Here is a 115,343-nt window from a genome sequence, read left to right on the forward strand (position 1 = left end):
GCGAGCAGTTAGAAAGACTTGTGCTTTTTCTAAGAAACTCGACAATCACTTTAAAACGTTCAATATGCTGTTCTTTTATATCAATTATGGTTATGTCTAATGCCAGCATACTTTTTGAAACACCACCTATTATCTTAATAGTTTAATGAATTGTTTTGAAAGCTGATTTAACTGGTGCAGCTTGTTTGAACGGTATTAAAGCCAATGTTCAATTAGTGTGGAAAATTAGCAAGGGAACCTCATGGGTCCCCCTACTACGTTCTCAATGTTCACAATAACAGAAACCCATTAATCCCTGTTAGCTGTCTGCTTTTTATTTCTACCAACTACTTCTCAGCTTTATCTAAATCAATAGACACTGAGTTGATACAATAGCGCATGCCAGTGGTCTCACGTGGGCCGTCAGGAAAGACGTGACCTAAATGCGCACCACAATTGCTACAGGTCACCTCAGTACGGCGCATACCCAAAGAGTCATCGACATGTTCATCAATAGCGCTCTTGTCTACGCCTTGGTCAAAACTAGGCCAGCCGCAACCGGCATCAAACTTGCTATCAGCATCAAATAAGTTCGCGCCGCAGCCTTTGCAACGGTATACACCTTTATCTTCAGTATCGTTATAAACGCCAGTGTATGGACGCTCTGTGCCCTTCTCACGCATCACATGATATTCATCGGCGCTAAGGCGCTGCTTCCAGTCAGCTTCGGTAAGTTGAGCGATCTCTTCTTTGTTAAGTTGATTGTCTTGCATGAGTAATCCTTGTTTAGTTGTTTAGTTGTTTATTATCTAATCTGCTATGACAGTCATACCGCTATCCGTTTACGAATTTATCGTTAATAATTTATGACAGCGATGCGCTTTATCTGTTGGTTATAAGTCAATATTCAAGACCCAATACCCGCATTTATTGATATCGTCATACAGTATGATAGAGAAGTAAGATATAGCAATTGCCTCTAACTATGCAATGAATAGACGCTGATTTTTACCAAACCTACACGTGGTTAGCTAGCCCATGTTTGAGGGCTTAACAGTTTCTGAAGACCACCTATAAGTTGACATTTAGGTATAGCTAAATCTAAGAATAACGTTTCATACTATTTGTGCGATTGCTTAACTTATGGGATTGGTTAACTCGGTAGGGCTGATTCTAATAATAGCCTCAACCTAGAGCTTCGACTTTAGATATCTAGACTCTAAGAAGCCTTGAGAAGTTAATTAGGTTGGTATTAAAGCCAGTTAACACTAATAAAATGCAAGAATAACTTGCAAAATACTTTCTATGAAATACTTGCATTCAAGCTAAAAATGCAATAATATCTTGCATTAGGTAACTCATTGATTCAACTATTCAACACTATATTTATTAGATACTAACTTATTGAAATAAAGGGCTTCGATAATTATGGATAAGGATCAAAGCAAACAGAAACAAGCTGAACGCTTAGTAAAGCTACGTCGCGATAAGGGACTGACTGCTGAGAAATTGGCCCAAGCAATGACAGAAGCTGGTGCAAAGGTCAGCCGCGGTGCTATCTCTAATTGGGAACGTGGCACTAATGGTATCGTCTCCTCAAAGCTCCCTACTCTGGCGAGAATCTTAGGTTGTAGCGAAGGCTATCTGTTACGCGGCGACCATCATACTGACATTGTCGCTGATACTAATCTGAATGCCCAACAAAGCAACGTCCTAAGCAAAAACGTCACTGGTGCTGAATCAACAGATGCAAAACCTGCTAATGCTAATAACAGTCAAACTAAACCACCAGCCAATAAGTCAACAACCACAACTAGTACCCGTACAGACTCACAAAATAATACTATGGATGGTAACTCTATGAGTGCATTGAAAAAATCCGATAAATTACAAAATGTCTGCTATGACATTCGTGGTCCGTTACTACAAACTGCCAATAAAATGGAAGCGGAAGGTCAGAAAATCTTAAAGCTCAATGTGGGCAACCCAGCTCCTTTTGGCCTTGAGGCACCGCATGAGATTCTCCGTGATGTGGCTATGAACTTGCCTGAGGCCACTGGTTACTCAGACTCGCAAGGAATCTTTGCAGCGCGTAAAGCAGTATTGCAATATTATCAAGCAAAAGGGTTACTGTCTGCGGTCGACGTACGTGACGTGTATTTGGGTAACGGCGTTTCTGAGCTGATTGTCATGACTATGCAAGCACTTATGAATGACGGTGATGAGATATTGATTCCCATGCCAGATTATCCGCTATGGACAGCAGCAGCCAACCTAGCTGGGGGTACAGCGGTACATTATCGCTGTAATGAAGAGGACAATTGGCATCCTGATATTGAGGATATCAAATCAAAAATTACCAGTAAAACTAAAGGTATTGTGGTCATTAATCCCAATAACCCCACGGGCGCTCTCTACTCAGACGACCTTCTTAAACAAATTATCGAAGTGGCTATAGAACATGATTTAATCATCATGGCTGATGAGATTTATGATCGCGTCCTTTATGATAATGCGGTTCATACGCCAATGAGCACTTTGACTGACGAGGTACTCGTCCTATCATACAATGGACTATCAAAATCACATCGTATCGCTGGATTCCGCGCGGGCTGGATGATGGTGTCGGGCAAAAAACAGCACGCTACGGACTTTATTGAAGGCTTAGATATGCTTGCTTCCATGCGCCTATGCTCCAACGTGCTCGGACAATATGCAATCCAAACAGCGATGGGTGGCTATCAAAGTATGCGAGATCTGACCTCGGAGAAAGGCCGTCTCTATAAGCAGCGTGAATTGGCTATCTCTCGTCTAAATGCGATTCCAGGTATTTCTTGTACTATGCCCCAAGGCGCGTTTTATTGCTTTCCAAAGATGGATCCTGCCGTTTATCCCGTCAAAGACGACATGCAGTTTATGATGGAGTTGTTACTTGAAGAAAAAGTACTCATGGTACAAGGTACAGGCTTTAACTGGGATGCGCCCGATCACTTTCGTGTGGTGTTCTTACCCAATCTTCATGAATTAGAAGATGCGATGGATCGCTTGGATCGCTTCTTTGCGAAGAAACGCCAACAGTTTGGTACCGATTAAACCTTAACTCTAAACACAAAAGAACGCTTATCAGCATGAGGCCGATAAGCGTTCTTCTTGTTTCTAGGACGCGATGCGTTATCGTTAAGGTTTGAGACATTCAAAATCGAATCAATGCACTTTTGAAGATTTAAGAGATCATTTAAAAAACTTGTTTTAATATCATATAACTAATCGCTGACAGCGAGGCTGCGACAGGCAAGGTGATTATCCATGCCAGTCCAATAGGCTTCATTAATGCCCAATTGGTATCTCTATTAACGATACCAATGCCTAAAACGGCACCAACTAGTGTATGGGTGCTTGATACCGGTAGGCCCATAGTAGATGCGCCCATCACCACGGCAGCCGCTGCCAGCTCGGCTGAAAAACCAGATGCGGGGTGCATCTTGGCCAAATTAGTACCGACCGTCTGAATGACCTCTTTACCAATGAACCAAAGACCGACGACAAGCGCCACACCAAAGGTTAACATTACTGGTGTTGGTACCGCAGCTTGTGTGGCCATAGTATTGGTACGGATAACATCCATAATCGCGGCAAAAGGGCCAACCGCGTTGGCGATATCGTTCGAACCATGACTGAACGCAAACGCCGATGCGGTAAATACTTGCATCCAGCTGAACATAATAAACGTGGCTTTAGTGAGGTCTTCTTTGTGCTTACCACGAATGCTTTTAGTGTAAATGAAAGTGGCGAGCCAAATCAATGCCCCTACCATACCCATAAACAAAAAGCCGTGCAGGGTTGTGATGTTACTATTGACGTTCTTGAGCCCTTTAAAGACGACTAACGCGGTCATCACTACCCCGCCCATCGCAGCGATAATAGGTACCCATTTTTTGAGTGCTTTTAGGGTATCTAAACCATTACGCTCATGCTCAATCTTATAAAGGTTTTGGTAATAGTCAGTCTCTAGATCCTCAAGCGTACAGTCGTCATCTTTATAGATGTCTTGATCACGCAGCATCGCTGAGGTGTATGACAATTGTAGTGACTCTGACAACCCATCGAAGAATTCTTTATGATCTTTCTTTAAGTTTTTCTTATCTGTTTTTAGCTCAGCAATATGGGCTTCAGTCTTATCGTTATAATCAATGATATTCTTTTTGATTTGACCATATAGCAAATAGGCCAGTACACCGCCTAATAGTGGCGACAGTACCCACGATATAGCGATTTGTCCTACCGTCGTCCAATTGACTGTTGACAGCGCTGTCTCAGTGCCGCCCAAATCAAAACCAAGGACAATCGAGCTGCCGATCACACCACCAATAATGGAATGCGTAGTTGAGACAGGTAAGCCCCTACGAGTGGCAAATAATAGCCAAAATGCAGCTGCAATCAATGCGGAGAGCATGACATAGATAAATTGATTGGGCGACACGGCTAAGCCGTCTAAATCAACGATGCCTTTGCGAATGGTATCGGTAACTGCACCGCCAGCAAGCACAGCCCCTGATACTTCAAATATCGCCGCCACTCCTAACGCTTGCGGAATGGTCAAAGTACCGGCACCTACTGAGGTACCAAACGAATTGGCGACATCATTACCACCAATGTTGAATGCCATGAAAATACCAAACGCGGTGGCCAACACAAATAGCATCGTCTGTTGATGCATGGTGTAATCAAGTCCCCACCATAAAAAATAGCCGGTCATTGCAATCAGTAAAATGGCAAAAAATAGATTCATTCTCATAGTGCCAACTTGTTTGGTCGGCTCTGTAGAACTGCTGCTAATACCCATAGGTTAATACGCCCTGCGTAAGCTTATTGAAGAATTATGCGATTGATAACGCGGCCATTTTTGATGCTGTGTCAATCATTTGACACAGCATCAAAAATGGCCGCATGATTTTTCTTAAAATAAAACATGGAACGACAGTGTTGAACTATTTTTTCAAGTGCTATTTTTAAATAATAATCTTAAATTATGGCTTTAAAATATGATAATAAACTACAGTTCCGAATACGAGACTGGTTTTTGGATATGGTATTAACGCTGATTAAACGTTTGCTTGAGAGGTGTTGACAAGATTTATAATCTGCATCTATTCCACCTCGTACAGAAGACAAAATATTATTAAGCCGCAAGTAAAATGACTAAATTCGTTGATTTAATCATCTTGCGGCTTAAGCATTCCATTATATCTGTGAGCATTTATGACAACCAACAGTAAACTCCGTTCGCGTCTGCCATCACGCGCCTATTATATTAAATAAATGAGCATAATGCATGATGATACTGCGAAATTTGTAACCGTAAATGTATGGCTCTAATATCACTCTAATAATGCCCAGTCGGTTAGACTTTATACGAGAATAACGCTCCTGCTTGTTATCCGCCCTATTATGAGTATTCGCAGTGAATTGTCAAAGACAATCGTATAAATTATTGATATTTAGAGATTCTATTTTTAACAGTTAGGATTTTCACGGTTAGTTTTAACTCTCAGAAAATTTCGATAGTTGCTTGATGGCATGATCTAAAACCTCTAAACGCGCGCTGCGCTTATCATTGGTCGCAATCACACACCACGGAGTCGTTTCCGTATCGGTACGCGCCAGCATATCAGCAGCAGATTGCACATAGTCTGACCACTTATCACGGTTGCGCCAATCATCATCCGTTAATTTAAATTTTTTGTGCGGGGTCTCACTGCGATCTTCAAAGCGATCTAACTGCTCTTCTTTATCAATAGCCAGCCAATACTTAATCACTAGGGTTCCTGCCGCTACCAAATCCGCCTCAAAGCGATTGATCTCGTCATAAGCACGCTGCCACTCGACATCATCAGCAAACTGCTCAATTCGCTCAACCAAAACCCTGCCATACCAAGTACGATCAAAGATAGCGATTCGGCTAATGCGGTCAGTTTGCTCGTTGGGCAGTCGTGTCCAGAAGCGCCACAAATATGGATGCTGTAGCTCATAAAGCATTGGCGCGCCAATATTATAAACCTGATATTCCCGTGGATCTAGAGGCGCAACTAGCCTTTTAATGGCTCCGCCTTTGCCTGCCGCGTCCATACCTTCAAATGCAAAGACCACATGGCGACCATCACGATCACGTAGCAACTCAGCAAGTTTGGCTTGCTTGGCATCCAGTTGTTCATGATAGTCTGACTTATCCATATCAGGATCATCAATATCTTTCAGTATCTTGGGTATCTTTACAGGCTCAAATTCTACAGAATTTTGTACATTTTTCTGCTTATCGTCTAAAGGTTTATTGTCAACATCTTTAAAGGTGTCAGATAGGGGTACTTTACTACTTGCTAGCGCGTCTTGCATCGCCTGTAGCACTTCATGGCAAAAGCTGGTTGCTGCTTGTGATTTGTCACAACCATCGATAATGACCCAGTCATCTTGTTGTTGTAGTAGTGTGGTAGCGACGTGATTGAATTGCGCTATAACCTCAGCTTTATTCCAGTCAACCTGATACAAAAATTGCGGATCTGCTTTCTCATCATTTAACCGCTGTTGTAAGGTCTCGGCATCAACATGAAACCAGCATTTTAGCAGCTTAGTTTGGTTGGCCTCTAGGTCACGCTCAAATGCTTGTAGCTCAATTAATTGCTGTTTTAAATAAACTTGCCACTTAGCAACAGGTAGCGCTTGCGATTCATCTGACGATTTATTTTTAGACTTTTTATTGGACTCTTTATTGCCATTTTCATCTTCACTATCCGTTGCCATACGCATGACGTTATATAACAAATCAGCATACCAATTACCAAAATACACCATCACATCGCCATGACGCGGCATTGCTTTGGTATGCGCCTGCCAGATTGGTTGATAAGCTAACGGTGGATAACCGATAGTCGCTTCAACTTTTAATAATCGCGGGTCGACCCACTGCCGCAACTGCTTGACTGCCGTACCTTTACCTGCCTGCTCCATACCATTAACCAACACCAGCAGCCCAGTAGGCTTGTTGCTGGTGGGCGGAGACTGTTGTCGCGTTGCTTTCAAGGCGAATTGTGCGGTCACCAACGCTAACCTAAGCGCATCTTGGTCCATTGCGAACTGACTTAAAGGGTTAGGCGTTAAGCGCTGATCAACCACTTCTCGGTTAAACTGGTCGCTCACCGCTTGCGGCAGCTGCTGCCTTTTAGACGAAGGTTTATCTTGATTATTCTTAGACATATTTAGACTCATCTTATTTTTATGTAATATATTCATTAATTATTATATTGACTTAATGTTGGCTTAATAATAATAGCGCCCATTTAACTCGTAGATAACGCTACTATGTAACAGTTTGATATTTGTATTCTGCTTTACTTTCTTTTAAGGTAGCGTATTATCTGCTGATATATGCGCTGATATACAGCTACTTATTAACTTTCATCCCTTCACTACTGAGCTAGCTCTACTTAAAGCGCTTAACTAAGATATGTAATACTGTGTCTTTGGATAGCGGTTGATATTTAATTATATAGGATTCCAAGCCATGTCTGCTTTATCAGATCTACAACACCATTTGACGCGTTATTGGGCGCTGCTTTGCCACCAAGATGCAGAGCTTGATACCAAGCTTAATGCCGTGCAAGCATGGCAACGGGCGCGTATTCAACGTAGCCATAGTGCGCTATTTGAGCAGCCAAAAAATCAACCTATGGCAAAATATTTTCTCACCCAATTATATGGGGGTGATGAGTTCAAGAAGTTGGCCGAACAGCTAGCACGTATCCTACCTAAGGCAAAAAAGCTTGAGCGTCTCGCCAAGGAATCGGCATTAGAAACAGGCAGTATGGCTATTCAGGCTTCTATTTTAGCGATTGAGTTGGATTTGCATTTGGCTGAATGGTTGGTTGATAAAGACCTGCCAGTTAATGAAGACAACATGCTTGCTGCCTACCGCGCTGTCGATGAAGATGACGCGCGCCGCACCCAAATCAATAACCTCAAGGATGTCTGTTATCGTACTGATAAGTATCTTAATTCGTTTGTGCTAAAAAGAGCTTTCGCTCTTGCTAAAGGCACCGCCTATCGACATAACTATCAGCCGCTATACGACTTCATTGATGCCGGCTTCATTGCCATGAAACCACTTAAAAGTGTCAGCAGCTTTATTGATCCCTTTTGCGAGCGCGAATTGATGATTATTGATCAAGTACACGCATCGGGTAATGACGGCAAGATAACCGCGTTTGGTGTATCATAGCCCAATCACTATTACTCAATAACACTAGCAAAAAAGCTGACTTTGACGACTGAACATACCCATAAAAACAAGTAACAGGACTATTTCATGACCGATACTTCAAATAATAATCTGAGTAACAATCTAGGTGACAATTTAGATAAAAGCGGCGCTCATCCTGACCCTAAGCCTACTTCACACGGTCATATCCAAGATAAGTTGGTCAAAGACAGCATAGCCCATAGTCAAGATATCAGTGCCAAAGCGCAAGCACGCCAAAGCCCTGTGATTAAAGCTGCGACAGAAAACGACAGTAATGCTGATTTTACTCAGGTCCAAGACCTACCAACAGGAACACCACAAGGTCAACAAACAACCATGCTAAATAGTAGTGCTAATAAAAGCACCAACACCAACTCAAGCGACACTCAGACACAAGCTGCAAAACAAGCTGCTTTTAATCAACGTGATGATATCAATAATCCGCATACATCTGATACTGATGGCGCAGAAGAGACCCACTTTGGTTATAAGACTGTTAATAAATCAGAAAAACAAGCCCGCGTAGCTGACGTCTTTACCTCAGTGGCGAAAAAATACGACATTATGAATGACTTAATGTCTTTTGGTGTCCATCGCTTATGGAAGCGCTATGCCATCAGCTTATCGGGCGTTCGTGCCGGCCAGCATGTGCTTGATATTGCTGGCGGTACAGGTGATTTAGCGAAAGTGTTTAGCCGTGAAGTAGGTCGCAGCGGTAAAGTGGTGCTATCTGATATCAATGCTGCAATGTTAGAAGTGGGCCGTGAGCGCTTGATTAATGCAGGTTGTAACAATGTCGATTTCGTATTGGCCAATGCAGAAACGCTGGCGCCATTCGATGATAATAGCTTTGACTTGTTGACTATCAGCTTTGGTCTGCGTAATGTTACTGATAAAGAAGCTGCATTGCGCGCTATGTATCGCGTGCTTAAACCAGGTGGTCGCTTATTGATATTGGAGTTCTCAAAACCTGTCTTTGAGCCGTTATCAAAAGCCTATGACTTATACTCTTTTACTGCGCTGCCGATGATGGGTAAACTGGTGGCCAACGATTCAGAAAGCTATAAATATTTGGCCGAGTCTATTCGCATGCATCCTGATCAGCAGACTTTAAAGCAGATGATGGAGCAAGCTGGCTTTGAGAACTGTGATTATCACAACCTAACTGCCGGAATCGTTGCGGTACATCGTGGCTTTAAAGCGTAATGCTAAAATAAAAGCTAATAGCGCTCATAAAGAATATCGGTTATAAAAACAGACCCTGATTGAATGTTTGCCCCATTTCCACGTGCTTAAATAATATGCGAGAGTCTTATGCTGACTGTATTACTTTTGGCCGGTGCCGAAAAGCTGATTAATATTGCCATTGCAAGTGATGAGATCACTCAAGCGGGTCTTACGCCTCTTGCTGGTAAAGTGTTACGTCTCAATATGATCATGCCTGAGATTCATTTGGATATTTTATTCAATCAAGAGCGTCTGCGTTTTGAGCCAGTGACCACCGACAGTGTATTTGAGAAACGAGGTCAACGTGATGATGAAAATCAACAAGCCAATCTCGATATTTCACGTATTGGTCATAGCAGTCCAGACTGCACTATTTCAGTTGATAATCCTGCGCAATTATTGAACCTAATGCGCGGTGCCGAAGGCAATTTACCAATTGCGGGTGATTATAAAGTACTGATGCAGCTCAAACAGTTGGTAGCAGGCTTTGATCCTGATGTTGCCGGACAGCTTGAGCCTTTGATTGGTAAACCGATGGCCAGCCAGCTACAACTGCTTATCTCCCAACTCAAAGGGAGCTTTCGCCATAGCGCCAAGCGTGCCTTTGACGATATGAGTGACTGGGCAAATGACGTATCAGGTAATAGCGTCCCCGACCCTACTGAAAAAGCGCAAGCCGATGATCTAAAGCAGCAAATATTACAACTGCGGGCTGACGTTGAGCGCGAAGAGGCAAGACTGGCGGCCATTAAGGCAGAACAGGCGCGCTTAACGCAACAACAATAGCCATAACAAACCGTTTTATTCGCGTATTTATCTATAGTGGCTGTTTAGCATAAATATTTTGGCGTCACTATTCAGCTTAGAAACACTATATTAGAGTATTTACTGCCTATGCTATTATCTCATCGCGCCCGTCTACTTGAGCTTTGGCGTATTGCCGCAAGCTACCGCATTGATACCCACTTTTCTGTTGAGGACGCGCCGCAGCTACAACCTCTTGTGCGTCTAATTCGTCTACATCCAGCGGCTTGGGGTAAAAAACATCAGCCAAATGCTATTAAATACGCATTAGAAGACATGGGTACATTATTCTTAAAGCTCGGCCAACTGCTCTCTACGCGTCGTGACTTAGTACCCCCTGAAATCATCGAACAGTTGATTCAGCTACAAGATAAAGTTAAGCCGTTCGACGTTGATATTGCTATCACTCAAATTCAAGACCCCAAACATGGTCTCGGCCAGTCTATTGAGACTTTATTTGCACGTTTCGATATTAAGCCTTTAGCGGCTGCCTCTATTGCTCAAGTACATACCGCTGCTCTAAATGATGGTCGTGAAGTAGTGGTAAAAGTGGTTCGCCCTGATATTCGCACTACTATCATTGCAGACTTTGAGTTGCTGCGCGAGTTAGCCGACTGGGTATCCGCACGAGTAGAAGCGGCACGCGCGGTACATATTATCGATATTGTCGAAGACTATCGGCAAGTGATGCTCAATGAATTAGATTTGAACCTTGAGGCAGAAAACACCACTCAGATGCGCAATAACTTTTTAGGTTCAGCACTAATGTATGTGCCCGAAGTCTATGACGCGTCCAAAAATGTCATGGTGATGGAGCGTATTCAGGGTGTTCCGATTTCACAAGTACAACTCTTTGACCAACTCGGCTACGATCGCGCTGCCCTCGCAGAAAAAGGCTTAACCATATTTTTTACCCAGGTCTTTCGTGATAACTTTTTTCATGCCGATATGCATCCGGGTAATGTGTTTGTAGAGACCCCTCCGGTCACAACGCTCACGGCTGATATGGAAGCCATTGATCTCGGACATGAGCCACGTTATATCGGTCTTGATTGCGCCATCATGGGGACGTTATCAAAAGACGATCAGCTGATTGTAGCGCGGATGCTACTGGCAGTGATGAATAACAACTTTACCGCTGTGGTCGATATTGTTAGCCGTGCAGGCTGGATACCACCCAATAGCGATAAACATGCTTTAATGCGCGATATGAGCCGTACCGTTGGCCCTATGCTACAAAAATCTATTAATGAGATAGATTTTGCCGGTGTATTAATGCAAATTTTGGATATTGCCCGCCGCCATCATATGAGTATTCCGCCGCAATTGATGCTGCTACTTAAAACTTTAGTTCACGTTGAGGGACTAGGACGCGACTTGTATCCCGATTTAGATATTTGGTCATTAGCTAAGCCCATTTTAAGCAGTTGGATTAAAGAACAGTTGGATCCGACGCGTAATTTACAACAGCTACGTGCGCAGCTGCCAGAAATTTTATTGTCCGCAACTGACATTCCAAAATTGCTTGATCAAAGCTTACAAAGTCTAGCCTCTCAAGGCTCGCGGCAAGACAGTCAACTGCGTGAAATCCAACAGATACGCGCTGACATGCTCAATGATCGCCGCCGTGACTGGATAGCACTAGCAGGATTTGGGCTGTTTATTGCCATTGCCACTCAAGTTATCGGTTGGCTCTCACCTGTCTTTTATATTTTGGCCATGCTGACAGTGATTTGGCGGATTTTCGCTTAAAGCTTCTAACATTCAGTGATTAGCCATTCTCTACCTCTACTGAGGAAAGCACTACTAGAAAAATAAAAAACCTACTATTGAAGCTTCAATAGTAGGTTTTTTATTAGGCTCGAGACAAAAATAATTACATCTGATCAATAGCCATTTGCGTCAGCACACGTCCGCGCGCTGTCCGTAACACATATCCTTGCTGAATCAAATACGGCTCAATCACGTCTTCAAGCGTTCCGCGATCTTCAGCCATAGCTGCTGCTATCGCTTCAACTCCCGCAGGACCGCCATCAAAGCGTTCCTGTAAAATCTCAATATAACGCCGATCTAAATGATCTAAACCACGCCGATCGACCGCTAGCATATCAAGGGCACTACCAGCTATGTCACCATTAATTCGGCCATCCCCTCGCACTTGAGCATAATCACGTACACGGCGCAACAAGCGGTTGGCAATCCTTGGTGTACCACGAGCTCGGCGAGCAATTTCGACCGCGCCATCCTCACTCATAGGAACGCGCATCAGACGTGCTGCGCGGCTGACAATGGTAGTCAAATCCGCAATGTTATAAAACTCCAGACGCTGGACAATACCGAAGCGATCACGCAACGGCGAGGTTAACAATCCTGCTCGTGTGGTTGCGGCCACTAAGGTAAATGGCGGCAAATCAAGCTTAATAGAGCGTGCCGCTGGCCCTTCACCAATCATAATATCCAGCTGAAAATCTTCCATCGCTGGATAGAGTATCTCTTCGATAACCGGACTTAAACGATGAATTTCATCGATAAAAAGTATATCGCCCGCTTCTAAGTTAGTTAGCATCGCCGCCAAGTCTCCTGCACGCTCTAGTACAGGTCCAGAAGTTGAGCGTAGATTACCGCCCATCTCACGGGCAATAATATTGGCAAGGGTGGTTTTACCTAATCCAGGTGGACCAAAGATAAGAGTATGATCCAGCGCTTCATCGCGCGCACGTGCCGCTTCAATGAAGACTTCCATCTGCTCACACACGACCGGCTGACCGATATACTCAGCCAGTGAGGCGGGACGAATGTTAGCATCAGGCGCGTCACCTGCCCCTTCTAAGGGATTTATCAAGCGATCTTGCGTCATATATTTTATCGTTATATTAAGGGCAGAGATAATAAAAAGAGAGTAATAGCATAACTAAACCAATTCGATAAGTCATGCGAAAACAACATAAAGTAAAAGACAGCATAAAAATAAGCGACAACTGGTGTCGCTTAAATATAAGCACGGCTCATTTGACGACAACAGTAAAGGTTAAAAAAACACCCCTTAGAAGCCAGAGAGCTGCTGGAGTGTCGCCTTTAATAACCCTTGCGTGTCTTCAAAAACAGTACCGTTACTCTTCGCAGCTTTAATGGCTTGTTGGGCTTCTTTTTCTTTGTACCCTAAGCTGATTAGCGCCCCTTCTACCTCAGCAATGATACTGCCTTCAAGATCGAGAACTGGCGGCTGAGTGGCAAATTCCAAATTACTATTATCAACTTCGATATTTTTGAGCTTGTCTTTTAGCTCAATCAATAAACGCTGAGCGGTTTTTTTACCGATACCGGGAATACGCATCAACGCCGTTTCTGACTCTTGATCGACATGCATCTTTAACTCTGCAGCCGACATAGCCGATAACATGGCCAGCGCCATTTTAGCGCCGACCCCGTTGATCTTGATCAATTGCCGAAAGACATCACGCTCTTTACGATCGATAAAACCAAACAGTAGCTGCGCGTCTTCACGGACATGCAAATGCGTCCAAATCCTCGCGGGCTCATCTACGCGTAACTGGCAAAATGAGGGCAATGGCAGCTCAATATCATAACCTACTCCAGAGGTGGTCATGACACAAGCGGTTGGTGCCATTAAATACTGCACCTGCCCAGTAATCAGTCCTATCATAATCATCACCTATCATAAATAATAAAATGAGCTGCTGTTAGGTTAAGCGGTTTGTCTTTATTAATTTACTAATAAAAATTGACCATATTTTCAAGACTGATCGGACGGATTTTATCCGCTTGACCCGCAGAGCCAAAGGCTTCAAAGCGATTGCTACAAATATCAGACATTGCAACCATTGAAGCTTTGAAATATTTACGAGGATCAAAGTCGCTAGGATTGTGCGCTAAATACTGACGAATAGCACCTGTTGAGGCTAAACGTAAATCGGTATCAATATTGACCTTACGTACGCCATGCTTAATCGCTTCAACGATTTGTTCAACCGGTACGCCATAAGTTTCGCCAATATCCCCACCGTATTCGTTGATGACTTTTAGCCACTCTTGCGGTACTGATGAAGAACCGTGCATCACCAGATGAGTATTCGGAATGCGAGCATGAATTTCTTTTACCCGCTCAATAGATAAAATATCGCCAGTTGGTGGCCGGGTAAACTTATAAGCACCATGGCTGGTACCAATAGCTATCGCTAGGGCATCAACGTTGGTATCTTTCACAAACTGCTCTGCTTCGTCAGCGCTAGTCAATAGTTGCTCATGACCCAGCACGCCTTCGGCGCCAGAACCGTCTTCTTCACCAGCCATGCCAGTCTCAAGACTACCCAAACAGCCAATCTCACCTTCTACAGAAACGCCGCAAGCGTGGGCTAACTTAACCACTTCGCGCGTGACGCTGGCATTATAATCATAATCCATGGGTGTTTTACCGTCTTCACCAAGCGAGCCATCCATCATTACTGATGAAAATCCAAGCTGAATTGAACGCTGACAAACCCCAGGTGACATGCCATGATCTTGGTGCATTACCACTGGAATATGTGGCCACTCTTCAATGGCAGCACTAATTAAATGACGTAGAAACGCTGATCCTGCATAGCCGCGTGCGCCGGCACTAGCTTGAACAATTACTGGGGAATTACAAGCGTCAGCAGCCATCATAATCGCCCGCATTTGCTCTAAGTTGTTCACATTAAAAGCAGGAACACCGTAGTTGTGCTCAGCGGCGTGATCTAAAAGTTGACGTAAGGAGATTAGGGCCATAACACGCTCTCTGATTGGATTTTGAAAATTGTTTTAAGTACAGGGTTTTTAAATATGAGTTTTTGCAGAAATTACCCAAAAATCCCTGCTTTGATACAGTGGTATCGCTATAAGTTAATAAAAGACTTCATGGTCTTTGATAGTCATCATTTATTAAAAGCAATACGCGGTGATTATAGCAAAATTTGCCACCCCTTCGCAGCTGTTGTCAGCCTATTTGTTTGTCTGGCACGTTTTTTTGTTATAGTCGCTTTACTTCAAAACAGCCGCAGGTGATTATTAGCGTATCTATTTCATTAAGTATTAACTATAGGTGCTTAAATCCGTTACTTAAGTTAATCCCTCGAACAAATTGTAAAAACCACAGGATGACAAACACAAAAAAGCCTTGGAATTGCCAAGGCTTTTTAGGTTTTAAGGCGTTAACTTTTCAGTAAAATTACAACTTAGTACTACTGATTAGTACTGTTGATCTGCTGGAACATCTTCTTCTGCATTGTTTGCTACATCAGATGCGCCATCAGCAACAGAATTAGCGCCATCAGCGACTACTTCAGCTGTATTTACAACTGCGGTGTTAGCACCATCGGCAATTGCTTCACCAGTATTTACGACTGCACCAGCAGCAACAGCGCCAGCAGTTTCTGCGCCATCGGCAAGTTCAGTGCCAGCATTTTGTGCTGCAATTTCGGCTTCAGTAGTAGCTGCTTCAGTGTTGGCGGCGATATCATCACCAGCCGACTCAGCAGTATCTTCAGCTTGTTGAGCGGTATCTTCCGCTTGTTCTTCAGTTTGTTGGCTACATGCAGTGACTGCGAAAGTACCAGCAAGCACGCTAGCAAGTAACAAATGACGTTTTAACATAGTAAACCTCTTGTAAATAATGCATGTCAAAATACATGGTGGCGCTATTTTATAGAGTGCAAATAAGACATGCAATAACAATCTTTATTATATTAACAAATAATAACGACTTAATAATGAACAACTTAATAATGGCTGTTAATTATCGAATTTTAGATTGATAAGCCAATTGTGACAGCCGCTATACGAGTTTTATAGCCTAACTTAGATACCTAGCGAAAGTTGTACACCTAATGTTACTGAAACATTATATTGCAGTATAGCTAGTGGCGTTAGAATCTATCAGCCGTCAATTTGTAAGGCTGCTACTGCTGGTAAGGTTTTACCTTCTACAAACTCTAAGAACGCCCCACCGCCCGTTGACATGTAACTTACGCCGTCGGCCACTTGATACTTATCAATCGCTGCTAATGTATCGCCGCCACCTGCAATCGAGAAGCCGTCGCTATCCTTGACCGCTGTTGCCACAATCTGGGTGCCGGCGCCAAAGGCATCCACTTCAAAAACGCCAACCGGGCCATTCCATAAAATGGTTTTCGCGTTGGCAATGGCTTCCGCTAATAGTTCGGCACTTTGCGGCGCAATATCTAATATCATGTCATGCTCGCCGATAGCGTCAACGGATTTAACAGTGGCGGCCGTCTGTTGTAATGAGCCGATAAAGTCTGCAAAGTCAATGTCATTTTTATCAGCAACTACGACATATTCAGGCAATAAAATATCCGTTTTTTTCATAATCTGACGTGCAGTATCAACTAAGTCCGGTTCATACAGAGACGCGCCGACACTATGACCCTCAGCCGCTAAGAAAGTATTGGCAATACCGCCACCAACGATAATTTGCGTACAAACTTCAGCCAAACTATGTAGGACTTCAAGCTTAGTAGATACTTTTGAGCCGCCAACAATAGCCAACATCGGCTGCGCTGGAGTCTCTAAGGCTTTACTTAGGGCATCAAGCTCAGCGGCCAATAAAGGCCCTGCGCAAACGTTTTTATTTGCTCTACGCATTGCTTGGGTAACGCCCTCGGTTGAAGCTTGCGCGCGATGAGCGGTGCCAAAAGCATCCATGACAAACACATCGCATAAGTCAGCATATATTTGAGCCAACGCAGAATCGTTTATTTTTTCACCTTTATTAAAGCGAACATTTTCCAACAAGACCAACTCACCCGCTTTTACTGATACGCCTTGAGTAAGATACTCACTATTAAGAGTTACTGGCTGCGCTAATTGCACCCCAAGCTTCTCGGTTAAGTAGTCAGCAACTGGCGCCAGCGAATATTGCACCTCAGGGTTACCTTCGGTTGGACGGCCTAAATGCGAGCATACAATTACTGCTGCTCCTTTATCCAGCGCCATCCTAATGGTAGGCAAACTGGCTTGTAGGCGCGCATCACTGGTGATCTTACCGTCTTTAATAGGCACATTTAAGTCTTCACGAATCAATACCACTTTACCAGCTAAAGCCAGCTCACTCATACGCAAAAAATTCATTACCTGCTCCTATACTGGGTCTCAATCTATTCATTAGTTTGTGGTGTTTTATCTTAGTTAAGTGATCGTTATAAATAGTAGTCTACTTAGATGAGTTTTCATTGTTAGCTTTTTTATAGACATCGTTTATCAAAAATATTGGGTCGCAAACAATAGCCGCTGCATTCTATCAGCTTTCTAGCAAAATTCTATAGACAACGCGCTATAAATTTTCGGCGTGGGCATAGCATAACGACCAATTTGCCAAGCCATCATTAAACTTGAAGCAATAAAAGTTTGTCGTCAGAGATATTTCGCTCAAGATGAATTAAAAAACCAGTAACATTTTGTGGTGGTACTCGGCCCCTACCGCCCTTATGCTAGAACAGTAGAGAATAACAACAGTCCATTAAACAACGATTTATTAAAGAGCTATCAGGAGATTACTATGAGCGTTGACTTAGATGCTGCCAAACAAACACTATTAAAACTTAAAGAAGAATATGAGACCCGCATTGCTAAAATAAAGCATGATATCCAAAATCCGCAGGATGATCTTAATAAAGACTGGGAAGATCAAGCGATTTCTATTCGTCAAAACGATACACGCCAGCTACTCGCGGCAGAAGCACACCAAAACCTTATTTATATTGAAAATGCGCTAAGCCATATCGAAAATGGTACTTACGGAGAATGTGAAGTGTGCGGTAAACAAATACAAGAACAACGTTTGCAAGCCGTGCCTTACGCTACCTTATGTATGGAACATGCTGAATAAATAAGTAGTCTGTAAGACAAGGATTATCTTATAATTTACCAGTCAAGCGCGCATCGATTTGCGCGCTTTTCGATTATTAGGATTTAGATTTTAATCGTTAAAAAACCCTCGTTAAACAATATGCCAATCAGTTAAAGCTTGCTGCCATTGCTGACAACGCTTAGCAATCATATCAACAGGTAAATCCATAATATCGCCCACTATCGCAATATAAGTAATTGGTAAGCCTGCCAACTGTGAAATATTCTCCGCAGTTAAACCACCAATCACACACATATCCATGCTTTTATTAACAGCTTCTTGGCAGCCATCGATAAGCTGCTGACGAGAAATGGTCTTGGCATTAGGTTTGGTAGTGGAAGTAAATACTGCCCCCATTGCCGCATAGCTTGCACCGTCACTTTGCGCTTCTTTTACTAGAGCGATATCACCCTGACAAGTACGGCCAATAATTTGCTCGGGCGCCAACTGCTGTTTTGCTTGATTGACACTGCCATCTTGCTGCCCTAGATGTACGCCAACCCCAAGCTTAACTGCCAATGTAATGTCATCATTTATTACTACCGGAACACCATACTCTCTAGCTAGCATAACGATTTGCACCGCTTCGTTATATAACGTTGCCTGCCCGTTTGGCATTGCTAACACTTGCTTGCGCCGGATTTGTAGCAATCCTATTAATCCTGTCGCTAAAGCAGTCTCCAGCTTGCGATAAAGCAGATCAAACTCGTCGTCGTTAGTAAGTAAGTACAACTTAGGCACAGGTATAAGCGTTCGTAAAGCAGTCATATGAATATCCTTAAGCTCAAAACACAAAAAAGGCCGTTATATCATATAACAGCCTTTCTATTTATTTTATAGCACATGCTTTATAACATAGGCTGCATCGTCAATATTGATCACCGCTTTGTGCAATTAGACCGTACGGCGAGTCGCTAAGCTACTTAAGATATTTTTGGCATCACCCCAGCGCGTTGCTGAACTGTTCGCGCCTAGAATAACGATAATGGCCGGACGATTGTTGACGCGAGTCTCCATGACCACACAACGTCCTGCTTCATTGATAAAGCCAGTTTTTGAGATACCAATTGGATAGTCACCTGAGCGAACTAGGCTGCTGGTATTGTTCGCTTTATAGGTACGGTTACCACTAGAATTGTTAGCAACAAAGAAGTCATAGCTTTTAGTAGTCGTAAAACGGCGAATCACATCGTAGTTGCCCGCAGCGCGTACCATTTTCACTAAATCATTTGATGAGGCAACGTTACGCTTATCAAGACCGGTTGGATCACCGAAAAAAGCACTACTCATGCCCAATTCTTGAGCTTTACGATTCATCGCACGCATAAAGGCACTATAGCCACCCGGATAATTACGCGCTAAACTTTTTGCAGCTGGGTTTTCTGATTTCATCAACGACATTAATAACAACTCAGCACGATTCATGCGATCGCCTGATTTAAGATTCGAGCTGGCGCGTTTAGGACCGACGAAATCTTCTGGATCGAGCGTAATTTCCTCACGCATATCGAGCCCAGCATCTAAAACAACTATAGCTGTCATCAGTTTAGTGATACTTGCCATTGGACGTGAGGAATCTGCGTTTTTTTCGTAGATAGATTCGCCCGTTTCTAAATCAATCACTGCTACGCTGCGTGAGTCGGTACTGATAGGCAACATACTGCTACTGCCAAAACTACCGCGGTAGGTCGTGTTATAGCTATTGCTACTGCTGCCAAAACTGTTAGCATTAGTAACGTTGGTCGTGCCATAGCCATTATCAACTTTCTTGATAGGAGAACTAGGAGTCTTATACATAATATTACGGGCTTCCGACAAGCTATCGGCACCGCCCCAGCTCACGCGGGCATTAGTAGTGGCTTCAGAGCTACCATTAATAGTAAGGGCTGCTTGTGCAACACTGCCCAAACTCAACGAAATCAGTGCAGCGATTAATTGCTGTTTGGTTAATGGTAGTTGCTTCATTCTTCCCCCTGCTGTTGATATCACGTCAGTTACGAATCATTTGACGTCGATAACATACATAGCGTTTATAGATGTGTTTTTAGAGACTCACATAGAGTTTTTGTATTTTTAGTGTATCATGATTTGCTTTCAAGTTTTATCTCCTAAATCAATTTCATTCCGTTTGTTTAATTTTTTCAATTTTTGCTACATTTGCTTTGGTTTCTAGCAATATTGGTTAACAATATAGCAATATAAGGTGATTTCTGACTTTATGTGCTTATGATTAGGTTCTCTTAGTGTAAAGTGAGCAACACCATTGCGATAGTCACACTCAGTATGTAAAACTGTACTTATACCAAGCATGCAATTGTCTGCAGTGACTTGACGTTAATAATACACCTTTCATTTTGTCAGATAGTAAAGAGTATAACTATGATTCGAGTATTGGTAGTAGATGATCATGATCTGGTGCGGATGGGCATTAGTCGTATGTTAGCTGACAGTGCTGATATCGAAGTAGTGGGCGAAGCAGACAGCGGCGATATGGCGATTAAACTGGCCAAACAGCTGCGGCCTGATGTGGTTCTACTTGATGTTAATATGCCCAACATTGGCGGGCTTGAAGCAACCAAACGCTTGGTTCAGCTGGACATGGGTATCAAAATTTTGGCAGTAAGTAGTATGTCTGCCCAGCCTTATCCATCAATGCTGCTAAAAGCTGGGGTAAATGGTTATATTACTAAAGGCACCCCGCTTGATGAGATGTTGCTAGCAGTCAAAAAAATCTATAAAGGCGGACGTTATTTTAGCCAAGATGTCGCCGAGCAGCTCGCCGAAATCCTACTATCAGATAATGCCGCCTCGCCTTTCGACTTGTTAAGTGATCGCGAAAAACAAGTGGCAATGATGGTGGTCAATTGTCAAAGCCCACAGCAAATTGCGGATCAGTTGTTTGTTAGTGTCAAAACTATCAATACTTATCGCTACCGTATTTATGAAAAAGTCAGTGTCGATAGTGATGTTAAATTGACCCATTTGGCTATTCGGCATGGTTTAATTCAACCGTAGACTAGATTTTTGGCACCGGATTTTTAATTCTGTATTTTCAATGCGTAGCTCTGGCATTTTACTGTCAAAATGTAGCTGAATTTACTTTCTATATTCAGCTTAGATATTAGGCCGTATTGAGCACTTAGTATCTACTTTTACCTTTTCGGTCAATTTATGAAATCTGCTACTAAAACCATCACCGCTATCACTAAATATTTTCAACAAGGTGATACATTACCCCCACCGCAGTTACGCCGAATCGGGCTAATTTATAGCAGTTATCGGCTTATTGTCAGTATATTTTTTATGCTGATGGTTTATATCACCACCAGAACCGATAGTAGCTTACTACTGCCAAGCTTATTACAACAAACTGTCCTTAGTTTTTATGTACTACTCAGCTTAATTCTGCTGGGGTTGTTTTATGTGGCCACCAAACAACAGTTACAGCGGCAACTGGCTTTTGGACTGGCGCTAGATGTGATTATCTTAAGCCTACTGCTTTATACTAACGGAGCTCCTGATCTACAGCTCACCATGTTATACATGGTGGTAGTGGCGGCAAGCTTTATGCTACTGAATGGTTCACAAGCGCTCATTATCACCTTGCTCGCCATTATTTTTGTTATTTATCAACAGTTTTTCTATGCCATCGCCAATAGTATGAGTTTGACCAACTTAGGTGATGCGTTACTAATATCAGCAAGCTTTTTGGCAGTAGGATTTCTCAGCTGGTCCATCTCACAGCGCTTGGTACACGTTGAAAAGGTGGCAGCACACCATGCCAAAGAGGTCGAACGACTCAACGACATCAACCAAGAAGTCATCAGTCAAATGATCAGCGGCGTCATAGTAATTGATAGACAACATATTGTCTTAGCCAACCTCGCCGCTTATCAGTTACTCAGTATCCCTAAACACTCGCTGGCATCCCTTACTGACAACCCTATTATTGATAGCAGCACTAGCAAAACAGCTGCCGAAACTGCAGCAGACTCTGACAGCCTCTCTAACGCTCAGTCCAAACAGGCACAAAATCAGAATAAGGGTGAGCAGAACCACTCTGATATCAGTCTTTTATCTGACTTTCAACAGCAGCTCGGCGAGCAACATCCGCAACTACTTAATGGCTGCTTGTCAGTAGCAACGGGTCAGTCACGAGCCTTTATTTATGAGTTGCCGGCAGCGGCGAGCGCTTCGGTGGTTGGTAAGCTGCGCGTACAGATTATCCCTTTAAAGGACCAAAGTCAGTTGGTGATGTTAGAGGACCTACGCCGTGAACAGGCCAGTGCTCAACAATTAAAGTTGGCATCTCTTGGACAGTTAACTGCCAGCATTGCTCATGAAATAAGAAATCCTCTAGCGGCTATCTCACAAGCCAGCCAACTATTAATGGAAGATGTGGTAGAAAATGTCACGGACAATGACAGTAATATTGATAGAAGCAGTGATATAACTGACAACCATGAGCTCTATAAAATGATTTTTGCACAAACCAAACGCGTTAATCGCATTATTGAGGACGTTCTAAAACTATCACGGCAGCAAACACCCAACCAACAAACGCTAGCTCTGGCTGAGTGGATGCCGCTATTTCTGAATAATCACTTTCAAGATCATGATATTTTCTTACATATGCGCACGCAACCTGTCATACAATTTGACACTCACCAATTAGAACAGATTTTGATTAATCTGATTAATAATGGTTTACGTCATAGTAGTTACGCCCATCCTCATGCTTATGTGGAGATCGAAATTTATCATGCTGAGAACGATGTTATAATTGATGTTTTAGATGGTGGTTCTGGCGTTAGTTCTGCTAATTTGAACCGTTTATTTGATCTGTTTTTTACTACTGCTGAGTCAGGCACAGGTTTGGGGTTATATTTATCTCAATCATTTTGTGAAGCCAATCAAGCCCGTTTACTTTATATTCCTGAGCATGAAAAAACCTGCTTTCGTGTCATTGCGCCTGTTGCCGATAATAAAACTGCCAACAGCCCCTTCTCTTTATGAGCAGTTTTAATGAGCAGGCTCAACGAATAAACAAAGCACTATCCCATAATGCGCTTAAAAAACCTACTGCTGATACGAACATAGCGCTAATTTATAGCCATACCTTTTACCAATACTTTTTAATACGCCGCCTTTTAAAACCTTGTATCAATTGCACACCATGAACAAAATGAGATTATGTATGAAAAAAACCGCGCTAGTCGTCGATGATGAAGTAGATTTATGCCGGCTGATGCAAATCACCCTAACTAAGATGGGCATCAAAAGCGATGTCGCTTATACTTTATCGCAAGCAAAAATATACTGGCAAGACAATGCCTATGATTTTTGCTTAACTGATTTAAACCTACCTGATGGTTCAGGTCTAGAATTGGTCAAGCAAATTAGTAATAGCTCTAGCACTCCAGTAGCTGTCATTACTGCACACGGTAGTATGGATTTGGCTATTGAGGCACTCAAGCTTGGGGCTTTTGATTTTGTGAATAAGCCTCTTGAGTTACCACGTTTACGCCAGCTGGTTACAAATGCCCTAAAGGTTATTCATCAGGACAACGATAAAAAAACCACTCCTGAAAGCTCGCCTGAGCAGCAGATCTTAGACAGCCGTCTGATTGGTGACTCAGCAGTGATGCATACTCTTAAAAACACCATTTTAAAACTGGCGCGCTCGCAAGCCCCTGTATTTCTGTCAGGTGCTTCAGGAACGGGTAAAGAAGTGGTGGCAAGACTGATTCATGATTTGAGTCCGCGCCGAGATGGCAGCTTTGTGCCCGTAAACTGTGGCGCAATACCTTCAGAATTGATGGAATCAGAGTTTTTCGGCCATAAAAAAGGCAGCTTTACTGGTGCAGTCGCTGATAAAAAAGGATTGTTTCAGCAGGCTAATGGGGGTACGTTGTTTTTGGATGAGTTGGCAGACTTGCCATTAGCAATGCAGGTAAAACTGCTGCGCGCCATTCAGGAAAAAACTGTACGCGCTATCGGTGATACCAAAGAAGTGCCAGTAGACATTCGTATCTTATCAGCGACTCATAAAGACTTAGACCAGCTGGTACAAAGTGGCGCATTTCGACAAGACTTATACTATCGTATCAACGTTATTGAGCTTAAGCTGCCCACCCTCAATGCCCGTCGTGATGACATCCCAGTGTTAGCCCAGCATTTTTTGGCATTGATTGCCAAGGAGTGGCAACTTGATACATCGCCAACATTGACAGCGGATGCTTGCCAGCGCTTGCAGCACCATGATTTCGCCGGTAACGTCCGCGAGCTGCGTAACCTACTTGAGCGCGCGGTAACCTTAGCTGAAACAGCAACAATTGACGTCAGTCATCTAGGGCTAGCTGAAATTGATGTCAATCATAAGGTTCTAACACATCATGAGAAAGCTACTAATGATGAACATGCCGAAGCTAATCTTGACGTGGCTGACGAACCCGTAGTTGAGCCAATCTCGAATAAGGATAAAAACGCCCCAACGACGGCAAAAACAGCAACTGGGCCGACGGCAACCAACTTACATCCTTACCGTACCAGCACTCAGCACTACCCTTCACACATTCAACGCTCAACTACTAACGCCCCAGAAAATACTGATGAAACAGACAAACGGCGTGAACAAGGGTTATTTATCGAGAAAACGAACAGTCAGTCGTCATTAGTAAGCGCTTCTGAGGCCGATTTGCCGAAAAAAGGGCTAGAAGCTTATCTGCAAGATCAAGAAAAGCGCTTGATTATTACTGCGCTTAAACAGACTGACTGGAATAAAACCCAAGCTGCTGAGCTACTAGGCACCACTTTTCGTTCATTGCGCTATCGGATGAAAAAATTAGATATTGCTGAAGATCAACACGGTGAGTAGTGTTTGGCTAAAAAATTACAACTCTGGTAATAAAGCTTTAAACAGACTCTGTTATTGGGTTATGGGTATTAATTTATGGACATTAGATTGTTGAAGTTTATGACTAAGCTTCTTTATTGAACATCATTTTTTATTAAACATTGTTTTTTATTAACAGTTATTAGGCCGTATTAGTTACTTGGTATCGATTTTTCAACAGCACTTGCTTTGGAAGTATCCTTTTTTACAAAGCGTATGCCCGAAGTGCGCTCTTGCTGGCTTAATAGATCAAGCGCCTGCTGCTCCCACGTATTCTCACTACCCGATAAAGTCATATCAGGCTGTACACCGATTTTATCTATCTTTTTACCCGCAGCTGTTAGGTAATGGGCGACCGTTAATTTGACCGCTTGTTCCTCATTAAGCGGTATTACTGATTGTACTGACCCTTTGCCGTAACTGACCTCGCCCACAATAGTCGCACGCTTTTGTGCCTGTAAGCTGCTTGCCAACACTTCCGCTGCTGATGCCGAATAGCGGTTCTGTAGGATGACAACCGGCAGGGGTTTAAGTACTGCAGTGCCTTGGGTGGACAAGGTTTGCAGGGGGCTTTGGCGACCTTTTACTTTTACCACATCGGTATCCGTCATAAACAAGCTGGCTATTTGTACCGCTGAAGCCAGAACGCCGCCTGGATTATCCCGCATATCTAATAATATACCTGAAACCGGAGCATTTAGACTAACAAGGCTCTGTAAGATTTGTTCACGGCTGTTATTTTGAAAGGCCGGTAATCTAATAATAGCAATACCATCAACAAGACGCGTCTCAATAATCTGAGGATGGTTATTATTACGTTGCAAAGTAGTGGTATGCTTACGGCGACCTGCTTCTGAGGTAATAACATCGACTTGCGTACCTGCAATACCGGTGAGCAACTGCTTAATATCATTGGATTGCTTATTGTCATCAAGCTTGAACTCATCAATTTGATGCAAATAATCACCAACAGCGATACCTTTTTTATCAGCAGGCGAATCAGTAATCACATCGGTAATGACCCAATATCCTACCTCTGGTTGATAAGTGGCTGTCAGCCCGACATCACCGACATCACCTTGAGTAAAAGCGCGTAGATTCTCATAAGCTTCAGCATCTAAAAACTCAGCATGACTATCAAGCTTGGTCAGCAAGCCACTCATAGCATTATTGAACAACTCTTCATCATTGACCGCATCAACGTACTCACGCCGAACTAGGTCCACCACCGCGACAAAGGTCTTTAGGGTCTCAGGTGAAATCGCTTTCAAAGAGACATGGGCGACCTCAGCTGGAATATCAGTATTTATATCATTTGAATTATTGTAGTCCAGATCGTCAGTTACAGCGCTCGCATCAGGGACGTTATCTATCCAATCATCAGTCTGGTCAGCAGCATCTAATCCGTCGGCTATATCCGTTAAATTATCAGCCCCATTCGATGACGGGACTTCATCACTTTTTAGACTTATAAGCTGTATACCTGCTGTGGGGCTGCTGGCACTAGTATCGACAGGCGCTATAGTAGCCGCTTGAGCGTACAAGCTAACGCTACCTATCCCAAGCAGAGCAATCATAAACGCAGGCTTAAAAACAGCAGGCTTTATAGCTACTGGCATAATCAGTTTGTTTGGTCGTTTAAAAGCTGATAGACGCATAAAAGGACTCATCTAAAATAGGAAAGCATATAAGCTTATTGTCATAAGATTATTAGCAAGTAATAGAGTATAAGATAGCATTAAGAGGATATTAATCACTAGGACATTATTGCAAGTGGCTTTATCTCCGGTGATAGTATTTCAAGTAATAGTATTATGCGTGGCAAGAATACTGTTGACAGTATTAAAAATTAATTAGACAAAGCTTACCGTATAAAAAAGGGAAGGATAATAATTGCCCTTCCCTTCTTTTTCACTTCCTTTTCCCTTCCTTTATTAGCCACTAACCCGTCGGCAAAAAAGCCTTAAAACAACTTTAAGTCAACCCTAAAATCAGGATATCAAGATGCTGGAATGAGTAAATTTTCTCCAGTCATCTCAGCTGGTGGCTCAAGGTTCATCAGTGCCAAAATGGTAGGGGCCACGTCACTAAGCTTACCGCCGCTACGTACTTGTACCTTTTGCTCACCGACATAAATCAAGGGCACATGCTCAGTGGTATGTTGGGTATGTACCTGACCACTGTCGTAATCTTGCATTTGCTCACAGTTGCCATGATCGGCAGTAATCAACATATCGCCACCAGCTGCGCGTACTGCGGTCTCAATTCGACCCACACACACATCTAGCGCTTCTACTGCTTGCACCGCCGCATCAAAGATACCCGTGTGGCCGACCATATCACCATTCGCATAGTTCACGATCAATACGTCGTGTTTGCCTGACTCAATAGCTGCTACCAGTTTATCGGTCACTTCAGGGGCGCTCATTTCAGGTTGTAAGTCATAAGTCGCTACATCAGGAGACGGTACTAAAATACGCTCCTCTCCTTCATATTCTGTCTCGCGACCGCCACTAAAGAAGAACGTCACGTGGGCATACTTTTCAGTCTCAGCGATACGCAGCTGCGTTTTGCCTTTATCCTGCAAGTACTCGCCCAGCGTATTGCTCAATGACGCTGGATAATAGGCAATACTAGTCTTTGCATTATCGGCTAAAACATCTGAGTACTTAGTCAACATCACAAAGGCAGCAAGTTTAGGACGTTTATGACGGGCAAAACCTGAAAACTCATGATCTGGTAAGACGAACGCTTGCGCAAGCTCACGAGCACGGTCAGCACGAAAGTTCATAAAAATCAGCGCATCATTATCGTTAACGGTATAGGGCGTCTCGTCTCGTCCAATCACAACAGTAGGACTAATAAACTCATCGGTCTCACGCGCTTTGTAGGCCGCTTGGACCGCTCCATCGGCACGGGTTGATAGACGATCCGCTTTACCTTCGGTAATTAATTCATAAGCTTTTTGCACTCGGTCCCAACGATTGTCACGATCCATCGCATAGTAGCGCCCAATGATACTAGCAATCTGTACCCGACCTTCATAGTGGGCATTGAGCTTGTTCACATATTCACGCAACCGGTTAATATATTTATCCGAAGACTTAGGCGGAGTATCGCGACCATCTAAAAAACAATGGACAAAGACTTTTTTTGCGCCATGGACTAGTGCTGAGTGACACATGGCTTCGATATGGTCTTGATGCGAATGGACGCCACCATCAGACAATAAACCCATAATATGCACATTGCCGCCCAACTCGTTAGCCGCGTTTACTGCACCCACTAACGCTTCGTTTTTATAGAACTCACGGTCAATAAGCTCACTTGAGATACGAGTTGAGTCTTGATAGAGAACCCGACCGGCGCCTAGGTTCATATGCCCGACTTCTGAGTTACCAAACTGTCCCTCTGGTAGACCTACATCTTCTCCTGATGCTGAAATCAGCCCGTGCGGATATTGCTGATAAATCTTATCTAGATTTGGCATATTGGCGGCAACGATGGCATTGTCTTTTTCGTCTTCACGATGCCCAAAGCCATCCAATATCATTAAGACATGCGGCACTTTTTTATTTTGCTTATTATTAGGCTGGGCCTGACTGTCGTTAAGTGACTCTGATTGTTGCTGCATACTGGTCATAGATTACCGCTCCTCAAGTGAATGAACGCCTATAGTGCTATAGTAGGATGATGAAAGCCCTCTATACTACCACAAATCTCAAAATAGCCGAAAACTCGACATTTTTAGGCATGCTCTTAGTACTTTCACCTGTTACTTCTATCCTTATAAATTAAAAATAAAATGATTATTGATATGACGTGTAGATCTGTAAAGCAAACTTGCAATCAGTGATTTCATTAGTTAATATAGATTTATTCTGGAGTGTTGGCTAGTAGATGTTATTCCCTGAGCCGATAACGTTATACCTGGATACGCTACCTATTGCTTCATTGTGTATGCCTGCACCGCTTGCGGTGTTTCAGGAAACCTACCGAGGTGATGACGTATCCGTCCTGAACTTCACGGTTCATGGGTCACCATCTTACGGCGGCACTCCGGTTGTTAATTTCGATGCTAACCAATTTTAGTTATCATCACTAAAAGGCCCTTTTCGTCAATGACGAAAGGGGCCTTTTTTTCTGTCAATTTCAACCAAACCACAATGATTAAAAAAACCAGGCGACTAATAAATAACGAAAGCTTTTTTAAATTAGTCGCCACTTTACTAAAACTATAATCTACTCATCATTGGCAGATTTCGTAATTTTTTTCACATCTTTAGGGATATTTTTAGCGGTACCGTCAACAGTCGTATGCTGTTTAAAAACATCACCAAATGGGCTTTTTTGCTGTTTACCAAAAGGATTTTGGCTGCCCATATCACCTGTTCCACCGAATGGGTTTTGTCCGCCCATGCCACCAGCGCCGCCAAATGGATTTTGTCCACCCATCTGCTTGGCCATCATTTCCATCATTTTTTGCTGATTATTCATGACGTAGTTATTGGCTATGTCTTTCAGCTTCTTTTGCACAGGCGGTAATACCACCAGTAACGCAAGCAAATCACTAATTACCCCTGGGATAAGCAGTAGAATACCTGCCGCTGCCATCGCAACACTTTTGATCATGGTCGACTCTTGCGGCCGCGCCGAAGGGTTCGTCATTCCGCCCGCTTTCATTTGCTGCGCCATGGGATTAAGAGCGGCCATACCTTTGCGAATAAAGGAAATACCAATAACAGCGGCGATAATAAACCAAATGAATACCCACCAGCCACTAACAAACTGGGCAATCAAGTACCACAGCAGCATCTCGATAATAAACCAAACGATGGCAATACCAACTATCTGACCCATAAAGTGTCGTCCTATAAAATTAAAACTAAAGATATTAAAGCTAAGAATTAAATGTTAAGCAAATTAAAATGCTTAACTTATGATGTATATGGGGATGGCTTGTTATACTATCAAACTTACGGCTGTTTTTTAAGCTAAAAAAGCATATAGCAGCAACATGGAATACTGAAACGGAATACTATGGCAATTATTATTGGAATTGATCCCGGCTCGCGTATGACCGGTTATGGCATCGTCCAACAAACAGGCGATAAGCTGACTTATATTGATGCCGGTACCATTCGCACAGAAACCAAAGAAATGCCTGAGCGTCTTAAGCGCATTTTTAATGGCTTAACTCGCATTGCTCAACATCATATGAAATATTCTGATGAACCTATTTATACCGCTGTTGAACAAGTATTTATGGCAGCAAACCCGGACTCTGCACTTAAGCTGGGGCAAGCACGAGGCGCAGCCATTGCAGCTTTAGTGGCTTTAGATTTAGAGGTCTCAGAATATACTGCGCGCCAGATCAAGCAAGCGGTTTGTGGCTATGGCGCGGCGGCCAAAGAACAAGTTCAAGAAATGGTCTGCCGAATACTAGCGCTGGATGTAGTGCCCCAGGAAGATGCCGCTGACGGTCTTGCCTGCGCAATCTGTCACGCACATTCAAGCCACTCTATGAATAAGCTGCTGCTTAACAGTGGTATGAGCGGACGTGGCGCCACTAAGAAAAAAGGCCGCTGGCGTTTAACAGAAAAAGATTTAAATAATCGACGTTGAGGTTGTACATACTCAGCTTGCTCTCTTTTGGACTCTGTATGTTAAAAACAGGATAGTAACTTAAGTGTTATTTTCGATCACGGTATCTAACACGTAGGCATATTCTGCATCAGAGCCTTCTGCTGATATATCATCGGTGTCTAAATTATAACGGTGCAAACGCAGCACCTCTTCCTGTGTGCTGTCATGCTGATAGCCATCTATAGTGCCTGTAAACAGCGCCCATTCACCCTCGCTAGTTTTTATACCTTGATCATCATAAGTGACGGGGCTCACTTGCAGACACATTTTTGCACTGTTATCGGTACAAGGTTTAGTTTCAGAACTTACGGCCCAAAATATAGTCTCACCTTTAGTATTATACTTCGCTTGAGCAGTTAGCCTACCCTTCCAAACCAAAGTAGTCGAATCACCTGTGACTTGCGTCAACATTGGCTGCTCACCCTCTACTAAACTTAGCTGACTATCGCCATATATCAGCTTGTTTAAGCGGTTTTCGGCCGTATTGAGATCGCCACATGACATTTTAGTGCCCATACTCTCTTCGGCAGTTAAAGCTTGACCCTGTAGGTTATAAGCGGCGCTCATGGTATTACAGCCGACACTATAGTTGATGGTATTTTGGCCTTGATACTTGTTAAAATTCAAGGTGACTTGATCTTTGATAGTCATTAATAAAGGTAGTGGTTGGGAGGCGCTATCAGTTGCAGTAGCTAATGTCCAACGGTGGCGAGCAAGGTCATTAATCATCTGCTGCTCAGCGGTCTGCTCATTTTTTATAGTCTCATCCACTGTCACGTTGGGGTTTAAGGTGGTATCAGTGGTCTCGCCGGCCGTATCGGCAGTTTTCTGTGCGTCATTCTCGGTAGGTGACGAAGCGTTTTGGCAAGCACTTAACGCGACACTGACCATCAGCAAACTTGGCAATAATGCTAATGTTAAAATTGGTTTCATAGTAGTTATACCTTACCTATAGAGTTACAAATAAGAGTTTTAAATCAATAAATTCCGGAATAGTTTTTATAGTCGATTTAACATAAAAGAGAGGCACTCATAGCAACGTGCGATTGGCTATCGAGAGCAATAACTTAGACAAGTATTGAAGAACGCCCACAATAAAAAACAGCAAAAAAATACAGCACAAGACCTTTTTTAACCTCTTGTACTACATTTAAATCTGTTCTATTAACAATATTAGTAAAAAACAACTATTTAATAACTATAACCCTGATAACGTCAGCTTTTGTAACGAAGTGTTTGGTTTTATAGTTTGAATATTTAATATAGTTGACAATATAGTCAAGATATTCATAGCTTATGACTATTGGTAAGATTGGCCATTTATCAGACCAGCTATAAAACCAAGAGTGGATCACTAACGATATTATTAGTGACCCACTCTTAGTTTTTAAATAGGTTTGTAAGTACAACAAACCACTTACTTGTCTTGCTCACTTTCGGTAGTAGGTTTGGCTTTACCCATTTTCTTCACACTAAAGCGCTCATGCATCATCGCATAGAAACGCGCGAGGTTTTCTCCGTGTTCAGTAGGGTTTACTTTTAATAATTTGCCAAAATCTAACCCTAAATACAATACAATATCTGCAAAACTCAACTGGTCGCCGACTAAGTATTCACGACTTTCTAAAATAATTTCAAAGTATGCCAAAGCTTTAACAGCACGCGCGATAGAAGGTGCTACAAACTCTGGTACTTGCTCAACTCGCTGAGCTTTGGAAGGGTGACTGTGTTGAAATGCCAGCATCAAGTTATACAACACTTCAAACTCAGCGACACGGCGCATGGCACAGACTTGAGCACGCTGCACCACATCATTACCCATGACCGAACGCTCACCATAGACGCGATCAAGATATTCACAAACGGCCTGTGAGTCATTCAGTACCGTGCCGTCATCAAGCGTCAGTACCGGCACCGTCTGCATGGGGTTCATAGCAGTGAACGCATCTGAGAACTGCTCACCAGCAGCAAAGTCGATATCGACTACATCAAGGTCATCCATATTATCGATATCAATACCTTTTGAAGCCAGTAAAATAATGGCTTTGCGCGCATTGGGGGCGGTACGAGTTACGTATAATTTTTTCACAACAAACTCCTTGTAAGGGTGATCAAGCAGCGACTTAGCACTGATAGATTTTTATCATAGCAAAACCTTACCAACCCTTGTGAAGAGAATAGTAAAAAGTCCCATAACTTTAGGTTATAGGACTCTATATTATGGGACTTTAGGTAACAACGATAATATCGACTTCTATACCATACGTCTTGAGACTTGGTTATTTATTGGGCGCAGGTGTCGTGCGCAAATAAGGCTTAATTTCCGTATGACCTTTAGGATAATTGGCTGCGATATCTTCGTTTTTGACACTAGGTGGAATGATAACGTCATCGCCTTCTTTCCAGTCGACAGGAGTCGCGACATTATACTCATCAGACAGTTGCATGGCATCAATTACTCGTACGATTTCATCGAAGTTACGACCACAACTGGCAGGATAGGTAAGCGTCAAACGTACTTTCTTTTTAGGATCAATAATGAATACGCTTCTGACCGTAGCGGTATTATCGGCATTCGGGTGAATCATGTCATATAGATCGGCTACTTTACGATCCGAATCAGCGATGATAGGGAAATTCACGGCTGTGCCTTGAGTCTCTTCAATATCACTAACCCAGCCTTTATGATCTTCTAAGCCGTCTACTGATAGCGCGATAGGCTTAACATTGCGTTTTTGGAACTCACCACCTAATGCTGCGGTACGGCCAAGCTCAGTAGTACATACTGGCGTATAATCAGCAGGATGTGAGAAGAAAACTACCCAGCTATCCCCTGCCCAATCGTAAAAATTGATATCGCCATCTGTAGTGCTGGCGTCAAAATTTGGTGCGCTATCGCCTAAACGTAAATGTGCCATGCTTAATTCCTTATTTATAGTAGTTTTGAGCGCTGATGTCGACGCTAATGTCGAAATGTATCATTGCGCTATATTATTGTCGTCGACGTGCTCAGCTATTAGTTAATAACTTAATGAATAACTCAACAAATAACTAGAGCCACGTCATTAGAAAGCTCATTTCATCTTAACAAACTGGTTATGAATGTCTTGTGACGGATTGTAATGCTGTTATTCCATTTTCAGATAAGTGAATAAGCTCAAGTAACTTTGTCTTATGCCTAAGTTTATGCTTATGGCTTACACTATCATGCCTGCATCCCACAAACAAAACTCACCGAATTTTCCGCGTTTGCTGGTGCCGCCCGCAACACTACCGGCATCGGTCAATACCAACTCCCCCTCTTTTTCTTCTAAATAACCCATTTCAAGCAGCTTGTCATTTAACTCTTGGGTTTTTAATCCCAGCTCCTTAGCAAGCTTCGCTGTGGTCAATTTAGAATAGCTAGGCTTTGCAATGTCTTCTGCTGCTTTATCAGTCGTAACAGAGACAGGACTGACTGTTTTGTCATCAGATGTGGCGACCTTTTCAAACGACATCCGTACTTCATCACTGATACGAATAATGCGCTGGGCTTCATCGTAGGTATCAGCATATAGCTTCGTATCTTCATTACGATAAATCAGAACACCCATCTCATTGTTATTCACTTGGCTAAACTCATAGAGATTGAGACTGGTAATGATGCATTCGTTTTCATTAAGATAGCATTTGGCATGTAAATTCTTACAAAAGCTAGTACGGATAAAGGTTAAGTTTTTAAGCCAGTTAATCTCTTCTGGTTGTAGGTCATTTTTTCCATAGACAATTCGAATATCGATTTTTAACCGGTTGCGGTCTTCTAACAGCTCCTTAATGCGGTCATTAAGCTTTAGATAGGGGCTAATAATAATCAGGCGATCGGACGCATTTTTAATTAACTCTTCTAGATGATAAGTCGTGCCACTGCTATTCAGAAACTTTGCCATTGGTATGTCCTCAAATTTACGGTTTATAATTATTACTAATGATCACTTATTGAATAATTTATTATTTTTCATAAAAAAGCCCATCTCTAGCGTACTAGAAATGGGCATGCTTGCAAACCACTATTGTTCAGTATTATTTTAGAATATTAAACTCTATAAGTAATACTCTTTGATAGACTAAGCGGGCTTATAACTATCACGTAAGCTAACGATTTGGTTAAATACTGGCTTCTCGTTACTATGCTCGATAGCATCACTAATAAAGTAGCCTTCACGCTCAAACTGAAAACGCGTGCCAGCATCGGCATGAGCCAATGACGGTTCAACCACTGCGTTAAGCTCAGTCAAAGAATTGGGATTTAGCGCGCCATGAACATCGCTCACGCTACCGGGGTCTTCGACGTTAAACAGCGGCTCATATAAGCGCACGGTAGCTGGAATACCTTGACTGGCCGACACCCAATGAATCACACCTTTCACTTTACGGCCTTCAGGATTGTTACCCAAGGTAGTAGGATCAATAGTCGCTTTTAGCTCAATAACCTTACCATTATCATCAGTAATATGTTCGGTCACTGCTAAAATATAAGTATTACGCAGACGGATCTCAGTTTTTTCTGGTGACAAACGTTTGTAGCCTGCTGGCGGCTCAATCTCATAGTCACCTTGGTCGATATAAAGTGTTTCAGTAAAGGGGATTTCACGCTCACCCATATCGATGACGTTCGGATGGTTAGGCTGCGTTAACCATAAAGTTTGTGCAGTGTCATCCCAGCGCCCATTAACACTATCAGCCTTTTGCGACTCCCAGCTACTGACCGCCTCGCTAAAGTTAGTAATAGTCACTTTTAAAGGTTTAAGTACGGCCATTCCACGCGCGGTAGTGTCATCTAACGACTGACGAATGCTAAATTCAAGCAAACGCATATCGACCACACCATCCGCTTTGGCGATACCAACACGATTACAGAAATCACGTAGCCCTTCAGGGGTATAGCCACGACGGCGCATGCCAGCAACCGTTGGCATGCGAGGATCATCCCAACCATCAACGATACCTTCATCAACCAACTGCTTCAACTTACGCTTACTGGTCAAAGTATGATCCACATTCAGACGTGAAAATTCATATTGATGCGGCGGTTGCTCAAAGCCAATTTTATTGACAATCCAATCATAAAACGGGCGATGGTCTTCAAACTCTAACGTACATAGCGAATGAGTAATACCTTCAAGCGCATCTGATAAGGGATGAGCAAAATCATACATCGGATAAATGCACCATTTATTACCCGTCTGATGATGCTCTTGATGCATCACACGATAAATAATGGGGTCGCGCATATTCATGTTGGCATCAGACATATCAATCTTGGCGCGCAATACTGCTTTACCATCGGCATATTTACCGTTTTTCATGTCATCGAATAACTTTAAATTGTCTGCAACACTAGCATCACGCTGCGGAGACGCAGTACCCGCTTCTTTAAACGAGCCACGATTGTCTTTTATTTGCTCAGGCGTTTGCAAGTCAACGTACGCATCACCCTGTTCAATCAGTTGGACTGCCCACGCATGCAATTGATCAAAGTAGCTTGACGCATGTAACGCCTCGCCTGCCCACTCAAAACCCAACCACTGTAAATCTTTTTTGATATTATCAATGTAGTCCTGTTTCTCAGCCGTTGGGTTAGTGTCGTCATAACGCAAATGGCAAATACCGCCAAACTCTTCAGCAACGCCGAAGTTTAAGCAAATTGATTTCACATGGCCAAGATGCAAGTAGCCATTTGGCTCGGGTGGAAAGCGCGTCACTATCTGTTCATATTTTTGCGCATTGACATCATCACGAATGATATTACGAATAAAGTCGTTTTTTTGTTCGGTAGTGTTTGAGTGCTCACTCATGGAACATTGCTCCTAACGCAATTTATCAGATTAGGGTACGCGCCAACACGTACCATAGGAAGTTCAAAAATTAATAAGAAAATATAGTCGGTTCATTTCAAAAACGGATACAGTGTGCTTATATAGCATAGCGTGTCTATTTTATCTGGTACAAACTATATTGATAAATCATAAAGTTGCGTTATTCTATCAGGTTTCACGAATGCATTAACAGCCTGATACATGACAGGCGACAAAAAAGCCGTTAGACTAACCATAATATTAACTCACCACAGTGCCAATTCAGGTGCTGCAATTAGAAAGGAACACAACATGGTAGATATGCCAGTAGTAGAACTCGAAACCACTATGGGTGCGATCGTTATCGAACTTAACGAAGAAAAAGCCCCAAAAACCGTAGAAAACTTCTTAAACTACGTCAAATCTGGTCATTATGACGGAACTATCTTTCATCGTATTATCGACGGCTTTATGATTCAAGGCGGCGGTATGGATGCAGATATGAATGAAAAAGGCACCAATGCTCCCATCGAAAACGAAGCCGATAATGGTCTAAAAAATGAAGCTGGCACGCTTGCTATGGCGCGTACCCAAGACCCACACTCAGCAACCAGCCAGTTCTTTGTTAACGTAAAAGACAATGACTTCCTAAACCATACTGGTAAAAATGCCCAAGGTTGGGGTTATACCGTCTTTGGTAAAGTGACTAGCGGTATGGACGTTATCGAAAAAATGAGAGGCGTTCCTACTGGTCGTTTCGGCATGCATGCTGATGTGCCAAAAGAAGCGGTTATCATCAATTCAGCAACTATCGTTTCTAAATAAGTAGTTACTGAATAAGTACTTTCTAAATAAATAGCCAGCAATCATTTAAGGTTATGATAAATGCAAAATTTCAATCATCTGATAACAACCCGTCCCCATGAGGTACGGCAATTATTAATCAGCGACTTGCATTTATCGCCTGAAGAGCCTGCCTTAGTGCAGGCTTTTTTGGCGCTGCTTGATGACTGTCTAGCTTTGCCTGCACTCAAGCGTTTATTTATCTTGGGCGATTGGTTTGAGGTGTGGCTGGGTGATGATGCCTATTTAACATTATCAGAAGATGAGCGCCAAACTCATTGGCTAACACCACTGATTGCTAAGCTGAAACAACTACGTATAGACGGTTGTGAGATTTTAGTGATGCATGGCAACCGAGATTTTTTATTAGGCCAGCCATTTTGCAACCTATTCGGTGGCGAGATGATTTATGAACCTTATGCGTTGTCTGTCGGACAGCAAAGCTACCGTTTAGAACATGGCGATGCGCTATGTACCGATGATAAAAAATATCAGTTTTTCCGCAGAATAATGCGTCATCGTTTGACCCAGTGGTACTTACTAAATAAATCGTTAGAAAAACGTCTGGCAATCGCTGATAAGATGCGACAAAAAAGTCATGAAAATAATACCACTAAAGCTGCCTATATCATGGATGTGAATGAAGCTTCAGTGAACAAAGCGCTTTATAAATTTGACGCGCTGCTACATGGTCATACTCATCGTCCGGAGATTCATCGGAGCGATGAAGGCAAAAGCCGTTATGTGCTTGGTGATTGGCGACTGCTCGATCAAGAAACGCGCCAACCTAAAGTTAGCGCCGTTATTGGGGCAATTACCACAGATATAGAGGCAAATATTGACAGCAATACTAATAACGCCATCTTTGGATTAGTTGAGTTTAAATTTTTGGTGTAACGTAACCCACCGCTTGATGATATTAGAAAATCCTATTTAAAGGATTTTCCTTGCAAGTCTAACAAAGCAGTGTTTTGTTTTGACGACTTTCAGGTGTAGGGTGTGCTCTGCGCAACGCTTGTTGGTCATAATCTCGTTATTGGTGCGCAGAGCGCACCCTACGCAACTATAAAAAAAACATTAAAAAAGGGTCTGTTGACTATTCAACAGACCCTTTTCTTTTACTGGCTAATCTTAATAGCAGGATTAAGCGTTTAAGACCGCCTAGTTTAATTTAATTTAGTCCTGCGACATTAACTTAAAAAAGTGCTGACGATAGTGTTTTAGTTCACGAATAGAATCACGAATATCATCTAACGCTAAGTGACTACCGCCTTTCTCAAAGTTCTTTAAAATATCAGGGCGCCAGCGGAAGCACAGCTCTTTGATTGAAGACACATCAAGGTTGCGGTAATGAAAGAACTTCTCTAACTCTGGCATTTGGCGCGCCATAAAGCGTCGATCTTGACAGATAGAGTTACCACACATTGGTGACTTACCGCTATCGACCCATTTATTCAAAAACTTGATAGTCTCAGCTTCAGCTTCTGCCAAGGTTACGGTACTACGGCGCACGCGATCGACCAAACCTGACTGGCCGTGCTGCTTAGTATTCCAGTCATCCATACCGTTTAATTTACGATCAGATACTTTGATAGCAAAAACGGGACCTTCTGCTAAAACGTTCAAATCTTCATCGGTGACAACCGTGGCAATCTCGATAATTTCATCGTTTAAAGTATCAAGCCCTGTCATCTCTAAATCAATCCATACCAGCCCTTTTTTGCCTTGGTTTTTGATCTTAATCTTGTTGGGATGGTCACCGGTACTCATAAGCTGTCCTATGGTCAATAATTTTTGAAGCAACTTTGAATCAGTTGAGCCTCAATAAAGTAAATAATATAAAAGGTATAACGCCTTGGCGTTCGTAGCGCTTAAACGTTACAAAACCACTGTCTGCCGCATGCGCTTAAGGCTGTATGTTAGCAAATTTTCACGCTACACTTAGAGATATTTTTTTAGTAGGTCACAATTCATGGCATTAATTCGGCAACGCAAACTGACCAAACAGCAGATTCGTCGTATCGATAAACAACAGTTGTCTAATCAAGACAGTATTGACGATAGCCTGATGGATGGCGTAGTCATGGCGCACTATGGCAAGCAGCTAGAAGTACAAGTGACCAGTTTACCGGCTGTCATCCCTTTGCAACCTGAGTTTGCACCCGATGATCCTGAGCCGTTTTGGCAAGAGCTGGCGTTAGGAGACATTTGGCGTTGTCATGTCCGCACCAACCTACCGATGCTAGCAGCAGGCGACCAAGTACGCTGGAATGCCGATTCCAATACTGGATTTGGACGCATCGAAGCAGTAAAACCACGTACCTCATTGGTCTCACGCCCAGATCGCTATCATAAGCTCAAACCAGTAGCCGCTAATGTCGATATCTTGGCCATTGTCTTTGCACCACTGCCAGCGGCTGCTCCCACCTTAATTGACCGTTATTTAGTAGTTTGCCATCATGCCGGTGTGAAGCCACTACTGGTATTAAATAAAGCAGATTTATTAGCAGAAGATGATGATGCCAATACCAATGAATTACTGACGCAGTATGCGGCACTAGGTTATGAAAGCGTACTAACCTCAGTTGATTGTCCAGAAAACGTCGCTGCTAGCAACGATCAACAAGGACTTAGTGAGCTTAAACGTTATATCGATAATAAGCTGGTCATTTTTGCAGGGCAATCGGGCGTTGGTAAGAGTAGCCTAATCAATGCGCTACTGCCTGAATCAGCACAAAGCGTTAATATTATCTCTGATAACTCAAAACTCGGTCAGCATACCACCACCACTAGTCGTTTATTACCTTTTAATCCGAATGATTTGACCCAAGGCGGCATCGTCGATACCCCAGGTATTCGTGAATATGGTATTTGGCATTTAACCCCTGACGACATTATCTCCGGTTTTGTTGAGCTTGCGCCTTTGTCCGGTGATTGTCAGTTTCGCGATTGTCGTCATACCCACAACAGTAAAGGCTGCGCGTTATGGCAAGCGGTTGCTGACGGCGAAGTACTCCAGCGCCGCGTTGAAAACCTCATTACTTTGCGCATCGAGGCCGATACCAAACCGTATTAAGCCAAATTAGCCAACGCGCTTATTACCGCAACTATCAAATGAAACGTGTGGTCATCGCACGTTTACTAAAGATGACCTAATCGGTATAATAGCGCCTTGTTCGGTATCATTAGACTGTATTCGCAGTTTGATAGAACACTTATTTTTTGGAGGTATGGTTTGGATCGTGCGCTTGGATTTGTGGGCAACCACCCGTTTTTATTTGGTCTTTTAGCAGTACTTGCCGTGCTGTTTTTTGCCATTGAAAACAAACGTAGCGGCAAAAAAGTGTCGCCTAATACACTTGGCATGATGGTCAACTCCCAAAATGCGCAACTTATTGATATTCGCGCTAAGAAGAAATTCATTACTGGCTATATCCAAGGCAGTCGTAATATTCCGTTTACTCAGCTCAAAGACAGCCTAGAAGAAGTACGTGCGATTGAGTCGCCCGTGATTATCATCTGTGATATGGGTGCACAAGCAGGTGCAGCTGTGCAGATGATCGGTAAGGACAACGTCTATCGCTTAGATGGTGGTATTGGCAGCTGGCAAGGTGGCGGTATGCCATTAGTTGGCATAAAAGACGCACAGCCTAAAAATAAAGGTAAAGCGAAACCTAGTTTGCATAAGTAACGGGCCAAGCAAAATTTAGCGGTCACTCATAGCTGTTCGTAGCCAATAAAAAAGACACTTCATAATGTAGTGTCTTTTTTTATGCCCTGTTGGTCCTCCTTTTTGCATTATGTTACTTTTCGAAAGTTTCAGCGACGCTAACTTGAATTTACCACTCCTATCCCCACTTTATAATTAGCACAAACGAATACAGGCTTGTGATTAACTTGATTGCAGCCGACACGATTAACTTTCATAATATAACTATTGCTTCATAAATTTATAAATTAAGGATTTACCATGACCGTATCTGTTAAAGTCTACACTACCCCTATTTGCCCTTACTGCTCGAATGCCAAACAACTATTAAAATCTAAAGGCGTTGAGTATGAAGAGATTGGTATGCACGATATGAGCAGCGATGCACGCCGTGAGCTAATGCAAAAAACCAATAACTACCGTACAGTGCCACAAATCTTTGTGGGCGATACCTTTGTTGGCGGTTTTGATGAGCTTAATCAGTTTAACCAACAAGGTAAACTTGATGAGCTATTAGCGGGTTAATCTGCTACATTGCTTTGCTAATTGTCATTATACCTGCCTGTTATTGCATCAACGCATCAGCATTAATAGGCAAAGTTTGATGAGAAATATTGAGATTGAGTTACGATTTCTGAATATTACTTAAGAATTAGTAGCATAATTATATTCTGCAGAACTATTTGACTAACTATTAGAGGAATTATCATGGCTGAAGAACAAGCACAACCACAATTGGCACTAGAACGCATTTATGTGAAAGACATGTCACTTGAAGTCCCAGGCGCAGGCGTATTCACTAAAGAGTGGAATCCTGAACTTGACATCAACCTATCAAGCAATGCTGAAAAGCTTGACGATGATCACTATCAAGTGATTTTGACCGTAAGCGTGACTGCTAAAAACGCTGAAGAACCGGCATTTATCGCGGAAGTTCATCAAGCAGGTATCTTCTTATTAAAAGATATTCCAGAAGACCAAATCGGCCAAATTTTAGGTGCCTATTGCCCTAATGTATTGTTCCCGTATGCGCGTGAAGTGATTAGCGACATCGTTACTCGTGGTAGCTTCCCGCAGTTATTGCTAGCGCCGGTTAACTTTGACCAAGCCTACGCCCAAAGCCAAGAGCAAGCACAAATAGATGCTGAAGGTAATGCATAGGTTCTAATTTAAAACTTTTAAGTTAAAAAGAACCAACATAAAAGACCAATACAGAAAAGCCGCCTACATTTGATTGTAGGCGGCTTTTTTAATGCGTTCATATAAATATCAGCTAAAAGTTACTAACCTTTTAGTGCTGATAATATTTGCTGCTTAACGTCATCGATAGACTGAGTACCATCAAATTTATCATACTCAGGAGCATTAACGCCTTCTTTGGCTTTATCTTGATAAAAGCCAACTAGGGTTGATGTCTGCTGATGATAAGTCGCTAAGCGATCACGAATAGTAGACTCTTTGTCATCTTCACGCTGGATAAGCGCTTCGCCAGTAACGTCGTCGATACCTTCTTGCTTCGGTGGGTTATGATCGACATGATAGACACGGCCTGAGTCTGCATGCTGGCGACGACCCGATAGGCGCTTGACAATTTCATCGTCCGGCACACTGATCTCAATTACATGATCAATCGCCACATCAGCGTCGGCAAGCGCTTGGGCTTGCGGAATAGTGCGCGGAAAACCATCAAGAATGCAGCCATTGGCGCAATCAGGCTTAGCGATGCGTTCTTTTACTAAGTTAATGATAAGGTCGTCAGAAACCAAACCGCCAGCATTCATAACACCTTTGGCTTGTTTGCCAAGCTCGCTGCCTTCTTTGATCGCTGCACGCAGCATATCGCCAGTTGAGATCTGCGGGATATCATATTCTTTAGAAATAAACTGGGCTTGGGTACCTTTACCGGCGCCTGGTGGACCTAGCAAAATAATTCGCATCATTACACGATTCTCCTTAATATAGAGGATTTTAGGATAGCTAAAACTTAGGGATTGGTGGTTTGCAAAGCTCACCTTACCTTGTGGCTTTAAAAACCTCAAGTATTTTTAGTCTGGATGCGGCAAGTTACGATGACTTATCTGTTCATGTGCTGTGATTGTACGCCGTAGAAATAAGCTACGGCGTCTATGTCAAAAGGCTTACAGTCATGACACTTACAGATATAGACCAGCATATTAAAATGCTTGTTTATCAAGGCACCTGTTGGTTGATTTCAATATTAACTTGGTTTTGCCCCGCGCTAATCACGACTGGATTGGCAGATAAATCTCCTGACTCTGCTCCTGCATTACCGCTATGACTGATACGAGCAATGACTGCCAATTGAGTTTTTTCAGCGCGAGCAGATTTTAACGTGCGCTCCGGCATCATTGCATCGAGATTACTTAAGCTAACACTGGCTTCACCTTGCTGGATGACACTAATAGGCAAGCGCTTGGCAGCGAACGGAGGGCCTCCTTTTACATCACGAATAGCGACAAATAAAACATCATCGCCTTTTACCAGCGGCAATAAGCTGGAATTGATCGTTATACTTACATCGATGCCTTCGGCAGCTTGCTGTTTCTGCGCGTTCACATTCGCGCTTAGCTCATCTAAGCTGGCCAATGCTTGGGTATGATCACCGGGTTTGGCCGCAATGCTGTCACGCAAACGCTTAATCCAGCCTTGTGCTTGATCAAAGTTATTACCACGCGCCTCGCCCATGGCCATTAGCATTTGTGCGCCTTCATGCTGAGGGTTTTTAGCCAGCACATCTTGTAGTACACGGCGACTGTTGACATCCAACTGACCTTGATTCGCAAAAAAACTAATCTGTGCATAGGTCGTGGCAATCTCTACATTATCTGGTGATAAACGATAGGCACGGGATAAAGCTTCTAATGCTGATTCAGTCGCTTCTAGTGATAAAAACAGCTCTGATAGCCGCATCCAACGATTGGGATCATCAGCATTACGATGGACATTAGTCTGCATGGCCGAAATCAGCTGGCGACTGTCTTCAATCGCCCATTCTGGTGGCTGATCAATTTTGCCGGTTAATAAGTCATCAGCGACTTGTCCGACTTTATCTTCAGCAGCCCACAGCTCGAATACGGGCGTACGGTTACCAATCAATAGATAGGCCAGTGCTGCTAATACAGGCACCCAAACGATAACGATTAAACGGCTTTTGATACCAGGGGTTACCATCGGCTCAACTTGACGCTGAGCGTCTAATAACTGGCGCTCAAGCTCAAGCTTTTGATTTTGGTAATGGCTGTCATCAATAGTGCCGCTGTCTTTATCGGTTTTAAGTTCTGCTAACCGTTCACGAAATACCGCAACGTTGATATCTAGCAGTTGGTTGTCCACCGGTTTGTCTGGTGCCCGTGATGCTCGTAACCAAGGTATAATGGCAATAACGGCAAGTACTAGAGCAATAAGTAAGCTTAAGGCAATAAATAAGCCAACAGTAGAAAATAGGGTCATTTTTTGTCCTCTGTGCTTGTGATGTCATGATCAGCGTTATCAGTGCGCGACAACAGACGATCAAGTTCAGCTTTTTCTGCGGGCGTCAAAGCTTGGGCGGTACTATCAACCGTCAAGCCATCTTGACCACTTGCAGTAACTTGCCGACGTTTGCTCTGCCAGAACCAGCCTGTAATGAGAACGATTAATAATAATGGCGGGAAAAACCATAGTATCCATGTTGAGGGACGTACGGGTGGCTTATAGCTAATAAAGTCGCCGTAGCGCTCTTGCATATAGACCCTTATTTCTCCATCACTACGGCCATCTTTAATCATGTCGTAAGTTTTTTGCTTCAAATCTTGGGCAATCGGTGCATCCGAACCAGCAAGGTTTTGGTTTTGGCATTTCGGGCAACGCAGCTCCTCGATGAGACCGCGATATTGGGCTTCTTGCTGCACAGAATCAAAGTCGTATACATCAATCGCGGCATAGGTGGTCATACTGAGCATACATGCCAGTATTAAGCTTGCTAGCCTAAAGATTATATTGGCTTTTGTTTGAATAAGCTTCATTGGCATTCCTCCTCAAGTTGACTAGAGTTAGGGCTTTCGCCGCTCTTATTGGCTTCATTGAGTACCCTCAAACAAGGCGTAATACGACTTTGCCAATTGGCCTCATTAATCTCACCAATAATGTGTTGGCGAATGATGCCTTCACCATCAACGATAAAGGTTTCGGGCGCACCCGTTAGACCCAAGTCTAGGGCAAACTGACCCGATAAATCCTGAATGGACATGGAGAAGGGGTCGCCGCGCTGGTTTAAATAACTCAGCGCATCACCAATATCATCTTTATAATTGACCCCAACAAGATTAACGCCGCGTTGTTCTAACTGCATCAAAAACGGGTGCTCAACAATACAAGTTGGACACCACGAGCCCCAAATGTTCATCAAAAATGGCTGGTCGGGCAAGTTATCATTGGTCATCACACGACTAGTATCTGACAGTAATGGCAACTCAAAAGTAGGTACCGGACGCTCAAGGGCCGTATTGGTTACAATCTCTACCGGTTTACCAAGCCGCATATACAGCATAACTATCAAACCAAAAAAGACAATCAGTGGGATTAAGAACCATATCTTCAGCTGCTTTTTACGCAGGGTTTGGCTGCCACGCTTATTGTTTTGATCAGGGTTATTGTCTGGTGCACTCATGCTACTTCTCCCCCGTTGTTTCTACTGGGATTGACGTATTAGTAGCATTAATAGCAACTTGATCTTGTGCCTTGGTTTTTTTAATGCGATAGCGCTTATCTAATATACTTAATAAGCTGCCCAACGCCATGATAATCGCACCCAGCCAAATCCAGCGGATAAGCGGCTTCACATAGATACGTACCGCCCATTGATTTTTACCTTGAGCAATAGGCTCACCTAGTGCCACATACAGATCGCGCATTAAGCTGGCATCAATAGCTGCCTCAGTCATCGGCATCATGCTGACCACATACGTACGTTTTTCAGGATATAAGGTCGTCACTTCGCGACCATTTTTGGTCACCTCAACTTGTGCCTGTATACCATCAAAGTTACTGCCTTTGACTTCCTGAAAGTCTTTCACTTCAAAATCGTAACCTTGCACATTGACCGTATCACCAATACCCAGTGCCACATCACGCTCAATACTTAAGCTACTGGTGAAAGCCACGCCAATGACTGCGATTATCACACCAATGTGGGCAGTTTGCTGGCCCCAATAGCTGAGGCGTAATTGACGCAGACCCTTAAAGAGATTAGGGGCGTTTTTAGTCTTATCCTTAATATCGACTACCATCCAGAACAGTACCCAGAAACTTATGGCTAGAGTGACACCGATATTGAACATTGACGAAGGATTGACAAAATAGGTAATGACAGCAGCTAGAACCAGACTGCTAGCCGCAATCACCATACCCACGCCCAATAACGGACGCTTGTCTTGTTTCCAGCGAATATTAGAGCCCATACCCATCGCGAACAATAACAGCCACGTCAGGGGTACAAACAGCGCATTAAAGTAAGGAGGACCAACAGAGACCTGACCTAAATTAAAGGCATCAGCAATGATTGGATACAGCGTACCGAGCAGCACCACTAAAGTAGCAATCAAAATGATAACGTTATTAATAACTAAAAATGACTCACGTGAAATCAGCTGATACTGACTCTCGACTGTCAAGCGCCAACCGCGAACGGCGAACATCAGTAGGCCGCCCCCGATAATAACGCCAAGAATAATTAAGATCACCAGACCACGCGTCGGGTCAGCGGCGAACGAATGTACGGAAGTAATGACTCCAGAGCGCACTAAAAAGGTACCAAGCAGGCTGAGCGCAAAGGCAAAAATCGCCAGCATAATCGTCCATGCTTTAAAGACCCCGCGCTTTTCAGTCACTGCTAAGGAGTGTAATAATGCGGTAGCGGCAAACCAGGGCATCAAGGACGCATTCTCTACCGGATCCCAGAACCACCAGCCGCCCCAGCCAAGCTCGTAATAGGCCCACCAAGAACCCAGCGCGATACCAACGGTTAAGAACCCCCAAGCGGCAAGCGCCCACGGACGTGACCAGCGTGTCCATACCGCATCTAAGCGCCCGGCCCACAATGCAGCCATACAAAAGGCAAAAGGCACGACTAGACCCACATAACCCATATAGAGCATCGGTGGGTGAATAATCAGACCAAAATCTTGCAGTACCGGATTTAAATCAGCACCATCAACTGGGATATTGGGTAAGGTACGATTGAACGGCGATGAGGTAAAGATCAGCATCGCCAGCATCATCATCTGCACGCCAGCCAAAATCACCAATACTCGTGCCCGCATAGACAGCGGTAGACCGCGGCTAAAGTACGATACCAACGCACACCATGTCGCCATGATGGTCATCCAAAGTAGCAACGAGCCTTCATGCCCGCCCCACGTTGCCGATAGCTTGTAGTACCAAGGCAACAAAGTGTTGGAGTGCTGCGAGACGTAGACTAGGCTAAAATCGTTGTAATAAAAGCCTGCCATCAATGCGCCAAAGGATATTATCATGGCTGTAAATTGCGCCCAAGCCAAACTTGGTGCCAGACGCTGCCAAGCGACTTTATGACGAATAACGCCGATGGTTGGTAACACTACTTGCAAGATCGCCAACACAAACGCGGCCAGCAAGGCAAAATAACCTAATTCTGTGATTAACATACGGTCTAACCTTGTTTACCTTAATACGGTCATTGTTTACTTTATGAATTGGACTTTTTATAACCTTCAAAAGCACTCAGTAGGTTTTACTGTTGTAGTGGCTATTTTAGCTATTTTTAGTTGCTCATATAGGTACTGTATTGACTAATGCTATCGTTAGCGCCGCCAGCCATTGCCATCCGAAACACTTACAACAAGGTACACTAGCGTCAACTTGTCACGGTCTCATATCTGCTTTGTGTACGATGTGTATAGAGACTATAAGGACTCAACTATTACTATATATCTGGTTACTGCATAGCGGGGAAAAACACCAAAACCAGGTGCAGCCAACCGGCTAGAAATCCTGTCAGGCCACCCAGCACAATCAAGGTCATTTCATCTTCGTGAAACGCTGGGCGCAACAAGTTTTGAAACTCATCGGGCGATAGCGCACGGATACGATCTCGAAACAGACCGAAGATTTTACTGGCGCGGCTCTCATTGAGCTCAGGATCGCGCATCGGCACCATAGTAGCGGTAATTGATTTATCAATAATGGTGTTTTTGAGTTGGCCAAACTCACGTCGACCAAGTCCCATTCGTAAGGTAGCACTGACCACTGGTGATTCTAACACTTGATAAAGATGCGACTTCATTAGCTCACGCGTTTGCGCGGCACGCTCACCATACATCATCTCATTCATGATGTTCTCAAGGGTAACCAAATCATTGACGACAATTTCAGCAAAAACCTCAGACACTTCCTCTTGACGCTTCATAAAGCCACCCTGCCAGCGAAACTTCGCCATATGGGGCAGTTGCAACTTAATAAAGGGAAAGGTCTTACCCCGCGCGAATAACTTCACATAAGTGATAAAACGCGGCTCTACTGGATTAAACACCATCCAAATCGCAATCCAGTTGGTCAATAAGCCCCAGATCGCCGCAAAGAAGGGTACGGTCCAATGCTGCGGCACTCCCAAAAAGATAAACATTTGGATAATGCCAAAAATAAGCCCAATCAACGCGCTAATATGCCAAATAAAATCAATTTCTTTTTGGCCTACTTTTAAGAACATATTAACCATCAAGCGTCGATCACTCTCCATCTTATTGACAATCATTTGGCGCATATCAACCAAATCTTCGACGTGATAGGTCAAATCCGTCACTAAGGATTGCATGATTGCGGGCAACTCTTGATGCGCTTGCGTGTATAGGCGGCGCTTTAACGCATAGGGAAGGTTGCTCCATAAAGTCTCTGAACGCTCAAGCATAATTTCGTCAATCAACGACTCAAGATTCTTATCGATCGCCTCGGTGATGAACTCCGCCATTTGCTCCGGTTCCATCGCTTGAAAAAACTCATCAAGCGAGCCGAGCTTAGAGAGCGTCTGATCAACGATAACCCCTGATATCTTACCGGCTTTACGCGGTACGATACCTTGCCAGCCAATCCCTGGTAGTCCAAAAAAGGGAAAGTTGGGAATGCGGATACCCCGAAACTTAATGGGATAAAACAGCATTTTTAGCGCCATCCACACATGGACCCAAGTGACAAATGCTGTCACCGGTGGGATGGTCAGCATGGCAAGAAATTCCGGATGCTCAGCGAGCGTCTGCCATATTGAGGTTGCAACCATGACTTTTTGTGCCCCTGACGTAACGGTTGTCGTTAATTCATTATCGTTAATTTACTGTCGTTAAACTGTCGTCGTTGCTATTACAATATTGATCTACGCTGAGCAAAAACAGCGCTTTATCAATCATAAATACGTTAAAGAAATACGTTAAAATAAATTGCCTAATATTAGCATACTTGCCATTTATTAGCACACATACACCACGGTCAAGTTGTGACTATACATGACACGTTTTATGGTCACCTCGCAACCGCTAATACACTAACCTACTGCATAGCTGTGACTGATAAAGGCATAGACAAAGCAAACGGGTAAGTTCAACGTCATATATTTTGTTCTGCTATAATTCGTCGCTTAATAGCCGCTTGTAATAACCACTTATAATATTCAGCTATAATAGCTGTAAAGACTGACATGCAAGCCTATATAGGGTTGGACCAACCACAAAAAAGAGTCCGTTTGGTTGGGATGAATTTTTATCAGTTATACGAAGCTATAGGTGTACCCATTTCATTTGGTTCTAACTATAGCCAGTATTGCCAGATAAATTGCGCTATCTGCTTGAAACTGTTACTTTCATCGTTTATATTTGCGGCGCTTTTACTTATTATCCTATTTATTATATTGTCCATTAATTCACTACACTGTTTATTCACCGACTTTTTGGCTACTGACCTTTTATGAAGAAACCGCTCACTCCAGACACTGAACAGGTCAACCAAATTTTTATGCATCGAATCATTATTTTTGGTTTGTTGATCGTGGTGGGTTTGAGCGTGTTACTGCTACGTTATGGTTATCTGCAGGTGTATGCCCATGATAAATATAAGACCCAGGCGGACAACAATCGTATCAAGCTGGTATCAGCGCCGCCAAGCCGAGGTTATATCTACGATCGTAACGGAATACTGCTGGCAGACAATCAGCCGGTATTTACGGCGATGCTCAGCCCCGATGAGGTGGAAAATCCAGAACGTACGTTAACCTTACTTGCGCCTATTTTTAAGCTGACCGATACCGACATTACCGATATCTTAGCGCGTCTTAGCAAAAGTAAAAATGATCCCGTCACCATAAAAATTGACTTGACTGAAGCACAGCTGGCGCAGTTTAGTGAGCGTAAACCGTTCTTTCGCGGCGTAACTATTCAAAGTAAGCTCACGCGCTCCTACCCTTATGATGAGCTGTTTGCACATGTGATCGGTTATGTTGGCCGTATCAACGATAAAGAGAGCAAAAAAATTGATAAGGATCGCTACGCGGGTACGGACCTTATCGGTAAAATCGGTATCGAAGACTTTTATGAAGATATTTTGCTTGGTCAACCCGGTTATCAGTCGGTAGAAACCGACGCTTATGGCAATATTTTGCGCCAGTTAGAGACCAAGCCGCCGATTGCCGGTAACGACATTACTTTAAGTCTAGATTATGGCTTACAAAAGATTGCTCAGCAGCAGCTCGATGGTCGACGCGGAGCAATTGTGGCCATAGATCCCAAAAATGGCGATGTGCTGGCCTTTGTCAGTAACCCAAGCTACGATCCCAACCCCTTTATCTCAGGGATATCTTTTAAGGACTATGCCGCGCTACGTGAAGACCCTGATGAGCCGCTATATAATCGGGCGCTGCAAGGCATGTATCCACCCGGCTCTACCATCAAGCCCTTTGAGGGTTTAGGCGGAATCCATTATGGACTACGCGACTGGGAGACCACTATTTATGACCCCGGTTATTTTAGTCTGCCTGGTGATAGCCATCGATTCCGCGATTGGAAGCGTGGTGGTCATGGCACCGTAGATTTAAAAAAGTCTATCGTGCAGTCGGTCGATACTTATTATTATAAATTGGCCTATGAGATGGGTATTCAACGCCTGCATGATTGGATGGTGCGCTTTGGCTTTGGCGCAGACACCGGTATTGATTTGCCTAATGAAAAAGCCGGTATCATGCCGTCACCGAAATGGAAAAAAGATAGGTATGATAGAGACTGGTTTCCAGGTGACACTATTTCGGTCAGTATCGGTCAAGGGTATTTCTTAGCCACGCCGCTACAGATTGCCAATGCCACCGCCATGACTGCCAACAAGGGCTATCACATCACCCCGCATCTATTAAAACGTAGCGAAGGTGCTGCAGATGTCGATGTCATTACCAAGCCTGATGGTAAAATTAAATATAACGGCAAGCCCTCCGACTGGACACGCATGCAAGATGCCATGGAAAACGTCATCGAGAACGGCACCGGACGTGGCATCTATACCTCTCGCTATCGTATCGCTGGCAAAACCGGTACCGCGCAAGTAAAGTCTATCGCCCAAGGTAAAAGCTACGATAAATCCGCGCTGGATAAACGTGAGTGGGATCATGCTTGGTTCAATGGCTTTGCTCCAGTAGAAGACCCACAAATTGCCCTGTCAGTGCTGGTCGAAAACGGCGGTGGTGGTAGCGCCGTTGCCGCCCCTATTGGTCGCGCCTTATTTGATTACTGGGTACTACAACGCAAAAATGATCCTGTTTTGCCGCCCACTGCCGATGAGCTTAAAGTGATCAAACGCCAAAAAGCACTAGACAAAATAGCACGTGATATAATACGCGAGCAAGAACAGGCGCTAAAAGAAGAAAACGCATTAAAAGAAAAGGCAGAGGTTGCATCAGAAGCTACGACGACAAGCGAATAAAGAGCTTATAAATACCATGAAAAAGACTCCAGCATCATCTAAAACTCAGCCTAAAAAGGCTATAAACCCTAAGCAGACCGCTGCTGGTAACGTGCGTATCATCGGTGGTCAGTTTAAACGTCGTAACGTCAATTTTATTGATGCAGACGGCTTGCGACCAACGCCAGACCGCTTACGTGAGACCCTGTTTAATTGGTTGCTGGCTGATATTCATAGTGCGCGCGTACTCGATAGCTGCGCTGGTAGCGGCGTATTAGGGTTTGAAGCGTTATCGCGCGGCGCGGCACATTGCAGCTTTATCGAAGCCAATCTCGCCCAAAGTCAAATGCTACTACAAAGCGCAGAGCAGTTACATATTGATGTTGGCAGCTATCAAATTTTGCACGGCACAGCCCAGCAAATTTTGAGTCAAAATCAACAATCTCAGCCCTTTTTCCCTCAACCTTTTGACATAGTTTTTATCGATCCGCCTTATGCTGAAGAGTTATGGCAGCCGATTTTGACCGCGTTGATTACTAAAGAGTTAATCACAGTAGAGACGCTGATTTATCTAGAAGCCGATAAAGACTTAAGTGGACAATTAGACGAGCTAGTATTGTCTCTTAGCGATACTTTGACCGCACAAAGGCTAAGTGGCTTTGAATGTATCAAAAACACAAAAGTAGGGCAAGTTGTTGCTGGACTTTATCGACTAGTATCGTCATAATCAGTCGGCTACTATTAAGAAATGCTAAAAACTGCTAAAAATCCAGCTAGATGCTCGCATTTAATGCTTAGCAGGCTAAAATAAACCACAATGCAGCTTGCAAGCTTAAGCTCTACTGCTTATAATGTGCAGTCTGTTTTTTGAGAGCCCCGTTCCCAGACAAACTCTCAACGAATTTCAAATTAAAGGTTTTATCATGAAAACACTTAGTGCAAAACCAGCTGAAGTGACCCATGACTGGTTTGTCGTCGATGCTGACGGCAAAACCCTTGGTCGCCTAGCTAGCCAAATCGCTCACCGCCTACGTGGTAAGCATAAGGCTTCTTTTACTCCGCACGTTGACACTGGTGACTTTATTGTTGTCATCAATGCCGAAAAAATCACGGTAACGGGTAAAAAAGCGCAAGATAAAAAATACTATCGTCACAGTGGTTATCCAGGTGGTATTAAAGAAACCAACTTCACCAAGTTGCTTGCAAATAAGCCTGAAGATGTTCTACACAAAGCCGTTAAGGGTATGCTTCCAAAAGGCCCTCTTGGCTATGCGATGATCAAGAAGCTGAAACTTTATGTGGGTAACGAACATCCACATGAAGCACAGCAACCTAAAGAATTAGACATCTAAGGATAAACTTATGGAACGCAATTACGGAACTGGTCGTCGTAAGACTTCTACTGCTCGTGTCTTTTTATCAAAAGGTACTGGCACTATTGTTGTTAACGGCAAGCCACTTGATGAATATTTCAGCCGCGAAACCTCACGCATGGTTGTTCGTCAGCCATTAGAGTTACTTGATTCTGGTAGTGCTTATGACTTATATGTCACCGTTACAGGCGGCGGCAGTACGGGTCAAGCGGGCGCAATCCGCCACGGTATCACTCGTGCCCTTATCGAATCTGACGAAACCTTGAAGCCTGCCCTAAAAGCAGCTGGTTTTGTAACTCGTGACTCGCGTCAAGTTGAACGTAAGAAATTGGGCCTACGTAAAGCACGTAAACGTCCACAATTCTCGAAACGTTAATCAAAGCTATGCTTTATCTGCTGGCATTTACGGTCTTTACTATAAAGATACCGTCTCAATAGCAGATAGAGTGATAGATTTGCGAAACCTTATAAGTTGGTCACAGCTTATAAGGTTTTTTTATGCGTGCCTTTCTTTCGGTGCATTTTTGTAAGTTATAGTGAATACCAAATAAAAGACAGTCGTTCATATCAACGTGCTACTGGTATAAATTTTTCTTGCTTGCTGTTCGCAAGCGTGGTTCGATGCTGCAAAACATTTATTCAAGTCGCATCCCAGCAGCCCAGCAGCCTTGTATCGTTCTTAAATTGGATCGACTATAGCCTCTTATGACAATACGTAAATTACCTTGCAAAGATACCTGTACTACCCCATCATCATAATAACTTTTCATCATTAGCCCTTATAGCGCAAAAGGATATTATGAAAGCGCCCGAACAGTTTGATCCCAGTAAATCTTCTGCGCAAAACGGCACGCCACCAGACGCCGCCGCGCCGCATGGCAAGCTTGCTAAGTCGCCAGCAATTCCTGCTGGCACCCCAACTATCAAGCAGACCCATAAGCAAACCGCGCAATCGGAGAAACAGCCCTTTCAGTGGCAGTTCTTGTTGCCTAAATATTGGGCTATATGGCTACTACTGGCCCTTGTGGTACCCTTAGTATATTTGCCGCTACGGTGGCAGTTTTGGCTGGGTCGCAAGCTGGGTATTTTATTCTATAAAATGTTAGCCACACGGCGGCGTGATACCTTGATCAACCTCAGACTGGCTTTCCCTGACAAACCGGAAGCTGAGCGTGAACTGATGGCCAAGCAAGTGTTCGTCAATCAAGGTATTGGCATATTTGAAACTTTATGCACTTGGTTTCGTCCTAATATATTTACCCGTACGGTCTCTATCTCTGGGCTACAGCATATCGTCAATGCTCAAAATGAGGGCCGCGCGGTTATTTTGTTGGGTGCTCACTATACGATGCTGGATCTGGGCGCCATGCTATGCACCCAGTTTTTCCCCATGGATGGTATGTATCGACCGCAGAATAATGCGCTATTAGAGTGGTTTATTTATAACGGTCGTGCCCCTATCTTTGGTAAATTAATTTCTAGTCGCAATATGCGTAGTTTGGTCGATTCTATTAGAGCCGGACACGTGGTTTGGTATTCGCCTGATCAAGATTACGGTCTTAAGCATGGTGTCATGGCGCCATTTTTTGGTGTACCAGCGGCGACTATTACCGCAACGCGGCGCTTGGCTACAGTGGGCGAGGAAGGGCGTCAGCCAGCAGTTATGGCGCTACATACTTACCGGCAAACACCTGATAGTATTCCCAGAGGTAAGCGTCCGCATTATCATTTGACCATTACCCCAGAGCTCGATAATTATCCTAGTGATGACGAAATCGCTGATGCCACCCGCGTTAATGAAATTTTAGAAGGGTTGATTCGTATTGATCCGACTCAGTGGATGTGGTTTCATCGCCGCTTCAAGCATGGTCCTAATGGTCGTACCGACATCTACAAGTAATATAAGCTAACGCGCAAATTTGCTATAATTGTTTATTAAGGTCTATTAACCATTTAAGCATTAAATACTGAGTATCAACTCTCTTAAGATCGCTACGCTGTAGTCAGTCATGGCGATTTTTTATCGTATTTTATAAAGCAGTTAAAATATTGATATCGTTAATTCAAAATAAAACTAACCTACCTAGATTAAAGACGGACATCTCATGAGCGATAACCACATCTCCGACAATAGTACCTCTGATAATTCAAACCATGCTTCCACGACTGCAGTAAAACGTATTTTAACGGGCATCAAACCAACAGGTATCCTACACTTGGGCAACTATGTTGGTGCGATTCGCCCCGCTATTGAATCTATCCAAAATAGTGATGATGAGGCGTTTTTCTTTTTGGCGGATTATCATGGCATTATCGGCTGTCATGATCCTGCGGTTATTCATGAGTCCACTAAATCGATTGCCGCCACTTGGCTGGCTTGCGGTCTCGATCCTGAGCGCGTAACCTTTTATCGTCAGTCCGATGTACCAGAAATACCTGAGCTTGCTTGGATTTTAAACTGTTCATGCGCCAAAGGTCTGATGAATCGTGCCCACGCTTACAAGGCCTCAGTTGATATCAATATAGAAAATGACGTTGATGCTGATCAAGGTGTCACTATGGGGCTGTTTGGCTATCCGGTGCTGATGGCAGCGGATATCTTAATGTTTAACGCTACTCATGTTCCTGTTGGCCGTGACCAAATTCAACATATTGAAATGGCGCGTGATATTGCTGGTACTTTTAATCATAGGTATAAGCCACTGTTTACCATGCCAAATGCGGTAGTGGATGATGACACGCCATTATTGACTGGCCTTGATGGGCGTAAAATGAGTAAAAGCTATGGCAATACCATTCCACTATTTGGTGAGATTAATCCGCAAGTAAGTCCTGAGAAGCAGATGCATAAAGCGATTATGAAAATTGTGACCAATTCGCAACTGCCCGCTGAGCCAAAAGACCCTGACGACTCTGCTATATTTGAGATTTATAAAGCCTTTGCCACACCTGAAGAAATTGCTGATATGCGCGCTCAATTCGCGGCGGGTATTGGTTGGGGTGATGCTAAGAAAGCATTATTTGATAAGATTAATGACGAGATTGCGCCCTTCCGTGCACGCTATGAAGAGCTAATGGCCAATCCAAAAGAGCTAGAAGAAATCTTACAGATGGGCGCAGACAAAGCACGTCGCCATAGCCGCAAACAGTTGGATAAAACCCGTCGCGCCATTGGCATCCGCCCGCTTGCTAAACTTAAATAGTAGCGTGAGAATTAAAAGAAAATCAGATAGTTATAGTTAATCCAATGTAAAAACGACACAATGTTACTGGGCTACTGGAATGAATTCTTTGCAGCCTCTGTCCCGCTTGCGAACAGCACGCCAGAAAAATTTATACCAGTAGCACGTTGCTACAAGAGTATTCCTTTTATTTTGAATCGACTATACTTATCATTGTAATCAATATAGATTTCAACTTATGCAAGTGACGTCAACCATCCACGCTGATATAAAAACACCAGTAAGTATCAGCCCTGTATCAGTTAAAACTGGAGTTGTGGCTGATACTCATGATATGTCATTGCGTATTTATCAGACGCCTGTGCAGCACTTGCCGGAAGATTTATACGTACCGCCGCAAGCGTTTGCCATTTGGCTGGAACAGTTCGCAGGGCCACTGGATTTTTTATTATATTTGGTCAAAAAGAACAACGTCGATCTAACCCAAATGCCGATATTGCCTATTACTGAGCAATACTTGGCTTATATTAGCGAGTTAGATACTGAGCATTTTGAATTGGCCGGTGACTATCTATTGATGGCATCGACTTTGATCGCGATTAAGACTGAGCTACTGTTGCCCAAGCCGCAAACGCCTACTGATGAACGCGATCCAAAGGCAGAACTGATTGAGCGTCTGGAAGCATACGCGCAAATCAAAGGGGCGAGCCAGCGCTTAGACAATCTAGTCCGTCTTGAACGTGATGTATTTTTAGCAATGGTCAGCATGCCCAATCAAGATATTATGAGTGCAGAGCTACCCAGTTACTCGCCGAACTTACTGATTGATAGTTTGTTTAAAATGCAATTGCAGCCGGATTATCACATGCAGACCCATACTATTAAAGTCGATGCGGTGCCGCTTGCGGATCGTATTGCCAGTATTAGTCGGCAGCTGAGCACTAATGGCGCACGCTCTTTTTATCAACTACTTGATAAGTCACAAGGTAAAATTGGAGTGGTGGTTAGCTTTGTAGCAGTGCTAGAGCTGATGAAACGTCAACTGGTTGGAGTAGCCAGTACTGAAGGTGAAGTTGAAGTTGAAGTTGACAATCAGCTTAGTCAGTTAACCTTGCAATGGTTGGCGTAGGATGCATTTCAACTCATCCAAAACTTTCTTTTTATAAAACCCTTTATTCAAGAGCAGCATAATAATGACTACGGTTGACAAGGCCAAACAAGATAGTAATAAACAAAGTAATAATAAACAAGAAACTACCAGCCGCCATATTGAAGCACTGCTACATGCATCAGAAGCACCATTAACTGCCAATGCTATTAAAAAGCATCTGTCTCTATCAAGTCAAGAGCTACAGCAGGCATTAGAAGTGTTACAAGAGCGCTTGAGCAATGGCGTGCTCAGTCTGAATGAAACGGCTAGCGGCTACCGCTTGCAAGTTACTGATAGCTATAGCGCGCTCATTCAACGAGTATTCCCTCAGCGGCAAGAGCGCTTGAGCCAAGCATTACTGGAAACTCTAAGCGTGATTGCCTATAAGCAGCCAGTAACCCGTAGCGATATCGAGTATGTACGGGGTGTGACGCTATCAAGCAATATCCTACGGCAGTTATTTGATAAGGGCTGGATTATGGAGGACGGTTATAAAGATACTTTAGGTCGTCCGGCGCTACTACATACTACTGCGCAGTTTTTAGATGCTTTTGGCTTGACCCATCTAAATGAGCTACCACCGATGCCAGATATGGCGGCGATTAGAGCAAAGTCTTAAAATTACTTATCGAAAAATAGATAAACAAACACTTTGATCAACGCTATATAAGTCAAACACCGCCTCATGTACCACTTATAAAAGACTGCCTATTACTTTCAGATAATGATTGTCAAATAGTAAATGAACTGGTTCTGTCCATCTTAGAAAACACCGTATCAATTGCCTGCATGGTTTTCTCAATCTCTATACTAGTCAAAGTCGGATGTACCAAAAACATCAAGCTAGTCTCACCTAGCTGCTCTGCTATAGGTAGCCTTGTCTCTGGACGCAGTCCAGTATTATCAAAAGCTTTTTCTAAATAGACTTCAGAAGCCGATCCCGAAAAACAAGGGACTCCCAATTCATTAATCTCTTGGATAATACGATCTCGCGACCAGCCGTCAGGTAAGTTGTCTGGCTGTATGTAAACATATAGCTTATAGTACGCATGTTTAGAGTCTGCAAACTGTGGCGTGCCTTCCAACTTAGGCACAGATAAATAGCCTTTGACTGCCCACTGGTCACACGCATGCAAGATTGCCTGTGCATTGTCAGACCGCTTAGCCGTCCAATCACTCATGCGTACTAGCTGAATACGGCCAATCACTGCCTGCATCTCTATCATCCTCCAATTAGTACCGAAGCTCTCATGTAGCCAGCGATAGCCATTTGGATGCTCTTTTTCATACACAGCAGCGTAGCTTTTTCCGTGGTCTTTATACGCCCACATCTTGCGCCATAGTTGCTCATCATTGGTCGTGACCATGCCTCCCTCACCGCCAGTGGTCATAATCTTATCTTGACAAAAGCTCCAGGCACCAACATGTCCAATACTGCCCACGCTACGACCTTTATATTGTGCGCCATGCGCTTGTGCACAGTCTTCGATAACATATAGATCGTACTGATCGGCAAGCGCCATAATACCGTCCATCTCACATGGCCAACCTGCCAAATGTACGCAAATAACCGCTTTTGTCTTATTAGTCAGTACGGCTTTGATGGTTTCAGGGGTAATATTACCTGTCATGGCATCAACATCGGCAAAAATGGGAGTTGCACCGGCATTGACCACACAGGAGATACTAGCGATAAAGGTACGCGGGGTAACGATAACCTCATCACCAGCGCCTATACCCAGTGCTATCAAAGCCACATCTAATGCCAGAGTGCCATTACCTAACGCGATGGCATAATTACTGTCTGCCCAATCAGCAAACTCTTGCTCAAACTGCCGGCATTCTTGCCCTGTCCAGTAGTTGACTTTATTGGACAATAATACTTGGCTGACGGCATCCGCCTCTTCTTGAGTGAAGCTTGGCCACGGAGAAAATGATGAATTTAACATATGCGTCTCCAATATTTATGAATAACAGTTTTAACTGGTATTAGTCATTAGTGGTTATCGCTGATAATGAATAATAGATCAGTTCTAATTTGTTCTTACAATTTATCTAATGGCTAGGAGAAATTTCCAAAGCCTAAAGACTAAAACCTGTGGAGTAACGCAGTCACACAGCAAGCTAGAAAAACTTCTCCCAGTTATACGAAACTAGGTGTGCATCCGTTTTATTTAGTTCTGACTATACCGATGAACGGTTGTATCTTGAATCATTCCTTATTAATTATTCACTCCCTGTAAACTTACTCATCGTCACTTCACCATCGGCACTGATGCCATCTTTAATCAGTACTTTCTTGACCGTTTTAAACAGTATTTTAATATCCAACCATATCGACTGATTATCAACGTACCACGTATCTAGTTTGAACTTTTTATCCCAGCCAATAGCGTTACGGCCATTAACTTGAGCGAAGCCAGTAATACCAGGACGAACCAAATGACGTCGCGCTTGTTCTTGATTGTATAACGGTAGATATTCCATCAATAACGGACGAGGTCCTACTAGACTCATATCGCCTTTGATGACGTTCCACAGCTCTGGCAACTCATCGAGACTGGTATTGCGTAACGTCTGACCGAATGCCGTAAGGCGCTCACTATCCGGTAACGGGTTGCCATCCATATCTATAGCATCACGCATGCTACGAAACTTAAGCATTTCAAATGGCTCTCCATACTGACCAGGACGTGTCTGTCGAAACAGCACTGGCGCACCTAGGTTTTTCTTTACCTTATAAGCAGTCAGAGCATATATCGGAGATAGAATCACTAGTGCCGTGGTTGCTGCCGTAATATCAAAGAGTCTTTTTATCATTAAAACCCCACTTTACAGTTTCTTTAAGTAAAAATTTAAGTAACTTTGCCAGATTTTTGTTTCCTCAAAATTCTCAACAACCCAATCTCTAGCAGAAATATACTGTTTATAAAACTTAGTATTGGTAGAAGCTTCATCAAGTGCTTGTCTCATCGCAAAAACATCTTTAAGCGCAAATTTTTGCCCACTAACGTCGTTACTCACACTGTCTTTTACACCAACTACGTCATATGCAAAAGTTGGAAGACCACAACTTGCCGCTTCAATAGCAACATTACCAAAGCCCTCTCGACGACTCAAAAATAGATGCAAATCAGAGCATTGGAAAATTTCATAAATTGTCGACGTATGGGGTATATAAAAGCCCTGCTTATCGTTGACTATCTTTTCCACAATAGCTTTCCCAATGTCATCTTCGAAACGCCCAACAAATAGAAATTTTATATTCTTATTACATAAATTTTTTGCTAGATACTCAATATCTTTTATACCTTTGTCTTCACATATTCTACCTACCACACAAACTAAGTAGCTGTCTAAAGGTAAACCCAGTCTCTCTCTTAAATCAGATTTTTCTCTCAAATCGATAGGCTTAAAAAACTGTGTATTTACGCCACTAAACGAGCCTTCATTAACCATTTTCGCTTTTTCACCAATTAGACCTTCTTGCTTACAAACATCTAAAAGAGAATTTGAAATAAATAGAACGTCATGTGAGATACTAAAAATTATCTTATCTAGATATTGAAAGGTTAGTTTTTTAAATCCTGTAAAATTCTCATAAGCTCTTCCAAAAACGATAGCAACTCTCACCTTCTGCATAGTAAAAAAAGCAGCAAGACTACCCAATAATAGCGCTTTTGGAGTACAGTAAACCACTAGGTCAAAACGATTATTAAGAAAAAATAGAGATAAGCGCGATAGGCAATAAAAATCTTTAATTATTGATGGCTTACGAACAAAAGGCATCGCAACAACACGACCCACATTACGAGATTTCAAGAAATCAATTTCTTCCGCATTACCACCGCAAATCAGTGTAATATCCAAATCACTTGATTCTCTAAAATATTCAAGCTGTCCTTTATATAAGACATTAAATGAAATTATATCAGTAACAATAAAACAGATTTTCGAAGACATATCCCTATCCCTCTATTTCAGTACGAAGCTACATATACTTTAGTTTATTAATTATATTTTGATGCTCTTTTTTCACGTTATCAGATATATCCTTTTTATTTCTTCTACTTGCCATATTTTGTAGTAATCCTAAATAATCTACTGTTTTTACGATGAATATTTTTAGCCGGACTTTAGAAAAGTAGAGCAGATCAAAACTTTGCTTGTACTCACAGTAGGTTGTAAAAGTATCTTTGTATGTCTTAATTATATTTGATGACGACAGGTTACCTTTTTCTCGATAGTAATATAATAAGTCTGGTAATACCGCTATTTTTAGATCCTTATTTGATATTGCTCTACACCATAGCTCATAATCTTCGGATCTTGTATAATTGACATCATAATTGTTCCTACTATACCAATTTTTTTTTGCTAAAATAGCAGGGTGTACGATAGGGTATGCTTTTTCTACTTTTTCAAAATCTGTATAGACTTGATCTACATTACGATAACCGTATACTTGGTTGTCGTTATCAATAGTAATAACGCCTGTAGAAACTAAGTCATAATTAGGATTATTTTCTAAAAATTTAATCTGTATCTCTAGTCTCTCTGGATGAATAATGTCATCTGCATCCATACGAGCAATATATTGGTATTTAGATTCATCAATGATTTGATTTAGTCTACTGGGTAGCTTTTTATTAAATCCATCAGATATCACTCTAATCCTATTATCTATCCTCTCGAATTTCTTAGCTATTTCTAACGATTTATCATTAGAACCATCATCTATTAATATTAGTTCCCAATATTTATGTGTTTGGGTTAATACAGAATTTATCGCATCTTCTAAATAATTTTCAGCATTATAGATTGGAATTCCAATTGATATATATGACTGACTTTTCATTACAAGGCCTCAAAAATAGGATTTATTAAGTATGGTGTTAGATTACTGAATTTAGAGGTAGTCAATATAAAATAAGACAGTAATAATAATATAGATATAAAGTAAATATAAAAATTATTAATTTTTTTAAGTGCTATAGGTAATAATAATACTAACGACCAGCTAAAATATCCGACTATCCTTTGTGGACCTGACGCGCTTGCACCTAACATAGCAATAGGTATGACAAAGACAGTGCCAATAGCATAAAAAGTTAGTAACTTATCGAACTCTTTATTTTTATTTTATAAAGATATCTTATAGCATATAAAATAATTATAAGAATAAAATAAAAACCCAAAGTAATTAAACCTCCAGCTTCTTCGGAAGGTTCTGCATAACTAGTATATCTTGGGTTAGTAGAGGCTATTTCGGAAACTATAAAGCCGCTGCCAACAAGAGAAACTAAAAAAGACAGTAAAATTTTATAATAGCTTTTAATGTTCATGTTAGTTAGAAAATAAACTGGAATCATAAATAATGCTGTAATATGGAACATTGCAGCGATGGCAACTAAAAATAAATAGGGTATTAGTCTTTTTTCTAATAAGTAGGGAGTGGCTAAAACAAATATAGCGATAGCCAATCCTTGGCGTAATGTATTAAAGAATAACGTATAGGTACCTAAAGTGATGAATAAAAATACAGAAAGTTCATAATTTACGCTGTATTTTTTGATTATCTTTAGATAACAACCAACTATTATTAGAGCTGTTAGGAAAAATAGCCAAAAATAATTATGAGTAATATTCAATAGAGAATATTCGAGTAATTGATAGCCAAACTCGACATCCTCACTAAATCTATAGTTATAAACAGATTTTTGTTTGACAAAATCACTAGCGTAATTTCCTGAGTCCGTACCGACAAGATAGCTACGAACGCCTGCAAATAAAGCCAAGGTTATAAAAGGCACCCAAAATGCCTTACGATTAGTAGCCTTTTGCTCTAGTATCATCCAGAACATAACAAAACTTAAGACGAGTAAATATGGAAGCATCTTATTCCTTATAAAGGAGTTTGTATTTTTGAAAAACAGTTATAAGCTTTTATATAACCTAGTTAATTTTTCTGCATTAACAGCAACATCAAAACCTTGCAACTGTAGCCTATCCTTTATTACGTCATTAGAAACGCAAACTCCTTTAGACCCTAACAAACGTTTGGCCCAAGGTTTTGCAGAATCAAGGGGTAGAAACTCAACTAAATCCAAGCCTAAGTCTACTTCAGCAGATATTTGATTAGAAATTATTGATGCCAGTCCTACAGTTTGGCTTTCTACTAGTACTACAGGAAAGCCTTCATATAAGGATGGCATAATCATATAATCTGCACTGGCCATGAGTTCAGCTACATCACTGCGAACCCCTAAAAACTTAACTTCATTCTGTAGGGATTTATCTTTTACTTGTTGTTTGAGTCCCTCTTCAAGTTGACCTTGACCTACAATATAAATTGTAAAATCTACATTACAGGCTTTTAGTTCTTGAGCAATCTCCAAAGTGAATCTATGGTTCTTGGCCTCATTTAAACGCCCGACTTGAAGGATTTTTAAGCTTAGATCACTTTCATTAAACACTTGGCTAATATAGTTTCGTGATTTATTGGCAACCTCTATCATTTCTTCAATATCAACCGCGTTTGGTAATAAAAGAACGTCTTTAGTAGTACCAAATAGATACTCAGCAGCCAATTCACCACAACTTATTTTATAAGTTGCTAGTTTACGATTAACGATAAATGCCCATTTTTCGTATATTTTTTTAATGCTACTTGAGTGGCCGTTACTCGCACAATGTGAGTGCGAAATACGATTTTTTACGCCTGCGCGTTTGGCTGCAAGTAGGTGAAACGCATTACTCAAAAGCATATGAGCATGCACAATCTTATATTCGGGATGCTGCTCTAAAAACTGCTGCAGCTTTAACATTCGTCCAATTGGATTGTCCGCTAAAACAGGGATAATCTTTCCACCTAGCTCTATAATTTCGGCATCGTAATCACCAGGTTCACCAGTAAAGGTTATAAAATCAAACTGAATCTGAGTACGATCTGTATGACGATATAAATTCATTAGCATCGTTTCAGCACCTGCCCGGTTCATATGACCTATGATATGCAGTACTCTTTGAATATTCATTTAACCCCCTACTATCTGTGATGTCGCTTGAATATTTGTACCAGAACCCAACTTGAAGCATAAAAATACTAGAAGGGTTTTTTTTATCTGATCTTTAATTCTCTTTTTTTTCGTAATGTACCGCGCAGTAGCTGCAAAGCAGGCCGAGCCACACTGCTAGGAGCACACACTATCGAAGAAAGAAGCCTATTTTTAACACTTAAATTGTTTCTATAGCCATTCATGTGCATTAATTTTTCTGCCTCTTTGGCTTTTTTAATGGCAATCTTGAGGATGTCAGAATCGATAAAAGTCAGAATACTCCAATGACTCTGTCTTATTTTATTTGCTAATAGACTCTTAACTTCGGTTGCTTTATATTCTTTCACAAGCGCAATGACCTGTGCATGAATGATAAAAAGGTCTAATAATTTTTTATCTGTCGAACCTGTAATAGAGGTAGTACGTTGCCTATATAAGTAAAAATTGACAGGTAGCTGATAAATGTTTTTTGTAATCAGGCCAAGATGCCAGTGAAAAGGCCAATCTTCATAATACAAATTAATTGGAAATTGTAGGGATGATGAGTGCACTAAACTACTACGGATAAACTTAAGCCATGCAAAGTGAGGACTATTAAAGTATTGATTATCTATCTTAAAAGGTTGAGCTTTTAGGGTATGAGTCGGATAAGGTAGGTCTGTATCAGATATTCCATCTTTAAAGGTTGTAAAATCATAAGTAATAACATCTGCTTTTGTTGTGAGTGCCGTTTTTACGCAAGCTTCTACTAAACCTGAATCCACAATATCGTCAGAATCAACAAACATCATATAGGTGCCTGTAACCGCTTTCATTCCCGAATTACGGGCTGCAGAGAGGCCTCTATTTCTATCATGCTGGATAAGCTTGATGCGCTCATCTTTGAGATGCGCTTGCAGCACTTGAGTTGAATTGTCAGTTGAACAATCTTCTATAACGATAATTTCTAATTTTTTATAGGTTTGCTGTTTAATTGAGTTCAGACAGGCATCAAGGTAGCGCTCCACGTTGTATACCGGAACAATGACACTAATAAGTGGCTTCTCTCCCATATTCATAGTCTGGTCAGCCCCTCTTTTAATTTGTTGTACTGGTTGATATCAACAGGAGACTCAGTAAGAGCGCCGCGCGGCTCGGATAAAAGCTTATTAACGATATTGGTTAGGTCGCCAAACTGTTCAGGTTCTACAAAAATAAGCCTTGGATGATCTTGTAGCCAGTCACGCCATGTCTGGCTTATCTTATGGTTGGAATTGGGCATAACTAAACAGGGTGTCCCTGAAAGTAGGCTTAAAATCATACCGTGCAAGCGGTCAGTGACCACTATTTTTGCGGCACGGAATTGGCTAAGCTTATCCGCCAGTAGTTTTGCGCAATGTGCCTCATCCAACTGAGAGCCGCCTGCATGGGTATCTGTTTTTTCAACGGTATAACCGGTAGTGGCTAGAGCGTCATCTAAGATAGCGTACTGTGCCACTGATAAAGCAGCTTCCTGGTCGTCTCGTAAGCAGCGCAGAATACCTGCAGGTTCTAAACAATCCTTAGTATCAAGCGCCTCTGCTGTTGTACTCATAACAATATCTGGTACTAGATCCACACTGACATTATTGTGCTCACTAAAGATCTCATTGAGTTTATTATAGGTAATAGATTCTCTAGCAAACACATGTATATCAGGGTGACGAGAATATGTTTTCACGATGCGCTGTAACGCATGGTTAGATTGAGCAGAACTATCCCAATCTAGCGTTTGTGGAAAACAAATTATACGGTTGCGTGGAAATGATTTGATAACCAGCTGGCGCAACGCTTCAATATCAGGATAGGTATCACCCATATTGCCACCGCCTATGATAGTGACTAAGTCCTCTGGTTTTATTTGCTTTTTAATTGAGTGCAATACCAGTCTCGTTTGGCTAATAGGTATGCTCACGACATCAAAAGAATCTAACTCTTTCTCCAGAAACTTATGTTGTGCGTGAGAAATACCAATATCACCAATATTTCCATAGTCAGCTGCCAGAAAAATAAAAGCCCGTTTATTTGGACTCAGCAGCATCTCTCTTCTTTTTAATAAGGAGACAATCTGAACCTTAAACGTTAGTGGTAAAAAATTAGAAACTTTTTTTAAATTTCGCAAAACCAGCCTCCTATTTTTAACTGCTATTTTTAACTGCTATTTCTGGCTACTAAATACAGTGGCCAGATATATCTGTAATAACCGCAGAAGTCTTCCCCGAAATAGGGCTTGTATTAATATAGTTTTTGGTCTTTTACTAAAATCATACTTCTGAGCATAACACTTTTCAACAAAATTTGATTTTCTTATTTTTTTTAACTCTTTAAGCTGTTGTTTTTTATCGAGATGCATTGAATTAGAAAATAACCATGGAAGAATATGAAAAATATAATAATTATATATATCACTCCATACTTCATTATCCAGTCCACGATTTGTTTTTTCATTAACAGCCAATCTTAATGAAAAGTGTTTTTCCATATTTTCAAGCAAGTTATGCTTGTATATATTGCTAGAAAGTGAGCCGCTAACTTCGTATTGAAAATAAAGAATAGCATCAATCCTCAAAATATTTTTCGCATTCATAACTGCATAGAGATTAAAAATAGTGTCTTCACCAAGATGTAAGCTTTCATCAAACCGAATACCAGCTATTAGGTCTGATCGAAAAATTTTCGTCCATGGAAACCAAAATAGCTCACGATCATTATTCACGTTACAAAGTAAATTTTCTTGCTCTCCAAAATGGGTTTTTGGATCTGGAGTAAGAGTTTGTTTTTTACCATCTAGGAATATTTTTTGATATCCAAAAACAACAATATCAGGACTACTTACGCACGCTGATAGCAGCTTTAAAAAATAGTCCTCAGAAACACAGTCATCACAATCTACAAATCCAGTGTATTTTCCCTGTACGCAGTCAAGACCTGTATTGCGAGCAGCAGATGGTCCTTTATTTTCTTGACTAATGAGTTTAATCCAAGAGAGACTATTACAGTAACCCTGTGCAATATCTGCCGAGCTATCAGTTGAACCATCATCAACCAAAACCAGCTCAATATTGTGCCCTGCTGCAGCTAATATTAGGCTATCTATACAGCGCCCTATATATTTTTTACTATTGTAGATTGGGACAATAATTGAAATACTAGGCTTTGCAATAGCAAACTCATCTGACTGTAACAACTCCATTTTCAGGCCTCATATCACTCGAAGAATGCTTACATTTATAAAAAATAAAATAATTAAACAACTTAAATTCTTCTATTTTAGATGTCTATATTGTAATAATTTTTCTAAAACATTCTAGTTTTTTAAACATTTCACTCGCTTTTATTATTAAATAACACTAAATTATATAGCTTCTTTGTTTTCTATATACCTATAAAACCTCAATGCTAATAATCTAAGTCGCGGATTTAAAGCACTTTTAACCTTTACAGCGAAAGAATAATTTCCGTGAGTATGACCTGAGTATTTTTCTGATGCTGCAAGCTCTCTTTCTTCTTGTAAATGACTTTTAGAAAGATCTAGTGGGTGATCAACAAATTCAGACAGATATATTTTTTTGATGACATTATTTTTTACTAAATAATTCCAGTCATCAGCAAGTATGAAATTTGTCTGAGATAACTTTATAATATTTTCAGCTAAAATTGAACTTATAAGATAACAACAAGTTCTTTTAATGAACTGCTCGCTCTTAATAGCTTTGCTGAATTCCTGCCCACCTACATTCTTAATATTTTTGATACTTTTAATTATGTGAACCTCATCAAGACCATTCTGACCACCAAGAAGGTAAAGTGATTCTGAATTTAATTCAGTAGCTTGAAAAGTATTAATAAATATCTTGAATTTTTCATCTAAAATAGCATCATCTTCTAAAATGCATGCCCACTCTACATCATTATCCAATATATCTTGATAAGCCATCAAGTGACTTAAAGTACATCCAATTTCGCCAGGTGTTAAGGCATATCCTCTATCAATTACTTTCCCCGTACTTATGGATCTAATTGAACTCACTATATCCTCTGATAATTCTTTTCCATAGACAGCATCAATAAAGCTAAATTTCAGGCCAAAATTTTCTAGAGCTTTACTAATCACTCTTCTCTTTTCTATATCTTGCTTTAATGAAACTATATATATATTTAGCATATTATTTACTCCAAGTAGACGTTACCTCTAAACCTTATAAAGCTCTATGGTCATTTTTGGTTAGTACATATCTGTCAAAACACCAGTTCAACTCTGTATGTATAGTAAAAACTAAATAAAATGGATACATAAATAGTTTCGTATAGCTGGTAAAATTTTTCTAGCTTGCTGTGTCTGTTTTAAAGTGGCTGAACCCTAGTGGTCAACTAAAATAAACTTCTTATTTTCCATGACTAACAGTATAAAAAACATTGCCTTAGAATCTATTTAAGATACTTTTTCATTAAGTTTTTAACAAATACACGGCGCTGAGTCCCTGGAGGGAAAAGATAAGCCAATTGAGGTCCAGGCTTACGCTTAATGACTTTCTCAACTTGCCGAACCCATTTGGCATCTACATCTGCACTTATCATCTTTTCGCGAATATACTTCCAATCATCAGTTACATACCCTCTGTTCAACTTTAATTTCTTGAAGTGTGCTTTTTTAAGAGGGGTACTAAAGCATGTAGGATTGAGCACCCCTGCAATCAAAAAATTAAGACGAGTTCTAACACATTTCTCACAGCTACCGCAGTTACGATCATTCTCACTGCCTTCCCAACATACTCGTAAGCTATTTACACCTACTGGCCACTGTGAAATAGTTTTAATTTTCTCTGAACGTCTAAAGCCAGCACCATCGTGGATAACCTTAAAAATACCAGAGCTGAATAACGGATCCGTTATTGGATGGGATCCCCAGGGCGTAAACAATTCATCATATGCATCTCCACTGGCGATTAGTCCCGCTCCTGCATACCTACTCAGTCCACACAAAACTGCAGCGAGTGCTGTCCCACTGTAGTGCTCCCAATTAACACCCCAAAGTTCACTAGTATTTGTGCGTACAGTAATTAATCTTAACCCTAAATCATCGAGTACTTTAGACGCCAGCTTCTCTGCACCAGCAAAGCCTTTGGTATCAGAGAGCGGTATATCAAAACCATGTACCAGGACGCCTGCATGCAACGCTTGGCTACTGTATCCAGCTTGTCCAGTAGCATGACGATAGGCAGTAAACTGTGCATCTGCACCGCCAGAGAATGCACAAACAGCTCCGTCAACTCGACATTCATTTTTTCGTATATGGTCAACCTTGATGTCAATTAAAAAATACTGCTCTGGGCACCACTTCTGCCAGACATATTGCAGTTCAGTAAGATTAGCAAGTAACTCACTAGATGCGCTGCCATGTACGGTAATATTGGCCTTCAATTGCATGGCGGGCAATAATACGGCAAGCAGATAAGAGTCGCTGTTATCGTCTTCTAGCATTGGTAAACCAGCTGGGTATAGAAACCACAACTCTTTTTCAATGGTATCGCCACTAGCAGTCCTCTCTTTGATTAAACAGCAACGTCGCTGACCTTCACCGCTAACATGAAGAGGCTGGGGGAAAATCTCAAAAGAATCCTTCATAGTCAACTCCCAAAATAGTAATAACATGCCACCCGATAAATATATAAAATTGAATTATTGGATCGGAGCTTTAATTATCAGTCTGTCTATTTATATTATCTAATTGCCATTCTTTACTACTAACCAGCAGGCGTCTAAAAGCAACATATACAATAGAGAGACTAAGGAGTACTCCGACAATCGAAAATAATACAATGGCTATAATATCTGACTGAAAAATAGAAAAACCAATGTACAGAACGCCTACCCGTGACCCTACCGCTACGATTTCCCTAATAAGAAGAAACCGTTGTAAACGTAGTGCAGGTAAAGCGGCCGTACTGGCTCCAGATACTAAAGTGCCTAAAAACCAAACTGATACCCACTGCGAATAGATACCTGCCAACTCCCACTCTGCGCCAAAAATTAAAGAGAAAATAAAATCTCCCCAAAAAAATATTATGCCGAATGGAACAACCCCTATTGCCAACAATCCTAAAGTTACTTTAGTTAATAGACCAGCAGCATCTGGTGATTGCGCTGTGATTGCACGCGTAATTTTCGGATAAAAAACCTCACCAACTGCTTGCCCTAGCAACATACTTGGTGCTCCCAGTACCAGAACAGAAAGTGAGTACTGGCCAGCGAAAGAAGTACCAAACAGTGATGCCAATAAGATGACAGGTAAACCAACCGATGCGGCATTAAGAATACTCTGTGGCATGCGATATATAGAAAAATCACGCTGCGATACTGCTGCAGCACGTATGCCTTCAAAGCCAAACCAGTTACTTGGTTTGAGTACGCCTGTCCTAGGAACACGCAGCATTTGCATCATAAAATTGGTTGCCTGCCCTGCTAGCGTAAGAGTAATGAGTAACAATCCACTAGGTGCTAGAACACCACCTACAAGTTTACTGATATTTGTTACCGCTGTACTTTCAACATAAGCACGGGCTTTCGCTTTAAAAAGATTCGCCCTGATCGCTGACTCATTAGCTACAGAAAGAAAGGCCGATATAAATAGTGATAATGGAATGAGATAAAGCATATAAGAAGCCTTCTCCATACCCGTCCAACTTGCCAGCCAAGGCTTGCCTAAATGTACTGTAATCAAAGATAGAGGTACCATACATAGCCCGCACAGTATTGATAGTCGTGCAACAGCGACCGCATCATCATCGCTATCGGGCATAACAATCGCATTGGCATAACCCATAGTAGACAGGGGTGTAATGATATTAATGATTGCCGCAAATGCTGCCGCAACACCAAAAGCTTCAGGACCATATAAACGAGTCAGAAACGGCATAAAAGCAATAGCAATAGCTTGGGCTGCAGCAATACCACCACCAACCATAGCTACATTCCGCACGAAATGACTGGTTTTCAGTGTTCCTATGACACTCTCTACAGATGAAGCTACTTTAGAAGCCATTTTTTACTATCCACGTTCGTACTCTACAAAGCCTATAAGGCTTTACTAAAGTCATATCATTGATAAACTTGTTTTCATGAGGGTACCGAGCTTTCGTGGTATCCCTCTACGAAATGTGCAAACTCTTCCTTGAGCCATTCGATATCATTTGGCTGGGCTCTATGGGTAAGCTGAGACAGCATATTTTCAATATCCATCAATGGGAAGCTATGCTCTATCGCCTGCCGTATCAGAGGATGATGAGTGGTTTCAATATTGTCATCGCCGATTATCAGTTCTTCATAGAGCTTTTCCCCGGGTCTTAGTCCCGTAATGACGATTTCCATATCACCATCGGGATTGTCTTTATCTTTTAGCTCGCAGCCGGTTAGGTAAATCATACGCTTGGCAAGATCCACAATCTTGACAGGCTCTCCCATATCCAGAACAAAGACTTCTCCACCCTTTGCCATTGCACCTGCTTGAATGACTAAGCTTGCGGCTTCTGGAATAGTCATAAAATAGCGTGTCACCTCTGGATGAGTCACCGTAATGGGGCCGCCTTTCTCAATTTGCTTAGTAAATAAGGGGATAACAGAGCCAGATGAGCCCAGGACATTGCCAAAGCGCACCATACTAAAACAGGTTTTGCTATTTACTTGGGTGAGCCCTTGACAGACCAGTTCAGCTAAGCGCTTGGAGGCGCCCATGATATTAGTGGGCCTTACTGCTTTGTCGGTAGAGATGAGCACAAAGGTCTCAACTTTGGCCTGCATGGCCGCATAAGCACAGTGATAAGTGCCTTTAGCGTTATTAATGACCCCCTCAAAAGGATTGTACTCGACGATGGGCACGTGCTTATAAGCTGCAGCATGATATACGGTCTGTATCCGATGGCTTTTGAACACTCTAAGCAGCTTATCTTCGTTGGTCACATTGCCAATCATAGCAATGATCTCAATGTCTGCATAAACAGGACTAGTTGCTTGTAGATTTTTTAGCTCTTGGTGGATACCATATAAAGCGTATTCGGACAGCTCATAAAGCACCAAACATTTAGGTTGGTTGTTCATAATTTGCCGACACAGCTCACTACCGATAGAGCCACCAGCGCCAGTGACAAGCACATTTTTACCTGCAATATTTTTACTTATTAGCAGGATATCAGGCTCTACAGTCTGCCGATCTAATACATCTAATATGTCAACTGGGCGCATATCACTGACAGTAACTTCACCATCAGCAATCTCGTGCAGACTAGGCAGCTGCTTAATCTTGACAGAAAATTCTGAGATCTCATCAATAATTTGTCTGCAGCGAACTCGACTGATAGAGGGTAGCGCTAAAAATACCTGTGCTACGTTTAGCTTATCCACGAGACCAACCAAATCCCTAGCAGCATGGATTTTTTTCCGCATTAAGTAAGCACCTACCAGTTGCGGATTGTCATCAACAAAGGCGACCACATGATATCTATTAGAGCGTTGTAGCGCATCATGAAGCTCTTTTCCTGCTGAGCCGGCGCCATAAATAATGACATTGTCATGATCGATAGCGCTTTTATCCCGCTTTTTATGTTTGCCCTGCCAGCGCTCTAATATCTCTCGAATGATTAACCGGCTACTCCATAACCAGATAAAAAACAAAAATAAATATATAGTAGGAACTGAACGCGGAATAATAGACAGCCATTCAATAGGGTTAATGACTTGATAAAAAACAATGAGCACTATAAATAGCTGTAATACATTACGCATCACTGCGTCACAAAATATTCTAGCCACACAGTTATAGAAACCTATAACATATAGACCGATTACAGGAACAGCGGCATAAAAACCTAACACCAAAGGGCTTATGTGAGTAGCAACATAGCCATATCGCAATGACACTGCAAAGAATAAACAGAGTACTGACATCACGAAATCACTGCCAAGAAAAACGGTTCGCTTTACACTGCGCGGCAAAGACAATAACTGCTCGGCACTGTAGTAGAACCCATTGCTTGGGCTACTGCGTTTTTGGTAAGCACCGTTAATTTCTGGTTTCGTAGACATAAGATTTACCTGCCTGTGTGAATGCTATTGGTTTTTGCCATAAGCATAGCTGTAGTAATAGCTGTGCTTGTTCTTCTTGCTTTGCTGCATATCGTTAATCACAATGCCATCAACGTTTATATTTGCTTTATTCATCTGTTTGATGGCATAAGCCAGCTGTCCTTCTAATGGATCGTCGTATTTGGTCACCATCAGTACGGTATCTGCATAATTCGATAGTATTACGGCGTCTGATGCGGCCAGTACCGGTGGCGAGTCGATGAAAATATAATCATAATGGCCCTTCAGATCCGCCATCAATTCACTAAACCTATCACTAGCAAGCAGCGCTGACGGATTGTGGGCATTATGGCCTCGAGGGATGAAATCGATATTATCTATAGGGGTGGTATGAGTGATACTAGATACTGAATCGGCTTCTTGAGTGAAATATTCTGCTAGACCTATATTCTGCTCTACAGCAAAAGTACTGTGTAAATTGCCCATCCGCATGTCTGCGTCTATAATGAGAATTTTTTTGTCCAGATGAGCAAACACTTCTGCTAAATTGGCACAAATAAACGACTTACCAACATTAGGGCTTTCACCAGTGATGAGGATCACACTGCCACGGGTATGGTCCGCGCCAACGGCACGAGCCTTGCCTTGCGCAGGTAGACCGAATAGTAGATACGTTCTTAGGCTTTTGATCGCCTCATAGCTCAAGCTGTTGTGATCTATATAAGTCAGTAGCCGATCAGTCGATTTTTTGCCTTTAGCGAGTCGCTTTAACGACTTTGAACGAGGAATGATGGCAAGCACTGGTACACCCATTCTAGCTTCCAGACCATTAGGGTCTTTAACAGCACTGCCAAATAGAGTTCCAAACAATACTGATATAGCGCCTAGCAGTACTCCTAATAGCAGTCCAATTGCTATTATTAACGGCTTATTAGGGGCAACAAGCGCATAGGTATTAACGGGCAAGTCAACAATACGGGTATAACCAATCTGGCCTGCTTTGACGATTTTTAATTGCTCATAGTTTTTGAGCATAGTGAGATAAATTTCTCTATTGATAGCCACATCTTCTGATAACTGTAAAAACTCTCTCTGTATTTCAGGTAAGCCTGTAACTGTGTTATCTATCACTCGCTTTCTATTATTTAATACTTTGAGCTGATCATTGATCTGAATAACCAGCGGATGCTCTTCCGTATAATAAGTGGTCAAATCTGCTTTTTTGAGCTTAAGCTCATTAAGCTGAGTGTTGATCTGAGCGTTCTCCGTTAATAGCAGCTCAGCTTCTCGGCCCACATCAATAGTGCCGTACTTTTCACGAAAATTATTAAAAACGGCTTCTGAGGTTTCAAGCTTTTTCTTTAAGGCAGGAATTTGAGTTTCCATGAAGGCAATGGTCTTAGTGGTCTCCTCAGAGCCTCGAGATTCACTTTGGTCCACATACGATATAACGATTTCTTTTAAGATTGAGCTTACTTGTTGCTGGTTGGAACCGGTTAAAGACAGCTGAATAATACCGGACAAATCCCCTTTTTCTATCACCGTTAACCGACTGTTTATCTCATTGGTCGTGAACTGTATTGACTGCTTAGTGATAGCAATAGGCTGTTGACTATTAGGTAGATCTGCCACTGTGATTTCAATACTGCCGGCGGCACCTATAAATTTTTGCGGCTGGTTAAACTGACCTTTGAATTCATCCAAGTTATTACTTAATATAAAGCCGGTAGCCGATCTTACTAACGTAAAAGACTGATCGAGATAATCTGGCGCCACATCAAACTGAGTGACTTGTGCGCGTCCATTTTCAGTCTCTAACGCGGCCCCTGCAGTAGTATTCACTTGGGTATCGATTCGATCTTTTGTTATGCGATCTACAGAGCTGATGGTAGGATCACTCAACCGAATTTGTAAGTGTAGTAAATTCACAACGGGGTCTAATACCATGCGTGACTTTATAAGCTCGGTTTCTGCTTGAGACTTACTGTCCTCTTCTTCGATCAGTTTAGAGATATTTTCACCAAGACCTGAAATCCCTTGTGATTTCTCATTCACTTGTATCAGTGCCTCGGACTCAAAAATAGGCGTCACATAGCGGCTATATAAGATCGCTACTGCCAATCCCAATACAACAAAGAACAGCATAACTTTCCAGCCACGCTGCAATAATTTAAGCAAGCCGACTAAATCGAGCTGATCACTGCCTTGCTCACTGGTAGATTCTGGTAGCTTTTTTGAGTCTGTGTTCATAGGTATACTCGCCGCTTAGCTGATTTTTTCTGCCCACTGCTCAAGATCATTAATAATGCCTTGTTTGGCAGTCTCAAATACTGACTTGTCCTGCAGATAGGGATCTGCACTGTCTTTCTTAATTCAATGATTGGCTCTGAAAATCTTACTGCGGTGATAGTGATACTAACTTTCAAGCCATTTGCTTTGATCGACTGACCCAGTCAGTATTAAATATCATGACAACAACCTCTTTAGAGACCAAAACTTCTAATTGCCGACGAAGAGGGTAATAACGAATTGATAATACGATTCCAACGGGTCAAGCCAGTCGGATCAACATACACTATGTCATTGGGTCGCATCTCAAAACGATTGGCTAATGGAAAGCTGGTAATCGTTTGCATGTCCACATAATAGATGCTGGTACGCGGGTAATTAGGGTGGTCGCGAACGATGTATACTTTGGCAGCGTTGGCGGTATTGGCGTTAAGACCGGCAGATTCCCCTAATACTTGAGCCAAATTCAGTCCTTGCTCAAGAATAGGCACAGGCGCGACTTGTCCAAACTCACCTAAGACATATACTTTATTGATGTCTAGGGTATTGACATGGATTGAGTCGCCATCTTGTACATAAATTTGATTGGCCGATGAGCCTATCTGCCGAAGTGAGGATAGGTTTATGTTGTAACTGGTCCCTCTGCGGTTCAATACGATATTGTCTGAATCTCCGGTAGCGGTTACGCCACCTGCCATAGAAATGGCGCTATAAAGAGAAACTGGGGCGTCGGTGATATTAAATTCGCCCATTTTACTGACTTCACCATCAACAATAAATTTATTGCCGCGATAGTCGATAACTTTTACTTGGGGATCTGAATATTTAAGATAGCGTTGCAACTGCCCGCGTAGATTTGCGGTAAATTGCGGGACGCTCATACCACTGGCTTTAATACGACCTATTAGAGGAATTTGAACAAAGCCTTGCTGATCGACTGTTAAACTGGAAGTGGAGGCATTGATGTTTGGATACTCGACAAGGACAACATTGAGAACATCCCCTTGAGCAATGCGGTAATCCACTCGGGTAGAGGTTCTTACTAGGCGTGCTAAGTCACTACTCGGTTGAACCACTTGCTTAGGCGGTAGCGTTGCCAAACTTAATGGCTGTACGTCAAACTGTATGCCATTCTCTGCAACAAACGAGCCACTGGGAGGCAAGTCGCCAGATTGTATGCCTGAACTAATACTGGCACAGCCACTAACTGAGACCATAAAAAAGAAGCATACTGTACTCAGTAGTCTTGGGGACTTATGCATAAGAGTAAGACGCTTATTATCCATAGTATTGACTCCACATTAGATTCGTTTATAAGGATGCTTTGGTTGTATATATCTGTTAAAACGAATTAATTAAAAATATATATTACAAAAACAAATCAACTAGAAACATATATTCATAAAAATGAATATATAGTTACTGAATATACACATGTCTTAGATACAATACAATACTGATGAACTTTTATTTTTAACAAACGGTAGATTACTTTAGTTGACTTGCTTTAAAAACCTTACCTTCATTCATGTTTTATCTATATGCACTAAGGCTTGACGGTTCAAAACCTAAGCACCCTATTAATAAAAAATAAATCACAAATAAGTTTCGTTAATTCACGAATAGAGAGAAAGTAGCCGTGTTATGAGCTTGATGACATAGGGAAATAGTGTTTATGGTTTTATTTTCGGCTGTCATACCCAGCTGTTTAAATCAGTTGAAGAAGTAGGTTTTAATATCTTTTATAGTCAAAACTAAATAAAACGGATACACACATGGATTTGGATAACTGGAAAAAATTTTTCTAGCTTGCTGTGTGACTTCGTCACTCCAGAGGCTTCGAAAATTTCTCCCAGCCATACTGTATTCGTCTTAAAGTGGCTCATATATACCTTAAGTCGTCCAGCCCTACTACATACCACATCGTAGTTTTTGGACGCTTTTAGGTTTAGCACATTTAGAATAAGTCGCCGTCGATGGAAAATATGACGGTATGAAAATATCAAGCCACAAAAAAAAGGCCTATTGAGTGTTCAATAGACCTTTTTCGTGCATTTGAGAGATATGAATCTAATAAGATTTTAGCTCTATTCCCACTGCTGCCCCGATATCACTTGACTGGGTATCAGAATCTACGGCCCAAAATCTAGTAGTTACTAGCGCTTGTGGTCGTAACTGATGTTCCCAAGCCACATCAATAGCCGTTAGCGTATCGGAATCTGGAAAGGCCTGATTGATGGGTTCATCCGCTTGATTTACCTTAGCGTATTGCAGCTTAGTATTAATAAAATTACGATTATCAAGCCACAGTCTACCACCAACCGATACACTCTCAGCATCACCGCCTAACGCATGACCTAGAGGATAGCCTTGCTGATAGTAGCCATCGGTATATAGGAAATGGTCATAAGATATCCCACGCGATTCACCACTACTACGAGTATCCGCATATTCGGCATAAAGCTGATAGGGCTTACCGTAAATATCAGCCGCATAATCTGCACCCAGCAGGTACATATTCTTAGCCGGTAGTCCTCCTGCTTCATCCTCACCCACATACTGAGCATAGACACCTGCCGGCACGTTGATTAACGGCGCTAGACTCAGACGCGCATCAAAGCCAGCAAGTTGATTGGCAGGATCATCGTCAGTATTACCAGCAGTAGCCTCGTTATCTCTGGTTCCTAGAACAGCGTCACCAAAGGAGCTAAAACTCTCCGGTCTACCCTCTCCGCCCCACATAAAGGTACGAGAAGCACCAACTTCTAACCAAGGCCATGGACTAGCAGTAAGACGCGCACCAAAAAGCTTGGCATCTGGTATGGCCTCATAGTCATCTAGCTGACCCGCAAACAGCTGATACTGCCAAGGGCCTACCCAAGATAGATATTGAGAAGTTGGCGCACTTTGCTGATCACGCTGCATAGTGATGCCGGTGACTGGAATGCTGGCATCGCCTCGAATGAGGCTACCGTCGTTTCCAGGACCCCACCATGCTGGAATCTTACCCGCTATCAGCCATTGATTGGCAGCCGTCCCAGCAATGTAAGATCCTTCGAAACTAACATCACTGTTGTCATCAATCAGCTCATCATTCTTTAGGTTGGCTTGTAAGTTAAACTCCCAATCCCTTTCGCTAAGTCCTAACTGTACGCTAGCCTGCTGTCCTGCCAGTTGATCATCTGCAAAGGTTTGTGGCAGCTGCTGGCGGTCTGTCTGAGCGTATAAGCCTACAGAAGCGCTAACCAGAGACTCACGATTTTTAGCCAGCTTAGTCTGTACAGACTGTAATACTTGCTGTTGCGCAGGCGTTGCAGCATCAGCAGAAGCCAAAGCACGCTTAATCTCATTGGCAGTCAAGGGCCAAGTGCTGGTACTAATCTGGGTCACACCTTGAGTATTGAGCCAGTCAAGGTCTGCTTTGAGTTTAAGATCATTCATATACAGGTTCTGTGCGCTGGCAAGTGTACTCACCATACCAAAGCTCAATAAAATACTGATTAGACTTAAAGGGGCTAAACGGCGGTGGGACAGTTGCTTGCTCATAGTGGTTTACTCATAATCTAGGGTATGAAACAGATAGGTTATTAATTCGATAGTTTACCGCGAACCAAATCCTGTCAGCGTGGTATGAATGGTTCTAAAGAAAATCAGTAAGTCCAAGGTAAATGAAATATGCTTGATATAATAAAAATCATATTCAATTTTTAATTGGGTTTCTTCTGCTCCGGTAGCATAACCTTGGTTGACCTGTGCCCAACCAGAGATGCCGGGCTTAACAATATGACGATAATTAAAAAAAGGCACTTGTTTTTCAAGTTTGACCGCAAAATCAATAAATTCAGCCCTAGGACCTATTAAGCTCATTTCACCTTTAATAACGTTAATAAATTGAGGCAGCTCATCAACTCTAGTCTTACGAATAAACTTGCCCACCTTAGTGATTCGATCATCACTATCGACCGTTAAGATTTCTTTCGCATTTTCGCGCATACTACGGAATTTATAAACTTTGATGGTTTTCCCACGATAGCCCACTCGTGATTGAACATAAAAAACCTTACCCCCATCTTCACGCTTAATCGCTATAGCAGTCAATAGACAGATTATAAGGGTAAATGGCAGTAATATCAGGATGAGTAAGCAGTCAAAGTAATGCTTGATTAACATATAATTGTCAGAAGGTAGTAGAGAGCCTAAGTCATTCTCATACATATGATTGATTCGAACTCTACCGGTTAAGGACTCACGAATGTTACGATGATGATACACAGGAATGCCTTGTAAGGTCTTATTCGCAATAAATTCCAGCCAGTCATCAGTCAAATCATAACTATGAAGGTCTGTTACAATACCATTAACATCTTGCTCTAGATTAATCGTATCTAATTTCAACCAATTAGCTGATGGTACTTGTTCTGGCATATCTATTGCTCTACCTACTGGAATATAGGCGAGCATTTGAACTTCATAATGACGATTGATTATATTAATGATAAAAAGGTAGCTTAATAAGAAAAATCCACTTAAGCAATAATATATTAAAGAAAAAGGCAAAGGAATTATTTCAGCTAGAGTAAAAATTACAGTAAACCAAAAAAGAAATACAGGTATTATGTATGAAGTGGAAGTAATACCTGGGAACCGACGTATTAAGTTCAGGGTGAATAAAGTCGATAAAGCGAGCATGCCACTTATAAAAATATTAAAAGTGTTGGCTTTGTTAAACCCTTGAGTCAGGTAGTTCCAATCAAAAAATAAGTAAGGAATCCAAGTACATACTAATAACCCTACGAATAGCTGAACAGGCAAGAAGCGCAAATACTGTAGCGTTTTTCTATTGAACATAATTAGAGTCTTTCATTCGTCGATACAAAGTACGTTTGTAAATTTAGCAATTATAACTTATCAAGAGTACGAAAAACTATACTATTGTAGTAGGTTAGCAATTTAGATAAAGGAAGTGCTATATAAAAAAACTATAAAAGATGGCAATCACTACTGCTGATAGATAGACAAATGCTGATCGACCACTTGTTCAATTGAGAACGCCCTTTCTGCCAGCTGACGCCCTGCCGTACCCATACGTACTCGAAGAGCAGTCTCTGTGACCAGCTTTTCGATAGCATCAGCCAACTCATTGGGGCTCTTGACGGCTACTAACAAACCCGTTTCATTTGCTTCTATGGCATCACGGCAGCCGGGTACATCGGTTGTAACGACCGCTCGTCCGCAAGCAGCGGCTTCAATTAGGACTTTAGGCAAACCTTCACGATAAGAAGGCAATACCACCAAATTAGAATCTCTAAAAACAGCCGCCATATCTTTTTGGTAGCCCATAACAGTTAAATTAGGAATAGACTGCCAGTACTCAGTATCTGTGTTTTTAGCACTAGTGAGGTTACCTGGGTCTAGATCCCCCACTATCTGATAACTTGCTACTATTTCCTTGTTATTCAAAAGTTTAATAGCTTCGATATACTCAGTTAGGCCTTTATCAAACAATAAACGAGCAGCAAAAGTCACCACTGGTTTGGACGTTAAATTCTCAGGGAAAAAACTAAAAGCCGAAAGGTCTATACCGGAACCGCGAATTAAGACGGTTTGCTCTGGTTTGACCGCTTTAAGATCTATAAACATCTGCTTGTCATCAGGATTTTGAAAAATCACTGTGGTCTTTTTTGAGCGTAAAGCAAAGCGATATAACCACGTGCCAAGCTTACGCTTTAACTGTGCTTTAACGCCTTCAGCTAAGAATAAAGTCCCTAAACCTGACACAGCAGCAACGACTTTTTTCACAGGGGTAAATCGAGCAGCAATTCCACCGTATACAACGGGTTTAATAGTGACTAAATGAAGAACATCAGGCTTAACCTGTGTTAGCAGTTTCCAAATGGCTAATACACTCATCGCCTCACTGAACAGACTACTACCACTGCGCGATAGTGGAATTTTATGATGAATAAAACCCATATCAGTAATTTCTGTGACTGCTTTACCGTCTCTAGTCGCTACCTGTACAGTATAACCTTGTTCTTTAGCAGCCAAAGCGATAGGCAAACGATGAGATAAGAAAAACCAAGGCTCATTAACGATATATAATATTTTCAATTTAGGTCCTACCCACTTTATCGTGTGTTACTGGCTGATTCGTCTGAGAAGGTCGTTTTTTTTTCGTATACAGCTTTTGAACATTACAATCAGCACAGACAAACAATACATAAATCACTACGAATGCATAACGATAACGGACAGCAGTACCATAATTGGCCACAACCAAGCCATAGACAGACATACCTAAAGCCATAAATAGCAACCAAAAAGCCAGCTTATCAGGCCGTTTTTGCCAAGCTTGTCGGGTTATTAAAAATAAAATAGCCAGTACAATTAGGTTTTCAAATGACTGCACAAACTGTAAAGCACTGCTTGCTTCCCACGGTAAAGGTTTAGATAAGAAGTACAGTGCTGATGTTAAACCTTGAAACACAAAGTCGCCCACGCCTGATATAACGCTAATATTTGCTGGATCACCACCATCCTCAACAAACATAGACACTCTAGCACTGTTGACTATGGGGATAGCAATAGGGGCAGAGAGAATTAAGGCAGCTAAGCCAATAGCACTAATAACCAAGGCCTTAGTTAGACCCATACCTTTCCTAGCAACATCAAATATGAAATATAATAAAATAATCGGTCCCAAAATGAAGAAATTTTGAAATTTAATTAAATATACCGGAACGATACAAAGCACACTTTTAATAATTTTAGACTCACGCGCATAGACTATGGTCATAATCATAAAGAAAAATATCAAGGTTTCTCTTAAACTTAGCGCTGTATATAAAGCAGCACTTGGAAATAATAAATAAAACCATATAGATACATTGGTAAATATTTTTTTCACATATAGAATAAGGAACAAAATTATATATAGAAAGGTGTTGTAAAACCCTAAACTTATGATAGAAACAGGCGTTGGGAATGGAATTAATGCAAGCAAAGCGCTAGCCTGCAAAACGTTTCCTGGATCAGTTAAAGCGTCAAGAAAACCTATTTCACCACTTCTAATGTAGTTAACTCCACGCCAGTATTTAAATTGGTCCGGCATATAAGAAGCACTAAATAAGACATCATTTAAAATAAACGGCAGAAAGCTATGTAGTACCAATATAACTTGATACTTACGAGGAACGTTAAATATATACCCAGCCGATAGTATCAACAATAAGCATATGAGTAGGCTCGGTAATTCAAACAATCTAATGCCTAAAAAACCATAGCTATAAATCCAACTCAAGTCTGACATGCACTGTCTCTATAATTTGATACGATTTAAAAAATCTGAATTTAAGGCTTTTCTTTTTCGGTATTTCATCGATGATTTGCAAGTTAGTCTTTGGCTGCGACTCAAAGTGCTCTGCTAAAGTCGCTATACTATTAGCTAATTATACAACTTAAGATAAGCTTCAACATTCGCACTTAATGAGTAATTGTCAATGATACGCTCACGTGCGGAGGCTCCAATACTAGAACGTTCGTCATCACTTAAGTCCAAAGCTTTATCAAGTGCTTGTGCCAACAGTATATTATTGTTGGGCTCAACAAGAAACCCTTCTGAGCCAACGACTTCACTGACACCGCCACAATCAGTTGCCACAACAACACGCTCACAAGCCATAGCCTCAGCTACAACAAGCCCAAACCCTTCCCAAGCTGATGACAAAACAAAAAGATCACTAGCTGACATTAAGTCTGGAATGTCTCGACGTATACCTAAAAACTCAACAAAACTAACAATTTCTAATTTTTTAGCCAACAACATGAGCTCTTCTCTGAGAGGACCATCACCAGTGATTAGAACCTGAAAGTCTTGTCGTTGTTCTTTTAAGAGAAAGATAGAGTTCAATAGGTTATGGTAGTCTTTTTGATAATTTAAACGACCTACAGCCAAAACTACTTTTTGATTAGTAATATGCAATTCAGTACGCTTTTTTTTGCGAGCTTCTCTATCAAAATAAAACTGGTTAATATCTATACCATTCACAACGCTTATCATACGACCTGGTTTAACAGCCCCTTTTTCTACGAGAGTATCTACCGCTTCTTGACTAACATTGGTTGATATATTAGTTAATTTGTCAGTTGAACGATAAGCTAACATTCTAAGCCGACCGCCTTCATTTGTATTGTGTGAAGAAGACACAATTTTAGGAACGTTTATAGTTAAGCGAAGTAATCTCGATATGATATTCGAGTGAAACATATGACTATGCACCACATCAGGTTTGAATTTGTTAACTACACCTCTTAACTTAATATAAGCTTTAAAAAAATCTTTAGGACTATTGATGCCAACTGATATTAATTCTATCTCAGGACTCTTTGGCGACACTATAACCTCACCAGTCAAATAAGCGATTTTCACTGTATGCTCTAAATTAACCAACTCATCAGCTAGATTCGCCACAACATGTTCAGCACCACCCATACCTAGACCAGTAATCACTATTAATACTTTCACTTAGCTTACCTTTTAATTTTTTTAAAACTTATCAATAGGAATATTTAAACTGGAAACAAAATTACTCCATGAATAGCGCTTGCTCAATATATTCTGATTTTTAGTGAAGTTAGAATGTGCTATTTTTTTGTTTTCGAAGGATTGTATAATCGTATTAGCTAATGCATCAGTAGACTGTTCTTCTACCAAGTAGATCCCTTCGCACTCCGAAAGCATTAGCTCTATATTTGTATTCACTCCGGATTTACGGCTAAATGAGATTATTTGCAATCCTGATACACAAGCTTCTAAGATGGTTTGACCGAATGACTCATATCGTGATGTCATTAAGAAAACATCAGCCATCTTGTAGAAATCTTCAGGACTAGTAGTTGAATTAAACAGCAAAACCCTATCTTTTAAGTTATTCTTATTAATTATATTTTGGTATTTTTCTCGCTCAGGTCCTGAACCCACTAAAATAAGCAAATAGTCATCAGGTAACAATGTCATAGCTAATATAACTAGATCAAATTGTTTTACCTCACTAAAACGTCCAAGTGCTAATAGCACTTTTTTATTTTCAGAGACATCATAAAATTTCTTAAGTTTATTCCTTTCTTCCAAGTCAGGAATAGAAAATCGATTTAAGTTAATACCAGGATTGATTATTTCTGGTGATATGAGTCTCAAGCTTATCTGCCTGACTTGATTAAACATACTTTCAGAGAGCACATAGACATCTTTTGAAAGTATAAGTGCAAACCATTGTAGTAAGAATTTTATACTATCTCTGCTTAACTCTTTCAAAGAGGATTTTGATCTTGCTCCTTTTTTAGAGTAATAGCTTACTTCAGGCGGAATGTATTTGATACTTTTCACACCAGTCATTGCAGCTACTATTACAAGGAAATAGTTTCTTGATATGATAAATGAATATTTATTCTCATTGGTTAATTTTTTAAGGACCTTTCTTGAGTTTAAAATATTCTTAAAGAAAGAAAACTTACCATATTCATAGTTATAGCGATATACTTCTGTTCTATCTTCTTTGTAGATAAACTCTAAGTTAGTATCATCCTCATTATTTTTATTACTGCAAAAAATATCAACTTTATAGCCATTACCAATCAGCACTTTAGATATTTCAGATAATGAATTTTCAACACCACCTATATTAGGCTTATAAAGAACATTCATTAAGAGTATTTTTTTCATAAAAAAACCATCTTAAAACTTTTTGGTTATTTTTTTTAAGTGCTCTTTTATAAATATGTTTTGAGGAATATTTGATAAATACACTATAGCTTATGGAGGGATATCTTTTTTTTAACTTTTGAAAGTTATTTAAATCTTTTGAGCGAGCATACTGATATAACATATTAGCAACCATCTCTTTAAAATAATTACGCTCATCAAAATCGCTAATTTTATCGAAGTTAATATGATATACATATGTGCTTTCTAAGTTTTTACTTAAATTAGTCCTATTTTCCGCTTCAACTCTATATATTGCAGTTATAACAGAGCTTTTTACAATACTATAATTACGTGCTAATCTTACCCATAAATCTGTGTCTTCTCCACGATTCATAGACTCATCGAAAAATCCTACGTAATCAAAACAAACCTTATGGACTATAATTATATCAGTACATATTAAACTTTCTTTTAAAGCCTCTTTGAAATAATTTTCAATTTTAAATATACATTTTTCACGAAGATGGCTGTATACATTTCTTCCATCAGAGTATTTAAAGGAAGTTACGTATACCTTTTCATCTGGGAACGCATGCATCATTTTATTTATTTCTTCAAGATGATTTTTTTTCCATAAATCATCACCATCTAAAAAAGCAATCCATTCATTACGAGCTGTTTTTATACCGCAGTTACGTGCTGCCGACACACCTTGATTTGGCTGGCTAATCAAGCGAATCCTATCATCGCTTATACTTTCAACAATTTTGGAACTATTATCAGTAGAACCATCATTTATAACGACTATTTCAAAGTCTTGATACGTTTGATTAAGCACGGATTGTATTGTATTTTTTATACTAAGTTCTTTGTTATATAAAGGAATGACTACAGAGAACATATTAAATAATCACTCCTGTAAAATTCAACTCAGACTTCTTTTTCATTTCACATATTTTTTTTGGATAAATGTAGTTACTCTGATCGTTTAATATATTTATAATAGTATTGGCTTTTTCTGTTGGGTTATATTCACTATCAAACAACCTCAAACTTTCATCATAATCAATATTATCCAGGAAGTCCCCACACTTTCTATGGTATTCATTTAACATAAAAGGAGTGTCTGAAAAACAAGCGAAAATAGCAGCATGTAGACGTGTCGATATTATAAAATCGCATGATGATATTTCATTCCATGTTGCTCGCGTCTCTTTGTTGTAATTTATTATTTCATAGCTATTAGGTGACACTTTCCCTATCGTTTCTCGTGTCAATTGTAAATCACCTACTATTGGGTTACCATTTATAATAAAAAACTTAAAGTGTATATCTTCCTTTTTATTTAAAATCTTCAAGAGGCTAATGATCTTAGCATTTCTCTTATACTCATTTTCAATTTTATTGTCATCAACGATACTTTCAAAAGGGCAAACACTTATGCCGACAACTTTTTTATTATTTAATAAAAGCTCTTTTTTCTGCACTCCATAAATTTCTGGAAGTAACGCGGCTAAGTCAAAAGCATTCACTGGTTTGTAAGGTAAATCTAAACTTGTTAAAAAGTCAAAAGATGCTTGGTCTCTGACCGCTAAAAAATCTATATTTTTCAAATATTCGACCGTTGATTTTTCATCTTTTATAGTTTTAAACGGACCTATGGAAACCCCAATACCACCAATCCTAATTTTCGAATTTTTTTTCTTACGTTCAATAGCAAGACGTTTAATATTATCAGCCTGTAGCTCTCTGCTCATTGTTGAACCACCAGCTGAAATCAAATAATCAGTTGATGAGAGTAGTAGCTTTTCTTGTAAACGATATGTTTTCGGAATACTGAGTGGGTAACCTCTTATATCTTTACACAATACAGGAAGACCCTTTTTTCTTGATAGAAATATACTATTACTTTTATGCCAGTATTTTTCGGCTCCCCAAGAAGCCACTTCCAAAAAAGCGTCATCACCTGTATTTTGTTGTCCATAATAACCTGTGAATAAAATTTCAGATTTTAAAATATTCTTATACATTATAAAACAAACCTTATTAGAAGCTGGTTGACCATATATGAGCCACACTATCCTTTCGAGCAGGAATAATAGCAATATTAATTAAAAAAATTTTGGTGCTTTTCTGAACATTTTAACAATCATCTATTTACCCATTCGCTAAAATCTTAGTTTAGTAACTAATTTCAGACTTTGATATTTTAGTTACAACCTTCTTTCTTTCCAATGGCGTAAAAGATAATGAACAGTCCTCGATTTTAGTGATAACGAGTAAGTAACTTGTTTGACCCTTGTAGCCAAAGTAACCTTTGAAGTCAAATAGCCTATATTCGATTCAAGATAACCTGTTGTAACTATTTTAGGGTATAAAACGACTGTACTTTCATTCAGACCTTTTTCTTTAATACAAAATGTATCGGCTGTATTCTGAACTTTTTCTAGATTGTCTTTAACGAGCTGTCTAGCACCAACAAAGTCAACGATATATGCGTAAGCGCCTGAGACATGTCCATCTACAGGATATTTGAAAAATAAAAAACCAAGACCAGAGCAATTTATATCAAGGCGCTTTTTAAGATTGCCCTTAGCTAAGTTATACCCTGGAAAAGCAACATGTAATGAATGTTTCTGCATAAGCTTAATTGTATTTGTTATTTTCTTTTTAAAATTGCTAGTAAGTACCACATCATCTTCAAGAATCAACGTATAGCCAGTCTCAAAATTAGAGGCAATCAACTGAGCTCTTCTGTGGCTATCGGCGCACGCGAGTGCGTTTTTATTTATTGAATGGTGTAAGTTATTATAATAAACATATTTAACTCTATCTCCTATGTTATTTTCTATCCATTCATCAGTTAATGATGGTCCTTCTGTTGCCTCTAAAAATTCATAAGGAATACCCAAACCATCTAATTGCTTTGATATTCTAGCTCTACGTTCTGAAGATGCTTTAAGATTAATAACTAATATATTTAAACTTAGGTTCATTTTTATGCTCAATCTAGTACAACGATAAAAAACTATCAATTTTAAAGGATTTTGAAAATTAGCATTGAACTATTGGAAAAATAGCGTTCAATATACTGTTCACTTATTAATACTGGAACAAACTGAGGCCGATGTTTCCCTATCTAGGTATGCTTTTAGAGACTCTAATATTAATTCTTCATTGTATAACTTATCTGGTAAGGTGGCATTTTTAGCTATAGTTTTATAGTCAAGACTTTTAACATCTTCCAATCTAGCTCTAACATGTGACACTTGTGATTCATCTAGAGTAGAGAAGAAGTCCTTAAATTTAAAGTCATCACCTGCCAAGTTATTATCGAAAATCTCTAACCATACCCATGGGATGTTGTAAGCCTGTGCAATTATAAGACCATGTAATGATGTAGAAATACAGACAGATGATGAGCTAATTGAACCTACGACTGTTTCCATATCTTTTTGTACATCTATAATTTTTAAATTATTTTTATCAGTAATATTTTTTAAAAAATGTGATTTATGTGAGTAATGAGGACAAATACCAATCTCTTTTGAACCACTTACTGAAGGTTTATAAAAGAATGGTAGTATTAGAGCAGGATCGCCATAAACACTCGGATCAGGAACATTTATACCAGCTTCTAATAAAAGGTTAGCAGTCTTCCGGCCTCTGACTGATAAAATCTCTGGGTTGTATTCTTTAAGTTCTTTCATCTTTTCATTTGTAGGCTTATACATCAGTCCACTGCCCCATACGACCATATCTTTTCTATTGATCATTTGCATTATGCTGCCAACAGCCATAATTCCAGGATATCGTGAATCATTAATATTTAACACTGGCTTACCAGTTATCTTGGAAACCAAATACGGGCCAACAACATCACCAAAATTAGGCGTGTCATCAAAATAATACATTGGTACCAACCCTTGTATATTTTTATTCTTATGATCAATGCGCGCTATACCATTGTTGAAATATAGGCTTACCGATTTGTATTTTTTTGAATCGTTTATATAACTTAAAAATGCATTACGTACTTTTTTTGGAATCAGTGATTTTATTATCGGTCTGACCAGTTTGTTACGGTATAAAGTATTCACCAAAAGACTTATATCTTTCATATTAAGCTATCCAAAACTATTATTAATTACTGTTTATAAACCGTATCACGCTCAAAAACGATTAGTGGCAAAATCTATATAGTATATTTCGACGAACAAACATATATAAAAATCCAGGGTTAAAATTAACGGTTGAAGTTATGCTTTATCGGATAAAAATCGGTTGCCCTATTAGTGCTTTGCTACCCTACTTTTCTGCATCTTTCATATCATCATTAAAACAAGGTTTAGTAAAGTCAGATATAATCTTCTATCTCGCCATATCTATCAACGCAATTAAATAAAGACATAACGTTTCTTTTGATAATAATGTATGGTTATCGCATTATATACTTACCCTCTCACAGTTCTGACTTAAACCCTATCAAGGATAAATTAGCAGCTATATTCGGAAAATTATTTAAACAAACTATCCATGATATAGGTTGTATTAACTTTATGTTGAACTAGTTATATCACCTTCAGAATTCGTTTTTTTACCATATGAATCTTTGTTTTAGAGCGAACACTTGGGGAAGGTAAGATATGTTTAATAAAATAAGTCAACTTAGAATCAGAGAGTGCAAACCCATTAAGTATTTTCCTTCTCTTTCTATTAACTTCTATCCACTGAAGCAATTTTTTTTCATCCTTTACTGAAATTAAATTGTTAGCTTTAGCTAAATTACAATCAATTATATATTGTTGTGATATACAATCAACATCCATCTTTGCAAGAGAAAGAGCTCCAGATAAATTATTATCATGCCTTCTATAACAGATACCTATATCCGAAGAAATTGCAGTTTGCCCCATGATAAGGCCACGTATAATATAGGGAGTATCCTCTGTAATACTATTTGACTCTAAATCACCAAAGGTATCGTGTACCTTTTTTCTAAAAGCTCTTGATGCCCCACTAAAAGGAATTTCTTTCCCTGATACAAAATCATTCAAATCAAACTTTCTTATACCATCGTACTTTACTCTCTCACCACTACTTATTACATTACCAGCACCATCAATAACGTTGTCATTAAATGAGACGAATGTGACATTCTTGTTTTTAGAAAATATATCTACTGTATTTGACACCCTACTTTTTAGGGATATATCATCACCAGCTGCGACTACTATGATCTCTCCCTTAGCCATATTCACTAGTTTATTAAAATGTCTAATTAACCCTAAGTTTTCTTCGTTTTTATTTAAGATTATATTTTTTGTAGACAAGTAGCTTTTGATGGTAGCACATATTTTTTTATAGGTATTATCAGACGATGAATCATCAGATATAATGAATTCAATATTATTATAATCTTGCTCTAACAGTCCTTTAATAGCACTCTCAATAAACTGTTCATGATTATAAGCTAGGAGGATACACGTTACTAAAGGTTTCATTTTCACCACTATAATTAGTATTAATAATTAATAAGAATTATCATAATCAATTGTTTGATTAGACCATCTTATTCCTATGTATAAAATAAAAGTCATTCAGTACTAAAAAATTAAACTATATTAATTGAAAGCATTGATTGCATTAACAACTTTTTGAATATCGTTAAAGGTTATAGTGGGCCCTATTGGCAAACTTATGATTTGCTGATGAATTATTTCCGAGACTGGATAACTCTCTGTATTCCATTCTTTATATGCTTGCTGATGGTGGGGAGGTATAGGGTAGTGGACTAGGGTTTGAATCCCTTGTTCTATTAGGTGCTTTTGTAGGGCGTCACGCTGTTCGCAGCGTACTACAAATAAATGCCAAACATGGGATTCTTCACTTTGCCAGTTAGGTAGAATAATACTTGCATTGTTTATACCATCCATATAAGCCTTAGCAACAGCTCGACGCGCAGCAATCTCAGTATCTAAATGACGAAGTTTAGCACGCAGTACCGCAGCTTGGATTTCATCTAAACGACTATTTACGCCTTGGTATAGGTTTTCATATTTTTTATGACTGCCATAACTTCCCAGGGCACGCAATGTTTGAGCTAACTCATCATCATTAGTAGTAACAGCTCCTGCATCGCCTAATGCCCCTAGATTTTTGCCCGGGTAGAAGCTAAAACCACTTGCATCCCCCCAATTACCCGCTTTTTTACCGTCAATGCTGGCACCATGTGCTTGAGCGGAGTCTTCAAGTACTAATAAGTTATAGCGTTTGGCTATATCCATGATCGCTGGCATATCAGCTAATTGACCATATAAATGTACAGGTAAAATAGCCCGTGTTTTGTTGGTAATTGCAGCTTCGGTATTTTTGGGACACAAATTATAGGTTGCCAAATCAGGCTCAACTAACACCGGTACCAAACGATTTTCGGTAATAGCAAGAATACTGGCAATGTAAGTATTAGCAGGGACGATAACTTCGTCGCCTTCTTTTAATTTACCCAACTCTTTCCATGCTCGCATAGTAAGAGTCAGTGCATCAAGTCCGTTTGCAACGCCAATCGCGTGCTTGGCACCGCAGTAAGCTGCAAACTCTTGCTCAAAGGCACTCACTTCAGTGCCTTGTACATACCAACCAGAATCAATGACACGAGTGCAAGCGTTAACAAGCTCTTCACGGTATTGAGCATTAATGGCTTTAAGATCAAGAAAAGAAATATTAGTCATTATAAATCCAAAAAACCGACTTGCTGTTTAGTAATATAATCATAGATGGTCTTGCCAGACCAATCTTTTAGCATAGGATCTGCACCATGGTTGATAAGATACTTTATTACTTTATTGTCTTTATGCTTTAGTGAATAATCTTTTGCATACATAAGCACTGCTGTCCCACGATAGTTTCTATCATTTATCAGTGCTCCATTATCAAGTAGATAAGCTATCAGATCTACTCTTCCATAATATGCTGCAACAATGATTGGAGACCATCCCTTTCCATTCCTATCATTTACCCCTAAAATATTCACCATTTTTTTAGAAAAACTTTCCACATTCATTTTATTCATATTCTGGAGTATATTATCTAGATCATCAAAGTATAGTTTTACATCATAATCAACAGATGAAACTGAAAAATAATCAAGCTCTTTTGAAATTATAGTACCAGGTGGAAATACAGATTTATTGTTAGTTATTATTACATCCGAAATATCAAGCCCTTCAAATGTCAAAAGCTGATATGGTCGAAAACTAAACGCATAGACCTGCCTTTTGATTTGCCAAGCAGTTCTTTTAAAGTTGATTTTCAAGTTTTTATAGTCTATAGAACTGGCAGAGTAATAAGTAGATCTAATGGCTGATTGCTTTTTATAAGTTATGTTTTTATTTATAATTCTTTCAAACCATTCGGAAATTAACAGTTTAGCATTATCTATATACTTTCTATAACAATCTTGGCTTCTGTCACTTGCGTTTAAATCGAACACTCTTTGAGAAACTATATCACCTGTATCTATCCCTTTATCTATTTTGTGTAAAGTCACACCACTATTTTTATCACAAAACAAGATAGGCCAAACTGATGTATACATTCCTTTATATTCAGGCAACTTTGAAAAGTGTATATTATAAACACTTTCTGTAGAGAGCATAGCAGGCTTTATTAGCTGATCAAATTCTAATGATATAAAACAATCTATTTCAGTATCGTATACCTCATTGAGATTTTTAATAACTATATTATTATCCTTCGCGGCTTTAGACAATGATCGTTGCCATCCATCGACACCTAGGTCATTTTTATTTGGAATAACTATAATTTTATCTAAGTCAAAAAACTCCATTGCTAAAAATAGCCCATGAACTGCTATATCATTTTTACCTGCTATTACGATCATTTAACTACCTCTAAAAACTCATCATAATCACGAATATAATCACTTTCATCGTAATGTTCACTAGCAAGCACTAAAAGCACGCAGTCTTCACTAAAGTCATGCATTTCTCGCCATACTAAATCGCCAATGATTAACCCTTTAGTAGGTGAATCTAACCAAGCCTCTTCACGAGTTTTCCCATCGTCAAGGATCATACGACATTTACCAGTAATACAAATAGCAATTTGCTTCAAGTTATGATGAGCATGAAATCCACGCGCAACATTTTTTTGAGTTGCAAAAATATAGTAAACACGTTTAATTGGGAAAGGCACAGTGCTTTCTGTCTCTAAAGCTACTAAAGAGCCACGATCATCGCCTAACGGTGGAAATTCAACCCATTGTATTAAACTCATTATTACTCTTCCACTAGAGAAATCAGATACTGACCATAAGAGTTTTTGCTCATATTTTGACCAGCAGCTAATACTTGCTGCTTAGTCAACCAGCCATTATTTAGAGCGATTTCTTCTAAACAAGCGACTTTATAACCTTGACGCTTCTCTATAGTCTCAACGAACTGAGCCGCTTCTAATAAGCTCTCATGAGTACCCGTATCAAGCCATGCAAATCCCCGACCTAACAACTCTACACTTAGGTCACCACGCTCCATATACCTCTGGTTAACTGTAGTGATCTCAAGCTCGCCACGATCAGATGGCTCAACTTGCTTAGCAATATTGATCACATCATTATCATAGAAATAAAGCCCAGTGACCGCATAATGTGATTTAGGATTAGTAGGCTTTTCTTCTATCGAGATAGCACGTTTTTCATTATCAAACTCAACCACGCCAAAACGCTCAGGATCTTTGACTTGGTAGCCAAACACTGTTGCCCCTTTTTGACGATTAACGGCTTGACGCAGTAGCGGTGTGAATCCTTGACCATAAAAGATATTGTCACCCAGTACCAAGCAGACATTGCTATCGCCAATGAAGTCTTCACCTAAGATAAAGGCTTGAGCAAGACCGTCAGGACTTGGCTGTACAATGTAACTAATATCAATACCTAACTCACTACCATGACCTAATAGACGCTTAAAGCCATCAATATCATCAGGCGTACTGATAATAAGTACTTCACGGATACCTGCCAACATTAGCACCGATAATGGATAATATATCATCGGCTTATCGTAAATGGGTAATAGCTGCTTAGAGACGCCCTTAGTAATTGGATACAGGCGTGTGCCTGAACCACCGGCTAGGATAATACCTTTAGTATTCATCTACACATTTGCTCCTAATCTTTCGCCTTGATAACTACCATTTTGTACTCTTCTACACCAGTCAAGGTTGTCTAAATACCATTCAACTGTTTTGCGGATACCACTCTCAAAGCTCTCTTCTGGTGTCCAGTTCAGCTCTTTATCAATCTTACTAGCGTCAATCGCATAACGCATGTCATGACCGGGACGATCTTTCACAAAGGAAATTAAACTCTCGTAAGATTGCGAGTTAGCTTGTGGCTGTAGCTCATCTAAAATCTTGCAAATAGTTTTTACCACTTCAATATTCTGCTTTTCGTTATGCCCACCGATATTATAAGTCTCGCCTACGCGGCCTTCAGTAGCTACTTTATACAATGCCCGAGCATGATCTTCTACATATAACCAATCACGGATTTGATCGCCTTTACCGTAAATAGGCAGGGGCTTGCCATCTAGAGCATTTAAAATAACCAAAGGAATAAGCTTTTCTGGAAAGTGATAAGGGCCGTAGTTGTTAGAGCAGTTAGTAATAAGCGTTGGAAAGCCATAGGTGCGTAGCCACGCTCTCACTAAATGATCTGAACTGGCCTTACTAGCTGAATAAGGGCTACTGGGTTGGTAGGCAGTATCTTCTATAAATAGATGTTTATCTGCATCTTCTTGCTCACTAGGATGTGGCAGATCTCCATAAACTTCATCGGTACTAATATGGTGAAAGCGGAACGCTTGTTTGCGTTCAGTGTTTAACTCATTCCAGTAAGTACGAGCGGCTTCTAACAGAGTATAAGTGCCAACAATATTGGTTTGAATAAATTCAGCTGGGCCATCTATGGATCGGTCGACATGAGATTCGGCTGCAAGGTGCATAACCGCATCGGGCTGGTGTTCCGCAAATACGCGCTTAAGTTCTTCTGCATTGCAGATATCAATTTGCTCGAAAGCATAACGTTGACTGTCACTTACACTAATAAGCGACTCCAGATTACCGGCATAGGTTAACTTATCAAGATTAATGACGCTATCTTGAGTGTTGTTCATTATATGACGTATAACAGCAGAACCAATAAAGCCCGCACCGCCTGTAATCAATATTTTCATTTAAATTCCTATAAGGCATCTATTAAGCATGCTCTGCCATTTTTTTAAACTCTGTATTATGTTCAACCAGATGCTCATAAGTACCTGAGTCAACTATTTTTCCATGAGCCATTAAATAAATAACGTCACATTTCTGTACAGTCTTTAGACGATGAGCAATCATAATGATAGTCTTTTGACCACTAAACTCGTGTATAGCATCCATAACTATTTTTTCTGTAATACCATCTAGGGCACTAGTGGCTTCGTCAAATACTAAGACATCTGCTTCATGATAAAGAGCCCGAGCAATGCCAATACGTTGACGCTGGCCACCTGAAAGCTGGACCCCACGTTCACCTACTTTCGTACTTACCCCGTTAGGAAGTTCTTCAACCAGTTCGGTTAAATGAGCAAGTTTGAGTGTTTTGTTTACTTGCTTTATATCGATGTCTGCGGCAGGTAAACCAAAAGCAATATTTTCAGCAATAGACCCTTCACTTAAGAAAATACTTTGCGGTACGAAGCCTAAGGTATTTTGCCAAGCACGTTTGTTTTCAGCAGTAATGCAAGTGTCATCCATGTATAGATGACCGCTTTGCGGCGTTAGCAGGCCAAGTAATAAGTCAATTAGGGTAGACTTTCCAGAACCAGATGATCCTACTAGACCGACCACACTATTAACGGGAATAGTCATAGTGACCCCATTCACAGCCGGTCTTGATTTGCCAGGATAACTAAACTGTATGTCGCTTAAAGTAATTTGCTGCTTTAATTCTGTACGTATGGATAGCGTTTCTTTAGTAATAGATTTCTGGCTATCAACTGAGCTCTCTAAGTCTCCTTTAACGGCTTCAAACGCCGCTAAGCTTCCTTTAATTTGAGCGACGCTAGAATATATTTGTTGTAAGGCAGGCAGTAGTTTAAATGCTGCTAAAGCGTAAACAGCTAAAATTGGCAGTACTGCCCCTAGATTGCCGTCGTGCCACTTAATCAGTAGCAGTACCAGTCCAATCATGCTACCAAAGGCTATCAGCTCCATAAAATAGCGCGGTACTTGACTAATACCGGCATTTAATCCTAGAGCGCGAGCGTAAATCGTGCCACTTTCTTCAAAACGCTTGACGAAGTCGTAGCTGCGATTAAGCAGCAAGACATCTTTAATACCACCAAACCCTTCGTTCATTAACCTAAAGCGATCAGTAGAAACTTGAGATATCTTTTGGCCATTAGAGACTAGTTTCTTACGAACCAGCTTATAAAGTGAGAAATAAGCCAAAGCAAATATGAATAAACCGACTATAGCTATAACGGGGTTATAAATTATGATACTGACAGCTATGAGAACAGCTAGCACTACTTTTGCATTCATTCGCATCAACGGCTGTATTATTCCACTCGTTATGCGCATGGCTTCTGTAGATACTTGCTTAGTCAACTGGGCGCTACTACCACTGGCATGAAACTGCCAATCTTCTCGCATATAATAAGCATAAAGACGATCCGCAATTTCAATCCCTACACTAGCGCCATAGAGTGATAACTTCCAAGTGGTATACATAGAAACTATAGTAGAGATAGTTAAGGCAACAAGAACTAATAGACCCGTATAGAATACAAAATCCATAGGATTCGTCAAGCCGGACAGTTGGTATAATTCGGCAAAAATATTACTTTTTTCCAGTATAGAAATATCACCCACTAAAGCCATAAAAGGCGCTATAGAAGCAATACCTAACAACTCAGTAAAAGCCATAACCACTACCAGCACTTGCAGGATATAAAACTGTCTTACTTGCTGAGCTGAAAGCAATGAGAAAAGCTGCCTAATCATCTTAAACATATAAATTCCACTATCAAAATCAACCTAAAAACTGTACATACCAAGGCATGGCTTTCTCAATCCCTTGGATAATATCAAACTGAGGATCATAACCCAATCTTGTTTGAATCTTACTGATATCTGCTTGGCTATGCCGCACATCACCAGCACGAAAGTCTTGATAAACGGGATCTTGGTTATAGCTCACACCATTTTCACTTAAGCTGTCTTTTAATGCGGTAAATAAAGTATTTAGCGTCGTACGACCACCGACTGCCACGTTATAAACTTGATTCTTAGCGTCACTATTTGCAGTCGCTGCCAAAATATTGGCCTGCACCGCGTTTTCAATAAAATTGAAATCACGACTGGTGTCACCATCGCCATTAACAAAGACTTTATCACCCTGAATCATAGCAGCCGTCCACTTAGGAATCACCGCTGCATAAGCACCATCAGGGGTTTGGCGTTTGCCAAAAATATTAAAATATCGCAAACCAATCGTATTGAAGTCATAAGTGCGAGCAAATACATCGGCATATAACTCATTGACATACTTGGTGACTGCATATGGCGATAATGGGTTGCCAATGGCATCTTCGACTTTAGGTAACGCAGGATGGTCACCATAGGTTGAACTACTGGCAGCATAAGTGAAGCTTGATACGTGTGCATCACGCGCTGCAACCAGCATATTCAGATAACCATTAATGTTAGTGTCATTGGTAGCAATGGGATCGGCAATAGAACGCGGTACCGAGCCTAAGGCCGCTTGATGCAGGACATAGTCCACACCAGTACACGCCACTTGGCAATCTTTAAGATTACGAATATCGCCTTCTATAAAGGTAAAATTCTGCCATTGCTGCGCACTTACTAATGCTTGTACTTCATCTAAATTATGCTGAAAGCCGGTAGCAAAGTTATCTAAACCCACGACCTTTTGGTTAAGCAGTAATAAAGTCTCGAGTAAGTTTGACCCTATGAACCCGGCTACCCCAGTGACCAGCCAGGTTTTTGGCTCATTTGCCAGTGTTTGCTTAATTTGTTCATAGGCTGTCTGTGTCTGTATCATTATTACTTTCCCAATTGCTTATTATATGAACTCAATATTTATAGTCGGATATCAGTCTCATCTTTAGCAAAGACGTACTTTAGATCATAAAGGACATGATCGCCTTTGCCAAGGGCACGAATGTTGTCTATTCCCATTTGCACAAACTGGTGATGGGCGACGGCTAAGATGATGCCGTCATAAGCATTCGCTACTGGTTCACTCACAGGAGTGATGTTGTATTCGCGCTGGGCCTCAGCCGTATTCACCCAAGGGTCATAAACATCGACTTCAATATTATATTCTTGTAACTCATTCACGATATCGATTACTTTAGTATTGCGTACATCTGGACAGTTTTCTTTAAAGCTAAGCCCAAGTATCAATACTTTTGCGCCTTCGACTTGTATACGCTTTTTAATCATAGTTTTGACCAGTTGGGTGACTACGTACTCACCCATGCTGTCATTCAAGCGACGTCCAGCGAGAATAATCTCTGGGTTGTAGCCAATGGCCTGTGCTTTGTGGGTTAAATAATAAGGATCGACCCCGATACAATGACCACCGACTAGTCCTGGGCGAAATGGCAAGAAGTTCCATTTGGTACCTGCGGCTTCTAATACCGCTTCGGTATCTATATTCATCTTATTAAAAATAACCGCTAACTCATTGATCAAAGCAATATTGACATCTCTTTGGGTATTTTCTATAACTTTTGCCGCTTCTGCTACCTTGATACTCGGTGCTTTGTGTGTACCTGCGGTGATAATAAGGTTATATACCTCATCGACAAAATCTGCGACTTCAGGAGTAGATCCAGCGGTAACCTTTAAAATATTAGTAACGCGATGCTCTTTGTCACCGGGGTTGATACGCTCAGGGCTATAACCCGCATAAAAGTCTTGGTTGAAGACTAGCCCAGAGACTTGCTCTAATACCGGGATACAGACTTCTTCAGTGGCACCAGGATAAACCGTTGACTCATAGACCACAATATCGTCTTTTTTCAGCAAGCCACCAATAGCCTTTGAAGCACTAATTAATGGCGTCAAGTCGGGCTGCTTATAGTCATCGATAGGCGTCGGTACAGTCACAATAAAAAAGTTACAGTCTTTGAGCGTGGCAATATCTGAGCTATAGCTCAATTGTGTGGCTTCTGCTAGCTCCTCATTACTGACTTCTAGCGTATGATCTGTGCCTGACTTTAAATCATTGATTCGGTTAGTATTAATATCAAAACCAATCACTGACTGCTGCTTACCAAACTCAACAGCGAGTGGTAGACCCACATAGCCAAGACCAATTACTGCTATCTTAAGATTGCTTGTATTCATCATAATATCCTGTTAACTGTTCTTATTCATTGTATCTGCTGCAAGCGCAGTAACGATAATTTTTCTTGACGCGCAGTGTATATGAGTCCGTAAGCTGAAAGTATCATTGATAATGAGTGATAGCATCATATTTATACAAGTGCCTTATTGCTACAAACAGCTATTTTTTGTGACATCCTCTCTATGGAGGACCGCATTGTCACAATAAACATCATATTTATAAGCTGGTTAGTACTCAAACTATGAGGCAGCGCTAATGAGCGCTGCCAACTGCGTTGTAATAATCGACTGATATTACTGTTCGATAAGAGTGAACAAACTCTTAGCTCAAAGAAACAGCGCTCATTTGATAATATGCTCGTTACTTATTATTGCCATAAGCATAACTATAGTGATAGCTATATTTGTCCATAACGCCTTGTTGTACATCATTAAGGATAATGCCGTCTACTTGCACGTGTGCTTTAGTCAATTGGTTGATCGCGTAAACCAACTGTCCCTCTATCGATTTATTATATCGAGTCACCAACAATACTTTGTCTGCGTATTGTGACAGTATCACGGCATCTGAAGCCGCTAAGATAGGCGGAGAATCTATAATAATATAATCATAATGTGCATTCAACTTCGCCATCAACCCACCAAACTTATCACCCGCTAGCAATGACGTTGGATTGTGTGGCTGCTGACCTCTGGGCATAAAGTCAATATGATCCATAGTAGTAGGATGAATAAAGTTTTCTATCCTGTTATCTACTTGCTCACTACCCTTGCTCTGCGATAAATAATCTGCCAGCCCATTATTTTGCTCCATGTTAAACATCTTATGCAACTCGCCTAAGCGCATGTCTGCATCTATGATTAAGACTTTTTTATCAAGCTGTGCAAACACCTCTGTTAGATTAGCAGAGATAAATGATTTGCCTACACCTGGGCTTTCACCTGAAATAAGTATCACTTTGGCACGCTGACCCGCTTTACCTTCTGTTGGCATACCGAACATCAAGTGTGTTCTTAGGCTTTTTATAGCTTCGTAGCTTAAGCTATTATGGTCAGTATAAGCCAGCAGTCGATTTGGCACTTTTTTATTCTTTGACAGCCGTGATAGCGATGGTGAGCGCGGAATCGTGGCAATCACAGGTACGCCAGTTTTTGCTTCTAAACGATCAGGGTCTTTGACCGTATTTCTAAGCAAGCTTCTAAGGAATACTAGCAGTATGCCAAACATTAGCCCCGATAATGTCGCTAGCATTATTATCCGTTGCTTCTTAGGGGCGATAGTCCTATAAGTACTGATAGGCAGATCAATAATACGGGCGTAACCAATCTGACCTGCTTTGACAATTTTCAGTTGTTGATAGTTTTTGAGCATGGTGAGATAAATTTCTCTATTGATGCTCGTATCTTCTGATAATTTTAGAAACTCTCTTTGTATCTCAGGTAGACCTGCGACTCTATCTTCTATTTCTTGTTGCCTATCATTTAAGACTTCAATTTGATCGTTTATTTGAATGACTAGTGGATGCTCTTCTGTATAGTAAGTGATCAAATCTGCTTTTTTGAGTTTTAGCTCATTAACTTGAGAATCAATTTCAGCGCTTTGTCCCACTAAAATCCCTGCTTCTTGACCAATATCGATGGTGCCTGACTCTTCACGAAAATTATTAAAGACTGCTTCAGAAGCTTCAAGCTTTTGCTTTAATAAGGGTATTTGGGTTTCCATGAACTTAATGGTTTTAGTAGTTTCTTCAGAGCCGCGAGATTGGTTTTGATCAATATAGGATAGAATGATTTGCTTTAAAACTAAGCTTACTTGCTGTTGATTGGAACCAATCAGTGACAGCTGAATAATACCCGTATCTCCACCGATCTCCGTTACTGTCAAAGCGCCGTTTATAGCATCTGTAGTGTTCTGCAGTGACTGTTTAGAAATATTGATGGGGTGGTTGCTAGCTGGCAGGTCATTCACTGTGATTTGAATGATACCGTTTGAGCCTCTAAAGCGATGTGGTTGGTTCAGTTGTCCCTTAAACTCATCAAGACCGTTGCTAAGTGTAAAGCCGCCATTAGCATCAGAGCTAGATCTCACCAAAGTAAAAGTCTGATTCAAATAGTCTTGCGAGACCTCAAATTGACTGACTTGCACTTGACCGTCTTCAGTCTCTAACATTACTCCTTTAGGGGTACTTAGTTGAGTACTAGTATGGTTGCTTTTTATTCTATCTAAGTTGTTGATGGTAGGATCACTTAACCGAATACCTAAGTGTAACAAGTCAACCACTGGCTTTAGTACCATACGTGATTTTATTAACTGTGCTTCTGTCTGAGCTGGACCGGAATTTGACGACACCAGATCACTTGAACCTAGTGCTGATGAAACGCCTTGCGACTGCTCCTCAATCTGTATCAGAGCATCTGACTTAAAAGTAGGATTCTCATAGCGGCTGTATAGTACACCTATCAGCAAACCCAACAAAGCAAAAAAGAGTATGGTTTTCCAGCCACGTAAAAATACCGATAACAAAGCTAATAAATCAATATCATTATTATTTTCTGCCGCAGGCTTCGATAGGTTATTCGCATCTGTATTCATAACTATATCTTCATCACTTAATGTTAGTCGTTTAGCTAATTTTATCCGTCCACCGCTCAAGACTATCAACGATATCTTTTTCGGCAGTCTCAAATGCTGATTTATCATGCTGATAAGGATCGGCAATATCTTTGTCAATCCAATGGCCAATCCTAAAGGTTTTACCGCGGCAATGCGGCCAGCGATCTTCGATCCATTTGGTTTGGCTCTCTGACATAGTAAATATTAGGTCGGCTGTCTTAACCAATTCTTCGCTTATTTGCTTAGCGATATGGTCAGACATATCTATATTGCGGGCTGTCATTACCTCTTGCGCTTTTGAATCAGCAGCATGGCCGACGACTGCCGACAAACCAGCAGAATCAATATGCTTTTGTGGATAATGGTTTATTAAGAGTGCAGCCGCTATTGGACTACGACAAATATTGCCCACGCAGACCACTAAGATGTTATTAAAACTCATAATACGTATCTACCTAATGTGTACCTACCTAGAGACCGAAACTTCTAATGGCAGATGTAGAGGGTAATAACGAACTAAGAACGCGATTCCAGCGGGTCAAGCCAGTCGGATCAACATACACTATGTCATTGGGTCGCATCTCAAAACGATTGGCTAATGGAAAGCTGGTAATGGTTTGCATGTCCACATAATAGATACTGGTACGCGGGTAACTAGGGTGGTCACGAACGATGTATACTTTGGCAGCATTGGCGGTATTGGCGTTAAGACCGGCAGACTCCCCCAATACTTGAGCCAAATTCAGTCCTTGCTCAAGAATAGGCACAGGCGCGACTTGTCCAAACTCTCCTAAGACATATACTTTATTGATGTCTAGGGTATTGACATGGATTGAGTCGCCATCTTGTACATAAATTTGATTGGCCGATGAGCCTATTTGCCGCAGTGAGGATAGGTTTATGTTGTAACTGGTCCCTTTGCGATTCAATACGATGTTGTCTGAATCGCCAGTAGCGGTTACGCCACCTGCCATAGAAATGGCGCTATAAAGAGAGACTGGGGCGTCGGTGATATTAAATTCGCCCATTTTACTGACTTCACCATCAACAATAAATTTATTGCCGCGATAGTCGATAACTTTTACTTGGGGATCTGAATATTTAAGATAGCGTTGCAACTGTCCGCGTAGATTTGCGGTAAATTGCGGGACACTCATACCACTGGCTTTAATACGACCTATTAGGGGAATTTGAACAAAGCCTTGCTGATCGACTGTTAAACTGGAAGTGGAGGCATTGATGTTTGGATACTCGACAAGGACAACATTGAGAACATCCCCTTGAGCAATGCGGTAATCCACTCGAGTAGAAGTTCTTACTAGGCGTGCTAAGTCACCACTCGGTTGAATTACTTGCTTAGGCGGTAGCGTTGCCAAACTTAATGGCTGTACGTCAAACTGTATGCCATTCTCTGCAACAAACGAACCACTGGGAGGCAAGTCGCCAGCTTGTAATCCAGAGTTGATAGTGGTGGTGGCACAACCAGAAAGCAGACTGCTAAGTATTAAACCTGCTGCACTTAATAGCTTGGTTGACTGTCGCATAGGAGAAATCCTTATCAATCACAACGATATTACAAATATCGTAAAGGGTAAGCTCATTATAATATTAACTTAGCTTTACATTAGTAGCAAAAATAATTCGCATCATAACATAAGTCGTTAATAATTAATCAAGGGTTAGTATTTATTGCTATAAAATAGTTTAGTATTTTAGGAGTATGCTAATTGATGACCCCTCCTAATGCCTAATAGCTACTTTTTCTTCTTCCCAAAAACAAGCCTTTTTCTTAAAGAGAAGCGTTTTTCTTAAAAAAAAGAACAAGTTAGTTATAAATGCTGCCAAATAGCGTACAATAGCCGCTGTAAATTATTTCTTACTTTACTAAAATTCGTACATTGAGAAATGTAACCCTAACCGACTCAAGGATATAATCATGAAAGATGAAAAATTACAAAAAGCCCTCGCCCGTATGGGACTTGGCTCACGCCGTCAGATGGAAGAAGTCATTAAATCAGGTCGTGTAACGGTTAATAATGCGCCTGCAACTATTGGTGATCGCGTCGAGCAAGGCGACGAGATTCGCGTCGATGGCCGTCAGATTAAATATACCTCTGAGAATGAAAAGCGTCGCCGGGTATTGGCTTATTATAAGCCTGAAGGTGAGATTTGTTCGGCTAACGATCCAGAAGGTCGTCCAACCGTGTTTGAACGTTTGCCTAAATTGACCCACGACCGCTGGGTAATGGTCGGCCGCTTAGATATCAACTCTACAGGGCTACTATTATTTACCAATGATGGCGAGATGGCCCACCGCTTGATGCATCCCTCTAATGAAGTTACCCGTGAATACGCTGTACGTGTGTTGGGTGAAGTAACATCAGATATCGCTCGTGCGCTGACCAATGGAGTCATGCTAGAAGATGGTATGGCACAGTTTGAAGAGATCAAAGAAGGTGGTGGCGAAGGGGTCAATAAGTGGTATCACGTCAAGCTAAAAGAAGGTCGTAACCGTGAAGTACGCCGTTTGTTTGAGTCTCAAGGTCTCAAGGTTAGCCGTCTATTACGGACCAGCTATGGCGGCATCGCGCTACCAAAAGAGCTACGTACGGGTCGCTTTTTAGAGCTGGATAGAAAAGACATTAATACCTTAACGGACATGGTAGACTTACGTCCTCGCTACGGTACTGGTCTACACGGCGCGGCTAAAGACAAGCAAGAACGCATCAAAAACAAGCCGCTCAAAGCTCGACGTAGTGACAGCAACCACAATAAAAACGCAAAACCTAATACTGGTCCAAAATCTAGCGATAGCACCAAACCGGCTAATCGTGGTACGCGTAACACTAGTGATCGCAATAATCGTCGTTAGAATAAACACTTACTAATGCTACACAATAATAAAAGCTGCCAACGATAATTTATCATTGGCAGCTTTTTTATGGCGCGTTGTGTTTTGGCTGTTAGAATGAACTAAGTGTTTATAATCCTTTAATTACTATGGCTGTCTATATAATTTTTCATCACCCGCAAGTCTTGCAAATGCTGGGTCTCCATTTGCTCTAACAAGCTATCTAAGCGCCCTTCAATATTATTTAACGCCTGTTGTAAAAGTTGCTTAGCCTCAGATTGTTTGTCATTAGTGCTAGCGTTCACGCTTGCCCCTGCACTTGCTAAATGATAATGACTGGCTAGCATCTCTGCTAACCTGGTATGCAGCAGCTTATCCAATACAAATTGCTGTTCGGTGATTGCTGGCGTTATGCTCTGCGCTTGTAGGTGTTGCTGATAAGTTTGATAAGTAGCTACTTTATGATCAATACGTTGCAAATGGCGCAGTTGGCTGTCTGGTAGTACACTTAGATGCTTATTGTTTAAGGTTAAATTTTGCCATGTCATATCAGTGAGCGTTATTGGCGCTTGTGGATCTTGATAAGTGAGCACTCCTGGGGTAATGCCAACCGCTTTATGTAGCGCCTGCCAGCCTTTTTTACCCAGATAAAAGACGGTGATCGTGGTAAACACCCCAACGCCTAATAACATACTCATGTTCGTCTACCCTTGTTAGCCACTTTCACTATCTATAACTTATCATTTATAGTTTTATTTTATCGAGGGTGGTTTTATCAGGGGTAGGATTCTCTATGGCCTTGCCAATAACTTCCTCATTAACCTCATTAACATTGCCATTATCAACTCTATCATTAACATTGCCACTAGCAGACCGTTGATCCAGCGGGTTAGAGGACGAACTGTCAAAACGCTGTTGCAGATAACGATTGGCCACTAGTAGTTTTTGCCCATCCTGATGATAAGAAGCGTCAAGTAAGTCATCAAACTGGGCGTTAATCGTACCGAGCAGCTCTAATAGCGCCTCTTTACCCGTGACATCAGAGTGTTTTATCTTAGTGGTATCGGCACGCGCACCGTCTAAGTCATGTAAGCGCCGATAGTCAGCAACTGCTTGCGGAATATGTTTATCCATCAAATTTTGAATCATGATATAAGTTTCGTTGACGGTATCTTTATCATCGATTTTGCCATCGTTATTGGTATCACCATAAATCAACCGTAGCTTCTCACCTTTTTCATTAATCTGATCCAGTGCATTTTTGACCGTCTCTGGTAAGCTTTTTTCCGGAATATAGCCCAACTGCGGCATGGCCTTATATTCTAGCATCTTGGGCGCGGTAACCTTTTTGACACCGCGATAGCCCAGATATAACCCAGCTGCCGGCAGTACACCGTATAATACAAACATCACTAACATGGCAGTTATTTGGGTCATGATATTGTCCTTATTAAAACTCGAATGAAACCAAGCTTAGCTTTTGGTGCGACTTTTGACATAGCGATGGGTAGAGGCCAAGCGGTTGAGTACCGTTTGATGGAGCTCATCTAATAACTCATCTAGCTCATAATCAATCTCTAAGAACAAATCAGTCAGCATACCACCGGCCGTCATATTACCTTGTACGGTATTATTCTTAGTACGGTGCGGGCTAAAGCGTAACAGCTGCTCATAATGATGTAGCGCTTCTGGAATGCTCTCAGTCACCAGCTTATCGATTGCAAACTGCCGCTCATTATGCTGTTGCTGTTGTTGCTCATTAAGCTCTTGGCTCCAGTCACGATAGCGTTTGAGCTTGCCATTAATTCGGTCTAAGATAGCTACTGCCTCAATAGGCATAGCGTTTAGGGTGGCCTCATCAACCACATCGACAAGTTCAGTCATGATAGGACAGCGTCCATGTTTGAGATACCATAAGGTATCGGGATCAAAAGGAGGGCGATTGTTTCGTGGCATCTGCGCCCGATTGGCCAAATAGCGATCGGTAAGTGGGGTTGGTGAGCGAATATCATTCACTTGCTCTAAGGCATCGCAAATACGATCAGCACGTTGGGGCGCTCTGAGCGGTGACTCGGTGTTGTGGCTGTGGCTGTGGCTGTGGCTGTGGCTGTGATTGGACTCTTGCTCAGCATCGACCCCATTATTACTGTCTCCGTTCCTACTACTGTTTGTGATATCAGTAGCCGCTTGCTTAGCGTTTTTGGCCGCTGTAGTCGGTAGGTCATCTTGTGGTTGCCCAAATGACTGTAGCATTCTCGTCAAACTTATGACCATGACCTACTCTGCTCCTCACCTATTTATTACTATTGCACTCGATTACTAGATGGCTTATCTTAACAGTTTTTTACTGGTCTGCCAGTAAGCAAACGTCACCGTTGTATTACCAAAAAAGCAAATATTATGAACCCCACTGATTATTTTTCTGGCTTCCTGCTGGGTCTAACCCTAATTATAGCCATTGGTTCACAGAACGCCTTTGTGCTTAAACAAGGAATCAAACGCGAACACCTATTCTTCATCTGTCTGTTTTGTGCGGTCAGTGATGCGTTACTTATCTCTGCTGGGGTCGCAGGTTTTGGCACGGTGACCGCACGCTACCCGCAAGTGGTAAACATAGCCAAATTTGCTGGCGTGGTATTTTTAGTTGGCTATGGTTTGCAGAGTTTATATGCCAGTGTGCGTCTATCGCACGCCCTTACTGCTGAAGGACAAGTGGTCACTAGCTTAAAAAAAGCGCTGCTGTTATGTTTTGGCTTTACTTGGCTCAATCCGCATGTCTACTTAGATACTTTGGTGCTAGTTGGCATGGTTTCAACCGGAGCGAGTAGCAAACTGCTATTTGCTAGTGGGGCGGTCAGTGCGTCGTTTGTATTTTTCTTTGCACTGGGTTATGGCGCACGGTTATTAAAACCATTATTTGCACAACCAAAAGCGTGGAATATATTAGATGCATTAGTAGGATTATTAATGCTGTACTTGGCGTGGCATTTATATCAAAGCTAAAATAGTTTCTATTATCTAGAAGGGTTACAGATAATATCTACAGTCGGTGTATTTTAAAACAGACACAGTGCTACTGGGATGAATTCTTTGCAAGCTCGAAGCATGCGTTCGAACAGTAAGCTAGAAAAATTTATACCAGTTATACGAAACCATATGTGTATCTACTTTATTTGGTACTGACTATATAAGTGACTCTCTATTATTTTGCATCAACTATATTAGGGCGTGTGCAAATATGAATGCTACTTTAGATAAACGGTAGGCAAAATTATTACATCAAATCAGGAAACAACGTGCGCAGTCCGCTGACGATAATCTCGATGGAAACTGCTGCCAGTAACATACCCATAATCCGGCTCATAATATTAAGCCCAGTATCACCCAATACCCGACTGATACGACCTGCCGCCATCAAGGCCAAATAACAAAAAATACTGATTAATAAACCAGCGATAAGTACCGCTGATACTCGCAATATTCCTGATATCTGTGAGGAATAAATAATTACCGTCGATATACCACCTGGGCCAATCATCATTGGGATTGCAAGCGGAACCACTGCTGACGCCATAGTTGGCGGTGAATGTTGCACATGATCAACATCGAAGTTTTCTTGGTCAGGCTTGACGGGATTACCCTCGCCGTTCATCATGTTGAGAGAAATCAAAAACACCAGTATTCCGCCTGCCAATTGAAACGAACCGATAGAGATACCCAGTAGATTAAGTAGGGTCTCACCTGCTACGGTAAAAAAGCTGATAGTGATAAAAATGGTCAGACAGGCAATACGCGCAACTTTACGCCGATTATTCATCGAGTAGCCGCGGGTCAAATCCAAGAATAGCGTTAGCGCGCTAAACGGATTGATCAGTACCATAAAGGCTAAGATAATTTTAATAATTTCAGTATTCACTGAACACTCACTTTTCCATCGGCAAAAGATAAGGCCATCGTGCGAGTGCAACGATGACCCAGTAGGCGGTTAGCAGCGGCATTGTATCATAGGCAGATAACCCAGTTAAATCATTAACTTCAGATGATTTCCCATTGCAACGAAATCAATAAAATCTTAACGTAAATATAGTCAGTACCAAATAAAATGCATACACATATGATTTCGTATAGTGGGTAAAATTTTTCTGGCTTGCGGTGCAACTGCTTCATTTCAGAGGCTGCGAAAATTCATCCCAGTAGCACGGTATCGTTTTTAAATGAAATTAACTATATTGATTAAGCTATAACTTAAAAACGATGATTAAATGACTATTAAACCGGCAAACAACAGTGCTTTTAAAGCTACTAAAGCTATGCACTAAAATCAAGGCCGATATCAAGCGCGGTTGTGCTATGAGTCAGATAACCCATGGCGATAAAATCAACGCCCGTTTTTGCCACAGCTTGCACTGTTCCAGGGGTAATACCGCCTGATGCTTCGGTTTTTGCTCGTCCTTGACACATAGCTACCGCCTGCTGCAAAATTTCGGGCGACATATTGTCCAATAAAACTAAGCTCACGCCCGCTTCTAATGCCAGCTCTAGTTGGGCCAAGTTATCAACTTCAACCTCAATCGGAATCAAATGCCCAGCAAAATCTTGTGCTTGTTGAATAGCAGTAGTAATGTCACCTGCTATCGCAATATGATTGTCCTTGATTAAAATCGCATCATCCAATCCTAAACGATGATTGCGTCCACCACCGCAGCGTACGGCATACTTTTGCACAATTCGCAGTCCTGGGATAGTCTTCCGAGTACAAGTAATCTGCGCTGGATAATCTGCTACGCTATCGACAATCTGCCGGGTCGCCGTAGCGATACCGCTCAGATGAGTCATAAAATTCAGCGCAGTTCGTTCTGCTGTTAGTAGATGACGGGCATTACCGCGAACGGTAGCCAATACCGTATCAGCCGCAACCCTCTCACCATCGGCAACCTTTGCTACAAACTCAATATGGGTATCAATTAGTGCAAAAGATAAGCGCGCCAAGTCCATACCGCAAATCACACCGGCTTGGCGAGCCTTAATCTGTAATTGCGCTTGCATATCTGCCGGAATGGTCGCCTGCGAAGTCACATCACCGCGCCGGCCCAAATCTTCTGTCAATGCCGCCTCTACCAATGGCTTAAGTAACACTTCATCTAGCGCTGGCTCTGGTTTGGTTATCATCTTTGCCCCTTATTTTGCTTTTTATTAATATCAATATAGTTAACCTAATTTAGAGACGGCACATTGCTACAAATGATTCTCTTTTATTTTTAATCGACTATACCACTTATCAAAAATCACTTATCAAAATCTAACTATTTAAGCTCAAAATGAGCATAAATATAGCGTAAAGCGAACGTACTCGCAAGATAAGACGGGGTTTTTATAATTAATACTACTTTCAAGAATTTAAGATAACAAGAAAGACAACTGCAAGCCCTATAGTCAGTATCAAATAAAATGGATACATATATGATTTCGTATAACTGGTAAAAATTTTTCTAGCTTGCTGTGCGACTGCGTCACTCCAGAGGCTTCGAAAATTTCTTCCAGCCATACTAATTCGTTTTAAAGTAGTTCAACTATACGATGACAAGCACTACATTATTAGACTTAGGGAGTCTGATAAAGTTAGCTTGTTTTTTGGGCTTACTTTTTAGGACTGCTATATAAAGCTATTTACGTTTGGGTAGTTTGCTATCCATCAATAAGCTTTGTAATTCAATATCATGACGGAAGCGGTATAGCTTCGCTGGGCGACCACGCTGGGCATTACTACTCTCTCCGGTCGACATGACTAAATCTTGCGAATCCAGTAGACGGCGAAAGTTTTGCTTGTGCAAACGCATCCCTGATAAAGCTTCAATACTTTGTTGTAGCTGCGATAAGGTGAAGACATCAGGCATCAAGCCAAATATAAGCGGACGATACTCAATCTTTGCTCGTAGCCTTGAGATGGCAGTGGCAATCACGCGGCGATGGTCGTAGTACATCGGCACGCCTATCATTTGTGACCAATCCGCCGGTAATTTATTAGGCTGATCATTGGATAAGTAAGTAGGCGGATAAGTGGGCGCTTCCGGAATCAGACCGGCTTCGTATAGCATCTCATAACGCAGCAACACATGTTCTGCAACCCATTCATATTCATAGTTACTGCCTGCGGACTCACTACTTGCGTACTCGTTGCTGTCATATTCATGATTGTCGCTTAATTCGTAATGACCTTTTTTATCTTTATCTTTATCTACATCGTCTTGCAAAAACTCCGTACCCACTCCCCAACATAAGCGGATGCGCTGACGGCGACGATGCTGGGCAGTCTTATCAATAGCAGTATCTGCCCAAGTCAATAATGCAGGCACAATGAAGCGCGTAATGATAGCAGGCGCGCCAGCCAAATGATTTTCCCATGGAAAATAATCATACCAATCGCGCCATAACGCTTGGCTTTGTAAATTGGCCGTTTGGGTCTCTTGTACTAAGCCCAAATAACTGACGTAGACCAGCGCATGGCCATCGATATTGCGGCGATTGGTATCGACAAAGGTATATAACTGCTCTAAATAGCCCAGCGGCTGCTGCGTCTGCTCTTCAACCCACTGACGCACGCCCGCTTGTAATGAGCGATGTAAGGGCATTAAAGGGCCATTGGGTAGCAGCTTACCTTGGTCTACCGTTAGGACACGCGCTGTATGGTCAGTAATAGCGACAAGCACGGCGACCACTTCGGTGGTGCCATTACCCTGCTGGTGCGCATGCGAATAAGACAACGTCATAGTGTTTATTGATTACCCTTTATTTTTAATAGTGTAGTGATGCTTTAATAAAGCAAGATACTGATAGCAAAACTCAGTATAACGTGAATAGGGTCCTAAATTCTGTCTTATCATCGTAGACAGATATAGTCAGTTCACAATAAAAGAGAGTCGTGTATAGCAACGTGCTACTGGTATAAATTTTTCTGGCGTGCTGTTCGCAAGCGGGACAGAGGCTGCAAAAAATTCATTCCAGTAGCCCAGTAACATTGTATCGTTTTCAAATTGAATCGACTATATCATTACCCTCCTAAATCTTTACCACACTAAATGATAGCTTTAAAAAGTAAATTCTACAAAAATAACTTGCACTTATGCTCAAAATGAGCATAATTAGAACATCGTAATTTAACCGCTAGGGTAATTTGCTTGGTTTTAATCATGTTTAGCCGTTTATTTATTATTGTTATCGCACCAGAGGCACGCACTTATGAAAACTTATCCTTATGACGCTCCCCTATTAAGTACTGATAACCGCAGTGCTATTAAGCTTAATATCGAATATGCCAAGGCCAAGATGCCAGCTGATTTGCCGCGCGCTGAGCGTTTGGTAGTTGAAGATAATATTAAGCAGCTGTTAAAAGACAATAATGCGGTATTGGTCGCGCACTATTATGTTGACCCTTTTATTCAAGATTTAGCATTGGCAACCGGTGGCTGTGTGGGTGACTCGTTAGAAATGGCTCGCTTTGGACAAGCTCATAGCGCCCAGACCTTAGTAGTCGCTGGGGTTCGCTTTATGGGTGAATCGGCTAAAATCTTGAGTATGGAAAAAACGGTCCTAATGCCAGATTTAGAAGCGGAATGTTCGCTTGACTTAGGCTGCCCTGCCGATGAATTTTCGGCCTTTTGTGATGCCCATCCTGAACGCACCGTAGTGGTCTATGCCAATACTAGCGCAGCAGTTAAGGCGCGCGCTGATTGGGTGGTGACCTCATCGGTGGGCATTGATATCATTCGTCATTTGCATGAGCAAGGTGAAGCGATTATTTGGGGTCCTGATAGACATCTGGGTAAGTATATTGCGCAGGAAACAGGCGCTGATATGCTGTTATGGCAAGGTTCTTGTATGGTGCATAATGAGTTTAAAGCGACTGAGCTTGAGCAGTTAAAAGCAGAACATCCAGCAGCAAAAGTGTTGGTACATCCTGAATCGCCTGATAGCGTCGTGCAATTGGCCGATGTGGTCGGCTCGACCAGTAAGCTGCTTAAATCAACCTATGAGATGGATGCTGATACCTTTATTGTCGCCACTGACTTAGGTATCTTGCACGAAATGCAAAAGCGCTCACCGCATAAACGCTTCTTAGCGGCACCTACTGCGGGTGAAAGTGCCAGCTGTAAAAGCTGTGCTTTTTGTCCATGGATGGCAATGAATGGCTTACAAGGTATCGAGCAATGCTTAACCAATAATACGGGTGAAGTGAGCATGACGCCTGAGCTGGCAGCAGCAGCAAGAAAGCCACTACAGCGGATGCTTGATTTTGCTGCCGCAGAAAAACAACGTGTGACTGCAAGTGGCGATATGATCAAAGACCGTCCGCTGTTTGCTAATGTTGGGGCCGCTTGATATGAGCGCAATAGTAAGCACTGAGAGTAAAGGCGTTAACGAGACTGGTTTTGAAAAGCTTAACGTAAAAAAACCTAATGTTAATAAAACAATGACTACTGAACCTCAGTCTTCTATCAAAACAGATGTCCTTATCATCGGTGCCGGACTCGCAGGACTAAGTACAGCGCTGGCCTTGCCAAAGTCGCTAAGTGTTACTATTTTAAGTAAAGCAGCGCTAGAAGCATGCTCTAGTCATTATGCCCAAGGCGGTATCGCCGCAAGTTTAGATAAAGATGACTCCATTGCTGACCATGTGGCGGACACACTCATCGCTGGGGCAGGACTGTGTGCTACCGATAACACCACTACTATCCTGAGTGCGGGACAACAGGCAGTGCAATGGCTATGTGCGCAAGGCGTGCCATTTACCCAAGTTTCTCATATTAACGATACTCAGCAAAATAACATTCAAAACAACGTTCAAAACAATATTCTGAATGGAAAAGCAGTTAAGGCGACTACTGACGCTCTAGCTGAATTACAAACAGCCAATTTGCATTTGACCAAAGAAGGTGGCCATGGTTGCAGGCGAGTCGCTCACGCTGACGATGCCACCGGTCGACATATTATGCAGACGCTATCGGCACAAGCGCAAGCTGCTACTAACATCACTATTTTGCCTTATCATGAAGCGCTAACGTTATTAACAGAAGCGTCAAATGAGTCATCAAACGGCACTAGTTTGACTATGCAAACAGTAGCCTCAAACCCACACCAACACTGCCAAGGTGCAACCGTCTTTGACCATAATACTCAGCGCCAATTGACTGTTTATAGTCGCGCGGTAGTGCTGGCAAGTGGCGGCTTAGGCCAACTGTTTCAACGTGCCACCGCTCCCAACGTCTGTGTGGGCGATGGGTTGATGATGGCATGGCAAGCGGGCTGTCGATTGGCAAATTTAGAGTTCATTCAGTTTCATCCGACGGGTTTGGCATTAGGGAACAGTAATTTTCTGGTTTCAGAAGCTTTGCGCGGTGAAGGTGGCCATTTATATTGTCCGCAAACAGGCAAACGCTTTATGTTGGACCTTGATCCGCGCGCTGAGCTGGCACCACGAGATATAGTAGCC

96 protein-coding genes, 1 other RNA gene and 1 pseudogene (1 of these 98 running past the window's edge) are annotated in these 115,343 nt (G+C 41.3%); 30 read left to right on the forward strand and 68 right to left on the reverse strand.

Annotated elements, in window-relative coordinates; genetic code table 11:
* Positions 1-100: pseudogene (locus JMX97_RS13740) on the forward strand (IS1 family transposase); the annotation flags it as partial.
* A 226-nt stretch (positions 101-326) separates the two neighbouring features.
* Here JMX97_RS13740 and msrB read toward each other — a convergent pair.
* A complete protein-coding gene (gene msrB / locus JMX97_RS02425) occupies positions 327-752 on the reverse strand; it encodes a peptide-methionine (R)-S-oxide reductase MsrB (protein WP_201554944.1) in 426 nt (141 codons plus the stop codon).
* Positions 753-1,407: 655 nt separating this feature from the next.
* Between msrB and JMX97_RS02430 the strand changes: the two genes are divergently transcribed.
* A complete protein-coding gene (locus JMX97_RS02430) occupies positions 1,408-3,072 on the forward strand; it encodes an aminotransferase class I/II-fold pyridoxal phosphate-dependent enzyme (protein WP_320157742.1) in 1,665 nt (554 codons plus the stop codon).
* 142 nt (positions 3,073-3,214) lie between these two features.
* Here JMX97_RS02430 and JMX97_RS02435 read toward each other — a convergent pair whose 3' ends face one another.
* Together JMX97_RS02435 and JMX97_RS02440 are read right to left on the reverse strand one after the other, a co-directional pair.
* On the reverse strand, positions 3,215-4,822 hold the full coding sequence (locus JMX97_RS02435) for an inorganic phosphate transporter (protein ID WP_201554946.1): 1,608 nt from the start codon (positions 4,820-4,822) through the stop codon (positions 3,215-3,217).
* Positions 4,823-5,520: 698 nt separating this feature from the next.
* Positions 5,521-7,227 carry an ATPase gene (locus JMX97_RS02440; protein ID WP_201554948.1) on the reverse strand — a complete coding sequence of 569 codons (1,707 nt, stop codon included), beginning with the start codon at positions 7,225-7,227 and terminating at the stop codon, positions 5,521-5,523.
* Between the two features lie 307 nt (positions 7,228-7,534).
* Here JMX97_RS02440 and JMX97_RS02445 point away from each other — a divergent pair, with 307 nt between their 5' ends.
* From JMX97_RS02445 to JMX97_RS02460, 4 genes are all read left to right on the forward strand, one after another.
* Positions 7,535-8,248 carry an FFLEELY motif protein gene (locus JMX97_RS02445; RefSeq protein WP_201554950.1) on the forward strand — a complete coding sequence of 238 codons (714 nt, stop codon included), beginning with the start codon at positions 7,535-7,537 and terminating at the stop codon, positions 8,246-8,248.
* Between the two features lie 87 nt (positions 8,249-8,335).
* Positions 8,336-9,475, forward strand: a complete 1,140-nt coding sequence (gene ubiE / locus JMX97_RS02450) for a bifunctional demethylmenaquinone methyltransferase/2-methoxy-6-polyprenyl-1,4-benzoquinol methylase UbiE (protein ID WP_413786383.1) — start codon at positions 8,336-8,338, stop codon at positions 9,473-9,475.
* 108 nt (positions 9,476-9,583) lie between these two features.
* Positions 9,584-10,282: an SCP2 domain-containing protein gene (locus JMX97_RS02455; protein WP_201554952.1), complete on the forward strand. Its 699-nt coding sequence runs from the start codon at positions 9,584-9,586 to the stop codon at positions 10,280-10,282.
* A gap of 108 nt (positions 10,283-10,390) precedes the next feature.
* Complete coding sequence (locus JMX97_RS02460) at positions 10,391-12,052, forward strand: ABC1 kinase family protein (RefSeq protein WP_201554954.1); 1,662 nt, start codon at positions 10,391-10,393, stop codon at positions 12,050-12,052.
* A gap of 124 nt (positions 12,053-12,176) precedes the next feature.
* Here the strand turns inward: JMX97_RS02460 and ruvB are convergent, their stop codons facing one another.
* From ruvB to JMX97_RS02485, 5 genes are all read right to left on the reverse strand, one after another.
* Complete coding sequence (gene ruvB, locus JMX97_RS02465; protein WP_201554963.1) at positions 12,177-13,157, reverse strand: Holliday junction branch migration DNA helicase RuvB; 981 nt, start codon at positions 13,155-13,157, stop codon at positions 12,177-12,179.
* A gap of 186 nt (positions 13,158-13,343) precedes the next feature.
* Positions 13,344-13,964 carry a Holliday junction branch migration protein RuvA gene (gene ruvA / locus JMX97_RS02470; RefSeq protein WP_201554965.1) on the reverse strand — a complete coding sequence of 207 codons (621 nt, stop codon included), beginning with the start codon at positions 13,962-13,964 and terminating at the stop codon, positions 13,344-13,346.
* Positions 13,965-14,032: 68 nt separating this feature from the next.
* Positions 14,033-15,067: a class II fructose-bisphosphate aldolase gene (gene fba / locus JMX97_RS02475; protein ID WP_201554967.1), complete on the reverse strand. Its 1,035-nt coding sequence runs from the start codon at positions 15,065-15,067 to the stop codon at positions 14,033-14,035.
* A gap of 459 nt (positions 15,068-15,526) precedes the next feature.
* Positions 15,527-15,931 (reverse strand): hypothetical protein, encoded by a 405-nt coding sequence (locus JMX97_RS02480; RefSeq protein ID WP_201554969.1) that lies wholly within the window; start codon positions 15,929-15,931, stop codon positions 15,527-15,529.
* Between the two features lie 282 nt (positions 15,932-16,213).
* Complete coding sequence (locus JMX97_RS02485) at positions 16,214-17,428, reverse strand: phosphoglycerate kinase (RefSeq protein WP_201554971.1); 1,215 nt, start codon at positions 17,426-17,428, stop codon at positions 16,214-16,216.
* Between the two features lie 427 nt (positions 17,429-17,855).
* Between JMX97_RS02485 and JMX97_RS02490 the strand changes: the two genes are divergently transcribed.
* A complete protein-coding gene (locus JMX97_RS02490) occupies positions 17,856-18,185 on the forward strand; it encodes a TraR/DksA family transcriptional regulator (protein ID WP_201554974.1) in 330 nt (109 codons plus the stop codon).
* A 111-nt stretch (positions 18,186-18,296) separates the two neighbouring features.
* On the opposite strand, the gene JMX97_RS02495 is transcribed toward JMX97_RS02490, so the two are convergent.
* Both JMX97_RS02495 and JMX97_RS02500 read right to left on the reverse strand, forming a co-directional pair.
* Positions 18,297-18,974: a thiamine phosphate synthase gene (locus JMX97_RS02495; protein WP_201554982.1), complete on the reverse strand. Its 678-nt coding sequence runs from the start codon at positions 18,972-18,974 to the stop codon at positions 18,297-18,299.
* A gap of 126 nt (positions 18,975-19,100) precedes the next feature.
* Positions 19,101-20,171: a D-alanyl-D-alanine carboxypeptidase family protein gene (locus JMX97_RS02500; protein WP_201554984.1), complete on the reverse strand. Its 1,071-nt coding sequence runs from the start codon at positions 20,169-20,171 to the stop codon at positions 19,101-19,103.
* A 414-nt stretch (positions 20,172-20,585) separates the two neighbouring features.
* On the opposite strand from JMX97_RS02500, the gene JMX97_RS02505 reads away from it, so the two are divergent.
* From JMX97_RS02505 to JMX97_RS02515, 3 genes are all read left to right on the forward strand, one after another.
* Complete coding sequence (locus tag JMX97_RS02505; protein ID WP_201554986.1) at positions 20,586-21,221, forward strand: response regulator; 636 nt, start codon at positions 20,586-20,588, stop codon at positions 21,219-21,221.
* Positions 21,222-21,377: 156 nt separating this feature from the next.
* On the forward strand, positions 21,378-23,222 hold the full coding sequence (locus JMX97_RS02510) for a sensor histidine kinase (RefSeq protein ID WP_201554988.1): 1,845 nt from the start codon (positions 21,378-21,380) through the stop codon (positions 23,220-23,222).
* A 181-nt stretch (positions 23,223-23,403) separates the two neighbouring features.
* Entirely contained in the window at positions 23,404-25,083 is a 1,680-nt protein-coding gene (locus JMX97_RS02515) for a sigma-54-dependent transcriptional regulator (RefSeq protein WP_201554991.1), read from the forward strand.
* Between the two features lie 170 nt (positions 25,084-25,253).
* Here the strand turns inward: JMX97_RS02515 and JMX97_RS02520 are convergent, their stop codons facing one another.
* The gene (locus tag JMX97_RS02520; protein WP_227671533.1) at positions 25,254-26,759 is read right to left on the reverse strand and encodes a S41 family peptidase; all 1,506 of its coding nucleotides are present in this window, start codon (positions 26,757-26,759) and stop codon (positions 25,254-25,256) included.
* A gap of 341 nt (positions 26,760-27,100) precedes the next feature.
* Entirely contained in the window at positions 27,101-28,744 is a 1,644-nt protein-coding gene (gpmI, locus tag JMX97_RS02525) for a 2,3-bisphosphoglycerate-independent phosphoglycerate mutase (RefSeq protein ID WP_201554995.1), read from the reverse strand.
* Positions 28,745-28,976: 232 nt separating this feature from the next.
* Here gpmI and ssrS point away from each other — a divergent pair.
* A non-coding RNA gene (ssrS, locus tag JMX97_RS02530) (6S RNA) lies at positions 28,977-29,171 on the forward strand.
* A gap of 172 nt (positions 29,172-29,343) precedes the next feature.
* Here ssrS and JMX97_RS02535 read toward each other — a convergent pair.
* Positions 29,344-29,961 carry an FxsA family protein gene (locus JMX97_RS02535; RefSeq protein WP_201554997.1) on the reverse strand — a complete coding sequence of 206 codons (618 nt, stop codon included), beginning with the start codon at positions 29,959-29,961 and terminating at the stop codon, positions 29,344-29,346.
* Positions 29,962-30,141: 180 nt separating this feature from the next.
* Between JMX97_RS02535 and ruvC the strand changes: the two genes are divergently transcribed.
* On the forward strand, positions 30,142-30,726 hold the full coding sequence (gene ruvC / locus JMX97_RS02540; protein ID WP_201554999.1) for a crossover junction endodeoxyribonuclease RuvC: 585 nt from the start codon (positions 30,142-30,144) through the stop codon (positions 30,724-30,726).
* Between the two features lie 60 nt (positions 30,727-30,786).
* Here the strand turns inward: ruvC and JMX97_RS02545 are convergent, their stop codons facing one another.
* From JMX97_RS02545 to JMX97_RS02565, 5 genes are all read right to left on the reverse strand, one after another.
* A complete protein-coding gene (locus tag JMX97_RS02545) occupies positions 30,787-31,680 on the reverse strand; it encodes an META domain-containing protein (protein WP_201555001.1) in 894 nt (297 codons plus the stop codon).
* A gap of 484 nt (positions 31,681-32,164) precedes the next feature.
* Positions 32,165-32,836 carry a glutathione S-transferase family protein gene (locus JMX97_RS02550; RefSeq protein ID WP_201555003.1) on the reverse strand — a complete coding sequence of 224 codons (672 nt, stop codon included), beginning with the start codon at positions 32,834-32,836 and terminating at the stop codon, positions 32,165-32,167.
* A gap of 190 nt (positions 32,837-33,026) precedes the next feature.
* Positions 33,027-33,665, reverse strand: coding sequence for a peroxiredoxin (locus tag JMX97_RS02555; RefSeq protein ID WP_201555005.1), 639 nt, complete (start codon positions 33,663-33,665; stop codon positions 33,027-33,029).
* 279 nt (positions 33,666-33,944) lie between these two features.
* Positions 33,945-34,673: a phospholipase D family protein gene (locus JMX97_RS02560; RefSeq protein ID WP_201555007.1), complete on the reverse strand. Its 729-nt coding sequence runs from the start codon at positions 34,671-34,673 to the stop codon at positions 33,945-33,947.
* A 177-nt stretch (positions 34,674-34,850) separates the two neighbouring features.
* Positions 34,851-36,581 (reverse strand): glutamine--tRNA ligase/YqeY domain fusion protein, encoded by a 1,731-nt coding sequence (locus tag JMX97_RS02565; protein ID WP_201555009.1) that lies wholly within the window; start codon positions 36,579-36,581, stop codon positions 34,851-34,853.
* Positions 36,582-36,893: 312 nt separating this feature from the next.
* Between JMX97_RS02565 and JMX97_RS02570 the strand changes: the two genes are divergently transcribed.
* Positions 36,894-37,406 carry a peptidylprolyl isomerase gene (locus tag JMX97_RS02570; RefSeq protein WP_227671532.1) on the forward strand — a complete coding sequence of 171 codons (513 nt, stop codon included), beginning with the start codon at positions 36,894-36,896 and terminating at the stop codon, positions 37,404-37,406.
* A 60-nt stretch (positions 37,407-37,466) separates the two neighbouring features.
* Positions 37,467-38,321: a UDP-2,3-diacylglucosamine diphosphatase gene (locus tag JMX97_RS02575; RefSeq protein WP_201555011.1), complete on the forward strand. Its 855-nt coding sequence runs from the start codon at positions 37,467-37,469 to the stop codon at positions 38,319-38,321.
* A gap of 279 nt (positions 38,322-38,600) precedes the next feature.
* On the opposite strand, the gene orn is transcribed toward JMX97_RS02575, so the two are convergent.
* Positions 38,601-39,194: an oligoribonuclease gene (orn, locus tag JMX97_RS02580; RefSeq protein ID WP_201555013.1), complete on the reverse strand. Its 594-nt coding sequence runs from the start codon at positions 39,192-39,194 to the stop codon at positions 38,601-38,603.
* A gap of 202 nt (positions 39,195-39,396) precedes the next feature.
* Between orn and rsgA the strand changes: the two genes are divergently transcribed.
* The 4 genes from rsgA (at position 39,397) to secB (ending at position 42,294) form a co-directional block, all read left to right on the forward strand.
* Positions 39,397-40,500: a ribosome small subunit-dependent GTPase A gene (gene rsgA, locus JMX97_RS02585; RefSeq protein ID WP_201555022.1), complete on the forward strand. Its 1,104-nt coding sequence runs from the start codon at positions 39,397-39,399 to the stop codon at positions 40,498-40,500.
* A 159-nt stretch (positions 40,501-40,659) separates the two neighbouring features.
* Positions 40,660-41,115 carry a rhodanese-like domain-containing protein gene (locus JMX97_RS02590; RefSeq protein WP_201555024.1) on the forward strand — a complete coding sequence of 152 codons (456 nt, stop codon included), beginning with the start codon at positions 40,660-40,662 and terminating at the stop codon, positions 41,113-41,115.
* 279 nt (positions 41,116-41,394) lie between these two features.
* Positions 41,395-41,658, forward strand: coding sequence for a glutaredoxin 3 (gene grxC / locus JMX97_RS02595; protein ID WP_201555032.1), 264 nt, complete (start codon positions 41,395-41,397; stop codon positions 41,656-41,658).
* A 183-nt stretch (positions 41,659-41,841) separates the two neighbouring features.
* Complete coding sequence (gene secB, locus JMX97_RS02600) at positions 41,842-42,294, forward strand: protein-export chaperone SecB (RefSeq protein ID WP_201555034.1); 453 nt, start codon at positions 41,842-41,844, stop codon at positions 42,292-42,294.
* A gap of 122 nt (positions 42,295-42,416) precedes the next feature.
* Here the strand turns inward: secB and adk are convergent, their stop codons facing one another.
* The 6 genes from adk to JMX97_RS02630 form a co-directional block, all read right to left on the reverse strand.
* Positions 42,417-43,073 carry an adenylate kinase gene (gene adk, locus JMX97_RS02605; protein WP_201555036.1) on the reverse strand — a complete coding sequence of 219 codons (657 nt, stop codon included), beginning with the start codon at positions 43,071-43,073 and terminating at the stop codon, positions 42,417-42,419.
* A 250-nt stretch (positions 43,074-43,323) separates the two neighbouring features.
* Entirely contained in the window at positions 43,324-44,604 is a 1,281-nt protein-coding gene (ccmI, locus tag JMX97_RS02610) for a c-type cytochrome biogenesis protein CcmI (protein ID WP_201555044.1), read from the reverse strand.
* The gene (locus JMX97_RS02615; RefSeq protein ID WP_413786385.1) at positions 44,601-45,086 is read right to left on the reverse strand and encodes a cytochrome c-type biogenesis protein; all 486 of its coding nucleotides are present in this window, start codon (positions 45,084-45,086) and stop codon (positions 44,601-44,603) included. The genes ccmI and JMX97_RS02615 overlap by 4 nt, the downstream gene beginning before the upstream one ends.
* 68 nt (positions 45,087-45,154) lie before the next feature.
* Positions 45,155-45,802, reverse strand: a complete 648-nt coding sequence (locus tag JMX97_RS02620; protein WP_201555048.1) for a DsbE family thiol:disulfide interchange protein — start codon at positions 45,800-45,802, stop codon at positions 45,155-45,157.
* Position 45,803: 1 nt separating this feature from the next.
* The gene (locus JMX97_RS02625) at positions 45,804-47,816 is read right to left on the reverse strand and encodes a heme lyase CcmF/NrfE family subunit (protein ID WP_201555050.1); all 2,013 of its coding nucleotides are present in this window, start codon (positions 47,814-47,816) and stop codon (positions 45,804-45,806) included.
* Between the two features lie 290 nt (positions 47,817-48,106).
* Positions 48,107-49,441, reverse strand: coding sequence for a DUF445 domain-containing protein (locus JMX97_RS02630; protein ID WP_201555052.1), 1,335 nt, complete (start codon positions 49,439-49,441; stop codon positions 48,107-48,109).
* Positions 49,442-50,121: 680 nt separating this feature from the next.
* Between JMX97_RS02630 and mrdA the strand changes: the two genes are divergently transcribed.
* The 8 genes from mrdA to scpB all read left to right on the forward strand — a co-directional run bounded on the left by mrdA (position 50,122) and on the right by scpB (position 58,422).
* A complete protein-coding gene (mrdA, locus tag JMX97_RS02635; protein WP_201555054.1) occupies positions 50,122-52,119 on the forward strand; it encodes a penicillin-binding protein 2 in 1,998 nt (665 codons plus the stop codon).
* 16 nt (positions 52,120-52,135) lie between these two features.
* On the forward strand, positions 52,136-52,825 hold the full coding sequence (gene rsmD / locus JMX97_RS02640; protein WP_201555063.1) for a 16S rRNA (guanine(966)-N(2))-methyltransferase RsmD: 690 nt from the start codon (positions 52,136-52,138) through the stop codon (positions 52,823-52,825).
* A gap of 196 nt (positions 52,826-53,021) precedes the next feature.
* Positions 53,022-53,450 carry a 50S ribosomal protein L13 gene (gene rplM, locus JMX97_RS02645; protein ID WP_201555065.1) on the forward strand — a complete coding sequence of 143 codons (429 nt, stop codon included), beginning with the start codon at positions 53,022-53,024 and terminating at the stop codon, positions 53,448-53,450.
* A gap of 10 nt (positions 53,451-53,460) precedes the next feature.
* Positions 53,461-53,847, forward strand: coding sequence for a 30S ribosomal protein S9 (rpsI, locus tag JMX97_RS02650; RefSeq protein ID WP_201555067.1), 387 nt, complete (start codon positions 53,461-53,463; stop codon positions 53,845-53,847).
* A gap of 423 nt (positions 53,848-54,270) precedes the next feature.
* Entirely contained in the window at positions 54,271-55,371 is a 1,101-nt protein-coding gene (locus tag JMX97_RS02655) for a lipid A biosynthesis acyltransferase (protein ID WP_201555069.1), read from the forward strand.
* Positions 55,372-55,576: 205 nt separating this feature from the next.
* A complete protein-coding gene (locus JMX97_RS02660; RefSeq protein WP_201555072.1) occupies positions 55,577-56,674 on the forward strand; it encodes a tryptophan--tRNA ligase in 1,098 nt (365 codons plus the stop codon).
* Between the two features lie 313 nt (positions 56,675-56,987).
* Positions 56,988-57,782, forward strand: coding sequence for a segregation and condensation protein A (locus JMX97_RS02665; RefSeq protein WP_201555238.1), 795 nt, complete (start codon positions 56,988-56,990; stop codon positions 57,780-57,782).
* A gap of 64 nt (positions 57,783-57,846) precedes the next feature.
* The gene (gene scpB, locus JMX97_RS02670; protein WP_201555081.1) at positions 57,847-58,422 is read left to right on the forward strand and encodes an SMC-Scp complex subunit ScpB; all 576 of its coding nucleotides are present in this window, start codon (positions 57,847-57,849) and stop codon (positions 58,420-58,422) included.
* A 112-nt stretch (positions 58,423-58,534) separates the two neighbouring features.
* Here the strand turns inward: scpB and JMX97_RS02675 are convergent, their stop codons facing one another.
* From JMX97_RS02675 to JMX97_RS02855, 37 genes are all read right to left on the reverse strand, one after another.
* On the reverse strand, positions 58,535-59,752 hold the full coding sequence (locus JMX97_RS02675; protein ID WP_201555083.1) for a DegT/DnrJ/EryC1/StrS family aminotransferase: 1,218 nt from the start codon (positions 59,750-59,752) through the stop codon (positions 58,535-58,537).
* A 277-nt stretch (positions 59,753-60,029) separates the two neighbouring features.
* Complete coding sequence (locus JMX97_RS02680; protein ID WP_201555085.1) at positions 60,030-60,623, reverse strand: sugar transferase; 594 nt, start codon at positions 60,621-60,623, stop codon at positions 60,030-60,032.
* 12 nt (positions 60,624-60,635) lie between these two features.
* A complete protein-coding gene (locus tag JMX97_RS02685) occupies positions 60,636-61,766 on the reverse strand; it encodes a glycosyltransferase (protein WP_201555087.1) in 1,131 nt (376 codons plus the stop codon).
* A gap of 28 nt (positions 61,767-61,794) precedes the next feature.
* Complete coding sequence (locus JMX97_RS02690; protein WP_201555089.1) at positions 61,795-62,661, reverse strand: glycosyltransferase family 2 protein; 867 nt, start codon at positions 62,659-62,661, stop codon at positions 61,795-61,797.
* Between the two features lie 253 nt (positions 62,662-62,914).
* The gene (locus JMX97_RS02695; RefSeq protein WP_201555091.1) at positions 62,915-63,700 is read right to left on the reverse strand and encodes an EpsG family protein; all 786 of its coding nucleotides are present in this window, start codon (positions 63,698-63,700) and stop codon (positions 62,915-62,917) included.
* Positions 63,701-63,739: 39 nt separating this feature from the next.
* The gene (locus JMX97_RS02700) at positions 63,740-64,840 is read right to left on the reverse strand and encodes a glycosyltransferase (protein ID WP_227671595.1); all 1,101 of its coding nucleotides are present in this window, start codon (positions 64,838-64,840) and stop codon (positions 63,740-63,742) included.
* An 83-nt stretch (positions 64,841-64,923) separates the two neighbouring features.
* Entirely contained in the window at positions 64,924-65,919 is a 996-nt protein-coding gene (locus JMX97_RS02705; RefSeq protein WP_201555093.1) for a glycosyltransferase family 2 protein, read from the reverse strand.
* Positions 65,916-66,920 carry a polysaccharide pyruvyl transferase family protein gene (locus JMX97_RS02710; RefSeq protein ID WP_201555102.1) on the reverse strand — a complete coding sequence of 335 codons (1,005 nt, stop codon included), beginning with the start codon at positions 66,918-66,920 and terminating at the stop codon, positions 65,916-65,918. The genes JMX97_RS02705 and JMX97_RS02710 overlap by 4 nt, the downstream gene beginning before the upstream one ends.
* Positions 66,921-67,037: 117 nt before the next feature.
* A complete protein-coding gene (locus JMX97_RS02715; protein ID WP_201555104.1) occupies positions 67,038-68,072 on the reverse strand; it encodes a glycosyltransferase family 2 protein in 1,035 nt (344 codons plus the stop codon).
* A 162-nt stretch (positions 68,073-68,234) separates the two neighbouring features.
* Entirely contained in the window at positions 68,235-69,044 is an 810-nt protein-coding gene (locus JMX97_RS02720) for a glycosyltransferase family 25 protein (protein WP_201555106.1), read from the reverse strand.
* Between the two features lie 263 nt (positions 69,045-69,307).
* Positions 69,308-70,504, reverse strand: a complete 1,197-nt coding sequence (locus tag JMX97_RS02725; RefSeq protein ID WP_201555108.1) for a hypothetical protein — start codon at positions 70,502-70,504, stop codon at positions 69,308-69,310.
* Positions 70,505-70,574: 70 nt separating this feature from the next.
* Entirely contained in the window at positions 70,575-71,921 is a 1,347-nt protein-coding gene (locus JMX97_RS02730; protein ID WP_201555110.1) for a lipopolysaccharide biosynthesis protein, read from the reverse strand.
* A 74-nt stretch (positions 71,922-71,995) separates the two neighbouring features.
* Entirely contained in the window at positions 71,996-73,957 is a 1,962-nt protein-coding gene (locus JMX97_RS02735; RefSeq protein WP_201555112.1) for a polysaccharide biosynthesis protein, read from the reverse strand.
* A 24-nt stretch (positions 73,958-73,981) separates the two neighbouring features.
* On the reverse strand, positions 73,982-76,207 hold the full coding sequence (locus JMX97_RS02740) for a polysaccharide biosynthesis tyrosine autokinase (protein WP_201555120.1): 2,226 nt from the start codon (positions 76,205-76,207) through the stop codon (positions 73,982-73,984).
* Between the two features lie 233 nt (positions 76,208-76,440).
* Positions 76,441-77,532, reverse strand: a complete 1,092-nt coding sequence (locus JMX97_RS02745) for a polysaccharide biosynthesis/export family protein (RefSeq protein ID WP_227671596.1) — start codon at positions 77,530-77,532, stop codon at positions 76,441-76,443.
* A gap of 784 nt (positions 77,533-78,316) precedes the next feature.
* Positions 78,317-79,792, reverse strand: a complete 1,476-nt coding sequence (locus JMX97_RS02750; RefSeq protein ID WP_201555122.1) for a capsule assembly Wzi family protein — start codon at positions 79,790-79,792, stop codon at positions 78,317-78,319.
* Positions 79,793-79,846: 54 nt separating this feature from the next.
* Positions 79,847-81,094, reverse strand: coding sequence for a sugar transferase (locus tag JMX97_RS02755; protein ID WP_227671597.1), 1,248 nt, complete (start codon positions 81,092-81,094; stop codon positions 79,847-79,849).
* Positions 81,095-81,244: 150 nt separating this feature from the next.
* On the reverse strand, positions 81,245-82,357 hold the full coding sequence (locus tag JMX97_RS02760; protein WP_201555124.1) for a glycosyltransferase family 4 protein: 1,113 nt from the start codon (positions 82,355-82,357) through the stop codon (positions 81,245-81,247).
* Position 82,358: 1 nt separating this feature from the next.
* Complete coding sequence (locus JMX97_RS02765) at positions 82,359-83,555, reverse strand: hypothetical protein (RefSeq protein WP_201555126.1); 1,197 nt, start codon at positions 83,553-83,555, stop codon at positions 82,359-82,361.
* A 135-nt stretch (positions 83,556-83,690) separates the two neighbouring features.
* Entirely contained in the window at positions 83,691-84,770 is a 1,080-nt protein-coding gene (locus JMX97_RS02770) for a glycosyltransferase (protein WP_201555128.1), read from the reverse strand.
* A gap of 21 nt (positions 84,771-84,791) precedes the next feature.
* Complete coding sequence (locus JMX97_RS02775) at positions 84,792-85,967, reverse strand: glycosyltransferase (protein WP_201555130.1); 1,176 nt, start codon at positions 85,965-85,967, stop codon at positions 84,792-84,794.
* Positions 85,933-86,850 carry a glycosyltransferase family 2 protein gene (locus JMX97_RS02780; RefSeq protein ID WP_201555132.1) on the reverse strand — a complete coding sequence of 306 codons (918 nt, stop codon included), beginning with the start codon at positions 86,848-86,850 and terminating at the stop codon, positions 85,933-85,935. The genes JMX97_RS02775 and JMX97_RS02780 overlap by 35 nt, the downstream gene beginning before the upstream one ends.
* Before the next feature lies 1 nt (position 86,851).
* On the reverse strand, positions 86,852-87,979 hold the full coding sequence (locus JMX97_RS02785) for a polysaccharide pyruvyl transferase family protein (protein WP_201555133.1): 1,128 nt from the start codon (positions 87,977-87,979) through the stop codon (positions 86,852-86,854).
* A 183-nt stretch (positions 87,980-88,162) separates the two neighbouring features.
* Positions 88,163-88,945, reverse strand: coding sequence for a glycosyltransferase family 25 protein (locus tag JMX97_RS02790; RefSeq protein WP_201555135.1), 783 nt, complete (start codon positions 88,943-88,945; stop codon positions 88,163-88,165).
* 99 nt (positions 88,946-89,044) lie between these two features.
* Complete coding sequence (locus JMX97_RS02795) at positions 89,045-90,070, reverse strand: polysaccharide pyruvyl transferase family protein (RefSeq protein WP_201555143.1); 1,026 nt, start codon at positions 90,068-90,070, stop codon at positions 89,045-89,047.
* Positions 90,071-90,520: 450 nt separating this feature from the next.
* The gene (locus JMX97_RS02800) at positions 90,521-91,453 is read right to left on the reverse strand and encodes a glycosyltransferase (protein WP_201555145.1); all 933 of its coding nucleotides are present in this window, start codon (positions 91,451-91,453) and stop codon (positions 90,521-90,523) included.
* A 120-nt stretch (positions 91,454-91,573) separates the two neighbouring features.
* Positions 91,574-92,680, reverse strand: coding sequence for a DegT/DnrJ/EryC1/StrS family aminotransferase (locus tag JMX97_RS02805; protein ID WP_201555147.1), 1,107 nt, complete (start codon positions 92,678-92,680; stop codon positions 91,574-91,576).
* Positions 92,680-93,852, reverse strand: coding sequence for a formyltransferase family protein (locus JMX97_RS02810; protein ID WP_201555149.1), 1,173 nt, complete (start codon positions 93,850-93,852; stop codon positions 92,680-92,682). Before JMX97_RS02810 ends, JMX97_RS02805 begins: the two co-directional genes overlap by 1 nt.
* On the reverse strand, positions 93,849-94,247 hold the full coding sequence (locus JMX97_RS02815) for a sugar 3,4-ketoisomerase (protein ID WP_201555151.1): 399 nt from the start codon (positions 94,245-94,247) through the stop codon (positions 93,849-93,851). The genes JMX97_RS02810 and JMX97_RS02815 overlap by 4 nt, the downstream gene beginning before the upstream one ends.
* Before the next feature lie 2 nt (positions 94,248-94,249).
* Positions 94,250-95,122, reverse strand: coding sequence for a glucose-1-phosphate thymidylyltransferase RfbA (gene rfbA / locus JMX97_RS02820; RefSeq protein WP_201555153.1), 873 nt, complete (start codon positions 95,120-95,122; stop codon positions 94,250-94,252).
* Positions 95,123-96,202, reverse strand: a complete 1,080-nt coding sequence (rfbB, locus tag JMX97_RS02825) for a dTDP-glucose 4,6-dehydratase (RefSeq protein WP_201555155.1) — start codon at positions 96,200-96,202, stop codon at positions 95,123-95,125.
* Between the two features lie 22 nt (positions 96,203-96,224).
* On the reverse strand, positions 96,225-98,024 hold the full coding sequence (locus JMX97_RS02830) for an ABC transporter ATP-binding protein (protein ID WP_201555157.1): 1,800 nt from the start codon (positions 98,022-98,024) through the stop codon (positions 96,225-96,227).
* Between the two features lie 19 nt (positions 98,025-98,043).
* The gene (locus JMX97_RS02835) at positions 98,044-99,078 is read right to left on the reverse strand and encodes an NAD-dependent epimerase/dehydratase family protein (RefSeq protein WP_201555158.1); all 1,035 of its coding nucleotides are present in this window, start codon (positions 99,076-99,078) and stop codon (positions 98,044-98,046) included.
* 38 nt (positions 99,079-99,116) lie between these two features.
* On the reverse strand, positions 99,117-100,394 hold the full coding sequence (gene tviB, locus JMX97_RS02840; RefSeq protein ID WP_413786384.1) for a Vi polysaccharide biosynthesis UDP-N-acetylglucosamine C-6 dehydrogenase TviB: 1,278 nt from the start codon (positions 100,392-100,394) through the stop codon (positions 99,117-99,119).
* Positions 100,395-100,752: 358 nt separating this feature from the next.
* A complete protein-coding gene (locus JMX97_RS02845; RefSeq protein WP_201555162.1) occupies positions 100,753-102,984 on the reverse strand; it encodes a polysaccharide biosynthesis tyrosine autokinase in 2,232 nt (743 codons plus the stop codon).
* A gap of 31 nt (positions 102,985-103,015) precedes the next feature.
* Complete coding sequence (locus JMX97_RS02850; RefSeq protein ID WP_201555164.1) at positions 103,016-103,447, reverse strand: low molecular weight protein-tyrosine-phosphatase; 432 nt, start codon at positions 103,445-103,447, stop codon at positions 103,016-103,018.
* Positions 103,448-103,475: 28 nt separating this feature from the next.
* On the reverse strand, positions 103,476-104,549 hold the full coding sequence (locus JMX97_RS02855; RefSeq protein WP_201555172.1) for a polysaccharide biosynthesis/export family protein: 1,074 nt from the start codon (positions 104,547-104,549) through the stop codon (positions 103,476-103,478).
* 392 nt (positions 104,550-104,941) lie between these two features.
* On the opposite strand from JMX97_RS02855, the gene rluB reads away from it, so the two are divergent.
* On the forward strand, positions 104,942-105,877 hold the full coding sequence (gene rluB, locus JMX97_RS02860; RefSeq protein ID WP_201555174.1) for a 23S rRNA pseudouridine(2605) synthase RluB: 936 nt from the start codon (positions 104,942-104,944) through the stop codon (positions 105,875-105,877).
* Between the two features lie 119 nt (positions 105,878-105,996).
* Here rluB and JMX97_RS02865 read toward each other — a convergent pair whose 3' ends face one another.
* The 3 genes from JMX97_RS02865 to JMX97_RS02875 are packed head-to-tail and all read right to left on the reverse strand — an operon-like array spanning position 105,997 to position 108,130.
* On the reverse strand, positions 105,997-106,554 hold the full coding sequence (locus tag JMX97_RS02865; protein WP_201555176.1) for a hypothetical protein: 558 nt from the start codon (positions 106,552-106,554) through the stop codon (positions 105,997-105,999).
* A 46-nt stretch (positions 106,555-106,600) separates the two neighbouring features.
* Positions 106,601-107,293, reverse strand: a complete 693-nt coding sequence (locus tag JMX97_RS02870; protein WP_227671561.1) for a hypothetical protein — start codon at positions 107,291-107,293, stop codon at positions 106,601-106,603.
* A 36-nt stretch (positions 107,294-107,329) separates the two neighbouring features.
* Positions 107,330-108,130, reverse strand: coding sequence for a hypothetical protein (locus tag JMX97_RS02875; RefSeq protein ID WP_227671562.1), 801 nt, complete (start codon positions 108,128-108,130; stop codon positions 107,330-107,332).
* 126 nt (positions 108,131-108,256) lie between these two features.
* On the opposite strand from JMX97_RS02875, the gene JMX97_RS02880 reads away from it, so the two are divergent.
* On the forward strand, positions 108,257-108,859 hold the full coding sequence (locus JMX97_RS02880) for a LysE/ArgO family amino acid transporter (RefSeq protein ID WP_201555178.1): 603 nt from the start codon (positions 108,257-108,259) through the stop codon (positions 108,857-108,859).
* Positions 108,860-109,130: 271 nt separating this feature from the next.
* On the opposite strand, the gene JMX97_RS02885 is transcribed toward JMX97_RS02880, so the two are convergent.
* The 3 genes from JMX97_RS02885 to JMX97_RS02895 form a co-directional block, all read right to left on the reverse strand.
* Positions 109,131-109,772: a MarC family protein gene (locus tag JMX97_RS02885; protein WP_201555180.1), complete on the reverse strand. Its 642-nt coding sequence runs from the start codon at positions 109,770-109,772 to the stop codon at positions 109,131-109,133.
* A 392-nt stretch (positions 109,773-110,164) separates the two neighbouring features.
* The gene (gene nadC, locus JMX97_RS02890) at positions 110,165-111,025 is read right to left on the reverse strand and encodes a carboxylating nicotinate-nucleotide diphosphorylase (protein ID WP_201555182.1); all 861 of its coding nucleotides are present in this window, start codon (positions 111,023-111,025) and stop codon (positions 110,165-110,167) included.
* A gap of 494 nt (positions 111,026-111,519) precedes the next feature.
* Entirely contained in the window at positions 111,520-112,623 is a 1,104-nt protein-coding gene (locus JMX97_RS02895; protein ID WP_201555183.1) for an NUDIX hydrolase, read from the reverse strand.
* A gap of 469 nt (positions 112,624-113,092) precedes the next feature.
* Here JMX97_RS02895 and nadA point away from each other — a divergent pair, with 469 nt between their 5' ends.
* Together nadA and nadB are read left to right on the forward strand one after the other, a co-directional pair.
* A complete protein-coding gene (gene nadA / locus JMX97_RS02900) occupies positions 113,093-114,232 on the forward strand; it encodes a quinolinate synthase NadA (protein WP_201555185.1) in 1,140 nt (379 codons plus the stop codon).
* 91 nt (positions 114,233-114,323) lie between these two features.
* Positions 114,324-115,343 carry the 5' portion of an L-aspartate oxidase gene (nadB, locus tag JMX97_RS02905; RefSeq protein WP_201555248.1) on the forward strand. 948 nt of this gene lie beyond the right edge of the window, so the window shows 1,020 of its 1,968 coding nt (coding positions 1-1,020); it begins with the start codon at positions 114,324-114,326; its stop codon lies beyond the right edge, outside the window.

Source organism: Psychrobacter sp. 72-O-c (assembly GCF_904846605.1).
GTDB lineage: Bacteria > Pseudomonadota > Gammaproteobacteria > Pseudomonadales > Moraxellaceae > Psychrobacter.

What these genes read in the sequence shown, in the direction of transcription:
- msrB (WP_201554944.1), bottom strand. Translation starts at nt 752, where the DNA reads ATGCAAGACAATCAACTTAACAAAGAAGAGATCGCTCAACTTACCGAA.
- JMX97_RS02430 (WP_320157742.1), top strand. Translation starts at nt 1,408, where the DNA reads ATGGATAAGGATCAAAGCAAACAGAAACAAGCTGAACGCTTAGTAAAG.
- JMX97_RS02435 (WP_201554946.1), bottom strand. Translation starts at nt 4,822, where the DNA reads ATGGGTATTAGCAGCAGTTCTACAGAGCCGACCAAACAAGTTGGCACT.
- JMX97_RS02440 (WP_201554948.1), bottom strand. Translation starts at nt 7,227, where the DNA reads ATGTCTAAGAATAATCAAGATAAACCTTCGTCTAAAAGGCAGCAGCTG.
- JMX97_RS02445 (WP_201554950.1), top strand. Translation starts at nt 7,535, where the DNA reads ATGTCTGCTTTATCAGATCTACAACACCATTTGACGCGTTATTGGGCG.
- ubiE (WP_413786383.1), top strand. Translation starts at nt 8,336, where the DNA reads ATGACCGATACTTCAAATAATAATCTGAGTAACAATCTAGGTGACAAT.
- JMX97_RS02455 (WP_201554952.1), top strand. Translation starts at nt 9,584, where the DNA reads ATGCTGACTGTATTACTTTTGGCCGGTGCCGAAAAGCTGATTAATATT.
- JMX97_RS02460 (WP_201554954.1), top strand. Translation starts at nt 10,391, where the DNA reads ATGCTATTATCTCATCGCGCCCGTCTACTTGAGCTTTGGCGTATTGCC.
- ruvB (WP_201554963.1), bottom strand. Translation starts at nt 13,157, where the DNA reads ATGACGCAAGATCGCTTGATAAATCCCTTAGAAGGGGCAGGTGACGCG.
- ruvA (WP_201554965.1), bottom strand. Translation starts at nt 13,964, where the DNA reads ATGATAGGACTGATTACTGGGCAGGTGCAGTATTTAATGGCACCAACC.
- fba (WP_201554967.1), bottom strand. Translation starts at nt 15,067, where the DNA reads ATGGCCCTAATCTCCTTACGTCAACTTTTAGATCACGCCGCTGAGCAC.
- JMX97_RS02480 (WP_201554969.1), bottom strand. Translation starts at nt 15,931, where the DNA reads ATGTTAAAACGTCATTTGTTACTTGCTAGCGTGCTTGCTGGTACTTTC.
- JMX97_RS02485 (WP_201554971.1), bottom strand. Translation starts at nt 17,428, where the DNA reads ATGAATTTTTTGCGTATGAGTGAGCTGGCTTTAGCTGGTAAAGTGGTA.
- JMX97_RS02490 (WP_201554974.1), top strand. Translation starts at nt 17,856, where the DNA reads ATGAGCGTTGACTTAGATGCTGCCAAACAAACACTATTAAAACTTAAA.
- JMX97_RS02495 (WP_201554982.1), bottom strand. Translation starts at nt 18,974, where the DNA reads ATGACTGCTTTACGAACGCTTATACCTGTGCCTAAGTTGTACTTACTT.
- JMX97_RS02500 (WP_201554984.1), bottom strand. Translation starts at nt 20,171, where the DNA reads ATGAAGCAACTACCATTAACCAAACAGCAATTAATCGCTGCACTGATT.
- JMX97_RS02505 (WP_201554986.1), top strand. Translation starts at nt 20,586, where the DNA reads ATGATTCGAGTATTGGTAGTAGATGATCATGATCTGGTGCGGATGGGC.
- JMX97_RS02510 (WP_201554988.1), top strand. Translation starts at nt 21,378, where the DNA reads ATGAAATCTGCTACTAAAACCATCACCGCTATCACTAAATATTTTCAA.
- JMX97_RS02515 (WP_201554991.1), top strand. Translation starts at nt 23,404, where the DNA reads ATGAAAAAAACCGCGCTAGTCGTCGATGATGAAGTAGATTTATGCCGG.
- JMX97_RS02520 (WP_227671533.1), bottom strand. Translation starts at nt 26,759, where the DNA reads ATGCGTCTATCAGCTTTTAAACGACCAAACAAACTGATTATGCCAGTA.
- gpmI (WP_201554995.1), bottom strand. Translation starts at nt 28,744, where the DNA reads ATGACCAGTATGCAGCAACAATCAGAGTCACTTAACGACAGTCAGGCC.
- JMX97_RS02535 (WP_201554997.1), bottom strand. Translation starts at nt 29,961, where the DNA reads ATGGGTCAGATAGTTGGTATTGCCATCGTTTGGTTTATTATCGAGATG.
- ruvC (WP_201554999.1), top strand. Translation starts at nt 30,142, where the DNA reads ATGGCAATTATTATTGGAATTGATCCCGGCTCGCGTATGACCGGTTAT.
- JMX97_RS02545 (WP_201555001.1), bottom strand. Translation starts at nt 31,680, where the DNA reads ATGAAACCAATTTTAACATTAGCATTATTGCCAAGTTTGCTGATGGTC.
- JMX97_RS02555 (WP_201555005.1), bottom strand. Translation starts at nt 33,665, where the DNA reads ATGGCACATTTACGTTTAGGCGATAGCGCACCAAATTTTGACGCCAGC.
- JMX97_RS02560 (WP_201555007.1), bottom strand. Translation starts at nt 34,673, where the DNA reads ATGGCAAAGTTTCTGAATAGCAGTGGCACGACTTATCATCTAGAAGAG.
- JMX97_RS02565 (WP_201555009.1), bottom strand. Translation starts at nt 36,581, where the DNA reads ATGAGTGAGCACTCAAACACTACCGAACAAAAAAACGACTTTATTCGT.
- JMX97_RS02570 (WP_227671532.1), top strand. Translation starts at nt 36,894, where the DNA reads ATGGTAGATATGCCAGTAGTAGAACTCGAAACCACTATGGGTGCGATC.
- JMX97_RS02575 (WP_201555011.1), top strand. Translation starts at nt 37,467, where the DNA reads ATGCAAAATTTCAATCATCTGATAACAACCCGTCCCCATGAGGTACGG.
- orn (WP_201555013.1), bottom strand. Translation starts at nt 39,194, where the DNA reads ATGAGTACCGGTGACCATCCCAACAAGATTAAGATCAAAAACCAAGGC.
- rsgA (WP_201555022.1), top strand. Translation starts at nt 39,397, where the DNA reads ATGGCATTAATTCGGCAACGCAAACTGACCAAACAGCAGATTCGTCGT.
- grxC (WP_201555032.1), top strand. Translation starts at nt 41,395, where the DNA reads ATGACCGTATCTGTTAAAGTCTACACTACCCCTATTTGCCCTTACTGC.
- secB (WP_201555034.1), top strand. Translation starts at nt 41,842, where the DNA reads ATGGCTGAAGAACAAGCACAACCACAATTGGCACTAGAACGCATTTAT.
- adk (WP_201555036.1), bottom strand. Translation starts at nt 43,073, where the DNA reads ATGATGCGAATTATTTTGCTAGGTCCACCAGGCGCCGGTAAAGGTACC.
- ccmI (WP_201555044.1), bottom strand. Translation starts at nt 44,604, where the DNA reads ATGACCCTATTTTCTACTGTTGGCTTATTTATTGCCTTAAGCTTACTT.
- JMX97_RS02615 (WP_413786385.1), bottom strand. Translation starts at nt 45,086, where the DNA reads ATGACCACCTATGCCGCGATTGATGTATACGACTTTGATTCTGTGCAG.
- JMX97_RS02620 (WP_201555048.1), bottom strand. Translation starts at nt 45,802, where the DNA reads ATGAGTGCACCAGACAATAACCCTGATCAAAACAATAAGCGTGGCAGC.
- JMX97_RS02625 (WP_201555050.1), bottom strand. Translation starts at nt 47,816, where the DNA reads ATGTTAATCACAGAATTAGGTTATTTTGCCTTGCTGGCCGCGTTTGTG.
- JMX97_RS02630 (WP_201555052.1), bottom strand. Translation starts at nt 49,441, where the DNA reads ATGGTTGCAACCTCAATATGGCAGACGCTCGCTGAGCATCCGGAATTT.
- mrdA (WP_201555054.1), top strand. Translation starts at nt 50,122, where the DNA reads ATGAAGAAACCGCTCACTCCAGACACTGAACAGGTCAACCAAATTTTT.
- rsmD (WP_201555063.1), top strand. Translation starts at nt 52,136, where the DNA reads ATGAAAAAGACTCCAGCATCATCTAAAACTCAGCCTAAAAAGGCTATA.
- rplM (WP_201555065.1), top strand. Translation starts at nt 53,022, where the DNA reads ATGAAAACACTTAGTGCAAAACCAGCTGAAGTGACCCATGACTGGTTT.
- rpsI (WP_201555067.1), top strand. Translation starts at nt 53,461, where the DNA reads ATGGAACGCAATTACGGAACTGGTCGTCGTAAGACTTCTACTGCTCGT.
- JMX97_RS02655 (WP_201555069.1), top strand. Translation starts at nt 54,271, where the DNA reads ATGAAAGCGCCCGAACAGTTTGATCCCAGTAAATCTTCTGCGCAAAAC.
- JMX97_RS02660 (WP_201555072.1), top strand. Translation starts at nt 55,577, where the DNA reads ATGAGCGATAACCACATCTCCGACAATAGTACCTCTGATAATTCAAAC.
- JMX97_RS02665 (WP_201555238.1), top strand. Translation starts at nt 56,988, where the DNA reads ATGTCATTGCGTATTTATCAGACGCCTGTGCAGCACTTGCCGGAAGAT.
- scpB (WP_201555081.1), top strand. Translation starts at nt 57,847, where the DNA reads ATGACTACGGTTGACAAGGCCAAACAAGATAGTAATAAACAAAGTAAT.
- JMX97_RS02675 (WP_201555083.1), bottom strand. Translation starts at nt 59,752, where the DNA reads ATGTTAAATTCATCATTTTCTCCGTGGCCAAGCTTCACTCAAGAAGAG.
- JMX97_RS02680 (WP_201555085.1), bottom strand. Translation starts at nt 60,623, where the DNA reads ATGATAAAAAGACTCTTTGATATTACGGCAGCAACCACGGCACTAGTG.
- JMX97_RS02685 (WP_201555087.1), bottom strand. Translation starts at nt 61,766, where the DNA reads ATGTCTTCGAAAATCTGTTTTATTGTTACTGATATAATTTCATTTAAT.
- JMX97_RS02690 (WP_201555089.1), bottom strand. Translation starts at nt 62,661, where the DNA reads ATGAAAAGTCAGTCATATATATCAATTGGAATTCCAATCTATAATGCT.
- JMX97_RS02695 (WP_201555091.1), bottom strand. Translation starts at nt 63,700, where the DNA reads ATGCTTCCATATTTACTCGTCTTAAGTTTTGTTATGTTCTGGATGATA.
- JMX97_RS02700 (WP_227671595.1), bottom strand. Translation starts at nt 64,840, where the DNA reads ATGAATATTCAAAGAGTACTGCATATCATAGGTCATATGAACCGGGCA.
- JMX97_RS02705 (WP_201555093.1), bottom strand. Translation starts at nt 65,919, where the DNA reads ATGAATATGGGAGAGAAGCCACTTATTAGTGTCATTGTTCCGGTATAC.
- JMX97_RS02710 (WP_201555102.1), bottom strand. Translation starts at nt 66,920, where the DNA reads ATGCTGCTGAGTCCAAATAAACGGGCTTTTATTTTTCTGGCAGCTGAC.
- JMX97_RS02715 (WP_201555104.1), bottom strand. Translation starts at nt 68,072, where the DNA reads ATGGAGTTGTTACAGTCAGATGAGTTTGCTATTGCAAAGCCTAGTATT.
- JMX97_RS02720 (WP_201555106.1), bottom strand. Translation starts at nt 69,044, where the DNA reads ATGCTAAATATATATATAGTTTCATTAAAGCAAGATATAGAAAAGAGA.
- JMX97_RS02725 (WP_201555108.1), bottom strand. Translation starts at nt 70,504, where the DNA reads ATGAAGGATTCTTTTGAGATTTTCCCCCAGCCTCTTCATGTTAGCGGT.
- JMX97_RS02730 (WP_201555110.1), bottom strand. Translation starts at nt 71,921, where the DNA reads ATGGCTTCTAAAGTAGCTTCATCTGTAGAGAGTGTCATAGGAACACTG.
- JMX97_RS02735 (WP_201555112.1), bottom strand. Translation starts at nt 73,957, where the DNA reads ATGTCTACGAAACCAGAAATTAACGGTGCTTACCAAAAACGCAGTAGC.
- JMX97_RS02740 (WP_201555120.1), bottom strand. Translation starts at nt 76,207, where the DNA reads ATGAACACAGACTCAAAAAAGCTACCAGAATCTACCAGTGAGCAAGGC.
- JMX97_RS02745 (WP_227671596.1), bottom strand. Translation starts at nt 77,532, where the DNA reads ATGGATAATAAGCGTCTTACTCTTATGCATAAGTCCCCAAGACTACTG.
- JMX97_RS02750 (WP_201555122.1), bottom strand. Translation starts at nt 79,792, where the DNA reads ATGAGCAAGCAACTGTCCCACCGCCGTTTAGCCCCTTTAAGTCTAATC.
- JMX97_RS02755 (WP_227671597.1), bottom strand. Translation starts at nt 81,094, where the DNA reads ATGTTCAATAGAAAAACGCTACAGTATTTGCGCTTCTTGCCTGTTCAG.
- JMX97_RS02765 (WP_201555126.1), bottom strand. Translation starts at nt 83,555, where the DNA reads ATGTCAGACTTGAGTTGGATTTATAGCTATGGTTTTTTAGGCATTAGA.
- JMX97_RS02775 (WP_201555130.1), bottom strand. Translation starts at nt 85,967, where the DNA reads ATGAAAAAAATACTCTTAATGAATGTTCTTTATAAGCCTAATATAGGT.
- JMX97_RS02780 (WP_201555132.1), bottom strand. Translation starts at nt 86,850, where the DNA reads ATGTTCTCTGTAGTCATTCCTTTATATAACAAAGAACTTAGTATAAAA.
- JMX97_RS02785 (WP_201555133.1), bottom strand. Translation starts at nt 87,979, where the DNA reads ATGTATAAGAATATTTTAAAATCTGAAATTTTATTCACAGGTTATTAT.
- JMX97_RS02790 (WP_201555135.1), bottom strand. Translation starts at nt 88,945, where the DNA reads ATGAACCTAAGTTTAAATATATTAGTTATTAATCTTAAAGCATCTTCA.
- JMX97_RS02795 (WP_201555143.1), bottom strand. Translation starts at nt 90,070, where the DNA reads ATGAAAGATATAAGTCTTTTGGTGAATACTTTATACCGTAACAAACTG.
- JMX97_RS02800 (WP_201555145.1), bottom strand. Translation starts at nt 91,453, where the DNA reads ATGAAACCTTTAGTAACGTGTATCCTCCTAGCTTATAATCATGAACAG.
- JMX97_RS02805 (WP_201555147.1), bottom strand. Translation starts at nt 92,680, where the DNA reads ATGACTAATATTTCTTTTCTTGATCTTAAAGCCATTAATGCTCAATAC.
- JMX97_RS02810 (WP_201555149.1), bottom strand. Translation starts at nt 93,852, where the DNA reads ATGATCGTAATAGCAGGTAAAAATGATATAGCAGTTCATGGGCTATTT.
- JMX97_RS02815 (WP_201555151.1), bottom strand. Translation starts at nt 94,247, where the DNA reads ATGAGTTTAATACAATGGGTTGAATTTCCACCGTTAGGCGATGATCGT.
- rfbA (WP_201555153.1), bottom strand. Translation starts at nt 95,122, where the DNA reads ATGAATACTAAAGGTATTATCCTAGCCGGTGGTTCAGGCACACGCCTG.
- rfbB (WP_201555155.1), bottom strand. Translation starts at nt 96,202, where the DNA reads ATGAAAATATTGATTACAGGCGGTGCGGGCTTTATTGGTTCTGCTGTT.
- JMX97_RS02830 (WP_201555157.1), bottom strand. Translation starts at nt 98,024, where the DNA reads ATGTTTAAGATGATTAGGCAGCTTTTCTCATTGCTTTCAGCTCAGCAA.
- JMX97_RS02835 (WP_201555158.1), bottom strand. Translation starts at nt 99,078, where the DNA reads ATGATACAGACACAGACAGCCTATGAACAAATTAAGCAAACACTGGCA.
- tviB (WP_413786384.1), bottom strand. Translation starts at nt 100,394, where the DNA reads ATGATGAATACAAGCAATCTTAAGATAGCAGTAATTGGTCTTGGCTAT.
- JMX97_RS02845 (WP_201555162.1), bottom strand. Translation starts at nt 102,984, where the DNA reads ATGAATACAGATGCGAATAACCTATCGAAGCCTGCGGCAGAAAATAAT.
- JMX97_RS02850 (WP_201555164.1), bottom strand. Translation starts at nt 103,447, where the DNA reads ATGAGTTTTAATAACATCTTAGTGGTCTGCGTGGGCAATATTTGTCGT.
- JMX97_RS02855 (WP_201555172.1), bottom strand. Translation starts at nt 104,549, where the DNA reads ATGCGACAGTCAACCAAGCTATTAAGTGCAGCAGGTTTAATACTTAGC.
- rluB (WP_201555174.1), top strand. Translation starts at nt 104,942, where the DNA reads ATGAAAGATGAAAAATTACAAAAAGCCCTCGCCCGTATGGGACTTGGC.
- JMX97_RS02865 (WP_201555176.1), bottom strand. Translation starts at nt 106,554, where the DNA reads ATGAGTATGTTATTAGGCGTTGGGGTGTTTACCACGATCACCGTCTTT.
- JMX97_RS02870 (WP_227671561.1), bottom strand. Translation starts at nt 107,293, where the DNA reads ATGACCCAAATAACTGCCATGTTAGTGATGTTTGTATTATACGGTGTA.
- JMX97_RS02875 (WP_227671562.1), bottom strand. Translation starts at nt 108,130, where the DNA reads ATGGTCATAAGTTTGACGAGAATGCTACAGTCATTTGGGCAACCACAA.
- JMX97_RS02880 (WP_201555178.1), top strand. Translation starts at nt 108,257, where the DNA reads ATGAACCCCACTGATTATTTTTCTGGCTTCCTGCTGGGTCTAACCCTA.
- nadC (WP_201555182.1), bottom strand. Translation starts at nt 111,025, where the DNA reads ATGATAACCAAACCAGAGCCAGCGCTAGATGAAGTGTTACTTAAGCCA.
- JMX97_RS02895 (WP_201555183.1), bottom strand. Translation starts at nt 112,623, where the DNA reads ATGACGTTGTCTTATTCGCATGCGCACCAGCAGGGTAATGGCACCACC.
- nadA (WP_201555185.1), top strand. Translation starts at nt 113,093, where the DNA reads ATGAAAACTTATCCTTATGACGCTCCCCTATTAAGTACTGATAACCGC.